Origin of the sequence: Nocardioides astragali, assembly GCF_024436375.1 — a bacterium.
GTDB classification, from domain to species: Bacteria; Actinomycetota; Actinomycetes; order Propionibacteriales; family Nocardioidaceae; genus Nocardioides; species Nocardioides astragali.
On record NZ_JAFMZM010000008.1, the window covers coordinates 1 to 112,980 of the forward strand.

A 112,980-nucleotide genomic window follows, 5' to 3' on the forward strand; every position below is an offset into this window, starting at 1 on the left:
TCGCGGGCGGTCTTGCGTCCCTTGGCGTGCTGCTTCTCGACCGCCTTCGCCGAGCCCGCGTGCACGGCCTCGTCGAGACGACGCTCCAGGTCGGCGAGCTTGCCCGCGGTCGTGTGGATGTCGATGCTGGCGTCCTCGCCCGGCTGTGCACTCACGCGATGGCCTCCTCGGTAGATCCCTCTGGTTCCGTGCGGCAATCTAGTGCCCATGAGCGAGTCGCCGGCACCGCGCCCACCCATCGACGCCGCGCGGCTGGTCGCCCCGACGGGCTGGCGGATCGAGGTGGAGGACGCAACCCCGTCGACCAACGCCGCGCTTGGTGAGCGCGGCCGGGCAGGAGAGAACCCCGGCCTGGTGCTGGTGACCGAGCACCAGACCGCCGGTCGCGGCCGGCTGGACCGCGTGTGGGAGACACCACCCCGCGCGTCGCTCACCTTCTCGGTGCTGCTGCGCCCCGACGTGCCTGCGAGCTCGTGGTCGTGGCTGCCCCTGCTGACCGGGTACGCCGTCCAGGCCGCGCTGGCCGACCGGCTGCCCGACATCGGCCTCAAGTGGCCCAACGACGTGCTGGTGGACAGTGGCGAGCTGGGCGCCGGACGCAAGGTCGCCGGCATCCTCGTCGAGCGGATCGACACCGACCGAGGGCCGATGGCGGTGGTCGGGATCGGCATCAACGTCGACCAGACGCTCGACGAGCTCCCGATCGCCCTCGCCACCTCGGTCGCCCTGGAGACCGGTGAGCCGGTCGAGCGGACCGGGCTGCTGAGCCAGGTGCTGGGGTCGCTCCACGGGCTCCAGGGGCTCCTCGACGACACCGCGGCGCTTCGCCGGGCGTACGCCGACGTGTGTGTCACGCTCGGCCGCACGGTCGACGTCCACCTGCCGGGAGGGGACGTACGACGCGGGCAGGCGCTGGACATCGACGCGACCGGCGCGCTCGTGGTCGGCACCGACGAGGGCACGCTCACCGTGGCCGCCGGCGATGTGGTGCACGTCCGGCCAGCCTAATGACATGATCGGCGCGTGGCCTTTCCGAGCAAGCTCCTCAACGAGGGCGAACGCGTCGTCGTCTCCACCCGGACGCACGTCAAGGCGCTGATCCTGCCCGGACTCGCGCTCCTCGTCGCCCTGGCGATCGCCCTCTTCGTCGCCGGCCTGGTGGAGAGCTCCGTCGCGGACCTCGTGATCTGGCTGGTGTTCCTCGCCGCGGTGGTGTGGTTCCTCGCCGGGCCGCTGCTGCGCTGGCTGACCACGACGTACACCTTCACCACCCGCCGCTTCATCAAGCGCTCGGGCTTCATCGCCAAGGAGGGGCGGACGATCCCGCTCAACCGGATCAGCGGCGTCGACTTCGAGATCGGCGTGATCGACCGCATCTTCGGCTGCGGCACCCTGGTCGTCTCCGACGCGAGCACCGACGGCAGCGTCGAGCTGCACGACATCCCGCGTGTCGAGCAGGTCCAGCTCCAGGTGTCCGACGAGCTCCACCGCCTCGCCGGTGGCGACCGCAGGGACGATGGCGCCTGAGGGGGAGCGGGCCCCGGGAGAGCAGCTCGACGAGGCGATCCTGCGCAGCGCGCCGGAGTTCAACGCGCTCGAGGTGGCAGCCGAGACAGGGGTGACCATCGAGGAGACCCGGCGGCTCTGGCGAGCCCTGGGCTTCCCGGAGTTCGTCGGCGAGAAGGCCTACACGGCCGCCGACGTCGAGGCCGTGGCCACGTTGATGAGCTTCGTCGACGCGGGGGCCGTCGACTTCGACACGGCCGTCAACCTCACCCGCGGGGTGGGCCAGACGATGGCGCGGCTCGCGGACTGGGAGGTCTCCACGCTGGTCAGCCGGGTGGAGGAGATGGAGGCGAGCGAGGAGGCCACCGGCTCGCGCGTCGGGTCCGCCCTGCGCCTGATCAACGAGGTGAACCCGCCGTTCGAGCGGCTGCTCGTCTACGCCTGGCGCCGCCACCTCGCCGCGGCGGTCGGCCGGATCGAGGCGATGGGCGCCAAGGACGAGGACCTCCACACGATCGACGTGACGGTCGGCTTCGCCGACCTCGTGTCGTTCACCGCGTTGTCCAACACCCTCGACCGCGACGAGATCGGCGACCTCGTCGAGGTCTTCGAGAGCCGCTGCCAGGACGTGGTCGCCCGCTACGGCGCCAGGATCATCAAGAGCCTCGGCGACTCGGTGCTGTTCGTCACCGGTGGCGCCGAGGACGGCGTGGCCGTCGCGGAGGGGATCATCAACGTCATCGGTCGCGACGCGAAGATGCCGGACGTACGACTGGGACTGGCGAGCGGACCGGTCGTCCAGCGGCTCGGCGACATCTTCGGGCCTCCCGTCAACATGGCCGCACGGCTGACCCAGGTGGCGCGCCGCAACCGGCTCATCGTCGACCAGAACACCGCCGACCTCCTGCCGGCCTCGGAGTGGGAGAGCAGACGCCTCCCGGCGCGGCCCGTGCGGGGGTTCGGGCTGGTCGAGCCGGTGGCTGTACGACGGCGCTGACGCCGCTCGTGAGCGTGGAGGTGGACCAGACCACTTGGCCCCTTTTCGCTGATTCGGACCATCCGGCGTGCTCGGCGTCCCTACCTTCAGCGGGTGTTGGCTGTCCAAGACGTACGACTCGACCCGTCCACCCGGCAGGTGTGGCGAGGCGACCGCGAGATCAGGCTGTCGCGCAAGGAGTTCCAGCTCCTGCACGCGCTCATGACGCGCGCCGGTGACATCGTCACGCGTGTGGAGCTGATGGCGGACGTGTGGCAGACGTCGTTCTACACCAACTCCAAGACCATCGACGTCCACCTCGGCTGGCTGCGTCGCAAGCTCGACGACGACCCCCGCCACCCCACCCTGATCACCACGCACCGCGGACGCGGCCTGCGCTTCGAGACCGCGGCCCGCACCGTCGTGAGCTGAGCCGGCGCCCGCCGGTCTCCAGGCGCGTGCCGCCCTTCTATAGGCTCCGGTCGTGTCCTCGACCGGTTCGCACCGTGCTCCCACGCTCGCCGTCATCGGGGGTGGCCAGCTGGCCCGGATGATGGCCCAGCCCGCGATCGCGCTGGGGCTGCCCCTCCGGCTCCTGGCCGAGGCCGACGGTGTGTCCGCCGCGCAGGTGATCCCCGACCACCTCGTCGGCGACTACACCGACCTGGCGACCCTGCGCCGGGTGACCGAGGGCACCAGCGTGGTCACCTTCGACCACGAGCACGTGCCGACCGAGCACCTGCACGCGCTCGAGGCGGACGGGATCGCCGTACGCCCCGGGCCGGACGCGCTCGTGCACGCCCAGGACAAGGCGGTCATGCGCCGCCGGCTCGCGGAGCTCGACGTGCCCTGCCCCCGCAACGCGGTGGTCACGTCACCCTCCGACGTCGAGGCGTTCGGCCTGCCGTGCGTCCTCAAGACCACCCGCGGCGGCTACGACGGCAAGGGCGTCTGGGTGGTCCGTGCCCTCGACGAGTCCCAGGCTGCCTTCGACGCCGCTGCGGCGGCCGGCGTGGAGGTCCTGGCCGAGGAGCTCGTCGACTTCCGGCGCGAGCTCTCCGCCCTCGTGGCCCGCGCCCCCAACGGCCAGGCCGCCGCCTACCCGGTCGTGGCCTCCACCCAGCTCGACGGCATCTGCCACGAGGTCATCGCCCCCGCGCCGGACCTCTCGCCCGCCCTGGCCGGTCAGGCGCAGGAGATCGCCCTGCGCATCGCCGGTGCGCTCGACGTCACGGGCATCCTCGCCGTCGAGCTCTTCGAGACCACCGACGGCCGGATCCTGGTCAACGAGCTGGCGATGCGCCCCCACAACACCGGCCACTGGACCCAGGACGGCGCCGTGACGTCCCAGTTCGAGAATCATCTCCGCGCCGTCATGGACCTCCCGCTGGGTTCGCCGGCCCCGCGCAGCCGCTGGACCGTGATGGTGAACATCCTCGGTGGCCCCACCGACACCGGGCACCTCTACGACGGGCTGCCGCACGCGATGGCCCGCGACCCGCAGCTGCGGGTGCACTTCTACGGCAAGGACCTCCGCCCCGGCCGCAAGGTCGGGCACGTCAACGCCTACGGCGACGACCTCGAGGACTGCCTCGAGCGCGCCCGGCACGCCGCTGCGTGGTTCCGAGGCGACCTCGGGAACGACAGCGAGTGACCGACAGGGAATGACCGACAGCTTTGACCACCAGGAGAGTGAGCCCATGAGCGACCAGGACCCTCGACCGAGCGAGAAGCTGGACCGGCCCGTGCGCGTGGGCATCGTGATGGGCTCGGACTCCGACTGGCCCGTCATGCAGGCCGCGGGCGAGATCCTCACCGAGCTCGGGGTGACGTGGGAGGCCGACGTGGTCTCCGCGCACCGGATGCCGACCGAGATGATCGAGTGGGGCCAGCAGGCCCACACCCGCGGGCTGTCGGTGATCGTCGCCGGAGCGGGGGGAGCGGCCCACCTGCCCGGCATGCTCGCCTCGGTCACGCCGCTGCCGGTGATCGGGGTGCCGGTTCCGCTGAAGTACCTCGACGGCATGGACTCCCTGCTCTCGATCGTGCAGATGCCGGGCGGCATCCCGGTCGCGACCGTCGCCATCGGCAACGCCAAGAACGCCGGCATCCTGGCCGCGCGGATCCTCGCGACCAGCGACCCCGAGCTCCAGCAGCGCCTCGTGGACTACCAGGCCTCGCTCGCCGAGACCGCCCACGCCAAGGGCGACGTCGTACGCCAGGCCTCTGGCGGTCCGCGGAGGCTGGGCTTCTGACGGACCGCCCGGCCCCGGCCCGCCTCGTCGCGATCGACGTGGCACGCTGCCTGGCGCTGCTCGGCATGGTCGCGACGCACGTCCTGGACGAGCGGAGGGCCGACGGGTCGCTCACGGCGGCGCAGTGGCTGGCCGGGGGGCGTGCCTCTGCTCTCTTCGCCGTGCTGGCCGGCGTCAGCATGGCTCTCGTCACCGGGCGCCGGCACCCACTCGCCGGTGCGGCCCGGGGGCGCGCGTCGGCCGGGCTGGTCGTGCGCGCGGTCCTGGTCGGGGCACTGGGGTTGCTGCTGGGCACCCTCGGCACCGGGATCGCGGTGATCCTCACCTACTACGCCGTCCTCTTCGTCCTCGCGCTGCCGTTCCTGGGGCTCCGCGCGCCGACCCTGGCCGCACTGGCGGTGGGCTGGATGGTGGCGGCTCCGGTCCTCTCCCACGTCGTGCGTCCCGAGCTTCCCGAGCGAGACTTCGCGAGCCCCACCCTGCAGCAGCTGCTCGACGACCCGTCGGGCCTGCTGGCCGAGCTGACGTTCACCGGCTACTACCCGGCGGTCCCGTGGCTCGCCTACGTCCTCACCGGGCTGGCGGTGGGGCGTCTGGACCTGTCCTCGCGGCGTACGGCATCCCTGCTGGCGCTCGGTGGCGGACTCCTTGCGGTGGGCGCGACGGTGGTCTCGCGGATGCTCACCGCCAGGCCGGAGGTCCAGCGGGCACTGCTCGACGATCCGCCGGCCACCGACGCCGACGCGGCCGCCCTGCTCGAGCGGATCGCCGAAGGCCTCCCGGGCAGCACGCCGACGGGGGGCGCCGGTGAGTGGTTGCTGGTCGTCGCGCCGCACACCGCCACGCCGTTCGACCTGGCGCAGACCATCGGCTCGGCGCTGCTCGTGGTCGGCGCCGCCCTGCTCCTCGTCGGCGCGGCGCGCCCGGTTCCGCGGCACGCGGTGGCGGTCTTCTTCGGCGCCGGGACGATGACGCTGAGCCTCTACTCGCTCCACGTCGTGGCCCGAACGCCCGGCCTGCTGCCCGACGCGCTCCGCGACAGCTACCTCTTCCACGTCCTCCTGCTGCTCGGCACCGGCCTGATGCTGACGGCCGCCGGGCTCCGGGGTCCGCTCGAAGCCACCGTCGGAGGGGTCGCGCGGACGGTCGCCGGGCGGCCTCAGACACGCCCTAGGCTCGACCCATGACGACTCGATGGGGCATCGCAGGCACTGGCTGGATGGCAGCGTCCTTCCTCGACGACTTCGCCCACGTCCCCGACGCCGAGCTCGTCGCCGTCGGCAGCCGGACCCTCGAGCGGGCGCGCGCCTTCGCCGCCGAGCGCGGCGGCGAAGCCATGACGTACCCCGACGTCGTCGCGGCCGACCTCGACGTGCTCTACATCGCCACCCCGCACCCGCAGCACCGCGACCTGGCCCTCGCCGCGATCGCCCACGGCACCCCGGTGCTCGTCGAGAAGTCGCTCACCGCCACGCTCGACGGCGCCCGCGAGGTCGTGACCGCGGCGCGCGAGGCCGGCGTCTTCTGCATGGAGGCCATGTGGACCCGGCTCCAGCCCGCCGTGCTGGCGGCGCGCGAGCTGGTGGCTGCCGGCGAGATCGGTGAGGTCATCTCCGTGCACGCCGACTTCGGTGCCCATCGGGTCTACGACCCGGTCCACCGGCTGTTCGCCCCGGAGCTCGGCGGCGGCGCCGTCCTCGACCTGGGCGTCTACTGCATCTCCCTCGCCCAGCACTTCCTGGGGACTCCCAGCCGGGTCACCGCCACCGGTTCGCTGTTCCCCAACGGCGCGGACGCCAGCGCCTCGCTGCTCCTGACGTACGACGACGGGCGCGCGGCCACCCTCGCAGCCTCCCTGCAGGCGACCACCGGCCGGCGGGCGACGCTCGTCGGCACCCGGGGGTCGATCGAGATCGGTCCGGAGTTCTACCGGCCCACCCAGCTCGTGGTGCGGCGCGAGGGTGATCCGGCAGAGGTGCTCGAGCTGCCGGCCGTCGGTCTCGGCTACTCCCACGAGATCGTCCACGTCGGCGAGTGCCTGGCGGAGGGACTGACCGAGAGCCCGGTGGTGCCCCTCGACGACACCCTCGTCGTGCAGTGGGTCATGCAGGAGGCGCTGGGCCAGCTCGGCATCACGCCGGCCGAGGGCACCGTCCCGGGCCTGTCCGGAGCCCGCGTCTAGTTGTACCCGGTCAGGACGTTGGTAGCGGCGAGCCTGGTTGAACAAGCGAGAACCTCCGAATGGGATGTGGCTTGTCTAAGGCCCACTCCAACCCGGAGGTTCTCGTGTCCCACGCTAGTGCCCGGCTCACCGTTCATGGTCGCCGACTGATCGTCCAGCGCCATCAAGCCGGCTGGCCCCAAGCCCATATCGCTGCCGCCATGGGCGTGTCCCGCAAGTGCGTGAAGACCTGGCTCGACCGCTACGCCACTGAAGGCGAAGCCGGTCTGACCACGCGCTCCTCGCGACCACATTCGATGCCGACCAGGACCAGTGACGAGGTGGAGCAGGAGGTCCTGGCTGCCCGCGCCGAGCATCGCGACGGCCCCGACGTCCTCGGACCCAAAGTCGGGGTTCCCGCACGAACTGTGTCGCGGATCCTGCGCCGCGACGGCGTGGCGTATCTGCGCGACTGCGACCCGATGACAGGTGAGCTGATCCGGTCCTCGAAGCAGACCGCGGTCCGCTATGAACGTGACCGACCCGGCGAGCTGGTCCACATGGACGTCAAGAAGATCGGCCGCATTCCCGACGGCGGCGGTTGGCGAGCACACGGCCGTGGAGCCGACTCGATCCAACGCGATCGGTCCACCAAGGTCGGTTACGACTACGTCCATTCGCTGGTCGACGACCACTCACGACTGGCCTACAGCGAGATCCTGACCAACGAGAAGGGCACTACGTGCGCCGAGTTCCTGCAGCGCGCGATCGACTACTTCGCCGCTCATGGCATCACGCAGATCGAGCGGTTGATGACAGACAACGCTTGGGCCTACCGCTACTCCCTGCGAGCACTTTGTGCCGAAAACGGCATCACTCAGAAGTTCATCAAGCCTCACTGCCCTTGGCAGAACGGCAAGGTCGAAGACTGAACCGCACTCTGGCGACCGAGTGGGCCTACCGGCAGGTCTTCAGCAGCAACGACGAGCGTGCCGCTGCCCTTGCACCCTGGCTCGAGTACTACAACACTGAACGCCGCCACAGCGCACTCAAAGGACTCCCGCCAATCAGTCGACTGCTACCAACCTGATGGCCGGGTACATCTAGTCGGTCACGCGCCCCCGCAGGGCCTTGGTCTGGCCACGCTCCTTCTTGGCCCGCAGGCGTCGCTCCTTCGCGCCCCGGCTCGGCCTGGTGGGGCGCCGTGGTGGAGGCGGCGGTGCCAGGGCCTCCCGCAGGAGCTCGGCCAGGCGCTCGCGGGCGGCCACCCGGTTGCGGTGCTGTGAGCGGTGCTCCGAGGCCGCGATCGAGACGCGGCCCTCGGGCCAGCGGCGCAGGGCCCGCGACCGCTGCGTGTCGCTGAGTGCCGAGGCGGTGCGGAGGTCGAGCTCGAGCTCGACGCGCGAGTCGGTCGTGTTCACCGACTGGCCGCCTGGCCCCGGCGACTTCGAGAACCTCTCCACCAGCTCGGCCGCCGGCACGACCAGGCCGTCGGGCAGTCCCGGGCCGGAAGGGACGTGGAGGTCGCGCATACCCCCATTGTGGCTTGACGCGCTGCCCCACGAAGGGCCAGCGTCTGCAGACATGGGCGAGGAGATCGTGGGGGTGGTGGGTGGCGGCATCCTCGGACTGGCCGTCGCGCGCGAGCTGGGGCGACGCCGGCCCGGGACGCGGGTCGTCCTGCTGGAGAAGGAGCGCAGTCTCGCGGCCCACCAGACGGGCCACAACTCCGGCGTCGTGCATGCCGGCATCTACTACCGGCCCGGCTCGCTGAAGGCCGAGCTCTGCAGCCGTGGGCGCCACCTGCTCCGCGACTTCTGTGCCGAGCACGCCGTTGCCTACGACGAGTGCGGCAAGCTCGTCGTCGCGATCGACCGCGACGAGCTGGGCCGTCTGGACCTCCTCGAGCAGACCGCGTCGGCCAACCGGGTCCCCGGTCTGCGCCGGGTCTCCGGCGACGAGATCCGCGACGTGGAGCCTCACGCCGCCGGGCTGGCGGCCCTCCACTCGCCGGCCACGGCGATCACGGACTACGTCGCGGTCGCGCAGGCACTGGCGGCGGAGGTCGTGGGGGCCGGCGGGCAGGTGCGGCTCGGAGCCCCGGTCCGCGCCATCGAGCGACGGGCCGGCAGGGTGCACGTGCGGGTCGGGGGCGCTGCGGACGCGCCCGTCGTGGTCGACCGGCTGGTCGTCGCCGCCGGCCTGCACGCCGACCGGCTGTCCGCGCCACTGGACGGGCAGGCCGGCCCGCGGATCCTGCCCTTCCGCGGCGAGTACATGACGGTGAGCGCCGCCAAGCGTGACCTGGTGCGCGGCATGGTCTACCCCGTGCCCGACCCGCGCTACCCGTTCCTCGGCGTCCACTTCACCCGACGGGTCACCGGTGAGCTCGAGGTCGGGCCCAATGCGGTCCTGGCCACCCGGCGCGAGGGCTACCGCCGCCGCGACGTCTCCGCGGGCGACCTGCGCGACATCCTCGGCTGGCCCGGCTTCTGGCACCTGGCCCGCGCTCACTGGCGTACGGGCGCGATGGAGGTCCGCGGCTCGCTCTCGCGGCGGGCCTACATGGCGAGGGCGCAGCGCTACGTGCCGGGGATCGGCGCCGACGACGTCGTCCGGGCCGGCAGCGGCGTACGCGCCCAGGCCGTGGAGCGCGACGGCAGCCTGGTCGACGACTTCCGAATCACCGGCTCGGACGGCATCACCTGCATCCGCAACGCCCCGTCGCCCGCCGCGACCTCGAGCCTCGCGATCGCTGCCCACCTCGTGGACCGGATCTGGGGAGCGACGGGCTGACCCGCGCCGGGATCAGAGGCCCCGGCGCCGCCACTCGATGGCCGGGCAGGTGTCCATGACCATCGGCACGCCGGCCGCCGTCGTGCGCTCGAACGCGTCCTCGTCGATCACGCCGAGCTGGAACCACACGCCCTCGGCCCCGACCTCGACGGCCTGGTCGGCGAACTCGCCGGCCGCCGACGAGCGGCGGAAGACGTCCACCACGTCGATGGGGAAGGGCACCTCGGCGAGGGTGGCGTACCCCTGCTCCCCGAGGACGGTGGGGGCGTCGCGGTCCGCGAACACGGGGTGGATGGGCACGATGCGCTTGCCGCGCCTCTGCAGCAGCGACGCGATCGTGTACGCCGTGCGCGCCGGGTCGCCGGAGAGGCCCACGACCGCCCAGGTCTCCAGCTCGTCGAGCATCCGGTCGATCGTCGCCCGGTCCTGCCAGGACCCCCGGTCCGCAACGGTGTCAGGAGTGGCCATGCCCACACCGTAACGACTCCTCCGAAAAGGATGGACGTCCTAGAATTCGGCGCATGAGCGACTACCCCCTCTACGCCCTCTCCGAGGAGCACCAGGCCATCCGCGAGGCCGTGCGGGCCGTCTGCGACGCCAAGATCGCCCCCTTCGCGGCCGCCGTGGACGAGGAGGCGCGCTACCCGCGCGAGGCTGCCGCCGCGCTGCTCGCGTCCGACTTCCACGCCCCGCACGTGCCCGAGGAGTACGGCGGCGCCGGGGCGGACGCGCTCGCCACGGTCCTCGTGATCGAGGAGGTCGCCCGCGCGTGCGTCTCCTCCTCGCTGATCCCGGCGGTCAACAAGCTCGGCTCGCTGCCCGTCCAGATCGCCGGCTCGGAGGAGCTGAAGCAGAAGTACCTCGGGGCGCTCGCGCGCGGGGAGGGCGGCTTCTCCTACTGCCTCTCCGAGCCCGACGCGGGCTCCGACGCCGGTGGCATGAAGACCCGCGCCGTGCGGGACGGTGACGAGTGGGTGATCGACGGCGTCAAGCGCTGGATCACCAACGCCGGCGAGTCGGAGTTCTACACCGTCATGGCCGTCACGGACACCGAGAAGCTGACCCGCGGCGGCATCTCCGCCTTCGTCGTGGAGAAGTCGGACAAGGGCGTCTCGTTCGGTGCACCGGAGAAGAAGCTGGGGATCAAGGGCTCGCCGACGCGCGAGGTCTACCTCGACAAGGTCCGCATCCCTGCCGACCGGATGATCGGCGAGGAGGGCACCGGCTTCGTCACGGCGATGAAGACCCTCGACCACACCCGCGTCACCATCGCCGCCCAGGCGGTCGGGGTCGCGCAGGGTGCCCTCGACTACGCCCTCGACTACGCCAAGGAGCGCCAGCAGTTCGGCAGGTCGATCGCCGAGTTCCAGGGCCTGCAGTTCATGCTCGCCGACATGGGCATGAAGGTCGAGGCGGCCCGCCAGATGACGTACGCCGCCGCTGGGCGCTCCGAGCGTGGCGACGACGACCTCACCTTCTTCGGCGCGGCCGCGAAGTGCTTCGCCTCCGACGTCGCGATGGAGGTCACCGTCAACGCCGTGCAGGTGCTCGGCGGCTACGGCTACACCCGCGACTACCCCGTCGAGCGGATGATGCGCGACGCCAAGATCACCCAGATCTACGAGGGCACCAACCAGGTCCAGCGGATCGTGATGGCGCGCCAGCTGCTCAACGGGGTGCAGAGCCAGCTCTGAGCCTCCTCTTGGCCTCGGGGGCGACCTCGTACGCTCGTCGGGTGACCACCCGCCTTCGCCGCGCGACCACCGGCGTGGCCGTCCTCGCGCTCGCGGCTGTGGCCGGCTGCAGCTCCGACGACCCCGACCAGGTGGCGGCCGGGCACTCGCACGCCGGCGGCGGCATGGTCTCGATGGCGGTCGGTGACGGTACGCGGGTCTCCGAGGTGGGCTACTCCCTGAGCGGGTTGCAGGTCCGCGAGCGGCCGAGCGGCATCGGCGAGGTGCGGTTCCGGATCGAGGACGCCGACGGCGACCCGGTCACCGACTACGTCGAGGAGCTCACCAAGGAGCTGCACCTCTACCTGGTCAACGACGACCTCACCGTGTTCCGGCACCTCCACCCCACGCGGGCCGAGGACGGCACGTGGACCGCGCCCTTCGACGTACCCGATGCCGGCGGCTACCGCGTCGTGACGGAGTTCGTGGCCGTCGACGAGGGCGGCAACGGCGACCACGTCGTGCTGGGTCGGCGTCTGGCCCTGCCGCCGGGGGACCCGGGCGACACCGTCGCCGGGGACCGGGTCGTCGACGTCACCGCGTCGCAGGCGCCGGCAACAGGACCCGACGGCGTGCTGCGGCTCGTCGTGCGCGACGCCGACGGACGGCCGGTGAGCCTCGGCACCTACCTCGGCGCCTACAGCCACGTGACCGGGTTCCACACCGAGACCGGCGCCATGGTGCACCTGCACCCGCTCGACGCACCCGAGGTCACCGAGGACGGCGCCGAGCTGACCTTCCACGCCGACATCGCGCAGGCGGGCGACTACCGGCTCTTCGTCCAGGTCCGCGTCGACGGGTTCCTGCACACCGTGCCGGTCGAGCTCACGGTCGCACCGTCAGCCTGACCGTCGTCACGGGGTTCTCGAAGCGGCTCAGCGCGATGCTGACCTGCACCTCCCACTCGCCGGCGCGCGGCACGACCACCTCGCCGCGGTAGGTGCCGGCGCCGATCGGCCGCACCGTCACCTCGCCGACATCGAGGCCCTCGGTGCGGAGCTCGACCACTGGACTCGTGGGTGGGTCGTAGGGCTCGCCTGCCGCGTCCTGCACCTGGACGAGGAGCGTGTTGCTGCCCTTGCGGCGGGGGTCCATGACCGCCAGGACGCGCAGGTCGCCGGCGGTCGCGGCACCGACCCCGGTGGCACCGGACGCCACGGTGACCGGCGCGGGCCGCGGCGACCGGTTGACCATCACCCCGGTGACGCACAGAAGTGCCACCAGGAGGACGGCCTCGACCCGGACCGTACGAGTCACCGCGGCGGCCGCCCGCTCGCGGTCGCCGAACCCGGCCGCGCGCCGCACCGCGGGCAGGACCCGCCAGCGGTTCCAGCCGCCGACCCCCGCCACGACCAGCGCGATCGCGATCTTCGACAGGAGCAGCCAGCCGTACGCCGTCTCGACCAGGCCCGCCCAGGACCCGAGGATCCGCCAGGCCAGGAACGTGCCGGTCGCGGCGACCGCGAGGAGCACGCCACCGGCGAGGGTGGAGAAGCGGGCCAGGGTCTGCGCGGCCAGGACCTCGCGCCCGGCCAGCGCGCGCATCGTCAGCACGAGCCCGACGAGCCCGCCCAGCCAGATGGCGCCTGCAGTGACGTGCAGGACGTCGGCCGCGACGAGCAGCGATGACGGCGTGAAGGCCCGGGAGTGCCCGACGACGGAAGGCCCGACCAGGGCGACCAGGGCGCCGCCTCCGAGCAGCCACCCGGCTGCCCGGTCGGGCGGAGCGTCCGACGAGGCCCCCACTGCCACGCCGAGGCCGACCAGCACCAGCGCGGCGCCCAGCAGCTCGTTGGCGACCTGGCCGGGGTCGAAGGCGGAGAAGACGCTGCCCAGCTCGATCCCCTGACCGTAGACCGAGGCGACCGGCACGTGCAGGACGGCGCCGACGACGCCCGCCCCGGCGGCGTACGCCAGCAGCCGGCGGAGCCGGCCCCGGACCTCGGTGCCCTGCCAGGACCGGGGGAGGACCAGGGCGAGGAACAGGGCGAGGCCGGCGGCCACCAGCAACCCGGCGAGCGACACCACCGTGAGCACGTCGCGCAGCACCCGCACGACGGCCGAGGAGGTCTCCGGTCCGGGCGCCGCGGTCACCGAGGCGCTCGGGGCGCCGACGGAGAAGGTCAGCGCACCCGAGATCGGATGGCCGTCACTGGACAGGACGTTCCACGAGACGACGTACGTCCCCTCGGGCAGGTCGGCGGCACCGGTGAGGTCGACCGTGACCTCCTCGCCGCTCGCGCCGGCGGAGGACGGGACCGGATCGCCCGTCGCGTCGTAGACCGCGATCTCCTGCGAGGTGAGCCGCACCGGCTCGTTGAAGGTGAGCGTCACCGTCTCGGGAGCCGATTCCAGGACGGCTCCCTCGGCCGGGTCGCTGTCGACGAGCTCGGCGTGTGCGGAGGCCGGGGCCCCAGTGGCCACCACGAGCCCCAGCGCGAACAGGAGGGGGGTCGCGAGCGCGACCAGCGCGGTGGTCACCGGGCCGAGGACCCGGTGCCACCACGGTGGTCGCGCCGGCGAGGTCACGAGGTCGTACGCGTCCGGGCCAGGGCGAGTCCGCCGGCAGCCAGGCCCAGCAGGCCGGCGGCGAGACCGGCCCAGCCCAGTGCGTCGGAGCCGTCGTCCTCGCCGTCCGCAGCGTCAGCGGCGCCGGCTGCCGCAGCCGACCCGTCGGCGTCGTGGGACTCCTCGGCGGACCCGGCGGTCTCCTCGCCGTGGCCACCCTCGTCGCTCGCCGGGAGGATCTCGAAGGCCGGTGCCGGGCTCTCGAGCTCGTCGCTGTCCTGCCCCTCGGCAGGAACCTCGGTCCAGGCGGTCTCACCCTTCTGGCAGGTCTGGATCGTCGGGAACGCGAGCGTCTCGCCTGCGGCGTCCGGCACCTGGAAGGACAGCTCGAAGGTGTCGCGCTGACCCTCGGGCAGGGGCGTGGTGGCCGTGTAGACGACCGAGGCGGTGCGCTCGGTGGCCTCGTTGCCGTGGGCGTCGGTCACCGGCTCCTCGAGCTGCTCGATCCTGGGCTCGACCTCGTAGAGAGGGTTGCGGGTCGGGGTCACCGAGAGCACCGACTCGGGGACCTGGATCTCGATCTTCGTGGTGGGTGAGCCCTCACAGCCGTGCGGCACGCTGAACGTGGCGACCGTGAAGGCGCCGGCCGAGGCGTCGGACACAGTGGCGCTGACGTGGGCGCTGGCGGGGGACACGAGCGAGAGGGCGATGGCCGCGGTGGCGGCGGGGAGCACGCAGAGGCGCGTGAGGGTGCGGGCGGACATGTGGGTGGACATGATTTCTCCTGGGCGTCGGTGCGGGTCTGGGGTCGTGGACCCACCCGAACCCGGTCCGGGCTCAGGTGGGTAGAACGACCAGCGGAGGCCCGCGACGGGGCGACACCAGGAGGTGCGGGAGGGCGGCGTGCCGGCGCGCATCGGTGCGCCGGCGCAGTGGCGCGGACAGGACCGGGACCACGGCTCGGCGCGGGAAGGAGACGACGTACGACGCGGCACGCCGCCCGGCCCACCACAGGACCGCGGTGAGCACGGTGACGAACAAGTGTGCCCCGACCATCTGCCAGGTCCAGCCCGGGTCGGGGCCCGCCGAAGCGTGGTGCGTGTGATCGGCGACGAGGCCGAACGACTCGTGCAGGCCCAGCTGGCCGGCCGCGACGACCGGGAGCAGGGCCCACACGGGCACGTCACGCGTGAAGAGCAGGAGCCCGGCGGCGAGCACGACCGCCGTGACGAGCACCAGGCCCGGTGCCGTCGGGACGGTGCCGCCTGCCCAGGTGTGCGCGGCGAGGGCGCCGGGCACGACCACGACGGTCGCTGCCACGGCGCGCGCGAGGGCGTACGGCGCACGCGTGCGCTCCACCTTCGGCCCGTTGCTCACGCCGACATGGTCTCAGAACCGGCGCGGGTGGCGGCCTACCAGCCGTGCGACCGTCCGGGGCGCCGGTAGTCGGCGTGGCCGTGCGGGGGTGCGCACGAGCGGCCGTGGCGGATGGTGACGAACATGAGCGGGAAGATCAGCAGCCACAGCGGCGCCTCGGTGATCATGCTGAGGACGATGAGCAGGGCCAGCACCGGGAGCAGCGGCACCCGCCTCCGGCGTCCGCTCCGCTGCTGGGGCGCGCGCACCGGCTGGGAGGCCACCTGCGGACGCGGGAGGTCGCTGAACAGCACCGCCAGGTCGGCGCGGGTCCGCGCGGTCCAGATGGCGTCGAGCCGCTCGTCGTACTCCTCGTGGTCGAGCCGCCCGTCGGCGTAGTGCATGGCGAGGTCGGCCATGGCGCGCTCACGGTCGCTGTCGGCGATCCGCACACCAGGGTCGGGCGCGCTCATCGCTCGCCGTCCCGTCCGTCCGCGAGGATGCCGTAGAGGCGTCGCCGGGTGTCGACCAGCACGTCGAGGGCCGCGCGGCGCTGCTGCTCCGAGCCCTGCGTGCCGAGTTGCCACACGGCGCTGACGACCTGGCCGATCTCGCTCTTGATGTCCGCATGGCCCGAGGGCTGGTCGCTGGGCGGCTGCTCGGTGCGGACGAAGGGCGCCCAGACCGACGCGAGCTCGTCGGTGTTGTCCTCGGCCCAGGCGACGCCCTGGTCGGTGAGCCGGATGGTGCGGCGCCCGCGCTCGTCGTCGGACTCCACCAGGCCCTCGTCCTGGAGCTGCTGGATCGTCGGGTAGACCGACCCGGGGGAGGGGCGCCACTCACCGTTGCTGAGCTCGGAGATCTCCTGGATCACCTGGTAGCCGTTGATCGGCTCCTCGGCGGTGCGCGCCCGGTGCAGCACGTCGATGATCGCGGTGCGGACGTCGCCGCGGCGCACCTTGGGCCCGCGCGCGGGCGCGGTCTGCGCGCCGGCGGCGAAGCCGAAGATCTCGCTCAGCCACGGCGGGGGACCGCCGCGGCGGGCGGCACCCGAGCTCCAGGTGTTGCTCCAGCTGCCGCCGCGGTCGGGGCGGTGGCCCGAGCGGCGCTCGGGCTCGTTGTCGTCGGGCCAGTCGGCTCCGGGCCAGTGGTGTCCCATGTCGTGCGCTCCCTCGGGATGTTCGGGTGGATGTTCGGTGTGGATGTTCGTGATCTATCGCAGACCTATCGGTGACGTATCGCGATATATCGCGAGCGTACGCCTGCGGAAAGACACGCACAAGGGCGGGCGAGGGGGTGCGCCGAGCGGTGAAGGACCTAGCGGGCCCGGCCAGTGGGCGTGCAGGCCGCCTTGGGCACGGTGCTGTCGTTGATGATCGCCTTGAAGAGTGCCGGGGCCCGGTCGGGGTCGGCGATGATCCGGTTGGGATCGCTGGGCGCGGACAGGTTCGGCATGGTGCAGGTCTGGCTCTTGCCCGTCATCGCGAGGGCGAACTTGCCCAGGTCGACGGGGTTCATGCCCTCGTCGACGCGGATCGCGCCTGCCCCGGCTTCGTTGAGCCTCCAGTAGCGCACCGGGTTGAGGAACGTCCACGGCGTCAGCGCCTCGTCGCCGATCGCACCGATCACCTCGCGCTGCCGGGCCACGCGGTCGAGGTCGCTGAGCGCGGTGACGTGACGAGAGCGGGAGTACGCCAGCGCGGTGAGGCCGTCGACCTCCTGGCAGCCCTTCTTGATGTCGAGGCGCGCCAGCGGGTCCTTCATGTCCTGCTTGGGACAGATCTCCACGCCGCCGAAGGCATCCACCGTGTTGATCACGCTGCCGAAGCCGAGCTCGACGTAGTGGTCGATGTGGATGCCGGTCAGCGCCTCCACCCGCTGGGTGAGCAGGGGTGCCCCGCCGCTGGCGAAGGCCGCGTTGATCATCTGGGTGCCGCCGTCGGGCACCTCGACCAGGGTGTCGCGCGGGATCGACATCATGGTCCGACCGCCCGAGCCGGTGTGCAGCACGATGATCGTGTCGGTGTTCGTGCCGCCGCGCTCCGGGGTGTCGAGCGACTCCCGCTGCTCCTTGGTGAGGTCGTCGGCCTTGTCGGAGCCGACGATCAGGTAGTTGGTGCCGGGCTGGTCGTCGGGGCGGTTGCCGTCCGGCTCGGCGTCGACCTTGTCGATCGTCGTCCAGTGGTAGAGCGGGACGCCCGCGAGGTAGACCAGGATCAGCAGGAGCAGCAGCGGGATGAGTCCCAGCCGGAAGCGGGGGCGCCAGCGGCGCTTCTTCGGCCGGGGCGGCGGTGCCGCCGCGGGCGTACGGGTCCCGCCGGGCGGCTGTCCACCCGAGCCGCGTGCGTCGCGGCGTGCCACCGGCATCACCCGCGTCTCGTCCGGGCGCGCGGCACCCTGGGCCGGGACCTGCTGGGTGGCGTCGCCGGGCGGAGTCTGCGACTTGCTCCCGTACAGCCAGTCGTACTCGGGTGTTCCCTTCTCGGGCATTCCGGAGCCCTGCGGACGATCAGCCATGGGAACGGACGCTACCGTGCCGCGCATGAGCGAGCGCAGCGAGCGAGTCGTCCGGCACGCCGCGAGCGAGCCGCGACCCACGTCGTACAGCCGGGTCAGCCTGGGCATCATGGCCCACTCGAGCGAGGCCAACCTGCTCGGCAACGTGCACGGCGGCGAGATCATGAAGCTCGCCGACTCGACCGCCGGCGCGGTGGCGCACCGGCACAGTGGCGGTCCCGCGGTCACGGCCGCCATGGACGAGATGACGTTCCTGGCACCCGTGCACGTCGGCGACATCATCAAGACCTACGCCCAGGTCAACTGGGCGGGCACCTCGTCGATGGAGATCGGGGTCCGCGTCGAGGCGCAGCCGTGGGGCAACGCCTCCGACGAGCCGGTGCACGTGGCCAGCGCCTACTTCGTCTTCGTGGCCATCGACGAGGAGGGCCGGCCGCGCCCGGTGCCGCCCCTGGAGACCGAGACCCCCGGTGACGTACGCCGTCGGCGCGAGGCCGAGATCCGGCGCGCGCACCGGCTGGCGCGCAAGACCGAGATCGACGAGGGCAGAGAAGGATGAGGGAGGGATGACCCGCTGGACGCACGTGCGCACCGAGCGGCTCTGGCTGGACGAGCCGGTCGACGGCGACGCCGACGCTCTTCTCACGATCCACCGTGACCCGGCCTCCTGGCGCCACTTCCCCTCGGGTGTGGTCACCGATCCGGAGGCGGGTCGCACGATGGTCGGCGCGAGCCGCCGGCGCTTCGAGCGCGACGGCCTGGCGTACTGGTCGATCCGCGACGCCGCGGACGGCCCCGTCATCGGCCGCGGCGGTTGCTCGGTGCCCGACGAGGGGCTGGGGGAGCCGGGCTGGTGGAACCTCTACTACCGCTTCGACCAGCGCGTGGTGGGCCGGGGATATGCCACCGAGATGGGTCTCGCCGCCCTCGACGCCGCGCACGACGTCGCGCCCGAACGTCCGGTGCTCGCCTACCTGCTCGAGCACAACCACGCCTCGCGCCGCACCGCGGAGAAGGTCGGGCTGCGGCTGGTGTGGCGCGGGCCCGACGCGGACAACCCGGACCCCGCTGCGGTGCGCCTGGTCTACCTCGACCGGGACCCGGACGACGCACTGGTCGACGCCCTGGACGCCGTCGGTATGCCCCGGCAGGGCCTGCTGGGCTGACCTGTCCTTCACGGCGCGTCGTGGCGCGGTGGGGCGGGTGTGACTGGTGATACTGGACGAGCTGACTTCCCCCAGCTGAAAGGCCCCCGATGCCGCCCGTCCCGCCCCCCGGGTCGCACCAGATGCGGTTCACCACGCTCGACCGCGCGCAGCGCGTCCGGTTCCGTCGCGCGGTGACGCTGATGCTGATGACCTTCGTGCTCCCGGGGTCCGCGCAGCTTGTGGCCGGCAGCCGCCGGGTGGGACGCATCGCGCTGCGCACCTGGCTCGTCCTCCTCGCCCTGGGCACGCTCGCACTGGTGTCGACGTACTTCTGGCACGGCGTCGCCTTCTGGGCCGGCACCAACACGACGCTCCTGCAGGTCCTCCGCCTGGGACTGATGGCCCTGGCCGTCGGCTGGGCCTACCTGTTCCTCGACGCCTGGCGCCTCGGCCAGCCACTGACACTGCAGCGCCAGCACCGGCTCGCCATCGTCGGCGTCAACGGCTTCCTCTGCTTCAGCGTCGCCGGCGCCCTGCTCTTCGGTGCGCACGTGATCGGCGTGCAGCGCCAGTTCATGATCTCGATGTTCGGCGACGGCTCGGCGGTCGGCGCCCACCACGGGCGTTTCAACGTGCTGCTGATGGGCGGCGACTCCGGAGCCGGTCGGTGGGGCCTGCGGCCGGACGCCATGACCGTGGCCAGCATCGACGCCGAGACCGGCAGGACGGTGCTCATCTCCCTGCCGCGCAACATGCAGAACTTCCCCTTCGCCGAGGGCTCGGTGATGGCCGAGCAGTTCCCCGACGGCTTCGACGTGGAGGGCATGTACCTCAACGGGCTCTCCACCTGGGCGCTCGACCATGCCGAGCTGTTCAAGGGCTCCGAGAACCCCGGTGTCGACGCCACCATCCAGGGCGTCGAGGGCATCACCGGCCTGGAGATGAACTACTGGGCGATGGTCAACCTCGAGGGCTTCAAGGACCTCGTCGACGCCGTGGGGGGCGTCGAGCTCAACGTGCGCCAGCCGATCCCGGTGGGGCTGCCCCACGAGGAGTCCTTCCACTACATCGAGCCCGGCAAGCGCACGCTCGACGGCCACGACACCCTCTGGTTCGCCCGCGCGCGTGAGGGCTCCGACGACTACTCGCGCATGGCCCGCCAGAAGTGCGTGATGAGCGCGATGCTGCAGCAGGTCAGCCCGCAGGCAGCGCTGCGCAACTTCGAGGAGATCGCCGGCGCGAGCTCGGCGATGGTCTCCACCAACGTCCCGCGCGGGGAGGTCGACCGCTTCGTCGACCTGGCGCTGAAGGCGAGGAGCCAGAAGATCGCCACGTTGTCCCTGGTCCCGCCCATGATCAACACGGCTGACCCCGACATCGAGCTCATCCACCAGAAGGTCGCGGCCACGATCGCGAAGGCGGAGGGGCGCGAGGCGGAGCCGGACACCGCCGAGGCGGCGCCGGACACGGCCGAGGCAGCACCCGACACCAGCAGCGAGGCGAGCTCCGAGGCTCCGAGCTCGACCGCGCCCGAGCAGACCGGGGGCGGGGCCCCCACCCCATCCGCGCCGAGCACACCGAGCACGCCGCCCGCGGTCACCGGAGGCTCGATCGGCTCGCTCTCGCAGGGCTACGCGGCCAACCAGTCGGAGGACCTCGGCGCCGTGTGCTGAACGCCGCCGGTTCACCCCTAGTGTGTACGCCGTGACCACCGGACCCCTGCCCCGCATCGTCGCGGTCGTGGTCACCTTCAACCGCCTCGCGCTGCTGGAGAGGCTCGTCCAGCGCCTCGGGGGGATCGAGGGCCTGGCCGAGGTGCTGGTCATCGACAACGCGTCCTCCGACGGCACGTCGGAGTGGCTCGCCGCTCGCGGGCACACCGGCGAGATCCCGCTCCAGTCCCGGTCGCTGCCCACCAACCGCGGCGGCGCCGGGGGCTTCCACGACGGCCTGGCCTGGGCGATCGACCGCGAGGCGGACCTCGTGTGGCTGATGGACGACGACGGCCTGCCCGACCTCGACTGCCTCGAGCAGCTGTTGGCGGAGACCGACAACCTCGACTTCTGGGGGCCGCTCGTCGTGGACGAGTCCGATCCCGGCCGGCTGGTCTTCCCGATCCGGCTCCCCGGCGGGACCCGGGTGGTGCACGCCGTCGACGACGTACGCCGCGCGGCACGCGACGACCGCATCGACGGCATCGTGATCCCCTTCAACGGGGTGCTCGTGACGAAGGAGCTCGTGGACCGCATCGGCCTGCCCCGCGAGGAGTTCTTCATCTGGGGCGACGACCACGAATACCGCCTGCGCGCCGAGGAGGCCGGTGCCCGCGTGGCCACCGTCGTCACCGCCACCGTGCGCCACCCCAGCGTCGGCAACCTGGGCACCCCGATGATGTTCGGCCGCACGACCTACAACGACTCGCCCAGCGACCTCAAGCACTACTGCATGGCTCGCAACAACCTGGTCAACCTCCGCGACTACCGCGGCCCCCTGCACGCGGCCGCCTTCGTGGTGAAGACCGCGTGGTTCTACACGTTCACCCGACCGAGCCTCTCGCGGCTGCGACTGAGCCTCAGCGCGATGCGGGCCGGCATCGCCGGGGACTTCGACAGCCACCGGAGGTTCCTGTGACGGCGGGCGCGACCGGCCAGGGGAGCCCGGGGGAGAGGGTGGCGGTCGTCGTCGTCACCTTCAACCGCGCCGACCTGCTGGTCGGCATGCTCGACGGCCTGGCCGCGCAGACCCACGCGCCCGACGCCGTCATCGTCGTCGACAACGCCAGCACGGACCACACGCGTGCCGTGCTCGACGCGCGCGCCGACCTGCCGCTCCACGTGACGACGTCGGAGACCAACCTCGGCGGTGCCGGTGGGTTCCACCTCGGCGTACGGGCGGCCTACGACGCCGGCTTCGACCGCGTCTGGCTGATGGACGACGACGTGGTGCCCGCACCCGACTGCCTCGAGGTGCTGATGGCCGTCGACGAGGACTGCCTGATCGCCGTGCGCGAGGACCTCGCCGGCACCCTCGTCGAGAAGGCGGCGGTCGACTTCGACCTCCGCAACCCTCTCGCCATCCGGCCCAAGCGCGCCGCCGTCGACACGGTGTACGCCGACCGCGTGTCGATGCCGCCGCTGGTCGAGGTGCAGAACGTCGCCTTCGAGGGCTTCATGGTGCGCCGCGACGTCATCGCCGACATCGGCTTCCCCGACCCGGCCTTCTTCATCTTCTACGACGACGCCGAGTACGCCGTCCGCGCCCGCCGGTCAGGTCGCCGCGTGTGGGCGGTGCGCGACGCCGTGCTCGTCCGGCAGCTCGACTTCAACCAGCAGCACGACCTGTCCGGCTGGAAGGGCTTCTACATGTACCGCAACCTCTTCGTGGTGCACCTGCGCCACGGGGAGAACGCCCTGGTCCGGCTCAAGCCGTGGTTGATCACCCTCATGGTCGTCCTGCTCAGCCCGGTCCGCGGCGGGCCGGCCGAGGCCCGCAACGTGATCCGCGCCATGGCCTCGGCGCGGGGCATGCGCCGCCTGACGACCTCGGCACTGCCCCCTCGATAGACTCACCAGCGCATCTCACCCACAGGAGTTCATCCCTTGTCCCAGGGTTCAACGCAACAGCCAGACCTCGTCATCGTCGGCGCCGGACTGTTCGGTCTCACCATCGCCGAGCGGTGCGCCGAGGAGCTGGGCCTCCGCGTCCTCATCCTCGAGCGCCGCCACCACCTCGGGGGGAACGCCTACAGCGAGTTCGACCCCGAGACAGGAGTGGAGGTGCACAAGTACGGCGCGCACCTCTTCCACACCTCCAACGAGCGGGTGTGGCAGTACGCCAACCGCTTCACGTCGTTCACCGACTACAAGCACCGGGTCTTCGGCAAGTACCAGGGACAGGTCTACTCGCTGCCGATGAACCTGGGACTGATCAACCAGTTCTTCGGCAAGTCCCACACGCCCGACGAGGCGCGGGCCCTCATCGCAGAGCAGTCGAGCGAGATCGCCACCGAGGACGCCTCCAACCTGGAGGAGAAGGCGATCAGCCTGATCGGCCGCCCGCTCTACGAGGCGTTCATCAAGGGCTACACCGCCAAGCAGTGGCAGACCGACCCGACCGAGCTCAGCGCCGAGATCATCACCCGGCTGCCGGTGCGCTACACCTTCCAGAACGGCTGGTTCAGCGACACCTACGAGGGCCTGCCCGTCGACGGCTACACCGCCTGGCTGACCAAGATGGCCGACCACCCCAACATCGAGGTCCGCCTCGAGACCGACTTCTTCGCGGTAGCCGACGACTACAAGGGCAAGGTCCCGATCGTCTACACCGGCCCGGTCGACGAGTACTTCGGCAACTCCGAGGGCCGCCTGTCCTGGCGCACCGTCGACCTGGAGGAGAGCGTCGTCGACACGGGCGACTTCCAGGGCACCGGCGTGGTCAACTACAACGACCAGGAAGTCCCCTACACCCGGATCATCGAGTTCAAGCACTTCCACCCGGAGCGGGAGAAGACCCACCTGCCGGGCAAGAGCGTGATCGTCCACGAGTACAGCCGCTTCGCCGAGGAGGGTGACGAGCCCTACTACCCGGTGAACACTGCCGACGACCGTGCCAAGCTGCTCAAGTACCGCGAGCTCGCCAAGTCCGAGCCGATGGTGCTCTTCGGCGGCCGGCTCGGCACCTACAAGTACCTCGACATGCACATGGCCATCGGCGCAGCGCTGTCGATGTACGACAACAAGCTCAAGCCCCACTTCACCGAGGGCGCCGAGCTGACCAGCGGAGGCATCGACGCATGAGCACCGAGACCAGCACGACCACTGTGACCCGGCTGCTCCAGCGGCAGATCCTCCCGATCGACCGGGACACCGACGTGTTCCCCCTCTACGTCGACCTGGAGGAGGCCAAGCTCGACACCGACCGGGACGCGGTCGGTGGCGACAAGGCGGCCAAGGACCTCAACAACGCCGCGATCCGGCAGTCCACCTCGACCGGTCGCAAGCTGCACCCCGACCAGATCCGCTCGCGCACCGCGCTGCGGCTCGAGCCGTCGCAGCTGCTGTCGTTCGGCACCTACTTCAACGCCTTCCCGGCGTCCTACTGGCGCCGTCACACCGTCGTGGACCAGGTCGAGCTGACGGTGGACGTCACCGGCGCCGGGTCGATGGTGACGGTCTACAAGTCGATGGCACGCGGCCACTCCCAGCGCGTGGACGCCGCCACGGTCGAGGGCGACTCAGGTTCGTTCAGCTTCACGCTCCCGCTCAAGCCGTTCGTCGACGGCGGGTGGTACTGGTACGACGTCGTCGCCGGCGACCACGGCGCCACGGTCGAGGGCGCGGAGTGGACCGCCCAGGTCCCCGCGGACCGTGCCGAGCACGGCACCGTCGACGTCTGCATCACCACGATGCTCCCCGACATGAGCGCCCAGCTGCTGGGCCAGCTCGGGGCCGCCGAGGAGCTCCAGCCCTACCTCGACACGGTCTTCGTGATGGACCAGGGCAAGGACAAGGTCACCGACAGCACCCACTTCCCGACCGCACGCGAGGGCCTGGGCGACAAGCTGCGCGTCATCGTCCAGGGCAACCTGGGCGGGTCGGGCGGCTACGCCCGCGGGCAGCTGGAGAGCGTGCGCAAGGGCACCGCCACCTACGCGATGATGATGGACGACGACGTCGTCTGCGAGCCCGAGGGCATCATCCGGGCGGTCACCTTCGGTGACCTCGCCAAGCGACCGACGATCGTCGGCGGCCACATGTTCAACCTCTACAGCCGCTCCGAGCTGCACTCCTTCGGCGAGATCGTCCAGCCGTGGCGCTTCTGGTGGCAGACCCGGCTCGACGGCTACAGCCAGTGGAACTTCGGCGCGCGCAACCTGCGCTCGTCGCGCTGGCTGCACAAGCGGGCCGACGTCGACTTCAACGGCTGGTTCATGTGCCTGATCCCGCGGGTCGTGCTCGAGGAGGTGGGCCTCTCCCTGCCGATCTTCATCAAGTGGGACGACTCCGAGTTCGGCCTGCGCGCCAAGGAGGCCGGCTACCCGACGGTGTCCTTCCCCGGCGCCGCCGTGTGGCACGTGCCGTGGACCGACAAGAACGACGGCCTGGACTGGCAGTCCTACTTCCACCACCGCAACCGGATCATCGCCGCGCTGCTGCACTCGCCCTACGAGCGCGGTGGCCGGATGGTTCGCGAGAGCCTCAACCACCAGGTCAAGCACCTCGCCTCGCTCCAGTACTCCACCGCCGAGCTGCGGCACCTGGCGATGGAGGACGTGCTGCGCGGCCCGCACGCACTGCACGGTGAGCTCGCCACGAAGCTGGCGGACATCAACGCGTTCCGCAAGCAGTACTCCGACGCGCAGCTCCACCTCGACCGTGACGACCTCCCGCCGGTGCGCCGCAAGAAGCCGCCCAAGAAGGGCAAGTCCGACATCGAGATCCCGGGCCGACTGAGCACGCTGATCGCCGCCGGCCTCGCGCCGATCCGCCAGCTCCGCCCGGTGCGCGAGATGGCGACGGACTACCCCGAGACCGAGCTCACCGCGATGGATGCCAAGTGGTGGAACCTCGTCAAGTACGACTCGGCCGTGGTCTCGATGAACGACGGCAGCTCCGTCGCCCTCTACAAGCGCGACCCCGCCCACTACCGTGACCTGCTCAAGCGCACCGTCGACATCCACCGCCGCTTCCACCGCGAGTGGCCCGAGCTGGCGCGGCAGTACCGCGACGCGCTGGGCGAGATCACCTCGCCCGAGGCCTGGGAGAAGACGTTCGCGCCGTGGATGCGGGCCGACGACCAGCCCGACGACCAGCCCGACGACCAGGCTGCCGACCCGGGTGAGGGTGCGTGAGCCAGTCCGGCACTGACGCGCTACCGGTCGAGGTCCGCCACGACCTCGCGCACGTTCCGCTCGCCCCGCCCTCCCGCACGTCCGGCGTGCTCGAGGTGTTCCGCCGGCGCTACCTGCTGCGCCTCATGGTGCGTCGCGAGATCAAGGCGCGCTACGCGGGGACGGCGTTCGGGCTGATCTGGTCCTACATCAACCCGCTGACCCGCTTCCTCACCTTCTACGCCGTATTCGGGCTGCTGCTCGGGCGTGGCCTGGGTCTCGAGAACTTCGCCATCCACCTGTTCGCGGGCATGGTGCTGGTCAACTACTTCACCGAGACCGTGACAGCCGGCACGCGCTCGCTGCTGTCCAACAAGGGCGTGATCGCCAAGATGGCGATGCCCCGCGAGATGTTCCCCGTGGCGTCGATGCTGGTCTCGCTGTGGCACGCGGTGCCGCAGCTGATCATCCTGGTCGCGGCCTGCCTCCTCACCGGCTGGTGGGGAGATGGACCGATGTGGGTCCCGGACGCGGTCGGCATGGGGGCAGCCTTCCTGGGCTTCGTGCTGATCATGGTGTTCGGCACGGCCTGCGGCCTGCTCTTCTCGTGCATCAACGTGATCTTCCGCGACTTCCAGCGGATCGTGCAGACCTTCATCAACATGATCCCCTTCACGACGCCGATGATGTACCCCTACTGGATCACCTACGACCGGTTCCCGAACTTCTGGCACGAGGTCTACCTGGCCAACCCTGTCGCCGAGGCCGTCCAGCTGATCCAGCGCGGCTTCTGGTACCCCACGTGCGCCGACCTCCCCTGTGCCACCATGCCCAACCCCAACGGGGACGGCACCATCATCCCGGCGCCGGAGTTCGCCGACCACCTCTTCACGCGCGGCTTCATCATGCTCGCGGTCGGCCTGGTGCTGCTGGTGGTCGGACAGATGGTGTTCGCCCGCCTCGAGAAGTCGATCCCGGAGCGCCTCTGATGACCACCTCGATCGTGGTGGATGACGTCACCAAGTCGTTCCGCTACCAATACCACCCGACGCTCAAGAAGCTCGTCCAGGGCAAGGTCCGCCGCCAGGCGTCGCAGGACGAGTTCAAGGCCCTCGACCGGGTCTCCTTCGAGGTCAAGCAGGGCGAGTCGATCGGCCTGATGGGCCTCAACGGCTCGGGCAAGTCGACCCTGCTCAAGCTGGTCAGCGGCGTGATGCGGCCCGACGAGGGCCAGGTGCTGACCCGCGGACGCATCTCCGGCCTGATCGCCACCGGTGCGGGGTTCCACAACGAGCTCACCGGGCGCGACAACATCTACATGAACGCGGCCATGCTCGGCATGAGCAAGGAGGAGACGGACGCGAAGTTCGACGACATCGCCTCCTTCGCCGACGTCGGGCGCTTCCTCGACACCCCGGTCGGCAACTACTCCTCGGGCATGTTCGCCCGTCTCGGCTTCGCCGTGGCGGTCCACGTCGACTGCGACATCTTCATCGCCGACGAGGTGCTGGCGGTGGGGGACCGGCCGTTCAAGCGCAAGTGCCTCAAGCGCATGAAGGAGATCCGCGAGTCCGGGATCACGATGTTCTACGTCAGCCACTCCGCGGGCTCCGTCAAGCGGATGTGCGACCGGGCGATCGTCCTGGACAAGGGCACGGTCGGCTTCGACGGCGACGTCGACGGGGCGATCAAGTACCTCCACTACGACGGCGACGACGACGAGCCGGACAGCGAGGAGAGCTCCGAGGACGAGCGCGACGACGCCCTTGCCAGCGACATCTAGCACCGCTTCGCCGACTCTTCCGGCGAGAATCCGGGGAGAATTCCAGGCTCCTTCGGCGTGTCGACTGGAAATTACAGCGTTGTAGTTACTCAGAAACTCTAGCGTGACTGGTGTGACTGGTGTGAACTTCTGCCTTGTGTGACCTTCCCCCACACAGGAGTAGATCTTTCATGCGACCTCTTCAGGCCCGTCTCATCACCCTCTGCCAGCAGCTGCTGGCCCTGGGGGTCGTGCTCGTCGTGCTCACCCCCGCCTCTGGCGTGGTGTCCCTCGACATCGTGGGCGAGAGCCCCGGCCGACAGCCCTCCGACACCGGCGGCGGGACGGGCGGCCAGGCCGTCCCGGCCGAGCTCATGTCGGCCACCGTCCCGACCCGGGCGGTCACGCCGACGGTCACCGAGGTGCCCCTCACCGGCGCCGACGGCAGCTTCGACGGCCTGCAGGGCCGCACCGTCGCCGGAGGATCGACCGACGCCCGCGTGGTGAGCAAGCCGCAGACGCTGAGCGGCTTCGGCGCCATCGGCGTCACCTGGGAGCACGGTGAGGACCTCGCGGAGGACCAGATCTCCCTCAAGGTGCGCACCCGCACCGGCGACGAGTGGAGCGACTGGGAGGCCCTCGAGTACCACGACGAGCACGCGCCGGACGCTGGCAGCGCCGAGGCGGCGAACGCCCGTCCCGGCACCGAGCCGATGTTCGTGGGCGACGTGGACGACGTCCAGGTCGCGGCCAGCACCGACGGGGTCGCGCTGCCCGAGGACCTGTCCCTGGCTCTCGTGGACCCGGGCACGGCACGGGGCACCAAGACCGAGGAGCCCGCCGACAAGCCGTCGCAGTCCGACACCACGGCGTACGACGACGAGTACGACGACCGCGGCTCGCTGGAGTCAGGGGGGACGGAGTCCGACACCCTGGCGCTCCAGGCCGCCCAGACCAGCGCGAAGACCGCCCAGACGGTCGCCCAGCCCACGATCTTCTCGCGTGCCCAGTGGGGTGCCGACGAGAGCATCCGCAACAAGAGCGCCCTGCGCTACGGCACGATCAGCGCCGGCTTCGTCCACCACACGGTCAACGCCAACGACTACAGCGAGGCCCAGGTGCCCGCGCTCCTGCGCAGCATCTACGCCTACCACGTGAAGTCCCGCGGCTGGAGCGACATCGGCTACAACTTCCTCGTCGACCGGTTCGGCCGCATCTGGGAGGGACGCTACGGCGGGATCGACAAGCCGGTCGTCGGCGCCCACACGCTCAACTACAACGACTACTCCTTCGCGATGTCGGCCATCGGAAACTTCGACACGGTCCAGCCCCCGGACGTCATGCTGCGTGCCTACGGCCAGCTGTTCGCCTGGAAGCTCTCGCTGCACGGCGTCAACCCGGCGTCGACGGCACAGAAGGTCGGCCGCTCGACGTTCCCGGCGATCAACGGCCACCGCGACGCGGGCTCGACCGCGTGCCCCGGCAGGTATCTCTACGCCCAGCTGCCGACCATCCGCACGTACGCCACGCAGGCTGCTCCGGTCACCCCGGTCGGACCCACGCCGGTGACCGTGAGCGAACCGAACCCGCAGAACAACCTCGACGCCTCGCCCTACCCCGACCTGGTGGTGCGTCGCGCCTCCGACGGTCGGGGCCTGGTCATCCCGACCGGTGGCCTCACCTCGTTCCAGAAGCGCACGGTGGTCGGCAAGACCGGCTGGGACCAGCGTGCGGACGTCCTCGTCTCGCCCGACCTCACCGGTGACGGTGTCGCGGACCTCGTGACCGCCGACAAGTCAGGTGTGGTGCGGGTGCGCGCCGGCAAGGGCAACGGCAAGTTCGGCGACACGGCCAAGAAGCTCAGGCTGCGCGGCTACTCGCTCATCACCGCTGTCGGCGACATCAACGGCGACCGTCGCAACGACCTGGTCGCCCGGTTCAAGGGGCGCCTCACCACGCTGCTGGCCACCAGCAAGGGCGGCTTCGCCCGGAAGACGACCCGCAAGGGCTACGGCAACTACCGCCAGCTCATCGGTGGCGGCGACGTCAACGGCGACGGCAAGGCCGACCTGCTCCTGCGGACCAAGAACCGGCTGCTGCTCCAGAAGGGCTACGGCACGGGCCTGTTCGGCCCGGCGACGCGCGTCGCGGGCTCGTGGAGCGGCTACAACCGCCTCGTCGGCGGAGACTTCAACGGCGACGGGCGCTCCGACCTGGTCGCGCGCACCAGCAAGGGCAACGTGCTGCTGATGCCGGGTCGGGGCGACGGGACGTACGGCGCCGCGCTCGGCCCGGCGACCAACCTCAAGACGATGCGGTGGATCACCGGCGCCCAGATGGTCGGTGGCGCGGGCGCCGACCTGATCGGCGTGACCGGGAAGTCGCTCGTGGTGGTCGCCAACCGCGACACGTTCGAGCTCGGTGCGCCCATCGACACCGGCGTCTCCTTCGCCGGCATGGACCTCCTGCTCAACGCCGGCGACGTCAACCGAGACGGGTTCGGCGACGTCCTGGCCCGCAGCGTCTCCGGAGAGCTGTGGCTCTACACGGGCAACGGCACCGGTGCACTGGCCCCCGGGCGGGTCGTGGGCAACGCCTGGAACACCGTCTCCGGGATCAGGGCGGTCGGCGACGTGACCGGTGACGGCAACCCGGACCTGCTCGGCACCCCGACCGGGGGCACGCTGTCGGTGTGGACCGGCAACGGCACCGCGTTCAACAGCGTGGCGCCGGTGGCGGGCAAGGTCGCGACGCCGGCCGGCCTCCCGGCCGACCTCTCGAGCTTCGACTGGGTGCTCGGAGTCCAGGACATGAAGCTCAAGGGCGCGGGCGACTACATCGTGCGCGACCGGACGAGCGGCGTGGCCTACATCTACAGCGGTCGTCGCTCCGGCGTCTCCTCCCCGCGCGTGCTGGGTGAGGGATTGGGGGCCTTCGACCTGGCCGGGTGAAGCAGCGCGCAGTCAGGCCCTCGCGGTCGCGCGCTCGGCGACGTGGACGTCGTCGAGGCGATCCGGGTCCGGGTTGCGGACAAGGACCAGCGAGCCTCCTCGTCTGAGGGGCTCGGTGAAGGTGGCCATTCCTGGTGGGGAAGCCGGGTCGGCCACCGACAGAAGACGGCCGCCGTGGGTGAGAGAGCTCCCGGCGGCGGCCGTCAGGTCGTCTGCGGGTGCGGGGCGAGGGCCGAACAGGTCACGCTGGCTGAGCTCGTCGGTGGCGGCGTCGTCGCCCGTGGGCGGGTCCCAGGCAGCGAACCCGTCGGGCTGTGCCCAGATCTCCAATCCCACGTCGAGGACCCGCTCGGGCAGCGGCTCCGCGAACCGCACGCCGAGAGGGCGCAGGCTGCACGCGAGGACGGGCACCTGTGCGGCACGAGGTGCCCACGTCTCGAGGGCCTCCGGGCCGCACACCACTGCGTCCGGCTCGTCGGAGGTGGTCACCCGCAGCCCGACGGTCCAGGCGGCGCCGAGGAACACCGGCGCCAGCCAGTGGGGCGGCAGGTCGACCCGCAGCGACATGCCGCGCTCGAGGTCGGCGACGTCGCTCAGCAGTCCGGACGCCTTCGCGACCCAGTTGGCGTACGTCGTGACCGACAGCTCCACCCGCTCGTCGGTGGCGTGGTCGTAGAACGTGAGCAGGGGGCGTCCGGGATCGCGCCGCAGCTGGGCGGCGAGCACCTCGGCGAAGGTCGTCATCCGCTCAGACGGCGTTGGGCTCCGGGGAGTCCATGTAGGGGTAGTCCTCCATGAACGTCTCGAGCGCCGCGCCACTGATGTCGGAGCAGTACTGCCACACGCCGACCTGCTTGGCCGGGTCGGTCTCGCCCACGCCACCGACCGACCAGTGGGTGAAGGCGATGTGTTGGCCCTTGGGGAAGGCCTTGCCGTCCTCGGAGGTCCACGGCACGGCCTTGAACTTGTCGCGCAGGTTCTCGGTGCCCTGGAGCTTGGAGGCGATGCCGCGCAGCATGTCCATCTTGTCCGAGCTCTCGGCGATCGTCTCGTCGTACCAGAGGATCGTGAAGCCGTGCTCGAGGTTGTGCACCAGCTCACCGAGCTCGGGACGGTCCGAGGTCGTGTAGAGCTTGCGCTCCATGCTGTCCCACATCTTCCAGTGCTGGCCGAAGGCGGGCGGGGCGTCGGGGTAGCTCATCGGCGTGCCCGGCTCGACGTGGTCCTGGCTGCCCTCGGCCGACTTCGTGGTGACCTTCTGGCACACCGACGCCTTCGCTCCGATGTCGTTCAACGAGGCGGAGGCGTAGGCGCGCAGGTCCCACCAGTCCTTGACCGGGTTGTAGGCCGCGGCACCCACGATGAGCACCGCGACAAGGACGCACACGCCCACGATGGCCATGCCACGCCGGTTCTCGGCCTTGGACTGCTGGGAGCGGATGGAGTCGATGACCGCCTGACGGTCGGTCTTTGCCTGCTTGGCCACGGTGCTCGGTGTCTCTCGGTCGTCGGAACTGCGGGCTGCGGTGGCAGAGTCTACGTAGTCACGGGTGACACGAGGCACACGCCGTCGGATCAGGCCTTGCCACCGGTGCGGAGCCAGTCATCGGTCCGCCAGCCGTGCGCGAAGCAGACCGCCGCGACAGCGGTCCGGTCCGCGTCGTCGGGCAGCCGGCCGAGTGCCCCTGCGAGCTCGGCCACCGACGCCGGCTCGCCGAACGGCGGCAGGTCGGCGATGTCACCCGCCAGGGCTCGTACGACGGCCTCGCGGGCGCCCCAGCCGAACAGGTCGCCGCCCTCGGGGCGCACGAGGGACGCGGCACCGGGCCCCTCCTCCCCGGGCGGCAGCACCAGGTCGCCGCGACCGCGGATCACGGCCACCGGTCGACCGGCGAGCTTGCCCTGCACCAGCTCGGCCGCGCCGGCCAGCTCGTCGGCCACGGCGGGAAGGGTCACCGCGAGCGGGTTGCCGTAGGGGTCGGTGCGACCCGCGAAGTTCTCGGCGACGACGAGTCCGGCGGCGCCGATCGCGATGTCGGTCTGGCCCTCGCGCCAGGCCCGGCCCGCGGTGTCGGTGACGATGACGCCGACGTTGACCCCGGCCCGCTCGCGGATCGAGCGGCGCAGGTCGCGGGCCGAGCCGTCGGGGTCGAGGGGGAGCAGCGCGACCGTGCCGGCCGCGACGTTGGAGGCGTCCACCCCGGCCGCGGCCATCGTCAGGCCCAGCCGGTGGCGCACGATCCGGGTCGAGCCACGGCGGGCGAGCACCCGGAGCGTCTCCTCGTCGATCGCGGCGTCGCGATCGACGACCCGGGTGCGACCCTCGGCCTTGCTGACGACCTTGCTCGTCACCGCCACGACGTCGCCGTCGGCGAGGTCGGCGCCGCCCCCGGTGGCGGCCAGCACGAGCGCCGCGAGGTCGTCGCCGGCCGTGACCTCGGGGAGCCCGTCAGGTGCCCAGGCCTCGAGCTGGCTGCGCTCGCTCATGCCCTGCCGGCCGACGCGAGCGCCACGGCAGCGGCGGCCATCGCGGCGGTGGCGTCGGGGTCGCTCATCATCAGCGGCACCGCCTGCGCGCGGAGGCCGGCCGCCTCGAGCCGGGCGAGCTGGTCGGCGTCGCGGGAGTCGACCAGCCAGCCGTCGAGGACGCCGCCCTCGGACCGGGCGCCGAAGTGGGCGCCGACCGCGCCGGCGCTGACCTCCACGCCGATGCTCGTCAGCACCTGCGCCGCCATGCCGTGCACGTGCGAGGCGCCGACGATGGGGGAGAGACCGACCACCGGCGCGGGCGTGGCGCGGACGGCGTCGCGGATGCCCGGGACGCCGAGGATGGTGCCGACGGAGACCACCGGGTTGGACGGCGGGAGGATCACCAGGTCGGTCCCGGCGATGGCCTCGAGCACGCCGGGGGCGGGTGTCGCGGCGTCCTGGCCCACGACGAGCACCGCTTCGGCGGGCACCGCGGCGCGCAGCCGCACCCAGTACTCCTGGAAGTGGATCACCGACCTGCCGCTCGGGCTGTCAGGGTCGGCGACCGCGATGTGGGTCTCGACCCGGTCGTCGCTCATCGGCAGGAGCGTCACCGTGTCCCCGTGGAGGGGCGAGAGCCACCGCCGGCACAGCGCCGCGGTCACCTGCGACAGCGAGAACCCGGCCTCGAGCATCTGGGTGCGCACGAGGTGGGTGGCGATGTCGCGGTCCCCGAGACCGAACCACGTCGGCTCCACGCCGTACGCCTCGAGCTCGGTCCGGGCGCTCCAGGTCTCGTCGCGGCGGCCCCATCCGCGCTCGACGTCGATGCCGTCGCCGAGTGTGTACATCACGGTGTCGAGGTCGGGACACACCTTGAGGCCGTGGATCCACCAGTCGTCCGCCGTGTTGGCCACCACGGTGACCTCGGTGTCGGGGGATCCGCCTGGGACGAGGCCCGAACGGAGGCCGTGCAGGAGGCCCTGGATGAAGCGGGCCCCGCCGACTCCGCCCGAGAGGACGGTGATACGGCGGAGCGTCGGCGGGGATGATGGCATAGGAACAGCCTGCCGGAAGGCGATTGGCCATATCAGATCCGGGCTTGACTTGCGGGGTACGACAGGCATGTAATTCCCACAGTGTCATTCATTTTGTGAGGCCGGGTCGAAAGGGCTACCACCATGAGAGCAGAACTGTTTCTCCTCGAGCCCGAGGGCGAGGAGCTCGGTTGGCAGGACCGCGCGTTGTGCGCGCAGACTGACCCCGAGGCGTTCTTCCCCGAGAAGGGCGGATCGACCAGGGAGGCCAAGAAGGTCTGCCTGACGTGCGAGGTGCGCGACGACTGCCTCGAGTCCGCATTGATGAATGACGAGCGCTTCGGCATCTGGGGCGGCCTCTCCGAGCGCGAGCGCCGCAAGCTGAAGAAGCGCGCAGTCTGACGGCTTTCGCCGTCCCACCGCCGTTTTCCAACCACGTGGAGCGCCTCGCTAAGGTGCTCCGGTGTCCGTCACTGCGCTTCTCGTCAGTCATGACGGGGCGCGATGGCTCCCAGCGGTTCTCGCTGGTCTGACCGGGCAGACCCACCCGGTCGACCGCGTCGTGGCCGTCGACACCACGAGCCGTGACGACAGCGTCGACCTGGTCCGCACCGCGCTCGAAGGCTCCTCCGTCCCGCTGCTGACCGATGTCGTGCCGGGCTCCACGAGCTATCCCGCCGCCGTCCGCCACGCACTGGACCTGGCGCCGTCGGCGCCCTCCCCGGACGGCGAGGGCGACGAGTGGGTGTGGCTGTTGCATGACGACAGCAACCCGGAGCCCACCGCGCTGGCCGAGCTGCTGGCCGCGGCGCGCGAGCACCCGGACGTCGCGATCCTCGGCCCGAAGCTGCGTGAGTGGCCCTCGCTGCGCCGCCTGCTGGAGGTCGGCCTGACCATCACCGGCACCGGACACCGCGAGACTGGTCTGGAGCGGGGCGAGTACGACCAGGGCCAGCACGACGCCGTCCGCGAGGTGCTGGCCGTCAACACCGCGGGCATGCTGGTCAAGCGGCAGGTGCTCGAGTCGCTGGGTGGTCTGGACGAGGAGCTGCCCATCTTCGGCAACGACATCGACTTCGGCTGGCGCGCCGCGCTCGCCGGGCACCGCACCCTCGTGGTGCCGCAGGCGGTCGTGTTCCACGCGGAGGCGGCGCACCGCGGAGTGCGTCGTACGCCGCTGACCGGACGTCACACGCACTACCAGGAGCGACGCGCGGCGCTGTTCACGTCGCTGGCCAACGTGCCCTCGCGTGCCTTCGCCTGGCAGTACGTCCGCCTCTTCTTCGGCTCCCTGCTCCGCGTGCTCGGCTACCTCGGCGTCCGGTCGGTGGGGGAGGCTCTCGACGAGCTCGCCGCCGTCCTGTCCGTGCACGGCCGTCCCCGCCAGGTGCTGGCCGCCCGGCGCGAGCGCGCGAGGCGGCGCGAGGGCGAGCCCGCCGACGTACGACCCCTGCTGGCGCCGCGGTGGCTGCCCTACCGTCACGGCCTCGATTTCGTCACCGACCTCGCGTCCGCCGCGACCAGCCAGGCCGCCGACGTGGCCGAGCGCCGTCGGCTCGCCAAGGCACCCGGGTCGACCCCGTCGAGCCGCGAGCAGCGCCGCGGGTCGGCGGAGGACGACGAAGAGGCCTACCTCACCGACACCGGCCTCGTCGCGCGGTTCTTCACCAACCCCGTCGCCGTGGTGCTGGTGCTCTTCGGGGTGCTCGCGCTGCTCGCGGGACGAGAGGCGTTCGGCACGATCACCGGTGGTGCCCTGTCCCCGGTGCCAAACACGGCCGATGACTGGTGGCGGCTGCACGCCGCGACGTGGCTGCCGCTGGGCACGGGGACCGACGTGCCGGCCCCGGCCTACGTCCTGCCGTTCGCGCTGGCCGCCTCCGTCATGCTCGGCCACACGGGCGCCGTGGTGTCCGGGCTGATGCTGCTGGCAGTGCCGATCGCCGCGTGGGGTGCGTGGCGGCTGTTGAAGGTCGTCGGCCACCTCGTGGACCCGCTCGGCCTCCCGCGCTGGCTGGTCGTGTGGGGCGCCCTCACCTACGCGCTCGTCCCGGTGACCTCGGGGGCATGGGGCGAGGGACGTTTCGGCACCGTGGCCGTGGCAGCCCTGCTGCCGTGGGCCGCTCACGCGGCGCTGGGCTTCGTCGATCCCGACCGCGACCGTCGCTGGCGTGCGGCCTGGCGCACGGCCCTGCTGCTCGCCCTGGGTGCGGCCTTCGTGCCGGGCTTCTGGCTCTTCGCGCTGCTGGCCACCGCGGTGGTGCTGGGCGCTGCGGGGTTCATCGCACCGCGCCTGCTGCGTGAGCGCGACAGCTGGGGACCCCCCGTCGTCGCGGTGGCCGCCACCCCGGTCCTGCTCGCGCCGTGGCTGCTGCCCCTGATCGCCACGGGCTCGGGGTCGGGGCTGCTGCTCGAGGCCGGCCGGCTGACCGTCGACCAGGTCACCTTCGGCGGGCTCCTGACGGGACGGCTCAACGACCTCGGCGCGCCGGGATGGCTCGGGGTGGTGCTCGCCCTGCTCGCGGTAGTCGCGCTCGTCCCACGGCGTACGCGCGTCTCCGTGACGATCTGCTGGCTGGTCGCCCTGGCCGCGGCCCTCGCCGCCGGCGTGCTGTCCCGCCTCACGCTCGACCTGCCCTCGATCACCACCCGCCCGAGCCTCGGCCTCTTCGTGGTGATCCTTCAGGGCACGACGGTCGTCGCCGTCGTGCTCGGCGCCGACGCCTACCTGCGCCGCCTCGACGAGCACCACCCCTGGTGGCAGCGCGGCCTCGCGACCGGCCTGGCCGTCACGGCCGCCCTGGTGCCGCTGGGTGGCCTGGGCTGGTGGCTCACCACCCCCGACAACGCCCTGGCGCGCGACGCCGCCCAGGCGGTGCCGGTCTACATGCAGCAGAGCTCGCTGGTCGGCGAGGAGCACGGCGTCCTGGTGCTGGGCGGCTCCGTCGAGGACGGCATCACCTACCGCATCCGGCGCGACGACGGCACCACGCTGGGCGAGGACGAGGTCCTCACCCTGGCCGACGAGGACACCGGGCTGACCGAGGACGTGCGAGCGCTGGTCTCCTCGCCCACACCGGCGGTGGTCGCGGAGCTGGGCGCCCGAGGGATCGAGTACGTCGTCCTCAGCTCGCCCGCGGACGGCAGCATCTCCTCGCTGCTGGACGCGACGGCCGGTCTCGACCAGGCCAGCGCGGAGGACCGGAGCACCCGCGCCTGGCGGGTGGACCGGCCGCTCGACCCGTCCGCGGTGGAGGGCCCCGGCTCGTGGTGGCGCACCGGCTTGCTGGTGCTGCAGGGGTTCGCGATCCTGGCCGCCCTCGTCCTCGCCGCCCCGACCGTGAGGAAGCGGCGAGAGGGGCACGTCGATGGCTGAGCGCGCACCGGGCGGTGGCCGCCGCCGCGTCGCCGAGGTGACCGGGCGACGACCGTCCCCCCTGACCCTGCTGGCAGTCGCGATCCCGCTGCTGACCGTGGCGGCGCTCGGGCTCGTCCGCCCCGCGGAGACGCCCTCGACCTCGCACGCCCCCACCGGCGCGCCGCTCGACCGCTCGACCGCGGTCTGCCCGCCGCGCCTGCCGGGTGCCGACGACCTGCGACTGGGCAGCACCGGGCTCGCCTCCGGCGAACTCGACCTGCGGGTGGGCCGTCAGGACGACACCGAGACGCTCGCCGACGGCGTCGCCGCCCGCACCGAGCGGCAGTACGTCGTCGTCAACGGCAGCGGCGACCTGGCCCCCGGTCTCGTGGTGACCCGGTCCGGTGCCGGGTCCGCGACCGGCTGCGACCAGCCCGCGCCGGAGCGGTGGTTCACCGGGCTCGGCGCCTCGGCCGAGCACGCCTCGACGCTGACCCTGGTCAACCCCGACAAGGGCCCGGCCGTCGCCGACGTGATGGTGTGGGACGGCAGTGGCCCGGTCGACGTACCTGCGCTGCGGGGGATCCGGGTCCCCGGCGGCCGCTCGACGTCCTTCGACCTCTCCGAGGTGACCCCCAACCGCGACGCGCTCGCCGCGCAGGTGCTGGTGTCCCGCGGCCGGCTCGCCTCCAGCGTGGTCGACGTCGTCGACCCGGTCGGGCGCGACGCGCCCGTCCGCGAGTGGCTGCCATCGCAGGCGACGCCGACCGCGACGTCGTACCTCGCGGGCGTGGGGACGACTCCCGCCGACCGGACACTCACGCTGGCCAACCCAGGCGACAGCGAGGTGCGCGTCGCGCTCAAGCTGGTCAGCGAGGAGAGCGAGTTCGCCCCGTCCGGCGTCGAGGAGGTCACGCTCGCCCCTGCCTCGGTGAGCGAGGTCGACCTGAGCGGCGTGCTGCGCGGCCGCACCGCGGAGGGGGTCCAGGCGCTCAAGCTCGAGGCCACCGGACCGGTCACGGCGAGCCTGCGGACGCAGGTCCCCGGCGACCTGGCCTTCTCCGTGGCGGGAGCCACGGTGGTGGGGGAGACGGCCGCGGCGCTCCCGGCCGGCTCGAAGCGCCTCGTCGTGGCCGGCGCCGGCGCGCCCGGCGTGCTCACCCTGCAGGCCTGGGACGAGGACGGCCGTGTCGTGGTGCGCGAGCGTCGCGTCGAGCTCGACCCGGCGACCGCGGCTCGCGTACGACTGCCCGACGAGGCAGTGCTCGCGCTGGTGGCGATCGAGCGCACCGGGGCGGTCGTGGCGCTGGAGGTCAGCGACCGGGGCCTGTCCGTGCTCCCGCTCTCGCAGCTGGTGACCACCAGCCAGGTGCCCGACGTCCGTCCCGCCCAGCGATAGCGCCGCGCTCGTCCCGCTAGTCCTGGTCGCCGTACCTCTCGTCGACCTGGCCGGGCGTGAGGCCGAGGAGCTCGGCCAGCTGCTCGACCACGACCGTGTGCACCAGCGCCTCCAGCTCGTCGCGGCTCGTGGAGCGGTGCTCGATCGGGCGCCGGAAGATCACCAGGCGGGTGGGTGACTGGCCCTTCCCGCGCACCAGCGACGACAGCGGCACGGTCTCGTCGCCCCAGTCGTCGGGGAGCATCGGCGCGTCCTCGACGGCGTACTCGACGAGGCCGAGGTGGCGCTGCCAGCGCTCGTCGAGCGGAGTGACCACGTCGAGGACGAGCTGGTCGAACTTCTGTCGGGCGGTCCGAAGCGCCGGAGTGCCGGGCTCCGCCGGGAGGACGCCGGGTCCGCGCATGCCGCGGCCCCGCCGGTCACGACGCCGGCTGCGCGGGACGGCGGCGTCGGTGCCCAGGTGTGCGGTGCTCACGTCGTCCACGCCGCGAGCCTAAGCGTCGCGTGCGCATCCGGCGGGTAGCGTCGGCGCCGTGAGCCTTGCCCGTCGTTGTTCGCGGACGGCGTGTGGCCGTCCTGCGGTCAACACGCTGACGTACGTCTACGCCGACCAGACCGCCGTCCTCGGTCCGTTGGCGACCTACGCCGAGCCGCACGCCTACGACCTCTGCGAGCTGCACAGCGAGCGACTGTCCGCGCCGCGCGGGTGGGAGGTGCTCCGGCTGGCTCCGGACCCCCGGGCCCAGGGCCCGAGCAGCGACGACCTGCTCGCGCTCGCCGACGCGGTGCGCGAGGCCGCGCGCCCGGCTCCGGCGCCCGTCCCGCTGCACTCGACCGACGACGCGAGTCGCGGCGCGAAGCGAGGGCACCTGCGGGTCCTGTCCTCCACCGACTGACTAGGATTGCCGGCGTGAACATCGACCCGCAGCTGCTGAGCATCATCGTCTGCCCGGCCTGCCACGGACAGCTCTCACCCGCCACGCTGGACGGCGTCGACGAGCTCGTCTGCCAGGGGTGTGGCAACGCCTACCCCGTCCGCGACGACATCCCCGTGCTGCTGGTCGACGAAGCCCGCAAGCCCGCCTGAGGACTGGCCGTGGCGACCTGGTTCGACGAGGCCCGGCTCGATGATCCCGGCGTGCTGCAGACCGTCGACCTGCGCCTGCGCACGCTCGCCGAGAGCGGCGCGCGGGTCCGGCGCGAGGCCCACGAGGCCGCCAGCGCGATGGCCGAGCTCATCGCGCGCGGTCGTGACGACTCCCGCCCACGTGCGGTGATCGCGGCCGGCCCCGACTCGCGCCTCCTGCGGGCGGTGCTCGAGCCGTGGTGCCCGGTGCCGTTCGTCGCGTGGCCCAACCCCGGGCTCCCAGGATGGGCGGGATCGCTCGACCTCGTCGTGATGCTGGCGCCTGAGGGCAACGACCACGGCTCGGCGTCGGCCGTCGCCGAGGCCGTACGCCGCGGGGCGCAGCTCGTGGTCGCCTGCCCCCAGCGTTCGCTCGTCGGTGAGCACGCGGCCGGACGCCATGTCACCGTCCTGCCGACGGTGACGGGTGACCAGCTGGCCACGGCCGTCGTGATGCTCGACTACCTCGCCCACGTGCACCTCGGCCCGCGTGCCGACGCCGAGTCGGTGGCCACGTCCCTCGACGAGGTCGCCACCGACTGCTCGCCGCACCGCGACCTCGCCGTCAACCCGGCCAAGATGCTCGCGATCGCGATGGCCGACACCAACCCCCTTGTCTGGGGCGGTTCGGTCCTCGCGGCGAGGGCGGCGCGTCGGCTGGCGGAGTCGCTGCGGCGCACCAGCGGCCGGTCCGCGATCGCGGGCGACGCCGAGCACCTGCTGCCGGTCATCGAGGCGACCAAGCCCCACGACGTCTTCGCCGACCCGTTCTCCGAGGAGCCGGCCGACCTCCGGCCGCTGCTGCTCATCCTCGACGACCGCTCGGACGACCCCGTCGTACGCGAGCAGGCGGAGGAGCTGCGTGCCGCTGCCGCGCGCCACAGCGTCCGCGTCGAGACGCTCGACACCGACGCCGACGCCGAGGTGGCGCGCTACGCGTCGCTGCTGCTGAGCGGGACGTACGCCGCGGAGTACCTCCGGATCGGCCTGGTCGAGGACTAGGGGGATTGATCCGCTGCCCAAGGGGTAGGAGGCGACGGCACGCAACTCGCCATCGACTCCTCAGGAGAACTCATGTCCCGCACGTCCCTGTCCCTCGCAAGTGGCCTGGCCGCCGCCCTGCTGCTCGTGACCACGCCCACCGCCCACGCAGCGGTGACCGGGAAGGACGCTCCGAGCCAGGGTGACATCGTCAAGGCGTTCCCCGAGCTCGCCGACGGCCAGTTCACCACCGACAAGGTCACGAAGATCGGCGTGCCGGGGAAGACCTGCGACGAGACCGTGACGTCGAAGGTGAAGTCCGGTGTCACCACGACCGGCGCGTCCACGACCGGGTACCCCATCGTGCTGACCGGTGTCGTCGAGCTCAAGTCCGTGGCCAAGGCCAAGGCCTACATGGCGTCGTACAAGAAGTACGTCAAGAAGTGCGCGACCTACACCCAGCCCGCCACGGGGGCGACGATCTCGGTGACCAAGGGCACGTCGCTGCGCTTGGGCGACGAGTCCCTGACCGTCGAGCTGCAGTCGACCTTCTCCACGACCACGAACTACTCGACCAGCGTGATGATCCGTGACGGCAAGCGGATCGGCAATGTCATCGCCGTGGACGACGCCGTGGTGCCAGCAGCCAGCGTCAAGCCGCTCGCGAAGGTCGCTGCCAAGAAGATGAAGTGACCACCGTGGGGTGACCCATCGGAGCCTCGGAGCCGATCGCCGTGTGCGGTGGGGTCCGGGGCTCCGTTGCGATCACCGACTGCCCAGCGGCATCCCGAACACCAGCGCGTCGCCCCCGTGGACGAACGCCGTGCGCTCCACGACCATGCCGAGGTTGCGAGCGACTCCTTGTGAGGGCAGGTTCTCGGGGCGGATCAGCGCCACGAGGTGGCCGATGCCGTGGGCGGCGGCGCAGTCCCGAACGGCCGTGGCGGCCTCGGTCGCGTAGCCATGGCGCCGCATCGCCGGCATCACGTGGTAGCCGACCTCGACGTGGGGAGTGCCCTCGACGTCCTGCATCGTGAGTCCGCAGTCGCCCACGAACACGCCGCCGTGGGTCTCCACGACCCAGAGGCCGAAGTCGTGCTGGGCGTAGTTGCGTGCCTGCCACTCGATCCAGCGCACGGCATCGTCGCGGGTGCGGGCCGGGCGGTCGACAGGCACCGGGTCGGGTGCCGACAGCACCGCGGCCACGTGGTCGAGGTCGGCCATCTCCATCGCACGGAAGCGCAGGCGCGCGGTGGGCTCGGGCAGCACCGGCTCAGGTTAACGGCCTGGTGCCCTCGGGAGCCTGCTGGTCGACGTCGGCCCACACCTCGGTGAGCTCTCCGATGAGGTCGTCGCGGACGCTGGCGAAGCTCGCGACGACGAAGACCTGCTTGCTGCCGTCTGCTCCCGTCCCCGTGACCCGGGCGCGCAGGACCCCCCGGTCGCCTTCGGCGACGAGGTCCTCGACGACGAGGCGCTCGAAGCCGGGGTAGTCGGCGTTGAGGCGGGCCCACTGGTCGCGGTCGAAGACCTCGCCGGTGTGCAGCAGCCGGCAGGTGAAGGCGGGATGGAGGAGGGCAGGCAGCCCGTCCCAGTCGTGAGCGTCGATGACCTCGGCGAGACGGGTGAGGAGGGTCGCGGCGTCCATGGGACGAGTGTGGCGGCAGGCACCGACATCAGGCCCGGGGCCGCGCGATCGTCCGGCGGGTGTCTCGCCATGCGTGGTGGCCAGAACGGAGGGCGAGGGGGAAGGTACGTCGCCCCGGTGACGTACGGCGTCGAGCGATGCCCGCGACGACGGCCTGGGGCGCGCGCACCTGCGCGATCGCTTCCGTCTTGGAGACCAGGGCGCCGGTGGCCAGCGTGTGGCGGATGCGCGCCATGCTGAGCAGCGCGAGATCAGCGAGCTGTGGACTCAGGAACAGCCACGGCCGCCGGGCTGCCCAGGACCAGTAGCCCGAGAGCTCCTCGAGCGCGGCCGTCCGGATGTCTGCCTCGGACATCAGCGGCAGGACCGCCTCAGGCTCTCGCCCGAGAAGCACCTGACCGTGGGTCAGGAGCTCCGCACGCACCATCGACGACAGGCGACGACGGACCAGGCGCCCGTGCGTCCACGTCGGGTGCAGGGCGCTGGGGTCACCCAGTCGGGTGACGTCGACATAGGCGCAGCCGAGGGCGCTGCCTGTCCCGACCGTGCTGTCGATGCGCTCGTGGAGCTCGACCACCAGGCGCAGGTCGTCCACGCCCAACGAGCCGGTCGTGAGGGTGACGAGGTCGATGTCGCTGACGCCGGGCTGGTGGTCGCCGGTCGCGAGCGAACCGTAGAGCCAGACGTCGCTCACCCATCCGGCGGTCGACAGGTCGATGAAGAACGCCTCCACCGCCGGATGTCTCATGCCCACATCCTGCCCACCGCAGGCCTCGTGCCCCGGCCGGTCAGGTCTCGAGGCAGAACTCGTTGCCCTCGGGGTCGAGCATCACGTACAGGTCCTCGTCCTGCCGGACCACGCGCGCGCCGAGGGCGACGAGTCGATCGCGCTCCGCCTCCAGCGGCCCTGCTGCGCGAAGATCGAAGTGCTGGCGGTTCTTGGCCACCTTGGGCTCAGGCACGCGCTGGAACCACAGACTGGGTCCTCCCCATCCGGCGGGCTCCACCCAGGCACGCTCGGGCGTGCTGTCCTCGTCGACGTTCGAACCCAGGGCCGCCGCCCAGAATGCTGCGACTGCCAACGGGTCGTGACAGTCGAACGTCACCGACTTCACGAAGGAGGGCATGAGGGCAACGTAGTCCAGTACGTCGACAGGTGGCGGAGGTGCCTGTGGGCCCGCCATCCGTGGAGTGGCGGGGTGTGGGGCGTGGTGCAGCACCACTTCCCGCGCGACCGGGAGGCCGTCCTGGCCGGATGCGCCGGCGTGGCCTTGAGTGTGGCCGTGGGTGTGCAGGTCGAGCGCGGTCTGCGTCCGGGCCAGGTCGCCGAGGGCTTGGGCGCGGCGGACGTCGAGGGACTGAGTCGACCCGAGGGCTTTGCGCAGCTCGGCGCCGTGGGTCAGGACGCGGTCGACGTCGAGGGCGTCGGCGATGTCGAGGTCGGCCTCGAGGTGCATGGTGCCGGCGTAGTGGACGTCCTCGCCGTGGAGGGTGGCGTGGCGCGGGTCCACGGACAGGTAGCCGTCCTCCGGGTCCGCGGCCGGATCCGCCGCGGCGAGCGCGAAACGTTTGATGGTCTCCGCGACCAGCCGGTCCAGCTGCGCGGGACCGACTCTCCCGGTCACGGCAGCGACCTGGGCGTCGACCCACCCGGCCGCCTCAGGAGTCAGCGACGGGGTGGCGTGGATGGTGGCCTCGGCCACCGAACGGGCCCGCCAGGCCGGCACCCGACCCGACTGGACCTGCGCCCACAACCGCGGGAGCCGGTGCCGCAGCTCGCTTCGCCGACATCGTGGAGATGCCCAGGACGGTGCCGAGCTCGGCGACACAGAACTCCGCCACCGTAGGGCAGCCCTCCCCGGCGATGGACTCCTCGACCGACCTCGAGACCGATCCCGCGGCCACTGGTGAACGTGGCGGTGTGGTGGATCGACTCCGGCGGGTGCAGGTCCGCCCACCGGGCGGCTAGGTCGAGCAGGTCCGCGGCGGCGCGGTCCTCGGTGGCCTTCCGCTCACGAAGCGCGTCGAGCAGGTCCGTCGGGCTGAGGTCGTCCTCGACCTCGGTCCCGGCTTCCAGCCTCTCGATCATGTGTTCGAGCCTACAGAAACCCACCGACACCGCGACCGCGGGCGAACCTCACCGCAGACGCGGACCCGCATGCCCCGCCAGGCACGTCCATTCATCTCCGGCCCGGACCCAGACCTGGGTCATCGGCATCCGGAACGTCTCGGGCTCGCCGGTCCGCGACACGACCACGTCGGTCACCTCGGCGACGAGGACGGCGGTCTCGCCGACCACCACGACCTCCGGGCTGGTGAGTCCTTGGGACCGCCAGACGGTGTCACCCTGGGTGTTCCGACGGACGTACTCGGTGCGGTCGTAGGTCTCTCCGACGTGGGAGGTCCACCGGAAGTCCTCGTGCAGGAGTGCGAGCAAGCGATCGGCATGGCCGTCCGCGAGCGCAGCTGCTCGGGCCTCAGCGGCGCGGATGACCTGCGACTCCTCGTCCATGGCACCAGAGTGCCGCACGTGGGGCACCCCGCTCATACCCTTGTGAGATGCCGTCGCGCGAACCGGTGCTCCGGGAGATGCACGTCGAGGACATCCCTGAGGTCCTCGAGGTCCAGCAGCCCGCTGCCGTCGCCGGTCTGTCCGCCGTGTTCCCCCAGGACGAGCACCCGTTCCCGCGCCAGGTCATCGCCGAGCGCTGGCTGGCCGAGGTGAGTGCTGGGGACACGTCGTGCTTCGTCATCTGCCGGGACGGGCAGGTCGCGGGCTTCGTGGCGGTCCGTGGCGACGAGGTGCTGCACTTCGGCGCGGCGCTCGAGGAGTGGGGGAGTGGCCTGGCCGTCGCTGCCCACGACGAGATCGTGGACGTCCTGCGCCACCGAGGACTCTCGCGGGCCCGGCTCCGCGTCTACGCAGCGAACCCTCGCGGACGCCGCTTCTGGGAGAAGCTCGGGTGGCGACCCACGGGGGAGAGCTCGCGGGGCAGCATGCCGCCGCACGCCGAGCTGCTCACCTACGAGCTGGCCCTGGACCGGAGGTCGCCCGAAGCGATCAGTCCGAGCACGTCCTCGGTCGACCTCACGTCGCCGTAGGAGCGGTAGACCACGTGCAGGGTCGCGTTGTGGTCGCGGTCGCGCATGGCGGCACACGCGTCGGCGACCAGGACGACCCGCAGTCCGGCGGTGCTGGCGTCGCGCACGGTGTCCTCGACGCACACGTTGGTGACGGTCCCGGTCACCAGGAGCGTCTCCACGTCACGGGCGGCGAGCAGTGCCGGCAGCTCGCTGCCGGGGAACCACGCGCTCCGGGCCGTCTTCTCCACTGCAAGGTCGTCCCGGTCGACGGCGAGGCCGGGGTGCAGCCGCTCCACCGGAGTGCCCTCCCCTCCCGAGCCGGCATAGAGCTCCGCCACCTCGTCGCCGAAGAACTCCCGGTCCTTGGCCGACGGCTCGCTGGATCCCGGCACGACCCACGCGACCACGCCGCCGGCGGTGCGCAAGGCGGCGGCCAGCGCGTTGACCCGCGGCACGATCCCGCGGACGTACGCCGACTCGCGGACGAAGAAGGGCACGACGTCGACGACCACGAGCGCCGTACGTCGCGGGTCGAGGTGCTCGTACGCATGTCGTCGGCCACGTCGTTCCTCGTGTCGCCGGTACTCGCGCTCCTCGACGAACCAGTCGTGCGTCGCGACGTCGGCGGCGGGCGGCGATGTCATCCGGCGAGGCTACTGCGATGCGCCCTGCGGGTGGACGACTCAGCAATGGCCCGTCGATAGGCTGATCCCGACGTATCCCCACGACCCCGAAGGATCCCCCATGGCCGGCGGACTGTTCGCCCTCCTCGACGACGTCGCCGCCCTCGCCCGCATCGCCGCAGCCAGCGTGGACGACGTGGGCGCCGCCGCGGGTCGCGCGAGCGCGAAGGCCGCGGGCGTGGTCGTCGACGACACCGCGGTGACCCCGCAGTACCTCCACGGGTCTGCCGCCGCGCGCGAGCTGCCGATCATCAAGCAGATCGCGATCGGCTCGCTGCGCAACAAGATGCTCTTCATCCTGCCCGCGGCCGTGCTGCTCGGCCAGTTCCTGCCCGGGCTGCTGCCGGTGATCTTGATCTTCGGTGGCGCGTTCCTGGCCTACGAGGGCGCCCACAAGGTGCACGAGCGCCTCACCGGCCACGCGACCGAGGCGGAGCAGGAGGTCGCGCCGACGGGCGAGTTCACCCCCGAGCACGAGAAGAGCACCATCGCGCAGGCGGTGCGCACCGACTTCATCCTCAGCGCCGAGATCATGGTGATCGCGCTCAAGGAGGTGGTGGGCGCCGACCCCGACGCCAGCATCTGGATGCGCGCGATCGTGCTCGCCGTCGTCGCGCTGATGATCACCATCCTGGTCTACGGCGTGGTCGCGCTGATCGTGAAGATGGACGACGTCGGCCTGGCGATGACGCTGAGGTCGTCGTCGGCGTCCCAACGCATCGGCCACGCCCTCGTCGCCGCGATGCCGCGGCTGCTCGCGGCCATCTCGTTCATCGGCACGCTCGCCATGCTCTGGGTCGGCGGCCACATCTTCCTGGTCAGCCTCTACGAGATCGGCGGGCACGACGGACTCCTCGAGGGCACGGGGCTCGGCGACGCGCTGCACGCGCCGTACGACCTCGTGCACCACTGGGAGGAGGACGTCCACCACGCGATCGGTGGAGCGCTCGGCGGCCTCGCCGGCTGGCTGCTCAACACCGTGGTCTCGGCGGTCGTCGGCCTCGTCGTCGGCTTCCTGATCCTCGGGGCCCTGCGGGCCGCCGGGGTGGGCGGCCACCACGGCGCGGACCACACCCAGGACCACACCCAGGATCGCGTCGAGGGCCACGCCGCGGAGCATGCCGAAGGGCCTGTCGACGAGACCTCGGAAGGCCCCGCTCCGGGGGCCTCCGAGGATTCTCCGAATCGCTGAAACCGGTCCTACTCTCTTCTGGTCCGCGCGGGAGATCCCGACGATGCACAGATGTGCGGCGCAGACGCACCTCCTCAGATTCGGGAGACAACTGATGGACTTCAAGGTTGCTGACCTCACCCTGGCCGCGTTCGGCCGCAAGGAGATCGAGCTCGCCGAGCACGAGATGCCGGGCCTGATGGCCATGCGCGAGCGCTACGGCAAGGACCAGCCGCTCAAGGGCGCCCGCATCGCCGGCTCGCTGCACATGACGATCCAGACCGCGGTGCTCATCGAGACCCTGGTGGATCTCGGTGCCGACGTGCGCTGGGCCACCTGCAACATCTTCTCCACCCAGGACCACGCGGCCGCTGCGGTCGTCGTCGGTCGCGACGGCACCGTCGACGCCCCCGCCGGCACTCCGGTGTTCGCTTGGAAGGGCGAGACCCTCGCCGAGTACTGGGACGAGGCCGAGAAGGTCTTCGACTTCGCCGACGCCGACGGCAACCCGGTCGGCCCCAACGTCCTGCTCGACGACGGTGGCGACATCACGATGCTCCTGCACCTGGGCGTCGAGTACGAGAAGACCGGCGTCGTGCCGTCGCAGGACAGCACCGACAACGAGGAGTTCAAGGAGGTGCTGCGTGTCCTGGCCCGCTCCGTCGAGACCAAGCCGCAGCACTGGACCACGATCGCCAAGGACATCCGAGGCGTCTCGGAGGAGACCACCACCGGCGTCCTGCGCCTCTATGAGCGCTTCCGCGAGGGCACGCTGCTCTTCCCGGCGATCAACGTCAACGACTCCGTCACCAAGTCCAAGTTCGACAACAAGTACGGCTGCCGCCACTCACTGATCGACGGCCTCAACCGGGCGACCGACGTGATGATCGGCGGCAAGGTCGCCGTCGTCTGCGGCTACGGCGACGTCGGCAAGGGATCCGCCGAGTCGCTGCGCGGCCAGGGTGCTCGCGTCATCGTCACCGAGATCGACCCGATCTGCGCACTGCAGGCGGCGATGGACGGCTACGAGGTCAAGCGCCTGGACTCCGTCGTCGAGACGGCTGACATCTTCATCACCACGACCGGCAACTTCAACATCATCACGGTCGAGCACTTCCACAAGATGAAGCACCAGGCCATCGTCGGCAACATCGGCCACTTCGACAACGAGATCGACATGGCGGGTCTGGCCAAGATCCCCGGCATCGTCAAGGACGAGATCAAGCCGCAGGTCCACCAGTGGATCTTCCCGAGCGACAACGGCGAGCCCGGCAAGAAGATCATCGTGCTGTCCGAGGGCCGCCTGCTCAACCTCGGCAACGCCACCGGCCACCCGTCGTTCGTCATGTCCAACTCCTTCACCAACCAGGTGCTGGCGCAGATCGAGCTGTACACCAAGGCCACCGAGTACGACCTCGGCGTGCACGTCCTGCCCAAGCACCTCGACGAGGAGGTCGCCCGTCTTCACCTCGACGCCCTCGGCGTCGAGCTGACGGAGCTCACCAAGGAGCAGGCCGAGTACCTCGGCGTCGACGTCGCCGGCCCGTACAAGTCGGACCTCTACCGCTACTGAGTCTCGCTGCCGAGTGGGGCCGACCGCCCTAGACTCATTCCATGACTGACCTTGACGAGCCGGCGCGCGGCAGCGTGCTCGTCGTCGACGACGACGCCTCCTTGGCGGAGATGCTCTCCATCGTTCTCCGCCAGGAGGGGTTCGACAGCCGCATCGTGGGCCGCGGCGACCTGGCCCTCGATGCGTTCCGCGACTACAAGCCCGACGTGGTGCTCCTCGACCTGATGCTGCCCGGCAAGGACGGCATCGACGTGTGCAAGGAGATCCGCGCCGAGTCCGGCGTACCGATCGTGATGCTCACCGCGAAGGGTGACACCGTCGACGTGGTCGTGGGCCTCGAGTCCGGGGCCGACGACTACATCATCAAGCCCTTCAAGCCCAAGGAGCTCGTAGCCCGGGTCCGCGCGCGCATGCGCCGCAACGACGTCTCCAACGACGAGGGGCTCACGATCGGCGACGTGACCATCGACGTGGCCGGCCACTCCGTGACCCGCGACGGCGAGCCGATCAACCTCACGCCGCTCGAGTTCGACCTGCTCGTCTGCCTGGCCCGCAAGCCCTGGCAGGTCTTCACGCGCGAGGTCCTGCTGGAGCAGGTCTGGGGCTACCGCCACAGCGCCGACACGCGGCTGGTCAACGTGCACGTCCAGCGCCTGCGCTCGAAGGTCGAGCACGACCCCGAGAACCCGGAGGTCGTGCTGACCGTGCGGGGCGTGGGCTACAAGGCCGGCAAGCCCCAGGGCATGTCCTAGGTGTCCCTGCTCGACCGGCTCCCGCAGGCCCTCCGCCACGGGCCCGCCTTCTGGCGGCGCTCCGTGCAGGCACGGGTCGTGGTGAGCACGGTCCTGCTCTCGGCAGCCGTCGTCGGGGTGGTCGGCGCGTTCCTGATCCAGCAGACCCGCGACGGCCTCCTCGAGAACCGTGTCGAGGCCGTCGTGCAGGAGGCCGAGAGCGAGACCGAGGCGGCTCGCACACAACTTGCTGCCACCCCCGGGGTCAACCTCAACGAGGCCGCCCAGCAGCAGGCCCTGGTCGAACCGATCCAGGCCCGCGGAGCCACGCGTGGCTTCGCCGTGATCCTGTCCCCGCCCATCAGTGAGGGCAGCCGGCTGGCAGACGGCGGGGCCAAGTTCACGGAGGGACTCGACCTGACCAGCGTGCCCGAGCGGCTCGAGGACCAGTTCGACCAGGTCTCGCCGACCGCCTGGACCTTCACCGACATCGAGACGACGCGCCCGATCCCGGGGTTGCCGGAGGGTCCGGGCATCGTGGTGGGCAGCCAGGTCCGGCTGCCGGCCGACAACAACACCTACACCCTCTACTACCTCTATCCCCTCGCCGAGCAGCAGGAGACGCTGGCGCTCGTCTCCCGGGCGATGCTCGTCGCCGGCGTGCCGCTGCTGCTCCTGGTGGCCTGCCTGACCTGGCTCGTGACCCGACAGGTCGTGACCCCGATCCGGATGGCCCGCCGGGTCGCCGAACGGCTCGCGGCGGGCCAGCTGCAGGAACGACTGCGCGTGCGCGGCGAGGACGACCTGGCCCGCCTGGCCACCTCCTTCAACCAGATGGCCTCCAACCTGCAGAAGCAGATCCGGCAGCTCGAGGAGCTCAGCCGGCTGCAGCGCCGATTCGTCTCCGACGTCTCCCACGAGCTGCGTACGCCGATCACGACCGTGCGGATGGCCAGCGACGTGATCCACGACGCGCGGCCGTTCCTCGACCCGGTCACCGGTCGGGCCGCCGAGCTGCTCCAGAAGGAGCTCGACCGCTTCGAGACGCTCCTCGCCGACCTGCTCGAGATCAGCCGATTCGACGCGGGCGCCGCGGTCCTGGAGGCCGAGGACGTCGACCTCGTCGACGTCGCGCGCCGGGTGGTCGACATGACCTCGGCGCTGGCTGCCCAGCGCGACACCCGGGTCGTGGTGCACGACCCCGGCACGCGGTGCGTCGCCGAGGCCGACGTACGCCGGGTGGAGCGGGTCGTGCGCAACCTGGTCACCAACGCCATCGACCACGCCGAGTCGCGCGACGTGGAGATCTTCATCGGGGCCGACCGGCAGTCCGCGGCCATCGCTGTGCGCGACCACGGTGTCGGGCTGGGCCCGGGGGAGTCCGCGATGGTGTTCAACCGCTTCTGGCGCGCCGACCCGGCCCGCGCACGCACCAGCGGCGGCACCGGCCTGGGCCTGTCCATCTCCCTCGAGGACACCCACCTGCACGGGGGCTGGCTCCAGGCCTGGGGCCGGCCCGGCGAGGGCGCCCAGTTCCGGCTCACCCTGCCGCGCCACCTCGGCACCCAGCTACGGCACTCGCCGCTGCCCCTGGTCCCCGACGACGCGCGGGAGACCGCATGAGCACCACCATGAGGACCTCGGCTCGCCTGCTGCGCCCGGCGCTCGTGGCGGCCGTGTGCGCCCTGCTGGCGGGCTGCGTCCAGATGCCGACCGAGGGGCCGGTGGTCGAGCCTCAGGGGAGCCCCGACGTCGTGGACGTGCCCGGCATCTCGTTCGACCCGCGGCCGCCCCGCCCGGGCGAGCCGGCGGGCGACATCGTCGGGGGCTTCCTGGAGGCGATGAAGGCGACCCCGATCTCCCTGACGGTCGCGCGCCAGTTCCTGTCCCGCGAGGCCGAGGACGCCTGGGTGCCCGAACGGCAGATCATCACCTATGGCGAGCTCGGCACGCCCTCGGGCCGGACCTCGACCACGATCTCGATGAAGGACGTGAACGTCTACGACGCCCGCGGCGCCTGGCAGCGCACGGTGGCCACCCGCGACCTGGACCTGGGGCTCGTCGAGGAGGACGGCGAGTGGCGCATCGACGAGGTGCCTGATGCGCTCATCGTCCCCGAGTCGTGGTTCGAGGACTGGTACCAGCGGGTCTCGCTCTACTTCTTCGACCCCACCTCCGAGGTGCTCGTGCCGGAGCCGGTCTTCGTGCCCCGCGGTGAGCAGGCCGCGCCATCCCTGGTCCGGGGCCTGCTCACCCAGCCGTCCGTCGAGTCCCAGGACGTCTACCGGACCTATTTCCCGGCCGGCACCCGCGGCCTGTCCGTCCCCATCATCGACGGCATCGCCGAGGTGGCCCTGTCCGGCGACCCCGACGTGATCGACGAGGAGACCGCGAGGAGGATGCTGGCCCAGCTCGCCTGGACGTTGCGCCAGGAGCCGCGCATCAGTGCCGTCCAGCTGAGCGTGGGCGACCGTGCGATCGCCTGGCCGGGAGGGTCGACACAGGTCCCCCTCGGCGTCGGCAGCGAGTACGACCCCGACGGGGGGCGCTCGACGAGCCAGATGTACGCCCTGGACCAGGGCCGCGTGGTCACCGGGCCCATCGGTGCGTTCGAGCCGACCCTCGGCCCACTCGGTGCGGACGCACGGGGGATCCGATCCGTCGCGGTGAGCATCTCGGGCTCGCAGGTCGCCGCGGTCTCGACCAGCGGCACCGACCTCCTGATGGCCCCCACCGAGGCACTGGACGGTGAGGTCGTGCCGCTCGTCGTCGGGGCCGTCGACCTGGCCGTCCCCAACTGGGACCGCTGGGACCGTGCCTGGGTGCTCGACCGGAACGCCGGTCGTGCCCGCGTCGTCCTGGTGGAGGGCGGCGGCGCCAGGGTGGAGGAGGTCCCCGGCCTGAGCGGACGCGCGGTCACCAAGCTCCTCGTCTCGCGCGACGGGAGCAGGATGGTCGCCGTCGTGCGCGGCAGGAAGACCGACCGCGTGGTGGCGGCACGGATCCGTCACGACGCAGCGGGGGGCATCCTGGGGTTCACCCCGTTCGTGAGGCTTCCGCTCCCGGCCGAGGGCAGCCTGCGCGTCCGTGACATCGCCTGGCGCTCGCCCACCTCGATCTCGGTGCTCGACATCACCGACGACCTCTCCCAGGTGCGCACCATCTCGGTGGACGGCGCCCCCGGCGAGATCACCACCACGACGCGGCTGCGCGGGCGCTTCCGGACCCTCGTCTCCGCGCCGGTGGACGACAGCGAGGCCTTCGCCCTCGCCGGCCGCAGGGTGATCAGCCTGATCAGCCTCGACCGCTCGGTGCCCGTCCTCGCCGAGGGCATCACCTCGTTGACCTACGCGGGCTGACCGGCCGCCCCGGAGCGCTGTCCACAGGCCCCGCTTCGCCCGGTTGCCGTCGTACGTCCGCGCTGCTGGCATGGGCCGCGTGCTCGACGAGGCCCTCGACCTGTTCCTCGGCAGCCGGTGCGTGGGGTGCGACCGACCCGGCCGGATGCTGTGCTCCTCCTGCCGCTCGGGGCTCTCGGCCCGGGCCGCGGTCGCGTGGCCGACGCCGGTCCCGGACGGACTGGTGCCGCCCTGGGCCACGGAGTCGTACGACGGCGCCGTCCGCGCGCTCGTGGTGGGTCACAAGGACCGCGGCCAGTGGGGTCACCGCCGCGTCCTGGGCGAGCTCCTCGCCGTCGCCGTGCGAGGTGCTGGTGCCGGCCTCGACCCCGACGTACCCCTGCTCCTGGTGCCCGTGCCGTCGCGCCCCGGTGCCGGCCGGCAGCGCGGCTACGAGGCCACGTCGGCCCTGGTGCGTGCCGCTGCGAGCCGGCTGCGCCGCGAGCCCGACGGTCGGCGGCGCGTCGTGGTCGCTCCGCTGCTCGTCTCGCGCGGAGCCGCCGACCAGGCGGGGCTCGACGCCGGGGGCCGGGCGGCCAACGTGAGCCATTCGATGCACTGCCCGTCGTCCGTGATGGCCCGGGTCGCGCGCCGCTGGTCTCCTGCGCACGTGGTCGTGTGCGACGACGTGCTGACGACCGGAGCCACCGCGCGGGAGGCCCAGCGGGCCCTGGAGGCCGTCGGCCTGCCTCCCGTCGCGATCGCCGCCGTGGCCGCCACGCGCAGGACTGCCCGACAGGTGGCCTGACTGTTGGCCCCGAGCGCCAGAGGGGCTAGCGTCTCATCATGGAGTCCGCCCGGGTCCGTGGTTGCGTCACGGAGAGGGCTGTGTGCAGCGCCGAGAGGCGCCGCCCTCGGTCCGACCCGCGGCAAGCCGATGCCAGTCGCAGGCGAAACGGTCCACGTAAGTCCACGAGCACCGCGCTGTTCATCAGCGCGGGGCGCGCAGGACGATCACGGTGCGGCTTAGAAGTAAGTCCTGCCCCTGCGCCGACACCAGATGTGTCGGTCCCCCCACGTGCAGACGCGGGGGATGCCGGGAGAAGGCCAGTAGTGGCGGAGAAGCTGCGAACGTCTCAGCAGGCGATTGTGGGGTCGAAGACCAGGTCGGCCGGGCGGACTCCATCCCACCCTGCCCCGGCGGACACCGCCGCGGCCCATGGAAGGGTGCGGTTCGAACGCTAGTTGAGGAGGTTCACATGGAGGTTGTGGTCACGGGACGGCACTGCGAGGTGTCCGATCGCTTCCGCGAACATGTCTCGGAGAAGCTCACCCGTCTGGAGAAGCACGACCACCGCATCATGCGGGTCCAGGTGGAGGTGGAGCTCGAGAAGAACCCTCGCCAGCACGATCGCGCGACCAAGGTCGAGCTCACGGCGTTCTCCAAGGGACCGGTGATCCGGGCCGAGGCGGCGGCCGAGGACAAGATGGGCGCGCTGGACCTCGCCCTCGACAAGATGCAGTCCCAGATGCGCCGCGCCGCCGACCGGCGCCGGGTGCACCGCGGCCGGCACACCCCCGTCTCGGTGGGCGAGGCGCTCGCGGGCACAGGCGAGGTCGGGGACGAGGCCCAGGACGAGTCCGGCGTCATCGAGCGCAAGGTCGGCCCGATCACCGTGACCGGCGACGGGCCGCTGGTGGTGCGGGAGAAGTCGCACCACGCCACACCCATGACGCTCGACCAGGCGCTCTACGAGATGGAGCTCGTGGGGCACGACTTCTACCTGTTCGTCGACAAGGAGAGCGAGCGCCCGGCGGTGGTCTACCGCCGGCGCGGCTACGACTACGGCGTGATCTCCCTGGAGGTCGACGGAGGTCTGACGCGCTGACCACCGCGTTGCCGCTGCGCCTCGGTCATGCGCGCATGACATGATGCCCGCGTGACCGAGGCAACAGGCAGCGAACCCGTCCGCGTCCTGGTCGTCGACGACCAGGAGCTCTTCCGGCGTGGCCTGATCATGCTCCTGGGCGGTGACAGCGACATCGAGGTCGTCGGCGAGGCCGCCGACGGCGTGACCGCCACCGAGCTCGCGGTCAAGACCGCTCCCGACGTGATCCTGCTCGACGTGCGGATGCCTCGTCGCACTGGCGTGGAGGCGTGCCGGGCCATCAAGGAGGTCGTGCCGTCGGCCAAGATCATCATGCTCACCGTCTCCGACGAGGAGGCCGACCTCTACGAGTCGGTCAAGAACGGCGCCTCGGGCTACCTGCTCAAGGACTCCTCGATCGAGGAGGTCGCCCAGGCGGTCCGCGTCGTCAACGAGGGCCAGTCGCTGATCAGCCCGTCGATGGCGGTCAAGCTCATCGACGAGTTCAAGCAGATGTCCAAGCCCGAGCGCGAGCAGGGTCCGGCCCTGCGCCTCACCGAGCGCGAGCTGGAGGTGCTGCGGCTGGTGGCCAAGGGCCTCAACAACCGCGAGGTCGCCAAGGAGCTCTTCATCTCCGAGAACACCGTGAAGAACCACGTCCGCAACATCCTGGAGAAGCTGCAGCTCCACTCCCGCATGGAGGCCGTCATGTACGCCATGCGCGAGAAGCTGCTCGACCTGCCCTAGGCGTACTGACCGGACACGCCGGTCCTCGGGCCCCGCTGTCGGTCGCTCATGGTTGAGTTCCGGGCGTGACGGAGACACTGACCGCGGTGCAGGCGCGCCGGATCGCGCTCGCCGCCCAAGGCTTCTGCGATCGCCCCCACGCGGCGCCCTCGATGCGCACGTTCGACCGCACCCTGGCCCGGACCGGCGTCCTGCAGGTCGACTCGGTCAACGTGCTCCAGCGCGCGCACTACATGCCGCTCTACTCCCGCATGGGCCCCTACGACGTGGGCCTGCTCGACCGCGCCCAGGGCCAGGCGGGGCCTGGGCCGCGTCGCGTCGTCGAGTACTGGGCGCACGTGCAGGCCCTCATGCCGGTGGACCTCTGGCCGCTGATGCAGCACCGGAGGGAGAAGTACCGCGGGGAGCGGGGCAAGTGGGGCTTCACCGCCGACGCCGATCTCGAGCCGCGGGTCCTCGCGGCCGTCCGCGACCGGGGACCGGTGACCGCCCGCGACCTGGAGCGCGAGTTCAGCACGGGCCCGCGGACCAAGGAGCACTGGGGCTGGAACTGGTCGGAGTCGCGCAAGGTCCTCGACTACCTCTACCTGGTGGGGGACGTCGCGATCGCTGGGCGCAACAGCCAGTTCGAGGTGGTCTACGACCTGCCGGAGCGGGTGCTCCCCGCGACCGTCCTCGACGCCCCCACCCCCACGCCCCAGGAGGCGGTCACCGAGCTCGTGCGCCGTGCCGCCCGGTCCCACGGGGTCGCGTCCGCCGCCTGCCTCGCCGACTACTACCGGCTCCGGCTCCAGCCGGCACCCGGCGGGCCGAGCGTGAAGGTCGCGATCGACGAGCTGGTGGAGGCCGGGGAGCTGACCCCGGTGACGGTCCAGGGCTGGAAGCGGCAGGCGTACGTCCACCGCGAGGCCCGGCTGCCGCGGCGGGTCGGCGCCCGCACCCTGATCAGCCCGTTCGACCCCGTCGTGTGGGAGCGGGCGCGCGCCGATGCGCTCTTCGACTTCTTCTACCGGATCGAGATCTACGTCCCCGCAGAGAAGCGGCTCCACGGCTACTACGTGCTGCCGTTCCTGCTGGGCGACCGGCTCGTGGGGCGGGTCGACCTCAAGGCCGACCGGGCCAATCGCATCCTCCTCGTGCCGGGCGCCTTCGCCGAGGACCACGCTCCTGCGGAGACGGCCGCCGAGCTGGCGGTCGAGCTGCGCCGCCTCGCCGGCTGGCTCGGCCTCGACGACGTCGTGGTCGGTCGCCACGGCGACCTGTCCGACGCGCTGAGGGCCGCGTTGGGACGGTAGGTAGAGTTACCACTCGTGCCTGCCATCATCGACAAGCTGCTCCGCATCGGCGAGGGCAAGATCCTTCGAGAGCTCGAAGCCATCGTCAAGGCCGTCAACGCCATCGAGGACGACTTCGTCAAGATGAGCGACGACGAGCTCCGCGCGATGACCGACGAGTTCCGTGAGCGCCTGAGCGGCGGTGAGAGCCTCGACGACATCATGCCGGAGGCCTTCGCGACGGTCCGCGAGGCGAGCAAGCGCGTGCTGGGCATGCGCCCCTTCGACGTGCAGATCATGGGTGCCGCCGCGCTCCACCTCGGCAACATCGCCGAGATGAAGACCGGTGAGGGCAAGACCCTCGTCGCCGTGCTCCCGTCCTACCTCAACGCCCTCGCCGGCAAGGGCGTCCACGTCGTCACGGTCAACGACTACCTCGCCAAGTTCCAGTCCGAGCAGATGGGCCGCGTCCACCACTTCCTCGGCATGACCGTCGGCGTGATCCTGCCGTCGATGCGTCCCGCGGAGCGGCGCGAGGCCTACAACTGCGACATCACCTACGGCACCAACAACGAGCTCGGCTTCGACTACCTGCGCGACAACATGGCCGACTCCGTCGAGGAGTGCGTCCAGCGCGGCCACAACTTCGCGATCGTCGACGAGGTCGACTCGATCCTGATCGACGAGGCCCGGACCCCGCTGATCATCAGCGGCCCGACGCAGGACGAGGTCAAGTGGTACGCCGAGTTCGCCAAGATCGCGAGCTCGATGGTCCGCGACACTGACTACGAGGTCGACGAGAAGAAGCGCACCATCTCCGTCCTCGAGCCCGGCATCACCCGCGTCGAGGACCACCTGGGCATCGACAACCTCTACGACTCGGTCAACACCCCGCTGATCTCCTTCCTCAACAACTCCATCAAGGCCAAGGAGCTGTTCCGCAACGACAAGGAGTACGTCGTCATGGACGGCGAGGTGCTCATCGTCGACGAGCACACCGGCCGCATGCTGGCCGGGCGCCGCTACAACGACGGCCTGCACCAGGCCATCGAGGCCAAGGAGGGCGTGACCGTCCGCGAGGAGTACCAGACCCTCGCCACCATCACCCTGCAGAACTACTTCCGTCTCTACGACAAGCTGTCCGGCATGACCGGCACGGCCATGACCGAGGCCTCCGAGTTCGACAAGATCTACAAGCTCGGCGTCGTGCCCATCCCCACGAACCGGCCGATGCAGCGCGTCGACAACCTCGACCTGGTCTACCGCACCGAGGAGGCCAAGTACGAGGCGGTCGCCGACGACATCACCGAGCGCCACGAGAAGGGCCAGCCGATCCTGGTGGGCACGGTCTCGGTCGAGAAGTCGGAGTACCTCTCCAACCTGCTCAAGAAGCGCGGGATCCCGCACACCGTCCTCAACGCCAAGCAGCACGCCGACGAGGCCAAGGTGGTCGCGCTCGCCGGCCACAAGGGCTCGGTCACCGTCGCCACCAACATGGCTGGTCGAGGCACCGACATCATGCTCGGCGGGTCGGTCGACTTCCTCGCCGACCAGGAGCTGCGCAAGCAGGGCCTGGACCCCGTCGAGGCCCCGGAGGAGTACGACGCCGCGTGGCCGGCGATGGTCGAGCGCATCAAGGCGCAGGTCGCCGCCGAGCACGACGAGGTGAGGGACCTCGGCGGTCTCTACGTCGTCGGCACGGAGCGCCACGAGTCGCGCCGCATCGACAACCAGCTCCGTGGTCGTTCGGGCCGCCAGGGTGACCCGGGGGAGTCCCGGTTCTACCTGTCGCTGCAGGACGAGATGATGCGCCTCTTCAAGTCCGAGTGGGTCGACCGCATCCTCACCGTGCTGAAGGTCCCCGACGACGTACCGATCGACGCCAAGCGCGTGAGCAACGCGATTGCAGGGGCCCAGGCCAACATCGAGTCGCAGAACTTCGAGTCCCGCAAGAACGTCCTCAAGTACGACGACGTGATGAGCCGCCAGCGTGAGGTCATCTACGCCGAGCGTCGCCGCGTCCTCGAAGGAGCGGACCTCGGCGAGCAGATCCGCGGCTTCATCGACGACGTGATCACCGGCTACGTCCGCGGCGCCACCGAGGGCTATGCCGAGGACTGGGACCTCGACGGTCTGTTCACCGCGCTCGGCCAGCTCTACCCGATGGGCCTCACCAAGGACGGCGTGATCAAGGCTGCCGGCGGGCTCGAGGGACTCAGCCGCGAGCGCCTCATCGAGGACCTCCAGAAGGACGTACAGGAGGCCTACGACCGTCGCGAGGACGAGATGGGCGAGGAGGTCCAGCGCGAGCTCGAGCGACGCGTGGTCCTCTCGGTCCTCGACCGCAAGTGGCGCGAGCACCTCTACGAGATGGACTACCTCCGGGAGGGCATCTACCTCCGCGCCTACTCCCAGCGCGACCCGCTCGTGGAGTACCAGCGCGAAGGCTTCGACATGTTCGCCGCGATGATGGACGGCATCAAGGAGGAGTCGGTGGGCTTCCTCTTCAACCTCCAGGTCGAGGTCGAGGAGGAGGGCGACGACGACGGCGGCGACGAGGACAGGGCGCCCGAGCAGGCGTCGGTCGCGGCTCCCCAGGTCTCCGCAGCCACTCCCCAGATCGACTTCGCGCAGGCCCAGGCGCACGCCCCGCAGATCCGCGCCAAGGGCCTGGAGAAGCCGTCGCGCCCGCAGAACCTGTCCTACAGCGCACCCGCCGAGGACGGCGAGGCCGAGGTCCACGCCGCGGCGGCGTCCGCTGACGACCCGTTCGCGGGCGTCGGGCGCAACTCCCTGTGCCCGTGCGGCTCCGGCCAGAAGTTCAAGCGCTGCCACGGTGCGCCGGGCGGCGCCTCGGGCTACACGACGCGCGCGGGCGGCTGAGCGGCCTCCTCCACGACTGACGTCGGGCTCAGTCGAGCAGCCCGGCGTCGCGGAACATCCGCTCGTAGATGGCGAGCACGACAGGTTCCTTGATCGCGTTGTCACGCATCCCGAAACCGAGCGCCCCGTGATCGTCCCCGGTGGCCGCCATCCGTGCGGCCGCGGTGCGCTTGGCGTCGGCGTAGCCTGCGCGGTCCTCCGGGTGCGCGACCAACCAGTCGCGGAACATCTGGTGCCTGATCATCTCCGGACAGTCGGGCCCGAAGACGTGCAGGTGCACCCGCGGCTCGGTCAGCTGCTTGAGCAGGCGGTGCTGGTGCCAGTCGGGCTCGGTGTGCCAGTGCACGAAGCCGAGCTCTTCGAGGTCGGGGACGTAGGCGGGCTCGTCGACAGGATCCGCCACGGCCAGGTCGATGTCGACGATCGGCTTGGCAGGGAGGTCCGGCACTGCGGTGGAGCCGATGTGCTGGATGTCGAGGACGCGGTCGCCCAGGGCGGCTCGGATCTGCCTCTCGAGCACGGCGTAGTGCTGTGCCCACCTGGGGTCCGGCTCCTCGATCCGCAGGGTGTAACCCGTGGGACGGGCGTGGACGCGCACCATCTCAGCCTGGTCGTGTGTCCGGATGATCTCCTCAGGCGTCGGCACGTGCCGATCCAAGCAGGAACGCCTGCTCAGCCCCAAGCCAGTGCGACGCACTGCCAGCGGTCCCGCACGATCTCGAAACGGGCGGCGACGGCGCGCGAGCGACGGCCGTAGCGCACGTGTGCGCTGGCCTCGACCGCGTCGGTGCGGATCAGGGCGGTCCGGACGCCGACCACGACCGGGCGAGCAGGGTTGGGCCCGCGGGCCTGTCCCGGCGCGAGCCCGGCCGCCGCGGTGACGGTGCGGGCGCGCGCGGCCAGCTCCTCGTAGATCTCCGGCACGGTGTGCCGCAGGACCTGCCCCACCGGCCGGTCGCCCGCGGCGATCTCGACCGCGGCCTGCAGGTAGCGCCCGACGAACGCGTCCACCCGGCTCCGGTCGACCGCCTCGGCCGCGACCAGGTCGAAGGTGCGGGCGCTGCGCAGACGGGGTCGTGGGGGAGCGGTGCGAGGCATCAGGTCGAGCGCGAGCGCGCCCTGGACGCTGGCCAGCTCCCCAGCCCCCGGGCGGGGTGCCGGGAGCGAGATGACCTCGGCATGGATGTCCGGCGTGCTCATCATCGGTCTCCGTCCTCTGTGTCGTCGGCCCTGTCGTGGGCCTGGGTGTTGGCAGTGGCGTTGTCTGGGGCGCCGTCAGGCAGGCGCAGAGCCTGTCCGGGGTGGATCAGGTCGGGGTCGTCGCCGACCACGTCGCGGTTGGCCTGCCAGATCGCACGCCAGCGGAGGTCGACCGAGCCCGAGTCGCCGGGGTGGCGCCGGGCGATGGACCACAGCGAGTCGCCGCGGCGGACGACGTAGGTCCCGTTGCCTGTGACCTCGCGCCGGGCCCCGGGCTGGACCTGGGGCTGGATCTGGGGCTGGGCGTCGGGTTGTGGCCGGGCCTCGGCCGGCGCGTCGGGCGGGGACGGAGCGGTCCGCTGCGGGGGAGCGACCGTGCGCTCGGGCAGCGGCAGCCCGACCAGGACCTCGCTGCCGTCTCCTCCGGCGGCCAGCGCGGGGGCGCCCGTGCCCGCCAGCACTGCGGCGCCACAGGCGACCAGGACCAGCCGCCGGGTCGCGCCGCCGCCGGCCCGCGCGCTCCCGCTGAGAACACCCGCCACGGTGAGCGTGGTGATCACCCACAGCCAGACGAGCGCCAGCGCCAGCCCTGTCGCGCACGTCGCGACGAGGAGGTCGGCGAACGCGTGGGGTCCGGCCGCGGTCCGGGACGCCCAGGCGCCGGGCACTGCACCCGCGGCCGCTCCGGCGGCCGCTGTCACGACCGACCACACGGCGACCGGTCGCCACGTGCTGCTGTTCCCCCGAGACACGTCAAACCTTTCGTTTGCGTCTATTTGCATCATTCAACGAAGGTTTGAATCCGATGTCAACGGGTTCTCCCCAGCGCGGCGACGGCCTCTAGGCTCACGGCATGTCGTGGGAGAACGAGCTGTTCGCGCTGTTCGACGACCTCGAGGGCCAGGCCACCGCGCTGTGGGAGGCCGACCGCGAGGCGGAGCTGGCCGACCGGGCGCGGACCGAGTACGGCTCGGTCACGCTCGCGAGCCGGCTGATGGCCTCGCGCGGCGAGGAGGTCGCCCTCCACCTCCCGCACGTGGGGCGCATCGAGGGTCGCCTGGACCGGGTCGGTGGGTCATGGTGCCTGCTGGGCGGCCAGGGACAGGACTGGATCGTGCCGCTGCGCTGGGTCGTCGGCGTACGGGGAGCGAGCGAGCGGTCGGTCCCTGAGGTGGCGTGGTCACCGGTCGACCGGCTCGGCCTGCGGGCGGCCCTGCGGCGGGTCGCCGACGCCGAGGCGCGCTGCGTGGTGCACCTCGTCGACGGCACCCGCCACGAGGCGTACGTCGAGCGCGTCGGCGCCGACTTCCTGGAGTGTCGCTCCGGGGCGGACCGCCTGGGCGACCTGTTGCTGGTGCCGTACGACGGGCTGGTGGCGGTGCAGAGCCGCGAGGACCAGCGGACCTAGCTGGAGATCTGGCTGGAGATCTAGGTGGCCTCGACGTCGTAGGGCGGGACCTGCCCCTCGGCCAGCGTGGGCTTGGTGGCCCGCTCGCGGTCGACCTCCGCCATCGCCTCGCTGATGTGCTTGCGCACGATTGCGCGGGGGTCGAGGTCGCGCAGCTGGAGGTCGGCGTACTCCGGGCCGAGCTCGTTGCGGAGCTCGTCGCGGGCGTTGTGGGCCATGCCGCGGGCACGGTGGAGCAGCTGGGCGGCCTGGCGCGCGAGGTCGGGCAGCTTGTCCGGACCCAGCACGACGACCGCCACGAGGGCGATCACGGCCAGCTCGAGGAGCCCCACGTCGAACATGCTCAGAACCTACTGGTCAGAACTTGCTGGTGGGGGTCAGTCCGAGCTGCATCCCGGCAAGTCCCCGGCCGCGACCCGACAGGGTCTGGGCCACGCGGGTGAGCTCGCGGGCCGCGGGAGCGGTCGGATCGGCGTCCACGATGGGCTTGCCGACGTCACCGCCCTCGCGCAACGCGAGGTCGAGCGGGATGCTGCCCAGGACCGGGACGTCGTAGCCGAACCGCTCGGACAGGGTTCGCGCCACGCGGGCACCTCCGCCGCTGCCGAACACCTCGAGCCGGTGGTCGTCCTCGGCGGGACAGTGGGGGCAGGGGAGGTAGCTCATGTTCTCGACGACGCCGACGACCCGCTGGTGCATCATCGAGGCCATGGTGCCGGCGCGCTCGGCGACCTCGGCCGCGGCCTCCTGCGGAGTGGTGACGACCACGACCTCGGCACTGGGCAGGTGCTGGCCCAGCGAGATCGCGACGTCGCCGGTGCCGGGGGGCAGGTCGAGGAGGAGGACGTCGAGGTCGCCCCAGTAGACGTCGGCGAGCATCTGGACGAGCGCCCGGTCGAGCATCGGTCCGCGCCACGCGACGACCTGGTCGCGGCGCGGCTTGAGCATGCCGATCGAGATCACCGAGACACCGCTGGGGGTGGGCACCGGCATGATCAGGTCGTCGACCTGGGTGGGGCTGCTGTCGGCGATGCCCAGCATGGCCGGGACCGAGTGGCCGTAGATGTCGGCGTCGACGATGCCGACCTTGAGGCCCTCCTTCGCCAGTGCGAGAGCGAGGTTGACCGTGACCGACGACTTGCCGACGCCGCCCTTGCCGCTGGCGATGGCGATGACCTTGGTCAGCGAGCCCGGCTGGGCGAACGGGATCTCGCGCTGGGCGCGGCCGTCGCTCAGGATCTCCTTGAGGCCGGCGCGCTGCTCGGCCGTCATCACGCCCAGGCTGAGGTCCACCGACGCGACGCCGGGGACGGCCGACACGGCGGCGGTCACGTCGCGGTTGATCGTGTCCTTGAGCGGGCAGCCCGCCACCGTCAGCAGCACGTGGACCGCGACCGAGCCGTCCGGAGCCACCTCGACGGAGTCCACCATCCCCAGGTCAGTGATCGGACGCTTGATCTCCGGGTCGTTGACGGTCGCGAGTGCGTCCATCACCTGCTGCTGCGTGGGGGTGCTCATGATCGATCAGTCTACGAGCCGCCCCGCGACGTCACGGTCCCGGTCGAGAAACCTGGTCGGGGGGTGCCTGTTGGTCCTCCGGGGCCTTGGGCCGCGACAGCTCGTCGATGTCACCGAGGAGGCCGCGCAGCTCCGAGCGCAGGAAGTCGCGAGTGGCGACCTCGCCGACGGCCATCCGCAGCGATGCCACCTCGCGAGCGAGGAACTCCATGTCGGCGTGGGCGCGGGCGTTGGCCTGCCGGTCCTGCTCGGCGATGACCTTGTCGCGGTGCTCCTGCCGGTTCTGGGCGAGCAGGATCAGCGGGGCGGCGTACGACGCCTGGAGGCTGAGCATCAGCGTGAGGAAGATGAAGGGGAACTCGTCGAACCGCCACTCCCCGGGCGCCAGCGTGTTCCAGAGCATCCACGCGATCACGAACAGCGTCATGTAGATCAGGAACTTCGCCGTGCCCATGAAGCGCGCGAACTTCTCGGCGAAGGACCCGAAGGCGTCGTCGTCGTAGCTCGGTCGGCGCACCAGCGGCGAACGACGGGTGTCGCGAGGCGTGTCGAGGCGCACGCGGGACCGGGGTTCGCTCACCGGCCCCTACCTCCTGTGATGGGCCCGGGCCGATCGGCCTGGTCCCGCCAGTTGTCGGGCAGCATGTGGTCGAGCAGGTCGTCCACCGTCACCGCGCCGAGGAGGCGACCCTCCTCGTCGACGACCGGCGCCGCGACGAGGTTGTAGGTGGCCAGGTGCGCCGCCACCGCGTCGATGGTCGCGTCCGGGCGCAGCGGATCCATCGACTCGTCGAGCGCCGCGGCCACGAGCGTCGAGGGCGGCTCGCGGAGCAGGCGCTGGATGTGGGCGGCGCCCAGCAGGCGGCCGGTGGGCGTCTCCAGCGGCTGGCGGCAGACGTAGACGAGCGCTGCCAGCGACGGCGTGAGCTCCGGGTTGCGCACGCGCGCGAGCGCGTCGGCGACGGTGGCATCGGGGGAGAGGATGACGGGCTCGGGCGTCATCATGCCGCCGGCCGTCTCGTCGGCGTACGACATCAGTCGCCGCACGTCCTCGGCCTCCTCGGGTTCCATCAGCCCCAGCAGGGTGGCGGCCGTGTCGGGGGGAAGGTCGGCGATCAGGTCGGCGGCGTCGTCGGCCGACATCTCCTCCAGCACGTCGGCGGCACGCTCGGAGTCGAGCAGCTCGAGGATCTCGACCTGGTCCTCCTCGGGCAGCTCCTCGAGCACGTCGGCGAGCCGCTCGTCGTCCATCGCGGCGACGACAGCCATCCGGCGCTCGCGAGGCAGGTCATGGACGACGTTGGCGGCGTCGGCCGGGCGCATCTCGTTGAGCGCCGCAATGAGGTGGGTCGCTCCCTGGGTCTCCTCACGCGTCGTGAGGCCCTCGACGTCGCGCCACTCGACGATGTGGGTCTGGCCGCGGCGGCGAAAGCCTTTGGACGCTTCCTGGACGGCGACACGCGAGAGCACCCAGTCGCGGTTGCGCGCCTGCTCCATCGCGACGTCGTAGACCGTGCCCTGGACGCCGGTCTCCTTGATGACCACGCGGCGGTCGAGCATCTGTCCCATGACCAGCGTCTCGGTGGAGCGCTGCTCGAAACGACGCATGTTGAGCAGGCCGGTCGTGTAGACCTGACCGCTGTCGATGCCGGTGACGCGGGTCATCGGCACGAAGATCCGGCGCCGGCCGAAGACCTCGGCCACCATGCCGAGCACCCGTGGCTGGTTGGTCGAGTCCGAGCGCATGGCCACCACGAGGTCGCGCACCTTGGCCACCTGGTCGCCCTGGGGGTCGAAGATCGGCAGCCCGACGAGCCGGGCCACGAAGACACGGGTCGGCGCGGTGCTCACGGCGGCAACGTTAGCGTGCGCGGAGCCGAGGAGGAGTGTCCCGACGACATGGGCGCCGGAGCGTTGATGGGTTACCCTCGATCGGCCCTGCCTCGCCCGTGGGGCGACTCGCCCTGAGCCAGAAGGATCCGTTCACCCGTGCCCTCACACCGCGCCGCACCTCGACGCGCGGCGAAGCCTGCCCGGTCGACGTGGCGTCTGCTCGTCCCGGCCTGCGTGGTCACCGGACTGATGGTGGCGTCCCTGCTGCTCCTTCCCGTCGACGAGGATCCCGCCGCGGGGGTCGACCGTGGCTCGGGCGGCATCTCCGGGACGGGGATCGCCGCGAAGCACGACCGGGAGGCCTCCCGCAGCGACCGCCGCGACGTCGCGCTCGCCGGGTCGGCCACGCTGAGGTCGCGCCGGGCGGTGGCCCTCGACAACTTTGCCGCGCGGCGAGGCGCGGCCGTCGTCCACGAGCGCAAGATGCAGGCCCGCATCGAGGCGCGCAAGGCCAGGCTGAAGGCCAAGCGGCTGCGACGCGCGGCCCGCCTCGCGGCGATGGAGAAGACCTCGAGCTTCCGGGTCGGCGCGCTCAACATCCTGGGGAGCCAGCACTCCGCCGGCCCGGGAGGTTACGGCCCCGGCACCGACCGGGCCGCCATGGCCGCGGGGCTGGTGATGAGCCGCGGCGTCGACGTGCTGACCATGTCCGAGGTCCAGGACGACCAGCTCGCCGTGCTCAACAACCGCCTCGCCGGCTACTCGATCTGGCCCCAGCACTCGCTCGGCAGCAACGGACAGCGGCTCCAGATCGCCTGGCGCTCCTCGCAGTTCGAGATGCTCGACGGTGGCTCGGTCACCTTCACCTTCGACAGCCAGAGCATCCCGATGCCCTACGTGCTGCTCCGCGACCTCGGGACCGGCGCCGAGTTCTGGGTCATCTCGATCCACACTTCGGCTCGCGGCCTCGAGGGAGAGCGCGACTCCGGCACCGCCATCGCCATCTCCCTGATGCAGCGGCTGATGGCCGAGTCCGGCAAGCCGGTCCTCATCGGCGGCGACGTCAACGAGCACGAGGAGTTCTTCTACAAGGTCTGCCAGGCCACCGGGTCCCTCGCGGCCAACGGGGGCGGCGCGGGCTGCTCACTGCCGCCCCCACCCCTGCGGGTGGACTGGATCATGGGTGGCGGCGGCGCCGGCGTGAGTTTCTCCGGCTACGTCCAGGACGGGGCTACGCTGGCCAGGATCAGTGACCACTACTTCATCCACGCAGCTGTGAGTGTCGTCGATCCGGGGGAAACACCATGACGCGAACGTCGACCAGGGTCCGTAGGGCCACCATCACCCTTGCGCTCGTCGCAGGCCTCGGCCTCAGTGGATGCGGGGAGGAAGAGCCGGGCTCAGCGGAGGAGTCGCCCGGCACTGCGACCAGCACGTCCACCGAGGAGCCCAGCGAGACGCCCACGGAGGAGCCGAGCGAGGAGCCCAAGGGTCCCGTGTGCTCCGAGGTGTGGGTGGCAGGGGAGACCCTTCCCCACAAGTACGCCGGCTGCCAGGACGCCGAGAAGGACAAGTGGATGGAGGCGCTGGTCTACCACTGCTCGTCGGGTCAGCACCTGGTCACCTTCGGCCGCACCTTCTACGCGGCCAAGGGCGAGGTCATCAACGAGTCGGAGACTCCGCTGGCGCGCAACCCAGAGTTCAAGAAGGTCATGGCCTCCTGCGGGGCCTGAGCCGAGCCCGATCCGGGCGCCACGGTCACGTCGACACGCAACCACTGGTGCTGATGTGACTGATGGGAAAAGTGAGATAGAGTCAACAGTCGTTCGTCACGGGGACCGCTCCTGCTTGCGTGCAGGCCGGAGGGTCACCGTGGCACACACCAGTTTGTGGGGAATCCAGCTGTGCGCAAGATGATCATGCTCGTCGCGACCGCGTTGGTCGCGGTGTCGCTCTCCGGGGTCTCGGCCCCCGCGTCGGCGACGCCCGACTACTACGTGCCCAAGACGGGCCCGGCGTTCAACAACCCCTACGGGAAGCCAGCGGCCGTCCGACGGTTGATCAAGCAGGTCAACCGCACCATCGACTCGGTGCCCCACGGCGGCAAGATCCGCATCTCGGCGTGGAACGTGCGGAGCGCTGCCATCACGAACTCCCTCATCCGCGCGCACAAGCGGAACGTGAGCGTCCAGGTGGTCATGGACCGCGCCAACTGGAACCCGGTCAACCCCAACGCCGACGCCGCCCGCCTCGCCGCGGCGCTCAAGGCCGGCAACAAGGACCGCTCGAGGTCGAAGAAGAGCTTCGTGCGGCGGTGCATCAAGTCCTGCCGCGGCAAGCACGGCATCCCGCACTCGAAGTTCTTCCTCTTCAACAAGGTGCGCGTGAAGAAGAACAAGCAGGTCAAGACCGTGCCGTTCGTCGGCATGTTCGGGTCCTACAACGCCACCGAGCTCGGTGCCACGATCCAGTGGAACGACCTCTACACGTTCAAGAACGACGAACCGCGCTACAAGAACTTCCTCGACGTCTTCAACCAGATGGTCCAGGACAAGCCGATAGCGGACCCGCTCACCGGCTACGACGACGGCGTCACCGCAACCGGGTTCTACCCCTTCGTCGGCGCGGGCGCGGTGAGTGACCCGATCATGGACGTCCTCAACACCATCTCCTGCACCGGCGCGGCCACGTCGGGTGGCAGGACCCGCATCCGGATCGCCCAGACCTCGATGTACGGCGATCGGGGACTGGCCCTGGCCCGCAAGCTCGCCCAGATGCGCAAGCAGGGCTGCAACATCCGCCTCGTCTACGCCATGTTCGGCGGGGAGGTCCTCCGGATCATGCGTGCCGCCAAGGTCCCGCTCACGCACCTGGCCTACGACAACAACGAGGACGGGCTCTACGACCGCTACGTCCACATGAAGACGATGGCCGTCAGCGGCAACATCGCCGGCGACCCTGCCGCGAAGATCACCTGGAACGGCTCGGCCAACTGGACCTCGGTGGCCCTGGCCAGCGACGAGGTCGTCGGGGTGGTCCGCAAGAAGTGGGTCACCACCCGCTACATGCAGTGGATCGACTACATGTTCACCCACCGCCCGAAGATCTGGGGCCCGGAGCACCCGGGCAACAAGGGCTTCGACCCGACCGCCCGCACGGCTGTGGGGGCCCGGGACACCTATGAGGCCCGCGCGGCTGCGCAGGACCGGTACGACGCTCTCGTGGCGGCACGCGCGAAGAAGCGCGGCGTCGACCCCTACGCCCTCATCAAGGAGGAGAACTGAGATGACCCCGCTGCGCATCCGGTCCCGACGAGTCCGCAAGGAATCTCCCGTAGCCGGGTTCGCACCCGCGGTCGCTCAGCTCGCGACGGTCGGCCTCGTGGCCGGCCTCCTCCTGGCCGCCCAGAGCACGACGGCAGCGGCCGCCCAGGCCTCACCGGGCGAGGCCAGGCGAAGCACCGCCTGTGTCGACGTCCTCGTCGTCGGCATCGACGGCAACGGACAAGGCAAGAAGGACCGCCCCGGGCAGGTGGTCGCGTCCGTCGCCAACAAGATCGCCGCCAAGGCCAAGAACCAGGGACGCACCTCGGCGTTCAAGCGGGTGCGGCTCTCGACACCCGGGCCCGTGGTCACGCTTCGCACCAAGAGCGGTCCCGGCGCGGGCGCGGTGAGCCGCGCCGGCCTCACCCGCTGGAAGAAGCCCATCCGCTCCGGCACCAAGGCGACGCGCAAGCTTGTCAACGCCCGGCTGGCGAGCTGCCCCGAGCAGCAGGTGCTGCTGGTCGGCTACGCGCAGGGCGCGGCCGTCGCGCACCGGGTGCTCCAGGACCTCGACGAGAAGGACGCCCTGGCCAACGTGGCCGGTGCCGTCACCGTCTCGGACCCCTCGAGGGTGCGGAAGTCGTCGGCGGGCCGCCCGCTGGGCAACCCGGCCGCCGCCAAGAACTCCGAGGGGATCCTGACCCGTTTCACGAAGTCCACGGGGGACGTCCCCGACCCCAGCGGCACCTTCCGGGTCGTGTCGGTGTGCCACAAGGGCGACCTGATCTGCAACCCGAGCAAGGTCTCGGCCCGTCGCGCGCTCGCGCTCTCCTTGTCCTACGCCTCGAAGAAGTCCCGCTCCGCGATGCGTACGGCCGCGGACCGGGCCTGGGCCCAGGTCTCGCTGTGGCCCGTCCCCGCCTCGCAGCAGGTCGTCGTGGGCGTCGGTGAGGCGATCTCCACGCAGATCGCCGTCGTCGGCGGCTCCCCGACACCCCCCGCGGCGCGCTTCACCCCCGTCTCCGTCCCCGCCGGGCTCAGCCTCAGCGAGAGCGGCGCGCTGACCGGGCGCATCGACACGGCCGGCACCTACCAGGTCGACTTCACCGTGAGCGGCGTCTCGCCGGCGACCACTCCCAAGACCGGTCGTCTCCTGGTGCTCGTCCGCCAGCCCTCGAGTGGTGCCGCGGCCGGTGGACAGTCCTCGTGCGCCGTCCGCGCCGACGCAACGGCCTGGTGCCAGGGCCGCAACGACTTCGGCCAGCTCGGTGACGGCACCACGACCCTGCGGATCAGCCCCGTCCAGGTGGTTGGCACAGGGTGGTCGCGGATCGCGACCGGCGGCAGCTTCACCTGCGGCGTCAAGGTCGACGGCACCCTGTGGTGCTGGGGCCTCAACAACTTCGGGCAGCTCGGCGGCGCCGACAAGGCCACCTCCCTCCTGCCGCGGCAGGTCGGCACCGCTACGACGTGGCGTGACGTCTCGACCTCGTGGCAGCACGCCTGCGCCACGCAGACCGACGGCTCCGCATGGTGCTGGGGCCAGAACCAGCGCGGCCAGCTCGGCGCCGGCAACACCTCGGCTCGCAGCAGCGCGCCCGTCCGGGTGCTGGGCAGCCAGCAGTGGACGTCGGTGTCTGCCGGCGGCTGGAGCACGTGCGGCACCACCACCACCGGTACGGCGTACTGCTGGGGCGACAACGCCTTCGGCCAGGTCGGCGACGGCACGATCACCACACGCGTCCAGCCGACGGTCGTGACCGGCGGCATCCTGCTCGCCCAGGTCTCGACGACCTGGGGCCGTGCCTGCGGGGTGACCCCGACGGGGCAGGTCTGGTGCTGGGGCGAGAACGCCAACGGCGAGCTCGGCAACGGCACCCGCATCAACTCGGCCAAGCCGGTCCAGGTCGCCGGCGGCGACACCTTCACCACTGTCGGCACCGCGGTGACCGCGTCCTGCGCGACCCGCACCGACGGGCAGGTGCTGTGCTGGGGCGACAACCGCTACGGTCAGCTCGGCCCCGCTGCCAGCGGGAGCGGCTCGAGCACCCCGGTCGCGGCCGGCCTGGCGTCCAGTGGTCCGGTCACCGGCGGCTGGCTCCACCTGTGCGCCGAGGGCGCGGGCTGCTGGGGCGGCAACGAGACCGGCCAGCTCGGCAACGGGACCATCGCAGCGGCGAGCATGCCCGCCGAGGCCGCGGCCCCCTGGGGTCCCGGCGCGGTCGTGACCGACAAGCAGGTCCGCAAGTGGACCGCGTCCAAGATCGCCGAGAAGGCCATCGCCGGACGCCCGGGTGTCAACGCCCGGGCCCGCCGAGGCCCGCTGTCCACCGAGGTGATGACCTTCAACATCCTCGGCAGCCAGCACACCGCGCCCGGTGGCGCGCGCCCCAACTTCGCGCCGGGGCGCGTCCGCAGCGAGTGGGCCAAGACGCTCATCAGCCAGCGGGGCGCCACGCTGGTCGGCCTCTCCGAGCCGCAGCCCGACCAGATCGGCTCGCTGGACGTGGCGACCAACGGTGAGTTCTCGTTCTATCCCGGCAACACCATGGGGTACGAGGCCGCGCCGCAGTCGGTGATGTGGAAGGACTCCGAGTGGACCTACGTCTGGGGCAACACCGTCCAGATGCCGTTCATGAAGGCCTCGCGCCCGCAGGCGCTGGTCCGGCTGCGCCACACGTCGACCGGCCGCGAGATCTACTGGATCAACGCCCACCTCTCGCCCGGCAAGATGCAGGCCGACCGCGACAAGGGCATGGACATCATCAAGCAGGTGGTCAAGCGGCTGGGCGTCGACGGGCTGCCGGTGCTCGTCACCGGTGACCTCAACGAGCACGCCAAGGCCTTCCGCAGGATCGCCTGTCCCCTCGACCTCAACGCAGCGGTGGGTGGCGAGGCGAAGGGCGCCACCTGCCGCCCGCCCGCCGCGATGCGCGTCGACTGGATCTTCGGGCGCGGGACGTTCGAGAACACCGAGGTCAACCAGGGCGCCCAGGTGCGGCGCACGACCGACCACGCGGTGGTCTCCTCGCGCTTCACCGTGCAGTAGTGTCCCGGCTGCCCATATCGAGCAGCGGGGGCAGGGGAGGAGTCGCGATGAAGGCGAGCGTGCAGCGCGTCGACGACGACGGACTCCACCTCGAGCGCGGCTTCGACGGCTCCCTCGACGTTCACTTCGACGGCTGGCGCGGCTGGTCGGTCGCGGTGGAGGAGGGCTCCGAGCCGGTCACCGTCCCGTGGCCCAAGCGGCTCAAGGCGCGCCTGGACGGCTCGTCTCTGGTCACCGTCACGGTCGACGAGGAGGAGGTCTTCCGTGAGGAGGTCACCTTCGGCGCCGGGCAGGGACGCGTCGAGCTGGTTGACCGGTTCGGCAACCCGGTCATCATCGACAAGTGGGGGCTGACCCAGCGCATCTTCGAGACCCGGCGCGAGGGCGGGGCCGTCGAGGCGATGACCGCCATGGCCGAGCGGGTCCTGGACGTCATGCGTGAGTCCTGCGGGATCGAGGGATGGATCTCGTTCGGGACGCTGCTGGGCGCCGCCCGCTCCGGCAAGGTGATCGGCCACGACAGCGACATCGACCTCTGCTACCTCTCCGAGAAGCCGAGTCCCGCCGAGATGGCCGTGGAGATGTGGGACATCGCCCGCGCACTGGTCGACGCCGGCATCTCCGTCAAGCACAAGACCGCGAGCTTCATCACCGTCGTCTACGACGCCCCGGACGGCGGCGAGGACGGCATCGACATCTACACCTGCTTCTACGTCGGCGACCTGCTGCACGAGACCGCGACGGTGCGCGAGCGTGTTCCCCGCTCGGCCGTCCTGCCGCTGCGCCTGCTCGAGTTCGAGGGTCGCGACATGCCGGCCCCGGCCGACCCCGACCGGATGCTGACGGTGTCCTACGGCCCCCAGTGGCGCGTCCCCGACCCGTCCTTCCGGCACCTGCCCTCGCGCGAGATCACCGACCGCTTCGACGCGTGGTTCGGCTCGGTGATGACCAACCGGCGCGACTGGACGCAGTTCAACGGCCAGGTGGGGGCGGCGAGCATGCGCCCGAGCCCGTTCGCGCACTGGGTCGTCGAGCAGCTCGACGGCACGCCCCGCGTCCTCGATGTGGGGTCCGGCTCGTCGGCCGACCTCCGGGCCTACCACCGGGCCGGGTGCAAGGCCATCGGCTACGACTACGCCCACCCGGGCAAGCACGCGCTGGGCGGCAAGGAGATCGACCTCCCCGACAGCGTCGGGCGCCGGGTCATCAACCTCCTCGACGAGCGCGACGTGCTCACCGTCGGTGCGCTCGCGGCCCGGCAGAAGGGCCCCAAGGTGGTCACCGCCCGGCAGGTCCTCGAGGCGGTCCCGCCCCGGTCGCGCGACCAGCTCTGGCGCTTCGCCGCGATGGCGCTCAGCGATGGAGGCCGGGTGTTCGTCGAGGGCGTCAGCCGCTCCCCGCGACAGTGCCGGCTCGCCCAGGAGCGCACCGGCTCGCCGCGGCTCTGGCCCGTCGACCCGACCGCCGTGGTCGACGACGTACGCGCCAGTGGCGGGCGCGTGCTGCACCGCGAGGGATTCGCGGCGGCCTCCCGGGCCAGTCGCACCGGCACCCCGCAGCGGTGGCGGATGATGGTCGAATACGGAGCGCAGGAAGGTCGGACGGACCGATGACGCAGGTCGTGTACCTCCACGTGGGTGGCCCGAAGTCGGGCACCACCTTCATCCAGCAGGTGCTGGAGCACAACGCAGCGACCCTGGCCGGCGCCGGCGTGCTGGTGGTCGGCCCGCGACTGGAGCTGATCCACGCCGCGATGGCGGTGCGCGACGACCGGCGCCTCGACGACCTCCCGGCGGCGGCCCGCGACGCCTGGGACCGGATCACCGAGCAGGTCCGCGAGTGGCACGGCACCGCGGCCATCGTCAGCTACGAGCTCTTCGCCAACGCCTCGGCGGAGCAGGTCCGCACGGCGCTCGCCCGCTTGGAGGGGATCGAGGTGCACGTGGTGGTCTCCGCGCGCGACCTCGGCAAGGCCATCGCCTCCTCGTGGCAGGAGCAGCTCAAGTTCGGCCTCACGAAGCCGCTGGAGTCCTGGTCGCCGCCCCAGGAGACCGCTGCCGACAGCGAGTGGGGCTGGCGCACCATGCAGCCGGCCAACGTCGCTGCGCGCTGGGGTGCGGACCTCCCGGCGGAGCGGGTCCACGTCGTCACGGTGCCCACGCGGGCCGCCTCCGACGAGCTGTGGCACCGCTTCGCGAGTGCGACCGGGCTGGCCGAGGTCGAGGACCTCGACCTCGGCGTCGAGCGGGTCAACGAGTCGCTGGGCGTGGTCGAGGCCGAGCTGCTCCGCCGCGTCAACTCCTCGATCGACGGCCGGATCCGCGGCGGTCGCCAGAAGTCGCTGTGGATGCGCGACCTGCTCGCCCACACGATCCTGGCCCCGATCGGGCGCGAGCCGATCGGGCTCACCGACGGCCAGGCGGAGGAGGCCGCGGCCCAGGCCGAGTCCGCGATCGCCGCGATCACCGCTGCGGGCTACGTCGTCCACGGGGACCTCGATGACCTGCGCCCGGCGCCCGCGGAGGCGCGGACACCGGGAGAGGTGGACGACACCGAGGTCGCCGGTGCGGCAGCGCTCGCGCTCGCCGACCTGCTCGTGTGGGCGCGCGCGGCCGGCGCCGACGTACGCACTCCCGCCCCCGGCGACAGAGCCGAGGAGCCCGGCAGCCGCCGGTCCCGCGCGACGGCCGAGGTCAAGGGCGCCCTCCGGGGCTCACTCGCCCGGCTGGCCGCCCCGGTGCGTGACCGACGCGTGGCTCGCCTGGAGAAGCGGATCGCCGAGCTGGAGGCCGAGGTGGAGGCGTCCCGGGCGCTGCACCTGCGCGTGGCCACGCTCTCCGACGTCGTGACGCAGCTGCTGCTCCCCGCGGCGCAGCAGGACGACGAGATCACCATGCAGGCCCTGCGCACCTACCGGGACCGGTCGCTGTGAGCACCCGCAGGCGCGTCGATCGGCTGCGTGACGGCGTACGACGGCAGGTGGGCGCGCGCGTCGCTGGCGCCGCGGGCCTCGACGAGCTCGTCGACCTCGAGTCCGACGTCACCTCGCTGGCGGAGGCGATCAGGGAGAATCGCGAGCTCGAGGTGCCGCTGACCGCGATGGTCGACCGGCTCGAGCGCGAGGTCGCAGAAGTGCTGTCACGGCGCACCCACGGATCGACGGGAGAGGGGATGGGAGCATGACTGACATGTCGGCCCCGCCCATCGAGCTCTCCGTCGTGGTTCCTTGCTACAACGAGGAGGAGTCGCTCCCGCGCCTGGTGGAGGTCCTCACCGAGCAGCTCTCCGCGCTGACCCCCCATTTCGAGGTGATCCTGGTCGACGACGGCAGCCGCGACCGCACGCTCGCGATGCTGCGCGAGGTGCACCGGACCCACCCGCGCTTCCGCTACCTCTCGCTGAGCCGCAACTTCGGCAAGGAGTCGGCGATGCTCGCCGGGCTCAGCCATGCGCGCGGCGAGAATGTCGCGATCATGGACGCCGACCTGCAGCACCCGCCGAGCCTGCTGGCGACCATGCTGCCGCTGCTCGCGTCGGGCGAGTACTCCCAGGTCGTCGCGCGCCGCACGCGCACCAACGACCCGGTCGTGCGCACCGCGCTGTCCCGCCTCTACTACAAGCTGATGAACCGCCTGGTCGAGGTCGACCTCCAGGACGGTGTCGGCGACTTCCGGGTGCTCGACCGTCGCGCCGTCCGCGCCCTGCTCACCCTCGGCGAGACCAACCGCTTCTCCAAGGGCCTCTTCGCCTGGATCGGCTTCCCGACCGCAGTGGTCGACTACGAGAACGTCTCGCGCGAGTCGGGTGCCACCAAGTGGCGGATGCGCGACCTGTTCAACTACGGCATCGACGGCGTGGTGTCCTTCAACTACCGCCCGCTGCGGATGTCGATCTGGCTGGGCATCCTGGTCACCCTGGTGGCCGTCGGCTACGCCCTGTGGGTGCTCGTCGACGCCATCCGCTACGGCAACAGCGTCCCGGGCTACGTCACCACGATCTGCGCGGTCACCGCCCTCGGCGGCGTGCAGCTGATCGTGCTCGGCGTGATCGGGGAGTACCTCGGCCGGATCTACGCCGAGACCAAGCAGCGCCCGCTGTTCCTGCTCAAGGAGAGCAGCGAGTCCGGCGTCCCGGTGACCACCGCCCTGGGGCGCGAGCACGAGGCCCTCCACGAGCTGGAGGACCAGTCGACCGAACGGAGCGAGCCGGCGTGACCGACTCCAGTCCCTCCCGGGCCACCTCGACCGCCCGGGCCACCTCGACCACGCCGACCAGCCCGACCACGCCGACCGTCCCGCGCAACAGCCACCGCAGGCGTGCCCGCCCGGACGTACGTCGCGTCGTCCCCACCGAGCCGCGCGCCGCCTGGCTGTGGCCGCTGCTCGTGGTCGTGGTGACCGCGGCCTACACGGCCGTTCCGTTCCTGATCACCGGCTGGTTCTACCAGCGTGGCGACACCGCGGCGCAGTTCGCGCCGACGTGGTGGCACTTCGGCCAGATGGTCCGGGAGGGCCAGTGGCCGCTGTGGCTCGACCCGCAGTCGTGGGCCGGAGGCAACTACGTCGCCGAGGCGCTCTTCGGCACCTACAACCCGCTCAACGTGCTGGTGTGGGTGGCGCTCTCGATGGGCCCCGACCTGGCGGTGTCGACCTACGCCGTCAAGGCCACGGTGATGGTCCTGCTCGCGCTCGGCACCTACCTCCTCGCCCGCGAGTACGACGCCGTGCCCGCACCGGCGGCCGCCGTCGCCATCGCGCTGCCGTTCTCCGGCTTCACGCTCTTCTGGGACGCCGGCTCATGGCCGTCGGGCCTGATGGCCTTCGCCTACGCCCCGTGGGTGTGGCTCACCTTCCGCCGCGCACTGCGTGGCGTGGGCAGCCCCTTCTGGGCGTTCCTTGCCGGCCTGCTGGCGGTGCTCAACGGCAACCCCTACGGCACCCTCGCGGTGATCACGGTCGGTGCGGCGCTCGTCGTCGAGGGCCTCGTGCAGCGCGCCTGGGGCGGGGTGGTGCGGCTGGCCCTGGTGGGCATCGCGGTGGCCGCGTTCCTGCCGTTGGTCTACCTGCCGCTCCTGGAGTCCTCCGACCTCGCGATCCGCACCACTGGCGCGCTCTTCGAGAACAGCGGCAAGCTGCGCCCGACCGCCGGCGACCTGCTGGCGGCGAGCTCGCCGCTCCACACCCCGCCCATCAAGGCGATCACCGGGCCGATGATGGTGCCGGCCACGTTCCTGGCCTGGTTCGTGCTGCCCCTGCTGCCGTGGCTGCGCTACGACGTGATGCGCCGGCGCGCGCGCGAGTTCGTGGGCCTGGGCCTGGTGTCGGCCGCCTACCTCGCGCTGACCCTCGGCCCGAGCAAGCTGTGGCTCTTCCGCTGGCCGCTGCGGGTCATCGAGTACTTCTACCTCGGCGTCCTGGTCGTCTTCGCGGTCCTGCTCAGCCAGGGCCTGGCCCGCTCCACGATGCGCCCGCGGCTGGTCGGCACCGGCCTCATCATCGTCGTCCTGGGCTGGCTCACCTGGTCGCAGGACCCCAGCGCCCTGCGTCGTGCTGTGATCGGCACCGGGGTCGTGGCCGTGCTCACCGTGGTCGCGCTCGCCGCCCATCTGGTCGTGCGGCGGACAGCGCTCGTGTCGCTGGTCGCCATCGGCGGCGTCGGTGCCGTGCTGGCCATGCAGGTCTCGGTGTTCGGCGAGAACGCCAGCTCCCGCGTGTGGCACGTGCCGAGCGACGTCGCGGCACTGCAGAAGACCTTTGCGGACCGCGAGGGACGAGTCATGCAGTTCGCCGACCTCAAGCCGCTGCAGAAGAAGGGCCGGGTCGGCCAGCTCGAGCGCCAGTGGGACACCTACCTCCCCGGCAGCATGTACCACCCCGCCGGGGTCGAGGCTGTCAACAGCTACACCGGCATGGGCTTCGTGCCCTTCACCACGAACTTCTGCATGGAGTACGACGGCCTCACGCAGGCCTGCGGCTACCGCAACCTCTGGAAGGTCGGTGGGTCCGGCCAGCCGCCGCTCGCCGACCTGATGAAGCTCGACACCATCGTCGTGCAGGCCAAGCTGGCCAAGGGCGTCACGCCGGGGGAGGGCTGGACCGAGGAGTCGAGCGACGGCGGCGCGATCGTGCTGCGCCATGACGGCGAGCAGCCCTGGGCCGGCTCCGAGCTGTCCTGGGCCTCCGACGGCATCGAGGTCGCCGGTGCCAGCAGCCGCAGCAACCTGCACGAGACGGTCGACGTGACCGCCGCGGACGAGGGCGGACAGCTCGTGTTCTCGATGCTTGCCTGGCCGGGGTGGTCGGCCGAGCTCGACGGCAAGCCGCTCAGTGTCACCCGCAGCGACGTCGGGCTGCTGACCGTCACCCTGCCTCCCGGTGCCGCGGGCACCGTCGACCTCACCTACCGCCCGCCGGGCCTGGCGATCGGCCTGGTGGGTGCCGGCATCGGCACGGCGCTCGGTCTCGGCCTGGCCCTCGTCGGCTGGCGCGCCTGGCGCCGTCGCCGCCCCGAGGAGCACCCCTGGACGGCCGGGGACCGAGGCCCGCTGGAGCCCCGCGACGATGTGACAACAGTCTCGGACGCGGGCCCTGCCCAGGTGAACGACCGATAACTAGACTCCCGAGCGTCCCACCGCGACTGCTCAGGAGCCACCACATGCCTCGTCTCTGCCAGACCGACGGTCTCACCGAGGACCAGATCGAGATCCTCAAGGCCGTGCGGCAGTTCGTGGACGAGAAGATCATCCCGGTCGCCACCGAGCTCGAGCACAAGGACGAGTACCCGACCGAGATCGTCGAGGGCCTCAAGGAGCTCGGCATCTTCGGTCTGATGATCCCCGAGGAGTACGACGGGCTCGGCGAGTCGCTGCTGACGTACGCCTTGTGCGTGGAGGAGATCGCCCGCGGCTGGATGAGCGTGTCGGGCGTCATCAACACCCACTTCATCGTGGCCTACATGCTGATGCAGCACGGAACCGAGGCGCAGAAGCAGAAGTACCTCCCCAAGATGGCGACCGGCGAGGTCCGCGGCGCGTTCTCGATGTCCGAGCCCGGTCTGGGCTCCGACGTGTCGGCCATCACGACCAAGGCGGTCAAGGACGGTGACGACTACCTCATCAACGGCCAGAAGATGTGGCTGACCAACGGTGGGTCCTCGACGCTGATCGCGGTGCTCACCAAGACCGACGAGGGTGCCGAGAGCGTCTACCGCAACATGACGACCTTCCTGGTGGAGAAGGAGCCCGGCTTCGGCGAGACCGCGCCGGGGCTGACGATCCCCGGCAAGATCGACAAGATGGGCTACAAGGGCGTCGACACGACCGAGGCGATCTTCGAGAACCACCGCGTCTCGGCCGACCAGGTCCTCGGCGGTGAGCCGGGTCAGGGCTTCTACCAGATGATGGACGGCGTCGAGGTCGGCCGCGTCAACGTCGCCGCCCGGGCCTGCGGCATCGCCAACCGGGCCTTCGAGCTCGGCATCGCCTACTCCCAGCAGCGCGAGACGTTCGGCAAGCCGATCGCCGAGCACCAGGCGATCCTGTTCCGCCTCGCCGAGATGGCGACCAAGGTCGAGACCGCCCACACGATGATGGTGAAGGCGGCCCGGATGAAGGACTCCGGCCAGCGCATGGACGTCGAGGCCGGCATGGCGAAGATGCTCGCGAGCGAGTACTGCAACGAGGTCGTCGAGGCCTCGTTCCGGATCCACGGGGGCTACGGCTACTCCAAGGAGTATGAGATCGAGCGCCTCTACCGCGAGGCGGCCTTCATGCTCATCGGCGAGGGCACCTCCGACATCCAGAAGATGATCATCGGCCGCAGTCTGCTCAAGGACTACAAGCTCCGCTGACCGGCCCGTCCAGCGGCCCACACTAGGATCCCGGCATGCCCGGTGGTCGTCTCGTCCTGCACGTCGGGGCGATGAAGTCGGGCACCACCTTCATCCAGTCGCGCCTGTTCGCGCACCGCGACCTCCTGCAGGAGCGCGGCATCCGGGTGCCGGGCCAGCGTCGGCGCAGCCAGGTGCTGGCGGTCCAGCAGCTGCTCCGTGGCGGTGGGCCGATGTGGGACAAGCACGCGGCGGCGGTCTCGCGCCACGACGGCACGTCGATCATCTCCATGGAGCTGCTGGGGCCGGCTCGGGCTGACGTCGTCGAGGCCTTGCGGGACTCCGTGGCGGCAGAGGTGGAGGTGGTCATCACCGCCCGCGACCTCAACCGGTGCATCCCGGCGATGTGGCAGGAGACCGTGCAGAACGGTCGGACGTGGGGGTGGCACGACTACGTCATCGGCGCGCGCACCGACCGTCCGAGCGCGCGCACCGGTGCGCCGGAGACGGAGGCGGGCCGGGCCTTCTGGATCCAGCAGGACCTGGCGCGGATCGCGCGCACCTGGGGATCAGTGTTCGGCTCCGAGCACGTCACGGTGGTCACCGTGCCGCCGCCCGGTGCACCGCCCGAGCTGCTGTGGGACCGGCTCGCCAGCCTGGTGGGGCCGGAGCTCGTCGGTCTCACGTCCGCGCCCGACCCCAACGAGTCCCTGGGCGCGGCGTCGGCGACGGCGATGCGGCGGCTCAACCAGCTGCTCGATGGCGAGGGCCTGCCCTTCCCGCAGGGTCACCAGCTCCGCAAGCGGCTCCTGACCAAGCAGGTACTGGCGGCCCGCAAGCCCTCCGAGCCTGCGATCGGCCTGGGCGTCCTGCCCTGGGTGACGGAGGAGGCCGACGCGCAGCAGGCCGGGCTCGTCGACCTCGGGGTACGGCTCGTCGGCGACTGGGCCGACCTGACGCCGGCAGACGTGCCGGGCATCGATCCCGAGACCCTTGACGAACGGGAGGTCAGCGAGGCCGCCCTGGCCGGGCTGGCCGGCCTCCTCGTCGCGCTGACCCGGTCGGCCCAGGCCGAGGCCGAGGCCGAGGACTAGGCTCCGGCGGCCTCGGCCTCCGCGTCCGCGGCCGCGAGTGCCTCGCTGGCGGCCTCGACCACCTCGGGGGAGAGGACGTGCTCGATGGCCAGCGCGGACGCGCCGAGCACGGCCGCCTCACCACCGGCGCGGGACGTCACGATGCGCAGGTGCTCGGTGGCCAGCGGGAGCGAGCGGTGGTAGACCGACTCGCGGATCCCGGCCAGCAGGTGCTCGCCGGCGCCGGCGACCTGTCCGCCGATCACGACCACAGAGGGGTTGATCAGGTTGACCATGGTGGCGACGACCTCGCCGATGTCGCGCCCGGCCTGTCGCACGACCGCCATCGCGGGCTGGCTGCCGGCCCGCACCAGCTCGACGACGTCGCCGCCGGTCTCGGCGCTCTCGCCCTGCGCGCGGACCGCGGCCGCGAGCGCCGGTCCGGCGGCCACCGCCTCGAGGCAGCCGGTGTTGCCGCAGCGGCACAGGATGTCGTCCGCGCCGGGGACCCGGACGTGTCCGAGGTCCCCCGCGGTGCCCTGCGCGCCGCGCTGCAGCACGCCGCCGGAGACGATGCCCGCACCGATGCCGGTGGCCACCTTGATCAGCACCAGGTCGTCGACGTCGCGCAGGTGCCGGCGCCGCTCACCCAGCGCCATGATGTTGACGTCGTTGTCGACGAGCACCGGCACCGGGTACTGCTCCTGGAGGTGGCCGGGCACGTCGTAGCGGTCCCAGCCCGGCATGATCGGCGGGTTGATCGGGCGTCCGGTCGAGTGCTCGACCGGGCCGGGCAGGCCGATGCCGATGGCTGCCAGGTCCTCGATCGGCCGGTTGCCGGCGGCGACCAGGTCGCGCACGGACTCCACGACCCAGGCGAGCACCGGCTCGGGGCCGTCGGCGACCGCGATCTGCGCGTCCACCTCGCCGAGGATGGTGCCGTTGAGGTCGGTCAGGGCTGCGCGTGCGTGGGTCGCGCCGACGTCGATGCCCACGACCAGCTTGGCGGTGGGGTTGATCGCGAACAGCGCCGGAGGGCGACCTCCGGTGGAGCGCGCGCCGCCGAACGGCGCAACCAGTCCGAGCCGCATGAGGGTGTCGATCCGAGCCGTGATCGTGGAGCGGGCGAGCCCCGTCGCCTCGGCCAGCTGGGCGCGGGTCCAGGGCCTTCCGTCACGGAGGAGGTCGAAGAGCTCACCGGTGCGCACGGTCGGAGTCAAGCACATGCACGACTTTGCACGCTAGAGGTAACACTTTTGGAAGGTGCTCGACAAAAGCCGGTGACGCATGCCACAGTTGCCGGGTGTCCGACACTCACGCCCTCGTCGCCACCGGGATGACCAAGAGCTTCTTCGGCAACACCGTGCTGGCCGACCTCGACCTCGCCCTCGACCCCGGAGAGGTCCACGGACTGGTGGGGGAGAACGGGGCCGGCAAGTCGACGCTCATGAAGATGCTGGCCGGGGTCTACACCCCCGACAGCGGCACGATCGTCGTCGCCGGCCAGGAGGTCTCCTTCAGCCACCCCGTGCAGGCCCAGCGGGCCGGGGTCTCGACCGTGTTCCAGGAGTTCAACCTGCTCCTCGAGCGCACCATCGCCGAGAACATCTGGCTCGGCCGCGAGCCGCGCCGCTTCGGCGCGTTCGGCCCCATCGACACCGCGCGCATGCGCCGCGACACCGAGGAGCTCCTGGAGGGGCTGGGCGTCGCGGGCCTCAAGGCGGGCACGCTCGTGCGCAACCTCTCGGTCGCCGAGCAGCAGATCGTCGAGATCGCGAAGGCGGTGAGCTTCGACGCCAAGGTGATCCAGATGGACGAGCCCACGGCCGCGCTCGCCGACCACGAGGTCGAGCTGCTCTACTCCATCATCCAGCGGCTCACCGAGCGCGGGGTGGCGATCCTCTACGTCTCCCACCGGCTCAAGGAGATCTTCGAGCTCTGCCAGACCATCACCATCCTCAAGGACGGCCAGCACGTCGCCACCCGACCGGCTGCCGACCTCACCGAGGGAGAGCTGGTGCGGTTGATGGTGGGCCGGCCGCTGACCCAGTACTTCCCGGACAAGCCGGTCGACGTGGCCGTCGGCGACGTCCGGCTCTCCCTCGAGGGTGTCGGCAACGCCTATGTCGACGACGTCTCGCTCGAGGTCCGCGCCGGCGAGATCGTCGGACTGGCCGGCCTGCAGGGCTCGGGCCGCACCGAGCTCCTGGAGACCGTCTTCGGCGTCCACCCGGTGGCTCGCGGGAGCGTGAGCCTCGACGGCGCCCCGCTGCAGGTGAGCAGCCCGCGGCAAGGCGTACGCGCCCGTCTGGCGTTCATCACCGAGGACCGCAAGGCCAAGGGCCTGGCGCTCAACCAGTCGATCCTCGACAACTCCCTCGGCGTGGTCCGCGCGGTCTTCCCCCGCCGCACCGCGGCGGCCCGCCGCGAGATGCCGGGCGTGCTGTCCAACCTCGAGGTCTCCGCGCACAGCCTCGGCCAGGAGGTGCAGTTCCTCTCCGGTGGCAACCAGCAGAAGGTCGTGCTCGCCCGCTGGCTGAGCATCGATCCACTCGTCGTGCTGATGGACGAGCCCACCCGTGGCATCGACGTCGGTGCCAAGCACCGCGTCTACGAGCTGATGCGCGAGCTCACCCGGCAAGGCGTCGCCGTGCTCATGGTCTCCAGCGAGCTGCCGGAGGTGATCGGGATGTCCGACCGGATCCTGGTCATGCGCGACGGCACCCTGGCCGGCGAGCTGCCGGCCGGGGCGAGCGAGGAGGCCGTGCTGGCCATGGCCACCGGAGCCGCGACCGAGGGGGACGCCGCATGAGCACGCCCGCCAGCACCCCCGCCAGCACCCCGGCCACCACCTCCGGTTCGGCCGAGGCCCCCGAGTCCGTACGTCGTCGCCGCGCCGCGCGACCACGCGGGGCGCGCCGCCTCGACTCGACCGCACTGATCTACCTGGTCCTGGTCGGCGTCGTGGTCGCCTCGGCCGTGCTCACCGCCGTCGAGGGCCGCAACTTCTTCACGCAGGGCAACATCTGGGCCGTACTGACCGCGATGAGCGTGCTCGGCCTGATCGCCATCGGGCAGACGCTGGTCATCCTCGTCGGCAGCCTGGACCTGTCGGTGCCCTACGTCGTCAGCCTGGCCACGCTCGTCGCCGCGGGCGGCATGAAGGGCCTCGACTCCAACGTGCCGGCCGCGGTCTTCAACACGCTGGCGCTGTCGGTCCTGATCGGCCTCGTGATGGGGCTGCTCGTCAGCCTGCTCGACGTGCACGGCTTCATCGCCAGCCTGGGCGTGGGCCTCATCGTCAGCGGCTACCTCGCCACCAACTACCAGGGCAGCCACGGGGCCGCCGCACCCGACCTCAGCCTGCTGGGCCGCAGCGGCATCGCCGGCATCATCCCCACGGCCTTCATCGTCCTGCTGGTCTGTGCGCTGCTCGTGACGCTGGTGCTGCGCTACACGCGGCTCGGCCACCACCTCTACGCCGTGGGCGGCAACCGCGAGGTCGCCCGCATGTCCGGCGTCCGGACCGCCGGTCCGGTGATCGCCGCCCACGTCATCTGCTCCTTCCTGGCCGGTGTGGCCGGGCTCCTGCTCCTCTCGCGCACCGGGGTGGGCCTGCCCACCATCGGCTCCCAGGGGCGCTACGACCTGCTCTCCATCGCGGCCGTGGTCCTCGGCGGCACGCTGCTGGCCGGCGGCAAGGGCAGCGTGGTGGGCACCATCGGCGGCGTCGCGATCTTCGCGGTCCTCGACAACGTCATGGGCGTCATGCAGGTCAACCCGTTCCTCAAGGACTTCGTCCGCGGCCTGGTGATCGTGCTGGCCGTGGCCGTCTACGCCCGCCGCAGCGTCGTACGCCGTCCACCACGGTTCGGCCCGGACCGGGTGCTGCCGCTGCCCGTCCCGCTGCTCGCCAGTCCCTCGAAGCCGACCGACCAGGACCCAGCATGAGCGCCATCACCTCGACCCCGGACCGTCGGGACACCCACGTCCTCCCCGCCAGCGAGGGCTCGCTGTTCCAGCGGTTGCTGCGCGGCGCCGTCACCCCGGGTGGTGCGGTCTTCCTGCTGGCGGCCGTCCTCTTCATCGCCGTGGTGTGGGCCAACCCGTCGTTCGGGGAGCCGCCCCAGCTGATCCGCTTCATCGGCCGGACGGCGCCGATCGCGATCGCGGCGATGGGGCAGTACTACGTCATCGTCGCGGGCGAGTTCGACCTCTCGATGGGTGCGGTGATCGCGACCCAGGTGGTGATCGCCGGCAACTACATCGGCGACGACGAGTCCCGCGTGCTCCCCGCGATCGCGCTCATGCTGGCGATCGGTGCGGTGGTCGGACTGGTCAACGGGCTGTGCACGACGCTGCTGAAGGTGCCCAGCTTCATCGTCACCCTCGGCACGATGCTCGCCCTCGGGGGACTGGTGCGCTACCTCACCGGTGGCGCGGCGACCGGCAACCCCGTCGACAGCTTCCGCGAGATCGGCCGCGGCGGTCTCCAGGACGTGCCGGTCCTGGACGTCCTGCCCTACCCGGTCATCATCCTGACGGTCGTCGCCGTGGCCAGCGTCTGGCTGATGCGCTCGCCGTTCGGTCGCACCCTCATCGCCTCGGGCGACAACCCCGACGCCGCCGGCCTGGCCGGCTCGCACGTGTGGTGGGTCAAGACGCGGGCCTTCATGCTCTCCTCCCTCGCGGCCACCGTCGCGGGCATCCTCCTCGTCGGCTACGCCGGCGTGCACCCGTCGGTGGGTGCCGGCTACGAGTTCCAGGCGATCACTGCCGTCGTGCTGGGTGGCGTGGTCCTGGGCGGAGGCCGGGGCTGGGTCCTCTCCGCCGCTGCCGGCGCCTTCGCCCTCGAGCTGCTCTTCTCGTTCCTCAACTTCCAGGAGGTCGAGTCCACGTGGAGGAACTCGGTCCAGGGACTGATCATCATCCTCGCCGTCGCGCTTGCCGCCCGCGCCTGGACGCTGGGCCGCCGCCCCTCTCGTACGCCGGCATCCCCGACTCCATCAGCAGCACCATCACCCACCCCTGCCCGCCCGGGCACTGAAACAGGAGAAAACTGATGCGCCGAAACATCCACCGCGCGCCGCTGGCCGTGGCCTCGGCCCTGCTGCTCGGGGTGTTCGCCACCTCCTGCAGCACCGAGGACCCCACGGACGACACCAGTGCGTCCGAGGCTCCTGCTGACTCGGCCGAGTCGCCCGAGGAAGGCTCCGAGGAGACCGAGAGCTCGGAGGAGTGGTTCGACCAGGAGGTCTACGACACGCAGTACGAGCAGCGCTCGGCGACCTTCGAGGGTAACCCGGAGCAGCCCTGGCTCCAGTACATCGACGGCGAGATGACCGACACCTCCAAGCTCGCCTCGAAGGGGGCGAAGAAGGCCTGCTTCGCCAACGCCTCGATCTCCAACCCGTGGCGGCAGACCGGCTGGATCACGATGAACCAGCAGCTCGAGGTCCTCGTCGACGAGGGCGTCATCTCCGAGATGGAGACCCGCGACGCCGGCGACGACGACAACACCCAGATCGCCGACATCGACTACTTCATCTCCGAGGGCAACTGCGACGCCTTCATCATCTCGCCCAACTCCACCGCAGCCCTGACGGACGCGGTCGAGCGCGCGTGCGACACCGGCAAGCCGGTCGTCGTCTTCGACCGCGGCGTCGAGACCGACTGCGCCACCACCTTCATCCACCCGATCGGTGGCTTCGCGTGGGGCATCGACACCGCCGAGTACCTCATCGACAACCTGGAGGAGGGCGACAAGGTCATCGCGCTGCGCATCCTGCCCGGCGTCGACGTGCTGGAGCAGCGCTGGGCCGCGGCCGAGAAGCTCTTCGAGGAGAACGGCATCGAGGCGGTCGACTACTTCACCGGAGCCGACCCCACCAAGATCAAGACGATCATCACCGACGAGCTCAACAAGGGTGAGGTCGCTGGTGTCTGGATGGACGCCGGTGACGGTGGAGTCGCGGCGATCGAGGCCTTCGAGGACTTCGGTGCCGACTACCCGGTCATGACCGGTGAGGACGAGATGAGCTTCCTGCGCAAGTGGGAGGAGACCGGGCTGACCGGCCTTGCGCCCGTCTACTCCAACTTCCAGTGGCGCACCCCGCTCCTCGCGCTCGAGAAGATCTTCGCCGGCGAGGAGGTCCCGAAGGAGTGGGTGCTGCCGCAGACGCCGATCACCGAGGACGAGCGTGCCGACTACCTCGAGGCCAACGAGGGCATGCCCGACGGCCACTACGCCAAGTTCGGCGGCGAGGACCTGCCGGGTTACCCCGAGGTGTGGCAGGAGCGCCAGATCCCCTGATCCGGGGCTGATCCAAGCTCCACCGGGGGGAAGTCGGTGGGTCGGGCCCGAGCCCGGCCCACCGACTCCCTCGCCCGACCCATCCCTCCCCATCCCTCCCCAGCCGACCGGAAGGACGTCCCGCCATGCGCGAGATCGGCGTCAACACCTGGGTCTGGACCTCGCCGCTCACCGATGCGGACGCGGTCGACCTGCTGCGACGGATCGCCGCCATGGGGTTCGACGCGGTCGAGCTGCCGCTGGAGAACCCCGGTGACCTCACCGTCGCCGCGGTCCGTGACGCTCTCGCCGAGACCGGGCTGACGCCGTACGTCGTCGGGGCGATGGCGCCGGGGCGCGACCTGGTCGACCCCGTCCACGTCGCCGCCACGCAGGACTACCTGCGGGCCTGCATCGACTTCGCGGCCGGAGTCGGGGCCACCTCCGTCTGCGGCCCCTTCTACGCCTCCACCGGCCGGGTCTGGCGGATGGACGCCGACCAGCGGGCCGCGGCCTACGCCGACGTCCGTACGCACCTCGCGCCCGTGGTCGACCACGCGCTCGAGCAGGGCGTACGGCTGGGGATCGAGCCGCTCAACCGCTACGAGACGTCCCTGGTCAACACCGTCGACCAGGCACTGACCGCCTTCCAGCCGCTGCTGGGCGACGGGCTCGGCCTGGCCCTGGACACCTACCACCTCAACATCGAGGAGCGCTCCAGCGCGGACGCGATCCGCGCCGCGGGGACCCACCTGGCGCACGTCCAGGTCTGCGGCAGCGACCGTGGTGCCCCGGGCGGCGACCAGACGGACTGGCCGGCGCTGGTGGCCGCGCTCGACGAGGTGGGCTACGGCGGTCCCCTCAACATCGAGAGCTTCACCGCCGACAACGCGTCCATCGCCACGGCCGCCTCGATCTGGCGGCCGCTGGCACCCACACAGGACGACCTGGCCCGCGACGGGCTGGCCTTCCTCCGATCGCTCGGTTGAGCGACACAACATTCAGGAGAACGACGTGACCAGCTCATCGAGCGCCTCGATCGGGACACCGGGTGTCGCCGTCATCGGCTATGCCTTCATGGGCAAGGCGCACTCGCACGCGTGGCGCAACGTCGCGGCACTGCGGCCCGGCGCTCCCGACGTACGCCAGCAGGTGCTGGTCGGCCGCGACGCGGACGCCGTCACGGTGGCGGCCACGCAGTACGGCTGGGCCGAGTCGGCCACCGACTGGCGCGCGGTGATCGAGCGCGACGACATCGACATCGTGGACGTCTGCGTCCCCGGGCACCTGCACGCCGAGGTCGCGATCGCCGCGCTCGAGGCCGGCAAGCACGTGATCGCCGAGAAGCCGCTCGCCAACACCCTCGCCGAGGCCGAGAAGATGGTCGCCACGGCGCAGGCCGCCCGCGAGCGTGGCGTGCACTCGATGGTCGGCTTCAACTACCGCCGCGTGCCGGCGCTGGCGCTGGCCCGGCAACACATCGCGGCCGGACGGCTCGGCGACGTGCGCCAGGTGCGGATCGCCTACCTGCAGGACTGGCTGGCCGACGAGTCGGCGCCGATGACGTGGCGGCTGCGTCGCGAGCTCGCCGGCTCGGGCGCACTCGGCGACCTGGCGTCCCACGCGGTGGACCAGGTGCGCTTCCTGCTCGGCCAGGAGGTGAGCGGCGTCAACGCGCTGACCAGGACGTTCGTGCCGCAGCGGACCGGGCAGGACGGTCCCGAGGACGTCACGGTCGACGACGCCGCCTGGAGCACGCTGCGCACCAGCGGCGACGCGGTCGTCAGCCTCGAGGTGTCCCGGATGGCGAGCGGTCGCAAGAACGCGCTCGGCATCGAGGTCTACGGCAGCCGGGGCGCCCTGCGCTTCGACCTCGAGTCGCTCAACCACCTCGACGTGTGCCTCGACGGTGCCGACAGCTTCTCGCGCGTGCTCGTCACCGAGCCGAGCGACCCGTACATCGACGGGTGGTGGCCCCCGGGACACGTGCTGGGCTGGGACGCCACGTTCACCAACCAGGCCGCCGACTTCCTGACTGCCCTCGAGGAGGGGCAGGAGCCGACGCCGTCGTTCGAGGACGGGCTCGCTGTGCAACGGGTGCTGGCCGCGATCGAGGCCAGCGCCGAGCAGGACGGCGCCCATGTCGGAGTCGACGTGGGAGTGGGGCGGATCTGATGGGTCGACCGTTCACCCTGTTCACCGGCCAGTGGGTCGACCTGCCGCTGGAGGAGGTGGCCCGGCTCGCCGCCGGGTGGGGCTACGACGGCCTCGAGGTCGCGGTGTCCGGTGAGCACCTCGACGCGTGGCGCTGGGACGACGACGCCTACGTCGCCGAGCGACTCGGGATCCTGGAGGAGCACGGCCTCCAGCTGCACGCCATCTCCAACCACCTCACCGGGCAGGCCGTCTGCGACGACCCGATCGACTTCCGCCACCAGGCGATCGTGCGCGAGCGGGTGTGGGGCGACGGCGACCCCGAAGGTGTCCGCACGCGTGCGGCCGAGGAGATGAAGCTGACCGCCAGGCTGGCGCAGAAGCTCGGCGTGCGCACCGTCGTGGGCTTCACCGGGTCCTCGATCTGGCAGTACGTCGCCATGTTCCCGCCCGTGCCCGCCGAGCGGATCGAGGCGGGCTACCAGGACTTCGCGGACCGGTGGAACCCGATCCTCGACGTCTTCGACGAGTGCGGGGTGCGGTTCGCACACGAGGTCCATCCCTCCGAGATCGCCTACGACTACTGGACGACCCGGCGCGCGCTCGACGCCCTCGACAACCGACCGGCGTTCGGCATCAACTGGGACCCCAGCCACATGATGTGGCAGGGCATCGACCCGGTCGCCTTCATCAGCGACTTCGCCGACCGGATCTACCACGTCGACTGCAAGGACACGCGGATGCGGATGGGCGGTGGCCGCAACGGCATCCTCTCCTCGCACCTGCCGTGGGACGACCCGCGGCGCGGGTGGACCTTCGTCTCGACCGGTCACGGCGACATCCCGTGGGAGGACTGCTTCCGCACCCTCACCGCGATCGGCTACGACGGCCCGATCTCGGTCGAGTGGGAGGACGCCGGCATGGACCGCCTCGTCGGTGCCCCCGAGGCGCTCGCGCACCTCCGCTCGCTCGACTTCGAGCCGCCCGCGCAGTCCTTCGACGCCGCGTTCAGCAAGCAGTCGGCGAGCTGAGCCGCAGGCTCCGGCCTGCCCTAGACTCCCCGGCATGAGGGGGTTCCGGGCGAAGGACGAGGACCGCGACCGGTTCGTCGAGCTCATCGAGGCGGCCTACGTCGACGGGCAGATCGGTGACCAGGACCGCGAGCTGCGCGTCAGCCGCGCGCTCTCCGCGGCGACCCTCGACGAGCTCGAGGCGCTGACGCGGGACCTGCAGCGCCCTCCGGGTCACGACGTCGTACGCCCCTCGCCGGCCCTGCCGGCAGCCCGTCCGCGGCCGGTGGCATGGGTGCTCGTCGCACTTGTCGCGGTTGTGGGCCTGCTCGTCGCGGTGGCCCCGCTGGTGATGTTCGCCGGCAGCGAGCAGGACTCCGCCACCTCGACCCCGACGTGGGCGGTCGAGTCCTCGGCGTCCGCCTCTCCCGTCAACGAGCTTGACGGTTTCGAGATGACCCCGGCGGACGTGCGGAGGTTCGTGACGTCCTACGAGAGGAAGTTCGGCACGCTCGAGGCCTTCGAGGTCGCCTTCTTCCCCGACCGCATCCAGGCCCAGGTCCCCGTGCGCGGCTCGCGACCGCGGATGGAGCGGTGGGCGTGGGACGGCCAGTGGCGCCAGGACACCCAGGCTGCCGCTGTGGCCGGGCCCCACCAGCGCGTCGACCTCGGCACGGTCGACGTGCGCCGCCTGTTCGACAACATCGCCACGGCCCGACGCGTCCTCGGGGTGGAGAAGGGCAGGTTCACGCATGCGCTCCTGATCCGGTGGGGCGCCGAGCCGACCGAGCTCAACATCTACATCGGCAACACGTTCAACGAGTCCGGCTACCTCAGCAGCACGCCGAGCGGCGAGATCACGCGGCGCCACCCCTACGCGTCCTGACTCCCACCTTGTGACAGAGCCCACGTGACGGTGCGGGTCACGGCAGGCTGCGCTGCGGCACGATGGGCAGCATGAGCGCTGCGAAGACCGATCCCGGCAACTTCTTCGAGGACTTCGCCGTCGGGCAGGTCATCGAGCACGCCACCCCGCGCACCGTCACCGAGGGCGACCGGGCGCTCTACGGCGCCATCTACCCCACGCGGTTCGCGCTGCCGTCCTCGGCCGAGTTCGCCTCCTCCATCGGGCTTCCCGCGCACCCGGTCGAGGAGCTGATCGGCTTCCACATCGCCTTCGGCAAGACCGTGCCGGACGTCTCGCTCAACGCGGTCGCCAACCTGGGCTACGCCGAGTGCCGCTTCCACGTCCCCGTCGTGCCAGGAGACACCCTGCGGACCCGCTCGGAGGTCATCGGCCTCAAGGAGAACTCCAACGGGAGGGCAGGCGTCGTCTGGGTGCGGTCCACCGCGACCAACCAGCGCGGCGAGGTCGCCATCGACTGGGCGCGCTGGGTGATGGTGCACAAGCGCGACGCCGGCGCTCCCGCCCCGGAGACCGTCGTACCGTCCCTGGCGCAGAGCGTGGCGGCCGAGGACCTGGTGGTGCCGCCCGGCCTCGACTTCAGCTCGTACGACGTCGCTGCTGCAGGCTCGCCCCACCGGTTCGGAGACTACGAGGTGGGAGAGCGGATCGACCACGTCGACGGCGTCACCCTCACCGACGCCGAGCACATGATGGCGACCCGGTTGTGGCAGAACACCGCCAAGGTGCACTTCAACACCGAGGCGCGGCCCGACGGCAACCGGCTCGTCTACGGCGGCCATGTGATCTCGCTGGCGCGCGCCCTCTCCTTCAACGGGCTGGCCAACGCCCAGCTGGTCGCGGCGATCAATGCGGGCGCCCACGTGGCGCCTGCGTTCGCCGGGGACACGCTGTACGCGTGGTCGGAGGTGCTCGACAAGGCCGAGGTGGACGCCCCGGGTGTCGGCGCGCTCAGGCTGCGGCTGGTGGCGACGAAGGGTCGCGACGAGACCATGACCCTGCGCACCGACGACGGGACGTACGCCGACGGGGTGCTGCTCGACCTGGACTACTGGGCGTTCGTCCCGCGCTGAGACTCCTGGGCGGTGCGTGAGGGGGATTCCTGATCGCAGGAATCCCCTTGGCTCACCGCCTCCCGGTGAGTCGGCGTACGACCCTCGCGAGGGCGGTGCGTGAGGGGGGTTCTGCGGCCGAGGAATCCCCCTCGGGCACCGTTCCGGAAGCCGTCGGCGTGTCCGGCTGCTCCGCCCGTGCCAGCAGCTCGGCGGCGATGAAGGACACGGCCACCTCCAGCACCTCGGCGTCCGGCACGGCGTCGGGGTCGAGGCCGTCGCCCGGCTCGGGGTCGGGTCGCAGGTCGTCGAGGTCGCCGACGACGTGCCACGGGGCCGCGGCGAGCTCGTCGACCATCCGGTTGCCTCGCTCGACCAGCCAGCCGTGCATGTCGGGAGCCAGTGAGATCCGGGGGGCGATCCGCGGGGCGGTGCGCGCGGGGGAAGCCGCGCCGAGCCGCGGCTCCATGAAGCCCTTGACCCGGCGCGACAGCGCGACGTCGAGGTGGGCGTTGGGGAAGTGCGCGTTCACGCCGCGCAGGAAGGCGATCTCGGCGGGCGCGAGCGTCTCGTTGGCCACCGGTGTGTCGAGCGACAGCCCCGTGTCGTCGATGCCGAGCAGCTCGCAGGTCCGGTGCCACAGCAGGTCGGGATCGGCGCCCGGGCGCGGCAGCACCACGACATGGACTCGCTCGGGGAGCACGGTGGAGGCCCACCGCTCGAGGATCCGTGGCACGTCCTGGTGGTGCCAGAAGTTGAAGGCCGGGTCGTCCTTGGCGGCGCGGGTGAAGAACTTCCGCAGCGTCGTCGACGACCCGTGCTTGACCCGCTGCTGCCACGCGCTCGGCACCTGGCGCACCAGGTCCCGGGCCGTCACCACCACGTGCACCTCGTCCGCGACCGCCTGCAGCCGGGCGAGCGCGGCATCGGCGTCCTCGCGCGAGGTCTCGACGAGCTGCTCCTGGCTGATCAGCGCGTCACCCTCCCACGCGCCGACCTCCTCGACCAGCCGGTCCCAGGCGCCCAGCTGGCGTTCGGTCATCGTCGCCAGCACCCCGGCGTTGTCGCGGACCACCGCGGACGCCTGGAACTGGACGTCCGCCGAGCCGCCGGGCAGCAGCAGCCCCTGCTCGGCCAGGTCGGCGGCGTTGTGCCACCACAGGCTCTGGAGGTAGGTCGTGCCGGACTTGGGGGTGCCGATGTGCACGAAGACGCGTCGGGCCATCAGCGGTACCGCTCGATCATCCGGGCCACCACGGTCGTCGCCGCGGCGAGCAGCTCGGCGTCGGTCGTCTGGTCGGGTGTGCGGCCCGAACGCGGTCCGGCGGGCAGCAGGTCGTCGAGGTCGCCCACGACGTCGTACGCCCCCTCGCGGAGCGTGGCCACCATCTGCTCGGACCGCTCGCGCACCCAGCCCGCGTGCTTGGCCGGAAGCACGAAGGACTCCCGCGGCGCGCTACCGGCAAGGAGGTCGCGCGCGAACGCGCCCTTGGTCAGGCGGGTCAGCGCCACCGAGCGTCGCTGGCGCGGGACGACCGCGTTGACCCGCCGCAGCAGCTCGGCCTCGACGATGCCGAGCGAGTCGTTGGGCAGCCGCGGCTCGGTGTCCAGGCCGTCGACGTCGACGCCGAGCACCGCGGCGGTGCGCAGCCACAGCTCGTCGCGCGGCGCGCCGGCGGGAGGTACGACGACGAGGTGGACGCGCTCCGGCGGCAGGCCGACCGCCCACCGCGCGAGGATCCCCGGGACGTCCTGGTAGCGCCAGAACTTCTGGTCGTCGCGGCCGCGGCGCACGGTCGCGAGGAACTTGCCGTAGGGCTGGCGGGCGCCCTGCTTGACCCGCTGCTGCCAGGCCGAGGGCAGCACCCGGCCCAGGTCGCGGACGGTCACGACGAGGTGGACCTCGTCGGCCGCGGACGTGAGGTCGGCCAGTGCCGCGGCGGCCGCCCCCGCGGAGGAGTCGGAGAAGTGCTCGTGGCTGATCAGCGCGTCGCCCGACCACGCGCGGGTCTCGTCGACGAGCCGCTGCCAGACCCGGCGCTCACCGGGACCGAGCTCGTCGAGGATCACGTCCATGCCCTTGACCAGGGCCGCGGCGTGGAAGTGGTCACGCAGGGCGGTGCCCGGCAGCAGCAGGCCGCGCTCGCGCAGGGCGCCGCGGTGATGCCACCAGAGGTCCTGGAGGTAGGTCGTGCCGGACTTGGCGGTCCCGCAGTGGAGGAACACGCGGCGGGCCATGGGGTGATCCTATGAGGCGGCGCGGGCGGGCAGACTCCTCCCCGTGGCCTGGGATCGCGACTTCTTCTACGACACCTATCCGCGCGTGGAGGCCGCCTTCGCCGCGCGCCTCGACGAGTCGCTGTCGCCGCGGGCACCGTCGGTGCTCCTGCAGGTCGTGCGCGAGCTCGACCTGCCGCCCGACAGCCGGGTCGTCGACGTGGGCTGCGGCGAGGGGGCCCACGCGTTCCGCCTCGCGACCCACTTCGGCTTCCGCGTGCTCGGCATCGACCCCGTGCAGCGCCACCTCGACCTCGCCCGGGCGGAGAGGCGTGAGGTGGTGCCTGACATCGCATCGCGCGTCTCCTTCGAGCGTGGCTCGGCGGGCCGGATCCCCGCTCCGGATTCCTCGATCGACCTCGTCTGGTGCCGCGACGTGATGGTCCACGTCGCCGACCCCGCGGACGCCCTCGACGAGTTCGCCCGGGTGCTGCGCGCCGGTGGCTACGTCGTGGGCTACCAGACGGTGGCCACCGACCGGCTCGCCGCCGACGAGGCGGACTGGCTCTTCGACGTGATGGGCGTCGTGCCGGACTCCGCCGACCCGGACGTGCTCGACGCGGCCATCGCGGGCTCCGGCCTCGAGGTCGTCGACACCATCGACCTCAGCAGCGAGTGGGGGGAGTGGTCGCAGGAGCAGGACGGACACGCCGCTCGTGCCCTGCTGCACCTGGCCCGGCTCCTGCGTGATCCCGAGCGCTACCGTGCCGAGTTCGGCCAGGCGGCGTACGACGTGATGCTGGGCGACTGCCGTTGGCACGTCTACCGGATGATGGGCAAGCTCGCCGGCCGGATCGACGTGCTCCAGCAGCCCCGCCGCTCCTGATCGTGGCCTGAGCCCCTTAACCGCTCGACCGGGCTTGACGGGTTTGGCAAGGTTGCGGTGCAAGCAGGACCCGGCCCCGCCAGGGGTCACGCGAACCGAGGAGGAGCCCATGGCTGATCAGGACCCCAACGCCGACCTCAAGGCGAAGATGCGGGAGGCCCTCGATCGCAAGAAGGGCAACCACCACCCCGACGACAGTGCCGGCTCCAAGGAGAAGGCCCACGGCTCGGAGGTCAACGACAAGAACGTCGCCAAGCCGATGCACCGCCGCAAGGCCGGCGGCGGCGGGGTCTAGGACGCCGCGGGTCAGGCGCCGGCGGACCCCATCCGAGGATTGTCGTCCGCCGGCGCGAAGGCCCGTGCCAGCCAGAACAGGGCCACGACCAGCACGAGCGGCACCGCGAAGCCGATGCGCAGCGACCCGGCGCCCACGGCTCCGGTCATGACCGCGCCGAGGAGTGCGCCGGCGTAGTTGAACTGGTTGAACCTGGCCACCACCGCGTCGACGCGCGCCTGCCGGGTCGCCGGGTCGGCGTCCCTCCCGGCGAGGGCGGCGGCCGCTGAGAAGCTCAGCGGCGCCACCACCGCGACCCCGCAGCCGAGCAGCGTGAAGCCGAGGACCGCCACCGGCCACGAGGGAGCCGCCACGATGACCGCCAGGGACACGAAGGCGATCGCCGCTCCGAGGCGCAGCAGTCGGACCGCGCCGAGCTGCTCGGTGAGCCGGTCGCCGGCCAGCCGCACGAGACCGCTGGACACCAGGTAGGGCAGCGTCGCCAGGGCGACCAGCCGCTCCGGGGCGTCGAAGACGTCGTCGAGGTAGACCGGCCCCCAGGTGGCTGCAGCAGTGTCCACCGAGTAGAAGACCACCAGCGCCAGCCCCACCACCACGATCGCGCGCCACGGGACGTCGGTCTCGGCGACCGTCGCGGCGACCCCGTGGTCGCGGGGGAGGTAGGGAGCCGCGGCCGCGAGGACGGGGAGCACCGCCACCAGCGCGATCGCGGACCAGGGGACGTCGGTCGTCGCCAGCGTGAGGACGGCGCCGACCACCCCGCCGAGGGTCCAGGCGCCGTGGCACGACGGCAGGATGACGCGGCCCAGCCGGTGCTCGAGCGCCACCGCCTGCATGTTGCCGGTCGCGTCGACCAGCCCGAGCCCCAGTCCGTACGCCGCCAGGCCGAGCACGAACACCACGGTCGTCGGAGCGAGGACCAGCACCGCCACCGAGACCGCGATCACCAGCAGCCCGGCGCGCAGCACGACTGCGCTGTCCAGGCGCGGGGCGAGCCGCTCGGCGACGAGCGAGCCGGCGCCGGCGAGCAGCACCATCATCAGCAGCACCCCGGAGAGCGCGAGCTCGCCGAGGTCCCACCGGTCCTGGATGCGCGGCAGGCGGGTGGTCAGGCTGATGAAGACCAGTCCCTGCGTGGCGAACGCGGCTGCGATGGCCAGCCGTGCCCGGCCCAGGTCCACGGCCGCCGTCGCGGCGGAGGGTGCGGCAGTCATGGCGAGCATCGTGGCAGGCCGCGCGCCCGCGCGTGACAGACTTGCGGCATGTCTGATGCTCCGGGTCCCGAGCTCTGGGTCGTGCGCCACGGCGAGACCGAGTGGAGCCGCGACGGCAAGCACACCTCCACCACCGACCTGCCCCTCACCGACGTGGGGGAGGAGGCCGCGACCTCGCTGGCCCCGCGCCTGGCCGACGTGGAGTTCGACCTCGTCCTGACCAGCCCGCGCCGGCGCGCGCGTCGTACGGCCGAGCTCGCGGGGTTCGCCGACGCCCAGGTCGACGACGACCTCGTCGAGTGGGCCTATGGCGACTACGAGGGGATCACCACGGCGGAGATCCGCGAGACGGCGCCAGGCTGGACGGTCTGGACCCACCCCTCGCCCGGTGGGGAGAGCGCCGGCGACGTCTCCGCGCGGCAGGACCGCGTGGTGAAGCGGGTCCGCGACCACCGGCGCACCCTGGTCTTCGGCCACGGCCACTCGCTGCGCGTGCTCACCGCCCGGTGGCTGGAGCAGCCCGCCGACGAGGGGCGGTTCTTCCGCCTCGACACGTCCACGGTCTCGGTGCTCGGGTTCGAACGGGAGACGCCGGTCCTCCTGAGGTGGAACAGCTGACGTGCGGATCGACCTCCACACGCATTCCTCGGCCAGCGACGGCACCGACACCCCGGCAGACCTCGTCCGCGAGGCGAAGGCCGCCGGACTCGACGTCGTGGCCCTGACCGACCACGACGCCACCTCCGGCTGGGCCGAGGCCGCAGCTGCCGCCGACGAGGTCGGCATCACGCTGGTGCCGGGCCTGGAGATCAGCACGAAGTTCCGCCACCGTGGCGTGCACCTGCTGGCCTACCTCCCCGATCCGACGCACCCGCCGCTGGTCGCGGCGCTGGACCGGATCCTTGCGGGGCGCACCGAGCGGACCCCGGCGATCGTGGACGCCCTGCGGCGCCACGGCATCGAGATCACCGAGGACGACGTACGCCGGGAGGCGGGGGGGTCCGTGGCCGCCGGCCGGCCGCACGTGGCTGACGCGCTCGTACGGCTCGGGGTCTCGGCCGACCGCACCGAGGCCTTCGCCGACCTGCTCAACCCGGGCCGCCCGGGCTACGCCAACCGCTACGCCGCCCCGCTCGAGGAGGTGATCCCGATCGTCACGGCGGCCGGCGGCGTCGCCGTGATCGCCCACCCGTGGGGGAGGAGCGGCGGCTCGGTGCTCGACGAGGAGGCACTGGCCGGCCTGCGCGACCTCGGGCTCGCCGGGCTCGAGGTCGACCACCAGGACCACGACCCCGCCGCCCGCGCCACCCTGCGCGGCATCGCGCGCGACCTCGACCTGCTGGTCACAGGCAGCAGCGACCACCACGGCCTCGGCAAGGTCGACCACGACCTCGGGGTCAACACGACCGACCCGGAGCAGTACGAGCGCCTGCTGGCCCTGGCGGGTTCGCCCGCTGCGTGAGGAGGTCGCGCCGGCCTCGGTCTCGTGGTTGAGGAGGTCGCGCGGCGCAGTTTGTTGGTTGAGGAGGTCGCGCAGCGACCGTCACGAAACCCCTCTCCTGGCTCCGTCGTCCTGTTCGAGAACACTTCTCCACAGGAGCATTGGCGCAGGTCAGAGTGTCGGTGGGCTCTGGGAGGATGGACGCATGTCCACCACCACCACCCCGGCTCCCAGCGCACTCGCCGTGCTGGACCGTGCTCGGGCGGCGATGACCGCCCGGCGGCGGGCGGAGGTCGAGGTGCTGGAGGCCGCGCTGGCGTGGGCGCACGCCCACGTCCCGGCCGGTGAGGACGACGCCGCGGGCTGGAGGTCGGACATCATCCACATGCCGGGGTCGGCGGCGGCGTTGTTCGGGGAGCGGGCCACCCCGATCGCGGGGGAGGGGACGCCGGCGGTGGCGGAGTTCGCGGTGATGGAGCTCGCCGCGGTCCTCGACATCTCGCACGAGGCGACCCTGTCCTTGGTGGGTGACGTGCTGGACCTGGCCCACCGTCTCCCACGCACCTGGGCGTTGGTCAAGGGGCTGCGGGTCCCGGTCCACCTGGGGCGGGAGGCTGCCCGGCAGTCCCGTGACCTGGACGTGGTGGCGGCAGCGCATGCGGACCGGCTGCTGTCGTGGCGGCCTCGTCGGCTGAACCCGCACCGGGTGGGGGTGCTGGTCCACGAGGCGCGGTTGTACGCCGACCCGGACCGGGCCATCGCGGACCACGATCAGGCGTTGGCGTCGCGTCGGGTGGAGGTGCACCACGAGGAAGGTGCGCCCGGTTCGTCGGAGGTGTTCATGACCCTCGACACCGCGGATGCGGCCGCGTTCGACTCCACGGTGTCCACGATGGCCGCGACCATGCGCGCGCTGGGTCATCCCGGGGACCTCGGTGTCCGGCGGGCGCATGCGGTGGGGGTGCTGGCGGACCCGCAGCAGGCCCTCGACCTGCTGGCCGCCGCCGACCTCGCCGACCCCGACCGACCCCTCGACCCGGACCACGACCCCGCGGTCTGTGTCGCCGAGGACGCCGCCTACGCCACCCCCACCCCGTTCCGCGGCTGGTCTGGTGGCTGCGGGCGGGACGGCGGCACGGCTGGTGGTGAGGCGGTGGTCGTGTTCCACGTCACCGACCGCGACCTCCTCGACACCGACACCGACCCCGACGGGAGCGGGTTGCTGCGTCGCGACGGGGTCGCCCGCTCACCCAAGCTCGGCCCCGTCCTGACGGCCCGACTGCACTCGTGGCTGCTGACCGCGGGCACGGTGACCATCAAGCCCGTCCTCGACATCCATGCGATGCCCGCGGTGGACCAGCACGACCCGCCGGCGCGGATGGCCGAGGCCGTCCGGCTCCGCGACGAGACCTGTGTCTACCCCCGCTGCGGCCGCGGGGCGGAGGTCTGCGACCTCGACCACGTCGACGAATACATCCCGATGGACCAGGGCGGACCACCCGGCCAGACGCATCCCGACAACCTCGCGCCGCTGTGCCGTCGGCACCACCGCGCGAAGACCTTCGGCCGGTTCGCCTACCGACGCCTCGCTGATGGGTCGTACGAGTGGACCCTGCCCACCGGCACCCAGGTCACCACCGACCCCCACACCGCTCGCCCCGCACCACCACCCAAGCGTCGACGAACCTGACCGCCCCACAGCCCCACACCACCCGGTGATCGGGCCACAGGCACGTCCCGTCCCCCGCCGTACGGGTGGCGGCACATCCGGGATGTCGGGACTGCGTACTGTGGTCGGCGGCCATCCCGGCAGGTAAGAGGGAGAGACGGGTTCCACCGGAGGGTGGAAGAAGTGCTGGGAAGTAGACCCCGCCTCCCCGCCGACTACCGAAAGCATGCTCATCGCGGCAGATGCGGACGTCCGATGACCAGCAACGGAATGAGCCCTTCAGCCGGTTACGGACAGTAGAGCGCACGCTTCATCGACGGCATTCGCTGTGCATAGGAGGTAGTCGCCGGGGGCGGCGGTGTCTGGGATGACCACACGGTCGGGCCCGGGGCCGCCAACTCCGACGTCTTCCCAGCCGCGGTCTTCGCTGTCCTCAACCCTCCACCATGTCGGCGCGTGGTCTCCGGACCTTCCCCAGTCGGAGGTCAGGTAGTAGGCCGGGTTCCATTGGCCCGCGGTCCATTGGGAAAGGGAGAACGCGATTCCGCGTTGGCTATCCGCTGGGAATCTCAGGGTGACCTCTCTACCAGGCCCCGCCGATGCAGGCGTGACGGTCATCGTGCCCTCAAGATCAGGGTCCAAACTTGCGGCTTCGGTCGCGAGTCCGCTTCCCCTAGGCGCTGCGGTGTCAGCGCATCCCCCGAGCAGGAGAACAACGGCGAGTAGAGCCCATGGAACAGGTCGCATGCCACTGAGACGACGCCACGCGGCGGGACGCTCCATCCGCTGACCTTGGAGTTGCAGAGTTCCCTCGGTCCGCTCGTCGGCAGTTTCGCGCACCTGTCAGCGTCGACACGGGCGTTCTGCGTCGCTGCGACCGGGCCCTAGCGGTGGGGACCTAGATAGCGAAGGGCTGCGCGCAGGTTGTCCTTCGCCGCATCTTCAGCGTCGAGTCGAAGCCAGTCATGCTCCGGGCGCAGGAGTTGGGTTTGCCACGTCGCAAGTGTCTCTTCGGCGGTTGCGAACTCCCAGTCAGTTCCGGGGACCGGTGATGTTGCCGACTCCAGCTGCGAGGGCCTAGGGGACCGTCCGTCGAGGCGATGCAGCACGGTCCCCCAGTCGTGGACCCAGAGTTCGATGAATGCATAACGCACGCCGTGGACGTTAGCCATCTGTCGACCGGAATCGAGCAGTTCCTGATATCTACAGGGCGAGTCCAGGAGCACGCTTCGACCTTGTTCGAGCAGGTCCTGAGCGAGTGCCAATACAGCGGCATACGTCACGGGTCCTGCGGCCGCGACTGGTACGCCAGAGCCGACAATCGAACTCTTCAGGACGTCGGTATCCAAGACCACGATGCCCGTGGCCCCCGCCACAGATCTCGCGAGAGTGGATTTGCCTGAGCCGGGCACCCCAGAGAGTTGAACGAGCACCGATTGAACCTATCCGCACGTCGGCATGAGCGGACCCATGGGTCGCGGGAGACCCGGATGGTCATGCCTCCGGGTGCTCCTCAGGACGGCGCCTCGCGTCCCGATGGCGGAGCCGTCGACGCAACTGGCTGCGAAACCGTCGCTGAGCGGTCTCGATGGCGACGAACTGGGGGTCGTTGGCGTCTTCGAAGTAGCCGTTCTCGGCCTCGTCCCTGGCGCCGTCTTCGTCGACGATGCGAGCGAGGGCCTCGCGGTCGGCAGGGCCGTTTGGAAGACGTTGGGCCGACGGCTCCTTCGGCGAGGTCATCCCACCAGTGTGCCGCAGCCCCTCCGCACGTCGGCTGCTCCGTGCCCGTCGCGGCTGATCCGGACGGCTCGACATCACCACCCCACCACCGCGCTCCGTGCAGCACACTCGTCCCATGGCCGAGCTCGGGTACGACAGCGACTTCCTCGACACCACCCTCGCGCCGCCTGGGCCGGGGCAGGAGCCCGGTGGGGGAGCGGGGGAGGGTGCCCTGCTCGACTACCAGCACTTCACCGTGCAGATGCACCCCACCCGTCGGCTTGCCTGGTGGGTGGCGTGGAACATCGACGGGCTCCGACTGTTCCCCAGTGACTCCATCAGCCGGTCGGGCGAGGACTTCCGGGCAGACCCGCGCATCCCGGCGACGGCCCAGACGCTGAACGACGCCTACGCCGGCAACCGCCTCGACCGCGGCCACGTCGCCCGTCGTTCCGACCTGCTCTGGGGAACCCTCGACGAGGCCCGGGCGGCGAACTCCGACTCGTTCTTCTTCACCAACATCACCCCGCAGATGGACGACTTCAACCAGTCCGGCCGGGGCGGCGCCTGGGGACTGCTCGAGAACGCCGTCCTCGCCCAGGAGGGCCTCGAGGACCGGCGGCTCACCCTGTTCGCCGGGCCCGTGCTCCGCGACGACGACCCGGCCTACCGCGACATCGTCCAGGTCCCGCGCGAGCACTGGAAGGTCGTCGTCTACCGGATGGACGGACAGCTCAGGTCCAGGAGCTTCGTCCTGTCCCAGGACCTCGACCTGCGCGTCTGGGACCAGCGAGCGTTCCTGGACGACTTCGACACCTACCTCGTCCCGCTCGACCTCCTCGAGGAGCGCACCGGCCTCACGTTCACCAGCCTGCGTGCCGGCGTGCCGGCCACCGAGCTGAGGCAACCGGCCGGGCCGGTCCTCGTGGCCGAGGCCGAGCAGGTGGCCTGGTAGCAGCCGTACGTCAGCGGCGCCCGACCGACTGAGCGAGGCGGAGCGCGCGGTTGGGGATGGCCTTGCTCAGCGCAATGATCGTCTTGTACTGCGCACCGGGGATCGAGAAGGCGCGGCCCTTCTCGAAGTCCTCGAGCGACTTGCGCACCAGGAAGTCGGCGTCGAGCCACATGAAGCCGTCGCCGCGCTTGACCTGCATCCGCTCGTGGAACTCGGTCTTGGTGAAGCCCGGGCACAGCGCCATGACCTTCACGCCGCGGGACTTGTACTCCAGGTGCGCCCACTCGCTGAAGCTGTTCACCCACGCCTTGGCAGCCGAGTAGCTGCCACGGGGGAGGAAGGCGGCCACGCTCGAGACGTTGATGATGCCGCCGTGGCCGCGCTCGGCCATGGCGCCGAGGGCTGAGTGGCTGAGCCGAAGCACGGCCGTGACCAGCACCTCGAGCATCGCCGTCTCCTCGTCGGCGGCGTTGTCGAGGAACCGCTTCTTGAGGCCGAAGCCGGCGTTGTTGACGAGCAGGTCGACCGGACGCTCGCGATCGGCCAGACGGGCCTCGACCCGCGCCAGGTCGTCACGGTCGACCAGGTCGGCGACCAGCACCTCGACCTCGACCTGGTGGGCACGGCGCAGCTCCTCGGCCACCTGGTCCAGCCGTGCGCCGTCGCGGGCGACCAGGACGAGGTCGTCGCCGCGGGCGGCGAGCTGGCGGGCGTACTCGTGGCCGATGCCGGCGGTCGCGCCGGTGATCAATGACACGCTCATGCGCGTACTCGCTTCGCTCCGTGCGCGCACGAGGCACGTGTCGCACTGTGTTGGATGATTCGCTCGCTGTGCTCGCTCATGCCGCACAGCATTTCAGGACGGCCGGTCGACCCGCGACCCCGTCCGGCACAATGGGCGGCGATGAGCACCCAGACCCCGGTCACGCTGGCCGTCGCCAACCAGAAGGGTGGCGTCGCCAAGACCACCTCCGTCGCCTCGATCGGGGCCGCACTGGCCGAGCTGGGCCACCGCGTCCTGCTGGTCGACCTCGACCCTCAGGCCTGCCTGACCTTCTCCCTCGGCATCGACCCCGAGGACCTCGAGCTCTCCGTGCACCACGTCCTGACCAAGGGTGTCGACCCGGCCGAGACCATCATCGAGACCGAGGACGGCGTCGACGTGCTGCCCGCGACGATCGAGCTGGCCCGCGCCGAGGCCGACCTGCTGACCCGCACCGGACGCGAGCACGTGATCAAGGGTGCCCTCGAGCAGCTCGCCGACGACCTCGGGGACGAGGCGTACGACTGGGTGCTGCTCGACTGCCCGCCCTCCCTCGGCGTGCTGACGGTCGCCGCGCTGACCGCGGCCGACGGAGTGCTGATCCCGCTGCAGTGCGAGACGCTCTCGCACCGCGGCGTGGGGCAGCTGCTCGACACCGTCCACGACGTACGCCGCTTCACCAACCGCGGCCTGGAGGTCTGGGGCGTGCTCCCGACCCTCTACGACGGCCGCACCAACCACGCCCGTACGGTGCTGGAGACCATCAGCGACACCTACGACCTCGAGGTCGTCGAGCCGCCGATCCCCAAGACGATCAAGTTCGCCGAAGCGCCTGCTGCGGGCCGGTCGATCCTCTCGACCAGCCGCAGCAGCAAGGGCGCGCAGGCCTACCGCGAGGTCGCCGAGAACCTCGTGAAGCGGGCAGCCCGCCCGAAGACGAAGGCTGCGAAGAAGCTCTCGGCGCGGAGGCGCTGAGCCTCAGGCCTGGGTCGAGCCGCCCGTGACGGGCGAGCCGCCGCGGGTGCGGCTGCGGCTGCGGCTGCGACGACGCGGGGCGTCACCTGAGCTCTTCTCGCGCGCGGCGCCGTCGCGTGAGGCCCCATCGCGTGAGGAGTTGTCGCGACCGCCGTCACGTGAGCCACGCTCACGCGGCGCGCGGTCGGTGCGCTCCTTCCTCTCGACCGGGGCGGGGTCCTTGATCCGGCCCTTGGTGCCGCTCGGGATGCCCTGGTCGTGGAAGAGGTGCTCGGAGGTGGAGTAGGTCTCCGGCGGGTCGGGGAAGGGGAGGTCGAGCGCCTTGTTGATCATCTTCCAGCGCGCGAGGTCGGCCCAGTCGACCAGCGTGATCGCCGTGCCGGTGGCACCGGCGCGGCCGGTGCGGCCGATGCGGTGGATGTAGGTCTTGTCGTCCTCGGGGCAGGTGTAGTTGACGACGTGGGACACCCCGCGAACGTCGATGCCGCGGGCCGCGACGTCGGTGCACACGAGCACCTTGAGCTTGTCCTCGCGGAACTTGGCCAGCGCCTTCTCGCGGGCGATCTGGGCCATGTCGCCGTGCAGCGGAGCGGCGCCGAAACCGCGCTCGGCAAGGTCGTCGGCGATCCGCTGGGCCTGGCGCTTGGTGCGCGTGAAGACGATCATCTTGTCCGCGTCGTCGGCCTGCAGGACGCGGCCGATGATCTCCGGCTTGTCGAGGTCGTGGGCGAGGTAGATGAACTGCGCGGTCGCGGGCACGGTCGCGTTCTCGTAGGACGACTCGGCGCGGATGTTCATCGGGTGGCGCATGTGGGTGCGGGCCAGGGCCACGATGGCTGCCGGCATGGTCGCGGAGAACAGCATCGTCTGCCGGGTCTCCGGCGTCATCGAGATGAGCTTGTTGACGTCGGGCAGGAAGCCGAGGTCGAGCATCTCGTCGGCCTCGTCGAGGACGAGCGCGTGGACGTGGGAGAGGTCGAGCGCCCGGCGGTTGGCCAGGTCGATGAGCCGACCCGGCGTCCCGACGACGATGTCGACGCCGGACTCGAGGGCCTCGAGCTGGGTGTCGTAGCCCACGCCGCCGTAGACGGTGAGGACCCGCAGGCCCACGTCCTTGCTGGCGAGGTGGAGGTCGTTGGAGACCTGGAGCGCGAGCTCACGGGTCGGGGCGACGATCAGCGCCTGCGGCTTGCCCTGGGGCATGTCGACGTACGCCGGGTCGCTGGGCGCCACGCTGCGCTGCAGCACGGGGATGCCGAAGGCGAGGGTCTTGCCCGTGCCCGTGCGGGCCTGGCCGATGAGGTCGGTGCCGAGCAGGGCGACCGAGAGGGTCATCTCCTGGATGGCGAAGGGGGTGGTGATGCCGGCGCGCTCGAGCGCGTCACAGATCTGGGACTGAACGCCCAGCTCACGGAAGGTGGTGGTCACGAGGAGTGTCGCTTTCGAAAAGGAGTCGGATGTCCCACGCGTATGCGGTCAGCCACTCATGAAAGCCTTGCCAACCGCGCACATACAGGCGGCCACCGGTCAGATCGCCAGCGGCTCGGTCACACCGATCCTATCGCTAGGCTTCGAGCATGACTGAATCGCCCGACGAGGACTACCGCCGTGCCGCCGTCGACCTGCTCGGAGCGATCGCCTACGGAGAGCTGTCCGCCTTCGAGCGACTTGTCGAGGACGCCAAGATGGCGCCGGGGATCGAGGACAAGATCGCGATCGGCGCGATGGCCACCGCGGAGTTCGGCCACCTGCAGAAGCTCGTCGAACGACTGTCGGAGCTGGGCGCCGACCCGGCCGAGGCGATGCAGGTCTTCCGCCCGAGCTTCGACAGCTTCCACGCCTACACCGCGCCGTCGGACTACTACGAGGGTCTGATCAAGGCCTACGTCGGCGACGGCCTCGCCGCCGACTTCTACCGCGAGATCGCCGCCTACCTCGACCCCGAGACCCGTGAGGTGATCATCAGCTCGCTGGAGGACTCCGGGCAGACGGCCTTCATCGTCGATCGGGTCAAGGCCGGGATCGCGGAGGACCACCGGCTCGGGGGGCGGCTCGCCCTGTGGGGCCGGCGGCTGATGGGCGAGGCCCTCACCCAGGCACAGCGGGTCGCCGGCGACCGCGAGTCGCTGACCGCGCTGCTCGCCGGGGGAGTGGACCGGCCCGGGCTCGACCTCGCCGCTCTGGGCCGGATGTTCACCCGGCTCACCGAGCGGCACGCCGCCCGGATGGCGGAGCTCGGCCTCGAGGCCTGACATGGACGAGGCCCCGCATCCGGCTGGATGCGGGGCCTCGTTCGTTGGTGCGTGCGGGTGGTGCTCAGACCCTGTGGCCGGTGTTGCGGCCGGTCACCGTGGAGGCGATCACGACGAGGACGGCCGAGGTGAGGATCGCCACGACCCAGCGGGTCCAGTCGATGCCACCAGAACCGTCGCCGCCGAAGAGCGAGTAGATCCAGTAGCCCAGCAGGACGCCACCGATCCCGCAGAGGATCGTGAGCCAGATGGGGATGTTGTCCTTGTCGCCCGGTGCGACGAGCTTGCCGAGCAGACCGATGATCGTGCCCGCTATGAGGAGGACGATGATGTCTACGACCATGATGGGTCACCCTTTCCTTGCCACGTCGTCGTGGACCTTGCGCCGGCATCGTGTGCCGACCCCTCCATGATCGCCGCCTGCTGCGGCCTGAGCAATCGCACCGCCCCCCGATGGGTGAGGTGGCTCAGCGGAAGCCGACGGCGCTCGACGTCGGCGACCCCAGCTCGAGGTAGGCGATCTTCTCGGCGGGTACGACGACCGTGCGGCCCTTGACGTCGGCCAGCCGCAGCACCCCGCTGCCGGCCAGCGCCTCGGTGAGCTTGGCCTCGATGTCCTCGGGCGTGCTGTCGGTGTCGAGCACCAGCTCGCGCTGGGCGTGCTGCACGCCGATCTTGACCTCCACGTGATGCTCCTCGTTCAGTTCGGTGTCTGGGTCCACGACCCTGGGGATGACTCGAGTGTGTCGGGTCAGTGGTCGTCGGCCCTCGGGTAGCCGCGGATGCCGCGCCACGCCAGACCGGCGATCAGGGCGGCGGCGTCGTCCTGGGAGATGGTGCCGCCACCCGCCAGCCAGAACCGCGCGGAGACCTGGGCCATTCCCACGAGGGAGACGGCCAGCAGCTCGGAGGCCTCGTCGGGCAGCCCGGTGTCGGTGCGGATCACGTCGGCGATCATCGACGCGCACTCGGTGGTGACCCGGTCCACCCGCTCGCGTACGTCGGGCTCGCTGGTGAGGTCGGACTCGAAGACGAGCCGGAACGCCCCCTCCTCGGAGGCGACGTAGCTGTAGAACACCTTCATCGTGGCTGCGACCCGGTCCTTGTTGTCCGTGGTCGACGCCAGCGCCCCTCGGCAGTTGTCGATGATCATGTCGCAGGAGGTGTCGAGCAGCGCGAGGTAGAGGTCGAGCTTTCCGGGGAAGTGCTGGTAGAGCACCGGCTTGGACACCCCGGCCCGCTCGGCGATGTCGTCCATCGCGGCGGCGTGGTAGCCCTGGGCCACGAACACCTCGAGGGCGGACTCGAGCAGCTGGGCGCGTCGCTCGCGCCGGGGCATCCGACCGCCGCGCGGTCGCGGGAACTCGGTCTCGGGGCTGCCTGCGGTCACGTCGTGCTCCTGCTGGTCCGGTGCGGTACTGCTGAGTAGTGGCGCCGAGCCTATAGGGCCCCCCGGACGCGGAGAGGGACCCCGGTCTCCCGGGGCCCCTCCCTGCGTGTCGATGCTGCGTCGGTCGACGTACCGGACTCAGTAGCTGAGCTCCACCACCATGTTGCGGTCGGCGTCGACGCTCTTGACGGTGGCCTTGACGCCCTCGTTGGCGACGATCACCGAGTTCTGCGGGTTGTTGGCCGCGTCGTAGTACGCCGTCGACGTGTCGTCGAACGTGGCCTGCTGCGGCACACCACCGGAGCACGTCTCGAGCGTCGTGTAGCCGAGCTCGGTGTCGGCCGCGACCTGCTTGTGCAGGCAGGTGCGGTCGATCGTGTCGAGGCCGAAGGTGGCGTCGAAGGGCTCACGCCGGTTCGTCGGGCTGCTGCCGTCGATGTAGGTGAACGAGTTCGGCGTCGCGTCGACCGGCAGCGCGTAGCCGGAGCCCGGGTGCACCGAGGTGTTGTTGTCGGCCGTCGTCGGGTCGACGAGCCACACCAGCATGCCGTCCTGGAACTTGAAGAACTCCACCCAGTTGGGCCGGGTCACCGCCTCCGAGAAGTTGTACGGGCCCTGCGCGAGGGTCTCGTCGTAGCCGAGGTACTGCCGGTTCTCGATGAGGTAGTAGCGGTTGGCCGTGATCGTCTCGAGGCCGGTCGAACGCTTCCAGCCCTTGACCGTCCAGCCGGGCACCTCTGTCTCGACGTCGTCGGTGAAGGTCGTCTGGTCGGCCTTGACGACGATGTCGTCCAGGAACGCGCCGGCGCCGTTGACGCCGCCGTCGGTGGCGTAGCGGAAGCGGAACTTCGACTCCTGTCCGGCGGGCTTGTAGGAGAACCGCAGGCCGCCCCAGCGGGTCTTGGTGCCGGTGAGGGGCCGCCCGGCCGTGGTCCAGGTATCGCCGCCGTCGAGGGAGTACTGGCCGTAGAGGAAGTCGTAGCCCTGCTCGATGTCGTACCAGGCGTCGGCCGTCACGGTCACCGCGCTCGCTGCGGGCACGTCACGGGTCAGCGTGTTGCGCAGCTGGTCGCCGCGACCCGACCACCAGGCGTACTCGCCGCCCGGGATGTCCACCTCTGCCTGCGTGGTGGTGCTCGACTTCAGGTTGACCTTGAGCGCCTGGTCCGCGCCCGCTCGCTGGAGCTCGGAAGGGCTCAGGGTGAAGCTCTGCGTGCCGCTGCCCTTGTTGACCTCGGTGTAGTCGAGCCAGCCGAGGAAGAGCTTCTCCTCGGGCCCGAAGCTGCCCGGGTGCGTGCCGATGCCCTCGTCGGCACCGCCGTGCCCGAGCCAGGAGCCGGACGACATGGTCGTCCAGAACGACGAGCCGTTGTCGCCGCCGTTGGTGTCGTAGAAGTCGGGCAGGCCGAGGTCGTGGCCGTACTCGTGGGCGAACACGCCCAGGCCACCGTTCTCCGGCTCGACCGTGTAGTCGCCGATGTAGTAGCTCGAGCTGCCGATCTGGGCGCCGCCGTTGAGGTTGGGCCTGCCGTCGACCGTCGGACCCTCGGCCCCGGCGGTGGTCGGGTTGACGTACCAGCGGTGCGACCAGATGGCGTCGGGGTCGGCGCCGGCCTCCTCGCCCTCGCCGGCGTGCACGGCCTGGAAGTGGTCGATGTAGCCGTCGGACTCGGTGAAGTCGCCGTCCTCGTCGAAGTCGTAGCGGTCCCAGGTGTCGAACTGCGCCAGGTAGGCGTCGAGCTCGGCAGCGGACCTGCCGCCCGCCCAGGCGTCGACGGTGTCGTCGATGAACGCCCAGGAGCCGCCCTCGTCCTCGACCGCGTTGTCGCCGTACGTCGACGCGTTGCCGGGCACGGTGACCCAGTCCTCGGTCGTCACGTCGACGCTGTAGGCGCCGTTGGACTGCGCCTCGTAGAAGTTCTTCATCGACTCGCCCGAGCCGTTGAAGAGCTCGTCGTAGTAGGCCTTGTCGTAGGGGCGCTCCCACGTCGTGGAGTTGTCGACGTCCCGGTCGGGCTGCGGGATCGTGTCGTGCAGCGGGCCCGGCGTCAGGCCCAGCTTCTTGGAGCCCTCGGTGCCGAACTCGGACAGGATCGTCCAGATCTTGTCGGTGCCTGCGACGCCCAGCTCGACGAACTCACCCTCCGCGACCTCGACGACCTGGGTGCCGTCGCTCAGGGTCCGAGCCTTCGCGGTGCCGTTCTCGACCATGGCGCGGGCCTTCGCCTTGAGGCGGGCCTGCTTCCTGATCTGCGGGGAGGTGCGGTTGTCCGGCTTCACGCGCACGGCGTCGGCCGCGGACGGGGAGTCGGAGGAGGGGACGGCCGTGGCGGACGGGAGCGCGGTGGCGCTCATCGCCAGGGCAGCGGTGCCGGCGAGAAGGCCGGTTGCCAGTTTCTTCACAGGATGGTCTCCAGGGGTGGGGGAGGGGGACGGGGTCGCCCGAGATGACTTCGTGCCTCTAGTGCTTCTGGGCCACCACCGCGCTACTTCACCCCACCCGACGCGATCTGGCAAGGATCTCCCGCCAATTGCCGATCTGGCCGAAGATGCTTCACCCGTAGATGTGGAGCCGGTCCGGATGGCGGGACGTCGTCAGGCCGGGTGAGGCGGTGGCGGGAACATGGATGCGGTCCCACCGGTTGTTCCGGGACCGGGCACCAGCCCCAGAAGTCGGATCCATGAAGGAGTCACCGTGTCGTTCCCCGCGCTCGTCGAGCCCGCCGCCGAGCTCACCATCGACGAGGTGCGTCGCTACAGCCGCCACCTGATCATCCCCGACGTGGGCATGACGGGTCAGAAGCGCCTGAAGAACGCCAAGGTGCTCGTGATCGGCGCCGGTGGCCTGGGCTCGCCCGCCCTGCTCTACCTCGCAGCCGCAGGGGTCGGCACGCTCGGCATCGCCGAGTTCGACACCGTCGACGAGTCCAACCTCCAGCGCCAGGTCATCCACGGCGTCAGCGACATCGACAAGCCCAAGGGACTCTCGGCCAAGGAGTCGATCGCCGAGATCAACCCCTACGTCGAGGTCGTCCTCCACGAGGAGCGCCTCGACAACGACAACGTCATGAGCGTCTTCGAGGGCTACGACCTGATCGTCGACGGCACCGACAACTTCGCCACGCGCTACATGGTCAACGACGCGGCGTACTTCCTCAAGATCCCCTACGTCTGGGGCTCGATCTACCGCTTCGACGGCCAGGCCAGCGTCTTCGCGCCGTCGCTCGGCGAGGACCTGCCCTGCTACCGCTGCCTCTACCCCGAGCCGCCGCCGCCGGGGATGGTGCCCAGCTGCGCCGAGGGCGGCGTGCTCGGTGTGCTCTGCGCAAGCATCGGTTCGATCCAGGTCAACGAGGCGATCAAGCTGCTCACGGGCATCGGCGACCCCATCGCCGGCAAGCTGATGATCTACGACGCACTGGAGATGGAGTACCGCAAGCTCAAGGTGCGCAAGGACCCCAACTGCGCGCTCTGCGGCGAGAACGCCACCGTCACCGGCCTCATCGACTACGACGCCTTCTGCGGCGCCGTCTCCGACGAGGCGGCCGAGGCCGCTGCCGGCTCGACGATCTCGGTGGTGCAGCTCGAGCAGATGCTCAAGGAGCGCGACGCCGGCGAGCGCGACTTCGTCCTGATCGACGTCCGCGAGCCCAACGAGGCCGAGATCAACTCGATCCCCGGTGCCGTCCTCATCCCCAAGGGCGACTTCCTCAACGGCTCGGCGCTCGAGCAGCTGCCCGCCGACAAGCAGGTCGTCATGCACTGCAAGACAGGCGTGCGCTCGGCCGAGACGCTCGCCATCGTCAAGGGCGCCGGGTACGCCGACGCCGTGCACGTGGGCGGCGGCGTGGTGGCCTGGGTCAGCCAGATCGACCCGAGCCAGCCGACGTACTGAGGCGTAACCCCTCCCGACACGTCTCGTTGGGAGGGGCATGCGTACTCCTACGAAGCTCCTGACCCTTGCCGCCGCGGCCGGCCTCGTAGCCGCTGCCGCGACCAGCACGCCGGCGTCCGCGGCGCCCAAGAAGCAGGCCCGCGCCAGCTGGGCACCTGCCGACACCGCGACCATCCACCCCGGGGTGCAGATGTACACCGAGGGCGCCCAGTGCACCGCCAACTTCGTCTACACCGACACCGCCGGCACGACGTACGTCGGCTATGCGGCGCACTGCGCCGGACTCGGCGAGGCGACGGACACCGACGGCTGCACGTCGCCGTCGCTCCCGCTCGGCACCAAGGTCGACTTCGTCGAGGGCGGCTCGCTGCTCACCGAGGGCACCCGGGTCGGCGGCGGCACCCTCGTCTACTCGTCGTGGCTGACCATGCAGCAGCGCGGCGAGAAGGACGCCGACACCTGCGCCTACAACGACCTCGCGCTGGTGAAGGTCGACGCCGCGGACGCCGGCAAGGTCAACCCGTCGGTCCCCTTCTGGGGTGGCCCGGTCGGCCTCAACACCGACGGCACGTCCGCCGGCGAGACGGTCTACAGCTACGGCAACTCCAGCCTCCGCGCCGGCGTCGAGGAGCTCTCCCCCAAGCAGGGCACCAGCCTCGGCACCGACCCCAGCGGCTGGACCCACCCGGTCTACACCGTGACGCCGGGCGTCCCCGGTGACTCGGGCAGCGCCTTCCTCGACTCCGAGGGCAACGCGGTGGGCACCCTCTCCACGCTGGCCATCGCACCCCTCGCCGGCTCCAACGGCGTGGGCGACCTCGCCCACGAGCTCGCCTA

At 71.2% G+C, this 112,980-nt stretch carries 107 protein-coding genes and 3 pseudogenes (1 of these 110 only partly in view); 71 read left to right on the forward strand and 39 right to left on the reverse strand.

What is annotated here, in order from left to right; translation table 11 throughout:
- Window positions 1-209, reverse strand: a pseudogene (locus J3P44_RS23410) (hypothetical protein); the annotation flags it as partial.
- On the opposite strand from J3P44_RS23410, the gene J3P44_RS23415 reads away from it, so the two are divergent.
- The 9 genes and pseudogenes from J3P44_RS23415 (at window position 208) to J3P44_RS23455 (ending at window position 7,988) form a co-directional block, all read left to right on the forward strand.
- The gene (locus tag J3P44_RS23415) at window positions 208-1,008 is read left to right on the forward strand and encodes a biotin--[acetyl-CoA-carboxylase] ligase (protein ID WP_255892927.1); all 801 of its coding nucleotides are present in this window, start codon (window positions 208-210) and stop codon (window positions 1,006-1,008) included. The pseudogene J3P44_RS23410 and the gene J3P44_RS23415 sit on opposite strands and share 2 nt — an antisense overlap.
- 15 nt (window positions 1,009-1,023) lie before the next feature.
- On the forward strand, window positions 1,024-1,527 hold the full coding sequence (locus tag J3P44_RS25675; protein ID WP_255892928.1) for a PH domain-containing protein: 504 nt from the start codon (window positions 1,024-1,026) through the stop codon (window positions 1,525-1,527).
- Entirely contained in the window at window positions 1,517-2,503 is a 987-nt protein-coding gene (locus J3P44_RS23425) for an adenylate/guanylate cyclase domain-containing protein (RefSeq protein ID WP_255892929.1), read from the forward strand. The genes J3P44_RS25675 and J3P44_RS23425 overlap by 11 nt, the downstream gene beginning before the upstream one ends.
- 93 nt (window positions 2,504-2,596) lie before the next feature.
- Window positions 2,597-2,914: a winged helix-turn-helix domain-containing protein gene (locus tag J3P44_RS23430; protein ID WP_255892930.1), complete on the forward strand. Its 318-nt coding sequence runs from the start codon at window positions 2,597-2,599 to the stop codon at window positions 2,912-2,914.
- 52 nt (window positions 2,915-2,966) lie between these two features.
- A complete protein-coding gene (locus J3P44_RS23435) occupies window positions 2,967-4,136 on the forward strand; it encodes a 5-(carboxyamino)imidazole ribonucleotide synthase (protein WP_255892931.1) in 1,170 nt (389 codons plus the stop codon).
- A 46-nt stretch (window positions 4,137-4,182) separates the two neighbouring features.
- Window positions 4,183-4,737 carry a 5-(carboxyamino)imidazole ribonucleotide mutase gene (purE, locus tag J3P44_RS23440; RefSeq protein WP_255892932.1) on the forward strand — a complete coding sequence of 185 codons (555 nt, stop codon included), beginning with the start codon at window positions 4,183-4,185 and terminating at the stop codon, window positions 4,735-4,737.
- Window positions 4,738-4,769: 32 nt separating this feature from the next.
- The gene (locus J3P44_RS23445) at window positions 4,770-5,924 is read left to right on the forward strand and encodes a heparan-alpha-glucosaminide N-acetyltransferase domain-containing protein (protein WP_255893103.1); all 1,155 of its coding nucleotides are present in this window, start codon (window positions 4,770-4,772) and stop codon (window positions 5,922-5,924) included.
- Window positions 5,921-6,919 carry a Gfo/Idh/MocA family protein gene (locus J3P44_RS23450; protein WP_255892933.1) on the forward strand — a complete coding sequence of 333 codons (999 nt, stop codon included), beginning with the start codon at window positions 5,921-5,923 and terminating at the stop codon, window positions 6,917-6,919. The genes J3P44_RS23445 and J3P44_RS23450 overlap by 4 nt, the downstream gene beginning before the upstream one ends.
- A gap of 104 nt (window positions 6,920-7,023) precedes the next feature.
- Window positions 7,024-7,988, forward strand: a pseudogene (locus tag J3P44_RS23455) (IS481 family transposase).
- Between the two features lie 13 nt (window positions 7,989-8,001).
- Here J3P44_RS23455 and arfB read toward each other — a convergent pair.
- Window positions 8,002-8,430 (reverse strand): alternative ribosome rescue aminoacyl-tRNA hydrolase ArfB, encoded by a 429-nt coding sequence (gene arfB / locus J3P44_RS23460; RefSeq protein WP_255892934.1) that lies wholly within the window; start codon window positions 8,428-8,430, stop codon window positions 8,002-8,004.
- A 52-nt stretch (window positions 8,431-8,482) separates the two neighbouring features.
- Here arfB and lhgD point away from each other — a divergent pair, with 52 nt between their 5' ends.
- Window positions 8,483-9,694 (forward strand): L-2-hydroxyglutarate dehydrogenase, encoded by a 1,212-nt coding sequence (lhgD, locus tag J3P44_RS23465; protein ID WP_255892935.1) that lies wholly within the window; start codon window positions 8,483-8,485, stop codon window positions 9,692-9,694.
- Between the two features lie 12 nt (window positions 9,695-9,706).
- Here lhgD and J3P44_RS23470 read toward each other — a convergent pair whose 3' ends face one another.
- Window positions 9,707-10,162, reverse strand: coding sequence for a CoA-binding protein (locus tag J3P44_RS23470; RefSeq protein WP_255892936.1), 456 nt, complete (start codon window positions 10,160-10,162; stop codon window positions 9,707-9,709).
- Between the two features lie 53 nt (window positions 10,163-10,215).
- Between J3P44_RS23470 and J3P44_RS23475 the strand changes: the two genes are divergently transcribed.
- Both J3P44_RS23475 and J3P44_RS23480 read left to right on the forward strand, forming a co-directional pair.
- Window positions 10,216-11,388: an acyl-CoA dehydrogenase family protein gene (locus J3P44_RS23475; RefSeq protein ID WP_255892937.1), complete on the forward strand. Its 1,173-nt coding sequence runs from the start codon at window positions 10,216-10,218 to the stop codon at window positions 11,386-11,388.
- Between the two features lie 41 nt (window positions 11,389-11,429).
- Entirely contained in the window at window positions 11,430-12,275 is an 846-nt protein-coding gene (locus J3P44_RS23480) for a DUF8832 domain-containing protein (RefSeq protein WP_255892938.1), read from the forward strand.
- Here the strand turns inward: J3P44_RS23480 and J3P44_RS23485 are convergent.
- From J3P44_RS23485 to J3P44_RS23510, 6 genes are all read right to left on the reverse strand, one after another.
- Window positions 12,253-13,908 carry a copper resistance CopC/CopD family protein gene (locus J3P44_RS23485; protein WP_255892940.1) on the reverse strand — a complete coding sequence of 552 codons (1,656 nt, stop codon included), beginning with the start codon at window positions 13,906-13,908 and terminating at the stop codon, window positions 12,253-12,255. The two genes, J3P44_RS23480 and J3P44_RS23485, sit on opposite strands and share 23 nt — an antisense overlap.
- A gap of 44 nt (window positions 13,909-13,952) precedes the next feature.
- Window positions 13,953-14,711: a YcnI family copper-binding membrane protein gene (locus tag J3P44_RS23490; RefSeq protein ID WP_255892941.1), complete on the reverse strand. Its 759-nt coding sequence runs from the start codon at window positions 14,709-14,711 to the stop codon at window positions 13,953-13,955.
- A 61-nt stretch (window positions 14,712-14,772) separates the two neighbouring features.
- Window positions 14,773-15,312 (reverse strand): hypothetical protein, encoded by a 540-nt coding sequence (locus J3P44_RS23495; protein ID WP_255892942.1) that lies wholly within the window; start codon window positions 15,310-15,312, stop codon window positions 14,773-14,775.
- A gap of 35 nt (window positions 15,313-15,347) precedes the next feature.
- Entirely contained in the window at window positions 15,348-15,764 is a 417-nt protein-coding gene (locus J3P44_RS23500; RefSeq protein WP_255892943.1) for a DUF1707 SHOCT-like domain-containing protein, read from the reverse strand.
- Window positions 15,761-16,450, reverse strand: coding sequence for a PadR family transcriptional regulator (locus J3P44_RS23505; RefSeq protein ID WP_255892944.1), 690 nt, complete (start codon window positions 16,448-16,450; stop codon window positions 15,761-15,763). Before J3P44_RS23505 ends, J3P44_RS23500 begins: the two co-directional genes overlap by 4 nt.
- Before the next feature lie 158 nt (window positions 16,451-16,608).
- Entirely contained in the window at window positions 16,609-17,808 is a 1,200-nt protein-coding gene (locus J3P44_RS23510; protein ID WP_255892945.1) for an LCP family protein, read from the reverse strand.
- A 25-nt stretch (window positions 17,809-17,833) separates the two neighbouring features.
- On the opposite strand from J3P44_RS23510, the gene J3P44_RS23515 reads away from it, so the two are divergent.
- The 10 genes and pseudogenes from J3P44_RS23515 (at window position 17,834) to J3P44_RS23560 (ending at window position 30,498) form a co-directional block, all read left to right on the forward strand.
- Complete coding sequence (locus tag J3P44_RS23515) at window positions 17,834-18,367, forward strand: acyl-CoA thioesterase (RefSeq protein WP_255892946.1); 534 nt, start codon at window positions 17,834-17,836, stop codon at window positions 18,365-18,367.
- A gap of 7 nt (window positions 18,368-18,374) precedes the next feature.
- Window positions 18,375-18,974 (forward strand): GNAT family N-acetyltransferase, encoded by a 600-nt coding sequence (locus J3P44_RS23520; RefSeq protein WP_255892947.1) that lies wholly within the window; start codon window positions 18,375-18,377, stop codon window positions 18,972-18,974.
- Window positions 18,975-19,096: 122 nt separating this feature from the next.
- Complete coding sequence (locus J3P44_RS23525) at window positions 19,097-20,629, forward strand: LCP family protein (RefSeq protein WP_255892948.1); 1,533 nt, start codon at window positions 19,097-19,099, stop codon at window positions 20,627-20,629.
- A gap of 31 nt (window positions 20,630-20,660) precedes the next feature.
- A complete protein-coding gene (locus J3P44_RS23530; RefSeq protein ID WP_255892949.1) occupies window positions 20,661-21,587 on the forward strand; it encodes a glycosyltransferase family 2 protein in 927 nt (308 codons plus the stop codon).
- A complete protein-coding gene (locus J3P44_RS23535; RefSeq protein WP_255892950.1) occupies window positions 21,584-22,519 on the forward strand; it encodes a glycosyltransferase family 2 protein in 936 nt (311 codons plus the stop codon). The genes J3P44_RS23530 and J3P44_RS23535 overlap by 4 nt, the downstream gene beginning before the upstream one ends.
- Before the next feature lie 36 nt (window positions 22,520-22,555).
- Window positions 22,556-23,752 (forward strand): UDP-galactopyranose mutase, encoded by a 1,197-nt coding sequence (gene glf, locus J3P44_RS23540; protein WP_255892951.1) that lies wholly within the window; start codon window positions 22,556-22,558, stop codon window positions 23,750-23,752.
- On the forward strand, window positions 23,749-25,806 hold the full coding sequence (locus J3P44_RS23545; RefSeq protein WP_255892952.1) for a glycosyltransferase: 2,058 nt from the start codon (window positions 23,749-23,751) through the stop codon (window positions 25,804-25,806). The genes glf and J3P44_RS23545 overlap by 4 nt, the downstream gene beginning before the upstream one ends.
- Window positions 25,803-26,774 carry an ABC transporter permease gene (locus J3P44_RS23550; RefSeq protein ID WP_255892953.1) on the forward strand — a complete coding sequence of 324 codons (972 nt, stop codon included), beginning with the start codon at window positions 25,803-25,805 and terminating at the stop codon, window positions 26,772-26,774. The genes J3P44_RS23545 and J3P44_RS23550 overlap by 4 nt, the downstream gene beginning before the upstream one ends.
- Before the next feature lie 122 nt (window positions 26,775-26,896).
- Window positions 26,897-27,568 (forward strand): annotated as a pseudogene (locus tag J3P44_RS23555) (ABC transporter ATP-binding protein); the annotation flags it as partial.
- A 170-nt stretch (window positions 27,569-27,738) separates the two neighbouring features.
- Window positions 27,739-30,498, forward strand: coding sequence for an FG-GAP-like repeat-containing protein (locus tag J3P44_RS23560; RefSeq protein ID WP_255892955.1), 2,760 nt, complete (start codon window positions 27,739-27,741; stop codon window positions 30,496-30,498).
- Window positions 30,499-30,510: 12 nt separating this feature from the next.
- Here the strand turns inward: J3P44_RS23560 and J3P44_RS23565 are convergent, their stop codons facing one another.
- From J3P44_RS23565 to cofD, 4 genes are all read right to left on the reverse strand, one after another.
- A complete protein-coding gene (locus J3P44_RS23565) occupies window positions 30,511-31,242 on the reverse strand; it encodes a TIGR03089 family protein (RefSeq protein ID WP_255892956.1) in 732 nt (243 codons plus the stop codon).
- Between the two features lie 4 nt (window positions 31,243-31,246).
- Window positions 31,247-31,984, reverse strand: a complete 738-nt coding sequence (locus J3P44_RS23570; protein ID WP_255892957.1) for a DUF3105 domain-containing protein — start codon at window positions 31,982-31,984, stop codon at window positions 31,247-31,249.
- A gap of 89 nt (window positions 31,985-32,073) precedes the next feature.
- Entirely contained in the window at window positions 32,074-32,985 is a 912-nt protein-coding gene (gene cofE, locus J3P44_RS23575) for a coenzyme F420-0:L-glutamate ligase (RefSeq protein ID WP_255892958.1), read from the reverse strand.
- Window positions 32,982-34,025, reverse strand: coding sequence for a 2-phospho-L-lactate transferase (cofD, locus tag J3P44_RS23580; protein ID WP_255892959.1), 1,044 nt, complete (start codon window positions 34,023-34,025; stop codon window positions 32,982-32,984). Before cofD ends, cofE begins: the two co-directional genes overlap by 4 nt.
- Before the next feature lie 123 nt (window positions 34,026-34,148).
- On the opposite strand from cofD, the gene J3P44_RS23585 reads away from it, so the two are divergent.
- The 3 genes from J3P44_RS23585 to J3P44_RS23595 all read left to right on the forward strand — a co-directional run bounded on the left by J3P44_RS23585 (window position 34,149) and on the right by J3P44_RS23595 (window position 38,761).
- A complete protein-coding gene (locus J3P44_RS23585; protein ID WP_091199910.1) occupies window positions 34,149-34,406 on the forward strand; it encodes a WhiB family transcriptional regulator in 258 nt (85 codons plus the stop codon).
- Between the two features lie 61 nt (window positions 34,407-34,467).
- The gene (locus tag J3P44_RS23590; protein WP_255892960.1) at window positions 34,468-37,380 is read left to right on the forward strand and encodes a glycosyltransferase family 2 protein; all 2,913 of its coding nucleotides are present in this window, start codon (window positions 34,468-34,470) and stop codon (window positions 37,378-37,380) included.
- Window positions 37,373-38,761 (forward strand): DUF5719 family protein, encoded by a 1,389-nt coding sequence (locus J3P44_RS23595; protein WP_255892961.1) that lies wholly within the window; start codon window positions 37,373-37,375, stop codon window positions 38,759-38,761. Before J3P44_RS23590 ends, J3P44_RS23595 begins: the two co-directional genes overlap by 8 nt.
- A gap of 16 nt (window positions 38,762-38,777) precedes the next feature.
- Here J3P44_RS23595 and J3P44_RS23600 read toward each other — a convergent pair whose 3' ends face one another.
- On the reverse strand, window positions 38,778-39,245 hold the full coding sequence (locus tag J3P44_RS23600) for a metallopeptidase family protein (RefSeq protein WP_255892962.1): 468 nt from the start codon (window positions 39,243-39,245) through the stop codon (window positions 38,778-38,780).
- Between the two features lie 49 nt (window positions 39,246-39,294).
- Here J3P44_RS23600 and J3P44_RS23605 point away from each other — a divergent pair, with 49 nt between their 5' ends.
- From J3P44_RS23605 to J3P44_RS23620, 4 genes are all read left to right on the forward strand, one after another.
- Window positions 39,295-39,657 (forward strand): DUF3499 domain-containing protein, encoded by a 363-nt coding sequence (locus tag J3P44_RS23605; protein ID WP_255892963.1) that lies wholly within the window; start codon window positions 39,295-39,297, stop codon window positions 39,655-39,657.
- 14 nt (window positions 39,658-39,671) lie between these two features.
- Window positions 39,672-39,848, forward strand: coding sequence for a Trm112 family protein (locus tag J3P44_RS23610; RefSeq protein ID WP_308212292.1), 177 nt, complete (start codon window positions 39,672-39,674; stop codon window positions 39,846-39,848).
- Window positions 39,849-39,857: 9 nt separating this feature from the next.
- Window positions 39,858-40,889, forward strand: a complete 1,032-nt coding sequence (locus J3P44_RS23615) for an SIS domain-containing protein (protein ID WP_255892964.1) — start codon at window positions 39,858-39,860, stop codon at window positions 40,887-40,889.
- Between the two features lie 72 nt (window positions 40,890-40,961).
- Window positions 40,962-41,561, forward strand: a complete 600-nt coding sequence (locus J3P44_RS23620) for a hypothetical protein (protein WP_255892965.1) — start codon at window positions 40,962-40,964, stop codon at window positions 41,559-41,561.
- Between the two features lie 72 nt (window positions 41,562-41,633).
- On the opposite strand, the gene J3P44_RS23625 is transcribed toward J3P44_RS23620, so the two are convergent.
- From J3P44_RS23625 to J3P44_RS23645, 5 genes are all read right to left on the reverse strand, one after another.
- Window positions 41,634-42,137 carry a GNAT family N-acetyltransferase gene (locus tag J3P44_RS23625; protein ID WP_255892966.1) on the reverse strand — a complete coding sequence of 168 codons (504 nt, stop codon included), beginning with the start codon at window positions 42,135-42,137 and terminating at the stop codon, window positions 41,634-41,636.
- A gap of 4 nt (window positions 42,138-42,141) precedes the next feature.
- Entirely contained in the window at window positions 42,142-42,516 is a 375-nt protein-coding gene (locus J3P44_RS23630; RefSeq protein ID WP_255892967.1) for a nuclear transport factor 2 family protein, read from the reverse strand.
- A 28-nt stretch (window positions 42,517-42,544) separates the two neighbouring features.
- Entirely contained in the window at window positions 42,545-43,264 is a 720-nt protein-coding gene (locus J3P44_RS23635) for a nucleotidyltransferase domain-containing protein (RefSeq protein WP_255892968.1), read from the reverse strand.
- A 40-nt stretch (window positions 43,265-43,304) separates the two neighbouring features.
- Window positions 43,305-44,243, reverse strand: coding sequence for a VOC family protein (locus tag J3P44_RS25680; protein WP_255892969.1), 939 nt, complete (start codon window positions 44,241-44,243; stop codon window positions 43,305-43,307).
- Window positions 44,244-44,653: 410 nt separating this feature from the next.
- The gene (locus J3P44_RS23645) at window positions 44,654-45,028 is read right to left on the reverse strand and encodes a nuclear transport factor 2 family protein (protein WP_255892970.1); all 375 of its coding nucleotides are present in this window, start codon (window positions 45,026-45,028) and stop codon (window positions 44,654-44,656) included.
- A gap of 47 nt (window positions 45,029-45,075) precedes the next feature.
- On the opposite strand from J3P44_RS23645, the gene J3P44_RS23650 reads away from it, so the two are divergent.
- On the forward strand, window positions 45,076-45,618 hold the full coding sequence (locus tag J3P44_RS23650; protein ID WP_255892971.1) for a GNAT family N-acetyltransferase: 543 nt from the start codon (window positions 45,076-45,078) through the stop codon (window positions 45,616-45,618).
- Here the strand turns inward: J3P44_RS23650 and J3P44_RS23655 are convergent.
- Complete coding sequence (locus J3P44_RS23655; protein ID WP_255892972.1) at window positions 45,540-46,244, reverse strand: cysteine hydrolase family protein; 705 nt, start codon at window positions 46,242-46,244, stop codon at window positions 45,540-45,542. The two genes, J3P44_RS23650 and J3P44_RS23655, sit on opposite strands and share 79 nt — an antisense overlap.
- Before the next feature lie 100 nt (window positions 46,245-46,344).
- On the opposite strand from J3P44_RS23655, the gene J3P44_RS23660 reads away from it, so the two are divergent.
- The 10 genes from J3P44_RS23660 to secA all read left to right on the forward strand — a co-directional run bounded on the left by J3P44_RS23660 (window position 46,345) and on the right by secA (window position 59,868).
- Window positions 46,345-47,475, forward strand: a complete 1,131-nt coding sequence (locus tag J3P44_RS23660; RefSeq protein WP_255892973.1) for a DUF808 domain-containing protein — start codon at window positions 46,345-46,347, stop codon at window positions 47,473-47,475.
- Window positions 47,476-47,569: 94 nt separating this feature from the next.
- Window positions 47,570-49,027 (forward strand): adenosylhomocysteinase, encoded by a 1,458-nt coding sequence (gene ahcY / locus J3P44_RS23665; protein ID WP_255892974.1) that lies wholly within the window; start codon window positions 47,570-47,572, stop codon window positions 49,025-49,027.
- Between the two features lie 41 nt (window positions 49,028-49,068).
- Window positions 49,069-49,779 carry an MtrAB system response regulator MtrA gene (gene mtrA, locus J3P44_RS23670; RefSeq protein ID WP_255892976.1) on the forward strand — a complete coding sequence of 237 codons (711 nt, stop codon included), beginning with the start codon at window positions 49,069-49,071 and terminating at the stop codon, window positions 49,777-49,779.
- Entirely contained in the window at window positions 49,780-51,381 is a 1,602-nt protein-coding gene (gene mtrB, locus J3P44_RS23675; protein ID WP_255892977.1) for an MtrAB system histidine kinase MtrB, read from the forward strand. It begins immediately after the preceding gene.
- Window positions 51,378-53,117, forward strand: a complete 1,740-nt coding sequence (locus J3P44_RS23680) for an LpqB family beta-propeller domain-containing protein (RefSeq protein ID WP_255892978.1) — start codon at window positions 51,378-51,380, stop codon at window positions 53,115-53,117. The genes mtrB and J3P44_RS23680 overlap by 4 nt, the downstream gene beginning before the upstream one ends.
- A 70-nt stretch (window positions 53,118-53,187) precedes the next feature.
- A complete protein-coding gene (locus tag J3P44_RS23685; protein WP_255892979.1) occupies window positions 53,188-53,904 on the forward strand; it encodes a ComF family protein in 717 nt (238 codons plus the stop codon).
- Window positions 53,905-54,355: 451 nt separating this feature from the next.
- Window positions 54,356-54,985 carry a ribosome hibernation-promoting factor, HPF/YfiA family gene (gene hpf / locus J3P44_RS23690; protein WP_255892980.1) on the forward strand — a complete coding sequence of 210 codons (630 nt, stop codon included), beginning with the start codon at window positions 54,356-54,358 and terminating at the stop codon, window positions 54,983-54,985.
- A gap of 51 nt (window positions 54,986-55,036) precedes the next feature.
- Window positions 55,037-55,711, forward strand: a complete 675-nt coding sequence (locus tag J3P44_RS23695; RefSeq protein WP_255892981.1) for a response regulator — start codon at window positions 55,037-55,039, stop codon at window positions 55,709-55,711.
- 65 nt (window positions 55,712-55,776) lie between these two features.
- Window positions 55,777-57,006 carry a winged helix-turn-helix domain-containing protein gene (locus J3P44_RS23700; protein WP_255892982.1) on the forward strand — a complete coding sequence of 410 codons (1,230 nt, stop codon included), beginning with the start codon at window positions 55,777-55,779 and terminating at the stop codon, window positions 57,004-57,006.
- Window positions 57,007-57,021: 15 nt separating this feature from the next.
- Window positions 57,022-59,868 carry a preprotein translocase subunit SecA gene (gene secA / locus J3P44_RS23705; protein ID WP_255892983.1) on the forward strand — a complete coding sequence of 949 codons (2,847 nt, stop codon included), beginning with the start codon at window positions 57,022-57,024 and terminating at the stop codon, window positions 59,866-59,868.
- A 28-nt stretch (window positions 59,869-59,896) separates the two neighbouring features.
- Here the strand turns inward: secA and J3P44_RS23710 are convergent, their stop codons facing one another.
- Genes J3P44_RS23710 through J3P44_RS23720 form a run of 3 tightly spaced genes read right to left on the reverse strand, consistent with a single transcriptional unit; the run spans window position 59,897 to window position 61,820 of the window.
- Entirely contained in the window at window positions 59,897-60,514 is a 618-nt protein-coding gene (locus J3P44_RS23710; RefSeq protein ID WP_255892984.1) for a GrpB family protein, read from the reverse strand.
- 26 nt (window positions 60,515-60,540) lie between these two features.
- On the reverse strand, window positions 60,541-61,068 hold the full coding sequence (locus J3P44_RS23715; protein ID WP_255892985.1) for an Rv3235 family protein: 528 nt from the start codon (window positions 61,066-61,068) through the stop codon (window positions 60,541-60,543).
- Window positions 61,068-61,820, reverse strand: coding sequence for a LysM peptidoglycan-binding domain-containing protein (locus J3P44_RS23720; RefSeq protein WP_255892986.1), 753 nt, complete (start codon window positions 61,818-61,820; stop codon window positions 61,068-61,070). The genes J3P44_RS23715 and J3P44_RS23720 overlap by 1 nt, the downstream gene beginning before the upstream one ends.
- A gap of 101 nt (window positions 61,821-61,921) precedes the next feature.
- Here J3P44_RS23720 and J3P44_RS23725 point away from each other — a divergent pair, with 101 nt between their 5' ends.
- Entirely contained in the window at window positions 61,922-62,476 is a 555-nt protein-coding gene (locus J3P44_RS23725; RefSeq protein ID WP_255892987.1) for a hypothetical protein, read from the forward strand.
- A 20-nt stretch (window positions 62,477-62,496) separates the two neighbouring features.
- Here the strand turns inward: J3P44_RS23725 and J3P44_RS23730 are convergent, their stop codons facing one another.
- Genes J3P44_RS23730 through J3P44_RS23745 form a run of 4 tightly spaced genes read right to left on the reverse strand, consistent with a single transcriptional unit; the run spans window position 62,497 to window position 65,845 of the window.
- Window positions 62,497-62,817 carry a sec-independent translocase gene (locus tag J3P44_RS23730; protein WP_255892988.1) on the reverse strand — a complete coding sequence of 107 codons (321 nt, stop codon included), beginning with the start codon at window positions 62,815-62,817 and terminating at the stop codon, window positions 62,497-62,499.
- Between the two features lie 16 nt (window positions 62,818-62,833).
- On the reverse strand, window positions 62,834-63,994 hold the full coding sequence (locus J3P44_RS23735) for an Mrp/NBP35 family ATP-binding protein (RefSeq protein WP_255892989.1): 1,161 nt from the start codon (window positions 63,992-63,994) through the stop codon (window positions 62,834-62,836).
- Window positions 63,995-64,025: 31 nt separating this feature from the next.
- Window positions 64,026-64,574: a DUF1003 domain-containing protein gene (locus J3P44_RS23740; protein WP_255892990.1), complete on the reverse strand. Its 549-nt coding sequence runs from the start codon at window positions 64,572-64,574 to the stop codon at window positions 64,026-64,028.
- Entirely contained in the window at window positions 64,571-65,845 is a 1,275-nt protein-coding gene (locus J3P44_RS23745) for a magnesium transporter MgtE N-terminal domain-containing protein (RefSeq protein WP_255892991.1), read from the reverse strand. Before J3P44_RS23745 ends, J3P44_RS23740 begins: the two co-directional genes overlap by 4 nt.
- A gap of 138 nt (window positions 65,846-65,983) precedes the next feature.
- On the opposite strand from J3P44_RS23745, the gene J3P44_RS23750 reads away from it, so the two are divergent.
- The 11 genes from J3P44_RS23750 to J3P44_RS23800 all read left to right on the forward strand — a co-directional run bounded on the left by J3P44_RS23750 (window position 65,984) and on the right by J3P44_RS23800 (window position 81,060).
- Window positions 65,984-67,135: an exonuclease/endonuclease/phosphatase family protein gene (locus J3P44_RS23750; protein ID WP_255892992.1), complete on the forward strand. Its 1,152-nt coding sequence runs from the start codon at window positions 65,984-65,986 to the stop codon at window positions 67,133-67,135.
- The gene (locus J3P44_RS23755; RefSeq protein ID WP_255892993.1) at window positions 67,132-67,560 is read left to right on the forward strand and encodes a hypothetical protein; all 429 of its coding nucleotides are present in this window, start codon (window positions 67,132-67,134) and stop codon (window positions 67,558-67,560) included. Before J3P44_RS23750 ends, J3P44_RS23755 begins: the two co-directional genes overlap by 4 nt.
- Window positions 67,561-67,740: 180 nt before the next feature.
- On the forward strand, window positions 67,741-69,111 hold the full coding sequence (locus J3P44_RS23760; protein ID WP_255893105.1) for a phospholipase D-like domain-containing protein: 1,371 nt from the start codon (window positions 67,741-67,743) through the stop codon (window positions 69,109-69,111).
- A gap of 1 nt (window position 69,112) precedes the next feature.
- Window positions 69,113-72,139 carry a cutinase family protein gene (locus J3P44_RS23765; RefSeq protein ID WP_255892994.1) on the forward strand — a complete coding sequence of 1,009 codons (3,027 nt, stop codon included), beginning with the start codon at window positions 69,113-69,115 and terminating at the stop codon, window positions 72,137-72,139.
- A 47-nt stretch (window positions 72,140-72,186) separates the two neighbouring features.
- Window positions 72,187-73,752: a LicD family protein gene (locus J3P44_RS23770; protein ID WP_255892995.1), complete on the forward strand. Its 1,566-nt coding sequence runs from the start codon at window positions 72,187-72,189 to the stop codon at window positions 73,750-73,752.
- Complete coding sequence (locus tag J3P44_RS23775; RefSeq protein WP_255892996.1) at window positions 73,749-75,071, forward strand: DUF6752 domain-containing protein; 1,323 nt, start codon at window positions 73,749-73,751, stop codon at window positions 75,069-75,071. The genes J3P44_RS23770 and J3P44_RS23775 overlap by 4 nt, the downstream gene beginning before the upstream one ends.
- Window positions 75,068-75,322: a hypothetical protein gene (locus J3P44_RS23780; RefSeq protein WP_255892997.1), complete on the forward strand. Its 255-nt coding sequence runs from the start codon at window positions 75,068-75,070 to the stop codon at window positions 75,320-75,322. Before J3P44_RS23775 ends, J3P44_RS23780 begins: the two co-directional genes overlap by 4 nt.
- On the forward strand, window positions 75,319-76,353 hold the full coding sequence (locus J3P44_RS23785) for a glycosyltransferase family 2 protein (protein ID WP_255892998.1): 1,035 nt from the start codon (window positions 75,319-75,321) through the stop codon (window positions 76,351-76,353). The genes J3P44_RS23780 and J3P44_RS23785 overlap by 4 nt, the downstream gene beginning before the upstream one ends.
- Window positions 76,350-78,749, forward strand: a complete 2,400-nt coding sequence (locus tag J3P44_RS25685) for a putative glycosyltransferase family protein (RefSeq protein WP_255892999.1) — start codon at window positions 76,350-76,352, stop codon at window positions 78,747-78,749. Before J3P44_RS23785 ends, J3P44_RS25685 begins: the two co-directional genes overlap by 4 nt.
- 44 nt (window positions 78,750-78,793) lie before the next feature.
- Window positions 78,794-79,987 carry an acyl-CoA dehydrogenase family protein gene (locus tag J3P44_RS23795; RefSeq protein ID WP_255893000.1) on the forward strand — a complete coding sequence of 398 codons (1,194 nt, stop codon included), beginning with the start codon at window positions 78,794-78,796 and terminating at the stop codon, window positions 79,985-79,987.
- Between the two features lie 35 nt (window positions 79,988-80,022).
- Window positions 80,023-81,060, forward strand: a complete 1,038-nt coding sequence (locus J3P44_RS23800; RefSeq protein WP_255893001.1) for a hypothetical protein — start codon at window positions 80,023-80,025, stop codon at window positions 81,058-81,060.
- Here J3P44_RS23800 and J3P44_RS23805 read toward each other — a convergent pair.
- Window positions 81,057-82,247 (reverse strand): ROK family transcriptional regulator, encoded by a 1,191-nt coding sequence (locus tag J3P44_RS23805; protein WP_255893002.1) that lies wholly within the window; start codon window positions 82,245-82,247, stop codon window positions 81,057-81,059. The two genes, J3P44_RS23800 and J3P44_RS23805, sit on opposite strands and share 4 nt — an antisense overlap.
- Window positions 82,248-82,342: 95 nt before the next feature.
- On the opposite strand from J3P44_RS23805, the gene J3P44_RS23810 reads away from it, so the two are divergent.
- The 9 genes from J3P44_RS23810 to J3P44_RS23850 all read left to right on the forward strand — a co-directional run bounded on the left by J3P44_RS23810 (window position 82,343) and on the right by J3P44_RS23850 (window position 92,493).
- On the forward strand, window positions 82,343-83,851 hold the full coding sequence (locus tag J3P44_RS23810; RefSeq protein WP_255893003.1) for a sugar ABC transporter ATP-binding protein: 1,509 nt from the start codon (window positions 82,343-82,345) through the stop codon (window positions 83,849-83,851).
- The gene (locus J3P44_RS23815) at window positions 83,848-84,990 is read left to right on the forward strand and encodes an ABC transporter permease (RefSeq protein ID WP_255893004.1); all 1,143 of its coding nucleotides are present in this window, start codon (window positions 83,848-83,850) and stop codon (window positions 84,988-84,990) included. Before J3P44_RS23810 ends, J3P44_RS23815 begins: the two co-directional genes overlap by 4 nt.
- Entirely contained in the window at window positions 84,987-86,102 is a 1,116-nt protein-coding gene (locus J3P44_RS23820; RefSeq protein ID WP_255893005.1) for an ABC transporter permease, read from the forward strand. The genes J3P44_RS23815 and J3P44_RS23820 overlap by 4 nt, the downstream gene beginning before the upstream one ends.
- Entirely contained in the window at window positions 86,102-87,352 is a 1,251-nt protein-coding gene (locus J3P44_RS23825; protein ID WP_255893006.1) for a substrate-binding domain-containing protein, read from the forward strand. Before J3P44_RS23820 ends, J3P44_RS23825 begins: the two co-directional genes overlap by 1 nt.
- Window positions 87,353-87,477: 125 nt before the next feature.
- Window positions 87,478-88,320, forward strand: coding sequence for a sugar phosphate isomerase/epimerase family protein (locus tag J3P44_RS23830; RefSeq protein WP_255893007.1), 843 nt, complete (start codon window positions 87,478-87,480; stop codon window positions 88,318-88,320).
- A gap of 25 nt (window positions 88,321-88,345) precedes the next feature.
- Window positions 88,346-89,506, forward strand: coding sequence for a Gfo/Idh/MocA family protein (locus tag J3P44_RS25690; protein ID WP_255893008.1), 1,161 nt, complete (start codon window positions 88,346-88,348; stop codon window positions 89,504-89,506).
- A complete protein-coding gene (locus tag J3P44_RS23840; protein WP_255893009.1) occupies window positions 89,506-90,516 on the forward strand; it encodes a sugar phosphate isomerase/epimerase family protein in 1,011 nt (336 codons plus the stop codon). The genes J3P44_RS25690 and J3P44_RS23840 overlap by 1 nt, the downstream gene beginning before the upstream one ends.
- Window positions 90,517-90,550: 34 nt before the next feature.
- A complete protein-coding gene (locus J3P44_RS23845; protein WP_255893010.1) occupies window positions 90,551-91,381 on the forward strand; it encodes a DUF1707 SHOCT-like domain-containing protein in 831 nt (276 codons plus the stop codon).
- A 71-nt stretch (window positions 91,382-91,452) separates the two neighbouring features.
- Entirely contained in the window at window positions 91,453-92,493 is a 1,041-nt protein-coding gene (locus J3P44_RS23850; RefSeq protein WP_255893011.1) for a MaoC family dehydratase, read from the forward strand.
- 52 nt (window positions 92,494-92,545) lie between these two features.
- Here the strand turns inward: J3P44_RS23850 and J3P44_RS23855 are convergent, their stop codons facing one another.
- Window positions 92,546-93,697 (reverse strand): hypothetical protein, encoded by a 1,152-nt coding sequence (locus tag J3P44_RS23855; RefSeq protein WP_255893012.1) that lies wholly within the window; start codon window positions 93,695-93,697, stop codon window positions 92,546-92,548.
- Window positions 93,697-94,710: a hypothetical protein gene (locus J3P44_RS23860; RefSeq protein ID WP_255893013.1), complete on the reverse strand. Its 1,014-nt coding sequence runs from the start codon at window positions 94,708-94,710 to the stop codon at window positions 93,697-93,699. Before J3P44_RS23860 ends, J3P44_RS23855 begins: the two co-directional genes overlap by 1 nt.
- Before the next feature lie 43 nt (window positions 94,711-94,753).
- Here J3P44_RS23860 and J3P44_RS23865 point away from each other — a divergent pair, with 43 nt between their 5' ends.
- Both J3P44_RS23865 and J3P44_RS23870 read left to right on the forward strand, forming a co-directional pair.
- Window positions 94,754-95,575: a class I SAM-dependent methyltransferase gene (locus J3P44_RS23865; protein WP_255893014.1), complete on the forward strand. Its 822-nt coding sequence runs from the start codon at window positions 94,754-94,756 to the stop codon at window positions 95,573-95,575.
- Window positions 95,576-95,684: 109 nt separating this feature from the next.
- Window positions 95,685-95,870: a DUF5302 domain-containing protein gene (locus tag J3P44_RS23870; protein ID WP_255893015.1), complete on the forward strand. Its 186-nt coding sequence runs from the start codon at window positions 95,685-95,687 to the stop codon at window positions 95,868-95,870.
- Between the two features lie 11 nt (window positions 95,871-95,881).
- Here J3P44_RS23870 and J3P44_RS23875 read toward each other — a convergent pair whose 3' ends face one another.
- Window positions 95,882-97,084, reverse strand: coding sequence for an MFS transporter (locus J3P44_RS23875; RefSeq protein ID WP_255893016.1), 1,203 nt, complete (start codon window positions 97,082-97,084; stop codon window positions 95,882-95,884).
- Window positions 97,085-97,132: 48 nt separating this feature from the next.
- Here J3P44_RS23875 and J3P44_RS23880 point away from each other — a divergent pair, with 48 nt between their 5' ends.
- The 3 genes from J3P44_RS23880 to J3P44_RS23890 all read left to right on the forward strand — a co-directional run bounded on the left by J3P44_RS23880 (window position 97,133) and on the right by J3P44_RS23890 (window position 100,215).
- Complete coding sequence (locus tag J3P44_RS23880; protein ID WP_255893017.1) at window positions 97,133-97,702, forward strand: histidine phosphatase family protein; 570 nt, start codon at window positions 97,133-97,135, stop codon at window positions 97,700-97,702.
- A 1-nt stretch (window position 97,703) separates the two neighbouring features.
- Window positions 97,704-98,546: a PHP domain-containing protein gene (locus J3P44_RS23885; protein ID WP_255893018.1), complete on the forward strand. Its 843-nt coding sequence runs from the start codon at window positions 97,704-97,706 to the stop codon at window positions 98,544-98,546.
- A 184-nt stretch (window positions 98,547-98,730) separates the two neighbouring features.
- Window positions 98,731-100,215: an HNH endonuclease signature motif containing protein gene (locus J3P44_RS23890; RefSeq protein ID WP_255893019.1), complete on the forward strand. Its 1,485-nt coding sequence runs from the start codon at window positions 98,731-98,733 to the stop codon at window positions 100,213-100,215.
- 863 nt (window positions 100,216-101,078) lie between these two features.
- Here J3P44_RS23890 and J3P44_RS25855 read toward each other — a convergent pair.
- Together J3P44_RS25855 and J3P44_RS23895 are read right to left on the reverse strand one after the other, a co-directional pair.
- Window positions 101,079-101,627: a P-loop nucleotide/nucleoside kinase family protein gene (locus tag J3P44_RS25855; RefSeq protein ID WP_372496700.1), complete on the reverse strand. Its 549-nt coding sequence runs from the start codon at window positions 101,625-101,627 to the stop codon at window positions 101,079-101,081.
- 61 nt (window positions 101,628-101,688) lie between these two features.
- The gene (locus tag J3P44_RS23895; protein WP_255893020.1) at window positions 101,689-101,934 is read right to left on the reverse strand and encodes a hypothetical protein; all 246 of its coding nucleotides are present in this window, start codon (window positions 101,932-101,934) and stop codon (window positions 101,689-101,691) included.
- A gap of 115 nt (window positions 101,935-102,049) precedes the next feature.
- Between J3P44_RS23895 and J3P44_RS23900 the strand changes: the two genes are divergently transcribed.
- Window positions 102,050-102,868 carry a DNA/RNA non-specific endonuclease gene (locus tag J3P44_RS23900; protein ID WP_255893021.1) on the forward strand — a complete coding sequence of 273 codons (819 nt, stop codon included), beginning with the start codon at window positions 102,050-102,052 and terminating at the stop codon, window positions 102,866-102,868.
- A 10-nt stretch (window positions 102,869-102,878) separates the two neighbouring features.
- Here J3P44_RS23900 and J3P44_RS23905 read toward each other — a convergent pair whose 3' ends face one another.
- Window positions 102,879-103,631: an SDR family NAD(P)-dependent oxidoreductase gene (locus J3P44_RS23905; RefSeq protein WP_255893022.1), complete on the reverse strand. Its 753-nt coding sequence runs from the start codon at window positions 103,629-103,631 to the stop codon at window positions 102,879-102,881.
- Between the two features lie 141 nt (window positions 103,632-103,772).
- Here J3P44_RS23905 and J3P44_RS23910 point away from each other — a divergent pair, with 141 nt between their 5' ends.
- A complete protein-coding gene (locus J3P44_RS23910; RefSeq protein ID WP_255893023.1) occupies window positions 103,773-104,606 on the forward strand; it encodes a ParA family protein in 834 nt (277 codons plus the stop codon).
- A 3-nt stretch (window positions 104,607-104,609) separates the two neighbouring features.
- On the opposite strand, the gene J3P44_RS23915 is transcribed toward J3P44_RS23910, so the two are convergent.
- On the reverse strand, window positions 104,610-106,034 hold the full coding sequence (locus J3P44_RS23915; RefSeq protein WP_255893024.1) for a DEAD/DEAH box helicase: 1,425 nt from the start codon (window positions 106,032-106,034) through the stop codon (window positions 104,610-104,612).
- Window positions 106,035-106,183: 149 nt separating this feature from the next.
- On the opposite strand from J3P44_RS23915, the gene J3P44_RS23920 reads away from it, so the two are divergent.
- Window positions 106,184-106,858: a ferritin-like fold-containing protein gene (locus tag J3P44_RS23920; RefSeq protein WP_255893025.1), complete on the forward strand. Its 675-nt coding sequence runs from the start codon at window positions 106,184-106,186 to the stop codon at window positions 106,856-106,858.
- Window positions 106,859-106,922: 64 nt separating this feature from the next.
- Here the strand turns inward: J3P44_RS23920 and J3P44_RS23925 are convergent, their stop codons facing one another.
- From J3P44_RS23925 to J3P44_RS23940, 4 genes are all read right to left on the reverse strand, one after another.
- Window positions 106,923-107,201 (reverse strand): GlsB/YeaQ/YmgE family stress response membrane protein, encoded by a 279-nt coding sequence (locus tag J3P44_RS23925; RefSeq protein WP_255893026.1) that lies wholly within the window; start codon window positions 107,199-107,201, stop codon window positions 106,923-106,925.
- Between the two features lie 124 nt (window positions 107,202-107,325).
- Entirely contained in the window at window positions 107,326-107,544 is a 219-nt protein-coding gene (locus tag J3P44_RS23930; RefSeq protein WP_255893027.1) for a DUF3107 domain-containing protein, read from the reverse strand.
- A gap of 65 nt (window positions 107,545-107,609) precedes the next feature.
- Complete coding sequence (locus J3P44_RS23935; protein WP_255893106.1) at window positions 107,610-108,197, reverse strand: TetR/AcrR family transcriptional regulator; 588 nt, start codon at window positions 108,195-108,197, stop codon at window positions 107,610-107,612.
- Between the two features lie 189 nt (window positions 108,198-108,386).
- A complete protein-coding gene (locus J3P44_RS23940; RefSeq protein ID WP_255893028.1) occupies window positions 108,387-110,651 on the reverse strand; it encodes an immune inhibitor A domain-containing protein in 2,265 nt (754 codons plus the stop codon).
- A gap of 292 nt (window positions 110,652-110,943) precedes the next feature.
- Here J3P44_RS23940 and moeZ point away from each other — a divergent pair, with 292 nt between their 5' ends.
- Together moeZ and J3P44_RS23950 are read left to right on the forward strand one after the other, a co-directional pair.
- Window positions 110,944-112,143 carry an adenylyltransferase/sulfurtransferase MoeZ gene (gene moeZ, locus J3P44_RS23945; RefSeq protein WP_255893029.1) on the forward strand — a complete coding sequence of 400 codons (1,200 nt, stop codon included), beginning with the start codon at window positions 110,944-110,946 and terminating at the stop codon, window positions 112,141-112,143.
- A gap of 37 nt (window positions 112,144-112,180) precedes the next feature.
- A protein-coding gene (locus tag J3P44_RS23950) for a serine protease family protein (RefSeq protein ID WP_255893030.1) crosses the window boundary here: on the forward strand, window positions 112,181-112,980 show its 5' portion. The gene runs 73 nt beyond the window's last position; 800 of the gene's 873 nt are visible here — the first part of the coding sequence; the start codon lies at window positions 112,181-112,183; its stop codon lies off the right edge, out of view.

What these genes read in the sequence shown, in the direction of transcription:
- J3P44_RS23800 (WP_255893001.1), top strand. Translation starts at nt 80,023, where the DNA reads ATGCCCGGTGGTCGTCTCGTCCTGCACGTCGGGGCGATGAAGTCGGGC.
- J3P44_RS23735 (WP_255892989.1), bottom strand. Translation starts at nt 63,994, where the DNA reads ATGAGCACCCCCACGCAGCAGCAGGTGATGGACGCACTCGCGACCGTC.
- J3P44_RS23715 (WP_255892985.1), bottom strand. Translation starts at nt 61,068, where the DNA reads ATGAGCACGCCGGACATCCATGCCGAGGTCATCTCGCTCCCGGCACCC.
- lhgD (WP_255892935.1), top strand. Translation starts at nt 8,483, where the DNA reads ATGGGCGAGGAGATCGTGGGGGTGGTGGGTGGCGGCATCCTCGGACTG.
- mtrA (WP_255892976.1), top strand. Translation starts at nt 49,069, where the DNA reads ATGACTGACCTTGACGAGCCGGCGCGCGGCAGCGTGCTCGTCGTCGAC.
- J3P44_RS23650 (WP_255892971.1), top strand. Translation starts at nt 45,076, where the DNA reads ATGCCGTCGCGCGAACCGGTGCTCCGGGAGATGCACGTCGAGGACATC.
- J3P44_RS23905 (WP_255893022.1), bottom strand. Translation starts at nt 103,631, where the DNA reads ATGAGCGTGTCATTGATCACCGGCGCGACCGCCGGCATCGGCCACGAG.
- J3P44_RS23470 (WP_255892936.1), bottom strand. Translation starts at nt 10,162, where the DNA reads ATGGCCACTCCTGACACCGTTGCGGACCGGGGGTCCTGGCAGGACCGG.
- J3P44_RS23830 (WP_255893007.1), top strand. Translation starts at nt 87,478, where the DNA reads ATGCGCGAGATCGGCGTCAACACCTGGGTCTGGACCTCGCCGCTCACC.
- J3P44_RS23475 (WP_255892937.1), top strand. Translation starts at nt 10,216, where the DNA reads ATGAGCGACTACCCCCTCTACGCCCTCTCCGAGGAGCACCAGGCCATC.
- J3P44_RS23755 (WP_255892993.1), top strand. Translation starts at nt 67,132, where the DNA reads ATGACGCGAACGTCGACCAGGGTCCGTAGGGCCACCATCACCCTTGCG.
- J3P44_RS23620 (WP_255892965.1), top strand. Translation starts at nt 40,962, where the DNA reads ATGTCCCGCACGTCCCTGTCCCTCGCAAGTGGCCTGGCCGCCGCCCTG.
- ahcY (WP_255892974.1), top strand. Translation starts at nt 47,570, where the DNA reads ATGGACTTCAAGGTTGCTGACCTCACCCTGGCCGCGTTCGGCCGCAAG.
- J3P44_RS23545 (WP_255892952.1), top strand. Translation starts at nt 23,749, where the DNA reads ATGAGCACCGAGACCAGCACGACCACTGTGACCCGGCTGCTCCAGCGG.
- J3P44_RS23635 (WP_255892968.1), bottom strand. Translation starts at nt 43,264, where the DNA reads ATGAGACATCCGGCGGTGGAGGCGTTCTTCATCGACCTGTCGACCGCC.
- J3P44_RS23685 (WP_255892979.1), top strand. Translation starts at nt 53,188, where the DNA reads ATGGGCCGCGTGCTCGACGAGGCCCTCGACCTGTTCCTCGGCAGCCGG.
- J3P44_RS23520 (WP_255892947.1), top strand. Translation starts at nt 18,375, where the DNA reads ATGACCCGCTGGACGCACGTGCGCACCGAGCGGCTCTGGCTGGACGAG.
- J3P44_RS23820 (WP_255893005.1), top strand. Translation starts at nt 84,987, where the DNA reads ATGAGCGCCATCACCTCGACCCCGGACCGTCGGGACACCCACGTCCTC.
- J3P44_RS23725 (WP_255892987.1), top strand. Translation starts at nt 61,922, where the DNA reads ATGTCGTGGGAGAACGAGCTGTTCGCGCTGTTCGACGACCTCGAGGGC.
- J3P44_RS23860 (WP_255893013.1), bottom strand. Translation starts at nt 94,710, where the DNA reads ATGGCCCGCCGCGTGTTCCTCCACTGCGGGACCGCCAAGTCCGGCACG.
- J3P44_RS23795 (WP_255893000.1), top strand. Translation starts at nt 78,794, where the DNA reads ATGCCTCGTCTCTGCCAGACCGACGGTCTCACCGAGGACCAGATCGAG.
- J3P44_RS23850 (WP_255893011.1), top strand. Translation starts at nt 91,453, where the DNA reads ATGAGCGCTGCGAAGACCGATCCCGGCAACTTCTTCGAGGACTTCGCC.
- J3P44_RS23500 (WP_255892943.1), bottom strand. Translation starts at nt 15,764, where the DNA reads ATGAGCGCGCCCGACCCTGGTGTGCGGATCGCCGACAGCGACCGTGAG.
- J3P44_RS23890 (WP_255893019.1), top strand. Translation starts at nt 98,731, where the DNA reads ATGTCCACCACCACCACCCCGGCTCCCAGCGCACTCGCCGTGCTGGAC.
- J3P44_RS23825 (WP_255893006.1), top strand. Translation starts at nt 86,102, where the DNA reads ATGCGCCGAAACATCCACCGCGCGCCGCTGGCCGTGGCCTCGGCCCTG.
- J3P44_RS23655 (WP_255892972.1), bottom strand. Translation starts at nt 46,244, where the DNA reads ATGACATCGCCGCCCGCCGCCGACGTCGCGACGCACGACTGGTTCGTC.
- J3P44_RS23525 (WP_255892948.1), top strand. Translation starts at nt 19,097, where the DNA reads ATGCGGTTCACCACGCTCGACCGCGCGCAGCGCGTCCGGTTCCGTCGC.
- purE (WP_255892932.1), top strand. Translation starts at nt 4,183, where the DNA reads ATGAGCGACCAGGACCCTCGACCGAGCGAGAAGCTGGACCGGCCCGTG.
- J3P44_RS23560 (WP_255892955.1), top strand. Translation starts at nt 27,739, where the DNA reads ATGCGACCTCTTCAGGCCCGTCTCATCACCCTCTGCCAGCAGCTGCTG.
- J3P44_RS23785 (WP_255892998.1), top strand. Translation starts at nt 75,319, where the DNA reads ATGACTGACATGTCGGCCCCGCCCATCGAGCTCTCCGTCGTGGTTCCT.
- J3P44_RS23425 (WP_255892929.1), top strand. Translation starts at nt 1,517, where the DNA reads ATGGCGCCTGAGGGGGAGCGGGCCCCGGGAGAGCAGCTCGACGAGGCG.
- J3P44_RS23680 (WP_255892978.1), top strand. Translation starts at nt 51,378, where the DNA reads ATGAGCACCACCATGAGGACCTCGGCTCGCCTGCTGCGCCCGGCGCTC.
- J3P44_RS23415 (WP_255892927.1), top strand. Translation starts at nt 208, where the DNA reads ATGAGCGAGTCGCCGGCACCGCGCCCACCCATCGACGCCGCGCGGCTG.
- J3P44_RS23935 (WP_255893106.1), bottom strand. Translation starts at nt 108,197, where the DNA reads ATGCCCCGGCGCGAGCGACGCGCCCAGCTGCTCGAGTCCGCCCTCGAG.
- J3P44_RS23875 (WP_255893016.1), bottom strand. Translation starts at nt 97,084, where the DNA reads ATGACTGCCGCACCCTCCGCCGCGACGGCGGCCGTGGACCTGGGCCGG.
- J3P44_RS23760 (WP_255893105.1), top strand. Translation starts at nt 67,741, where the DNA reads ATGATCATGCTCGTCGCGACCGCGTTGGTCGCGGTGTCGCTCTCCGGG.
- J3P44_RS23895 (WP_255893020.1), bottom strand. Translation starts at nt 101,934, where the DNA reads ATGACCTCGCCGAAGGAGCCGTCGGCCCAACGTCTTCCAAACGGCCCT.
- J3P44_RS23900 (WP_255893021.1), top strand. Translation starts at nt 102,050, where the DNA reads ATGGCCGAGCTCGGGTACGACAGCGACTTCCTCGACACCACCCTCGCG.
- cofE (WP_255892958.1), bottom strand. Translation starts at nt 32,985, where the DNA reads ATGAGCGAGCGCAGCCAGCTCGAGGCCTGGGCACCTGACGGGCTCCCC.
- arfB (WP_255892934.1), bottom strand. Translation starts at nt 8,430, where the DNA reads ATGCGCGACCTCCACGTCCCTTCCGGCCCGGGACTGCCCGACGGCCTG.
- J3P44_RS23730 (WP_255892988.1), bottom strand. Translation starts at nt 62,817, where the DNA reads ATGTTCGACGTGGGGCTCCTCGAGCTGGCCGTGATCGCCCTCGTGGCG.
- J3P44_RS23660 (WP_255892973.1), top strand. Translation starts at nt 46,345, where the DNA reads ATGGCCGGCGGACTGTTCGCCCTCCTCGACGACGTCGCCGCCCTCGCC.
- J3P44_RS23870 (WP_255893015.1), top strand. Translation starts at nt 95,685, where the DNA reads ATGGCTGATCAGGACCCCAACGCCGACCTCAAGGCGAAGATGCGGGAG.
- J3P44_RS23765 (WP_255892994.1), top strand. Translation starts at nt 69,113, where the DNA reads ATGACCCCGCTGCGCATCCGGTCCCGACGAGTCCGCAAGGAATCTCCC.
- J3P44_RS23880 (WP_255893017.1), top strand. Translation starts at nt 97,133, where the DNA reads ATGTCTGATGCTCCGGGTCCCGAGCTCTGGGTCGTGCGCCACGGCGAG.
- J3P44_RS23450 (WP_255892933.1), top strand. Translation starts at nt 5,921, where the DNA reads ATGACGACTCGATGGGGCATCGCAGGCACTGGCTGGATGGCAGCGTCC.
- J3P44_RS23595 (WP_255892961.1), top strand. Translation starts at nt 37,373, where the DNA reads ATGGCTGAGCGCGCACCGGGCGGTGGCCGCCGCCGCGTCGCCGAGGTG.
- cofD (WP_255892959.1), bottom strand. Translation starts at nt 34,025, where the DNA reads ATGCCATCATCCCCGCCGACGCTCCGCCGTATCACCGTCCTCTCGGGC.
- J3P44_RS23585 (WP_091199910.1), top strand. Translation starts at nt 34,149, where the DNA reads ATGAGAGCAGAACTGTTTCTCCTCGAGCCCGAGGGCGAGGAGCTCGGT.
- J3P44_RS23645 (WP_255892970.1), bottom strand. Translation starts at nt 45,028, where the DNA reads ATGGACGAGGAGTCGCAGGTCATCCGCGCCGCTGAGGCCCGAGCAGCT.
- J3P44_RS23515 (WP_255892946.1), top strand. Translation starts at nt 17,834, where the DNA reads ATGAGCGAGCGCAGCGAGCGAGTCGTCCGGCACGCCGCGAGCGAGCCG.
- J3P44_RS23910 (WP_255893023.1), top strand. Translation starts at nt 103,773, where the DNA reads ATGAGCACCCAGACCCCGGTCACGCTGGCCGTCGCCAACCAGAAGGGT.
- J3P44_RS23510 (WP_255892945.1), bottom strand. Translation starts at nt 17,808, where the DNA reads ATGGCTGATCGTCCGCAGGGCTCCGGAATGCCCGAGAAGGGAACACCC.
- J3P44_RS23845 (WP_255893010.1), top strand. Translation starts at nt 90,551, where the DNA reads ATGAGGGGGTTCCGGGCGAAGGACGAGGACCGCGACCGGTTCGTCGAG.
- J3P44_RS23855 (WP_255893012.1), bottom strand. Translation starts at nt 93,697, where the DNA reads ATGGCCCGACGCGTCTTCGTGCACATCGGCACCCCCAAGTCCGGCACG.
- J3P44_RS23630 (WP_255892967.1), bottom strand. Translation starts at nt 42,516, where the DNA reads ATGGACGCCGCGACCCTCCTCACCCGTCTCGCCGAGGTCATCGACGCT.
- hpf (WP_255892980.1), top strand. Translation starts at nt 54,356, where the DNA reads ATGGAGGTTGTGGTCACGGGACGGCACTGCGAGGTGTCCGATCGCTTC.
- J3P44_RS23490 (WP_255892941.1), bottom strand. Translation starts at nt 14,711, where the DNA reads ATGTCCACCCACATGTCCGCCCGCACCCTCACGCGCCTCTGCGTGCTC.
- J3P44_RS23770 (WP_255892995.1), top strand. Translation starts at nt 72,187, where the DNA reads ATGAAGGCGAGCGTGCAGCGCGTCGACGACGACGGACTCCACCTCGAG.
- J3P44_RS23840 (WP_255893009.1), top strand. Translation starts at nt 89,506, where the DNA reads ATGGGTCGACCGTTCACCCTGTTCACCGGCCAGTGGGTCGACCTGCCG.
- J3P44_RS23920 (WP_255893025.1), top strand. Translation starts at nt 106,184, where the DNA reads ATGACTGAATCGCCCGACGAGGACTACCGCCGTGCCGCCGTCGACCTG.
- J3P44_RS23505 (WP_255892944.1), bottom strand. Translation starts at nt 16,450, where the DNA reads ATGGGACACCACTGGCCCGGAGCCGACTGGCCCGACGACAACGAGCCC.
- J3P44_RS23565 (WP_255892956.1), bottom strand. Translation starts at nt 31,242, where the DNA reads ATGACGACCTTCGCCGAGGTGCTCGCCGCCCAGCTGCGGCGCGATCCC.
- J3P44_RS23925 (WP_255893026.1), bottom strand. Translation starts at nt 107,201, where the DNA reads ATGGTCGTAGACATCATCGTCCTCCTCATAGCGGGCACGATCATCGGT.
- J3P44_RS23815 (WP_255893004.1), top strand. Translation starts at nt 83,848, where the DNA reads ATGAGCACGCCCGCCAGCACCCCCGCCAGCACCCCGGCCACCACCTCC.
- J3P44_RS23775 (WP_255892996.1), top strand. Translation starts at nt 73,749, where the DNA reads ATGACGCAGGTCGTGTACCTCCACGTGGGTGGCCCGAAGTCGGGCACC.